A 115,343-nucleotide genomic window follows, 5' to 3' on the forward strand; every position below is an offset into this window, starting at 1 on the left:
GACGGTATCGGTTTCCAGCCCCAATAAGCCCAGCAGCGGTTTGACTGTTGAAGCCGGCGGATACTGACCCTGAGTGGCGCGGTTAATTAAGGGCCGGTCCGGCGAGTTAAGCAGTGCGGAATAATTTTTACTACTGATACCATGAACAAATAAATTGGGGTCATAACCGGGATTGGAATACATCGCCAGAATACCGCCGGTATGTGCCGATGAAATAATGATGGTGCCACGTTGATCCTTAAGCGCTTCCTGCGCAGCCTGCTGCAGACGAATATCAATGTTCAGCACAATGTCACGACCGGGGGTGGGAGGTTGTACATCCAGGGTGCGAATGATCCGGCCCTGACTGTTAACTTCCACCTGCTGATAACCCACTTTGCCGTGGAGAATGTCTTCGTGGTATTTTTCGATACCCAGCTTGCCTATGTCGTAAGTCGCCGCATAATTGGCTTCTTCACCGGCTTCCTGAATTTTTTGTAAATCTTTTTTGTTGATTTTAGAGACATAACCCAGAGTATGGGTGAGGGTTTCCTTAAACGGATAGTACCGGGCCAGCCGTGCTTCGATGGAAACGCCGGGGAAGCGATGGCTGCGACTGGCAAAGCGCGCGACTTCTTCTTCTGTCAGGCGGGTACGTAGCGCCACCGGTTTGAAGCGACGCTGACCTCGCAGGGATTTTTTAAAATCCTCTACTTCTTCATCTGTGATCCCCATCAGGGCCTGCAGAAAGATTAAAGTATGCTCAAGGTTATCGACTTTTTCCGGAATAATTTCCAGACTGTAAACCGGACGGTTTTCAGCCAGTAGCACGCCATTGCGATCGTATACCAGTCCACGATTAGGCGCGATAGGCAGTACTTTAATCCGATTACCATTGGAGCGCGTCTGGTAATCCTCAAAATGTTCTACCTGCAAATAATAGAGATTACTGACAACCATCACCAGCAGGGCAAAAACCACCAGCGCTGCGATAACCGCACGGCGGGCAAACAGATTTGCCTCAGCCGTATGGTCTCGAATTGTCTGACGCTTAATGGGCATGCATTACTCTCTGTGGTAAGGGTGGTTCTGGGTAACAGACCATGCCCGGTACAGAGATTCAGCCACAATAATACGTACCAGCGGATGCGGTAGCGTGAGAGGTGACAGTGACCAGCGTTGTTCGGCCAGTTCACAGCAGGCAGGAGCAAGTCCCTCCGGTCCGCCAATTAACAGGCTGACATCGCGACCGTCCATTTTCCAGCTGTCGAGCTGACGGGCCAGGGCAGGGGTATCCCAGGGGCGACCGGTGACTTCCAGGGTAACCACTTTATCTGATTTACCAATGGCCGCTATCATCGCTTCGCCCTCTTTTTGCAGAATGCGTTTAATATCGGCATTTTTACCCCGCTTGCCAGGCGGGATCTCAGTAAACGTCACCGGCATATCTGCCGGAAATCTGCGCAGAAATTCATTGGTGCCGGTGCTTACCCAGTCTGGCATTTTATTACCAACCGCAATTACCTGTATGCGCACAGCTTACTAACTCCGTGTCGACAAGGGGTTAACCCCAGAGTTTTTCCAATTGATAAAAGTCGCGGGCTTCATCCTGCATGATATGCACAATAATGTCACCTAAGTCGACCAGTACCCAGTCTCCGGTTTCTTTGCCTTCAACATTTAACGGGGCGTGACCAGCGTGTTTGGCTTCTACCTGGACATGTTCTGCAATAGAACTGACATGCCGTTTGGAGTTACCCGAACAGATGACCATGGTATCAGTGACGGTTGATTTTCCTTTTACATTTAATTCAACGATATCCCGTCCTTTCATATCGTCAATTTTGTCTAAGACAAACGCTTTGAGTTGCTCGTGTTGCAAAAGTTCTCCTCACTGACACCTTAAATGGTGCCGTATAACTTATGTTGTTTAATATAGTGTAAGACTGCCGGGCTAAGCCAGTCAGTCACCACACTGTCAGATATCTGGTTTGTGGTCAGGGCATTACGCAATTGTGTTGATGACACGGCATAATCCTGACTATCCGTAAAATACACCAGGCCGGATGGCTGATTATAAAAAGCGTTCAGCTGTGAACTGTGACGCTCTGCAAGCCATGCTTGTAATGCTTCGTCCGGCTCGCCGGTTGAGGCAGGGCGGCGCATTACAACAATATGACAATAGTCAGTCAGCGATTGCCACTCATACCAACTGGTCAGATTATACAGTGAATCTTCGCCTAACAGAAAAAACAATGGTTCATCGCCGCGCATGTTGCGTAAATACTGCAGGGTTTTTACCGTATACGAAGGTGCCGGTAAGGATAATTCCAGCGGCTCAACGTAAAGTGCCGGCTCCTCTTTGCAAGCCAGTTCAAGCATTTTTAAGCGATGGGAACTGGTCGTCTCGGGGGCCGATTTATGGGGCGGTAACTTGCACGGCAATAACCCCAGCCGCTTAACACCAATTTCGTTTATCGCTTCCAGACCGGCCTTAATGTGCCCCTGATGCGGCGGATTAAAGGTGCCCCCTAATAATGCCCGCATCAGACGCTGTCTGCACTTTCTGCAAAGGCCATATGTCCCAGCGGTACGCCAGTGAATAGCAGACATAAATGGCAAAGTTTGATGTAGGGTCTGACCACCGAGGTCTGTTTAAACAGCTGATCGGCTTCTGTAAGTTGCTCACCGATAAGGGTTAGTTCACCCTTGGATAAACGCTGCATGGCCTGTTGGTAGAAGCCCTGGCGGTTTTTCCAGATGCCGAGTTTTGGCCAGGTGATGGTTTGCCCGGTATTCTGTAAATGATTAAGCTTCCAGAGTGTCTGCCATTCCCGCACCAAAGCCCAGATGATGATATTCGGCTCAATACCTTCACTTTCCAGGCGCTGGAGAATTTTAACGCACCGCGTGCGATCGCCCTGCAGCATGATGTCGACCAGCTGAAAGACATTAAAGCGTGACTGGTCCACTAAGGCGCTGGCCAATCGCTCTTCATCCAGTTGTTTATCCGGGTAAGCGAGGCTGAGCTTTTCGATTTCCTGGGCGGCAGCCATCAGGTTGCCTTCACTAAAATCAGCGATTAATTTAACGCAGGCCGGACTAAACTGAAACGCCTCCGATTGCAGGCGTTGCTGGATCCATTTATGCAGCTGAGTCCCTTCCAGCGGGTAGCAAATGGTAAACACGCCAATGGCGTCGAGAGCCTTAAACCATTTGGTGCGCTGCACATCTTTACCGATCCTTGCCCCATGGATAATCAGCAGGGTATCGGCAGATAAATTGCCAGCGAGCTCGGTAAGCAGGCCCGCGCCTTCGGTGCCCGGTTTGCCTGTGGGTAATTCCAGTTCAATTAACTGCCGGGCCGCGAATAATGACATACTTTGGGTCGCATCGATTAAACGTGACCAGCTGAATTCCCCATCAGCGACCAGCACGGTTCGCTCATCGAACCCCTGTTGTTTTGCTGCAGTTCTCAGCGCCTGCAGGATTTCAAACTTTTGCTGTGGTTCATCGCCAAATATCAGGTAACAGCCTTTGAGCCCTTCTTTTAAGGTTTGTCTGAAGCGATCGGGATAAACCTGCACCTTGTTATAGCCCCGCGTACTGGCTGGATAACAGGCGGATAATTCGGTCTGCTGCTTCCAGGCGCATTTCACTCAGCACCAGATTGAGTTCGCGTGACTTTGCCAGTACCTGATCAGGGTCGTCCTGATATTCACGTAATACTTCGAAAGCGGTTTTTAACTCTTCACCGTTGGGAAATACCACCGTGTAGCGAACGCTGTAGATCAGCTCGTATTCCGCCACCTGACCGGTAGCAAAGACCGAGAGTAACCGACGGTCCAGTTTTTCTGGCTGTAGCCGAAGAGTAATAGTCGTTGCTTTTAACGCAGGATCAGCTTCGGCGCCGCCGTTAATCTGATACACATTCATGCGACTTTCCAGCGCTCTGATCAAAGGCGCGTTCTGGCTGCTGGCCTGAACGTACAAATAGTCAGTGTTACTGGGCAGCGTTTTTTCACTGCGCAAATGAAAACCACAGCTGGCAAGTGCCAGTGTGGTAATCAAAATAAGCAGCGTTTTGCTGATAGCTGTCAGGTTGTGCATTAGTTAGCCACGATATTGACCAGTTTACCCGGCACCACGATAACCTTACGAATGGTTTTTCCTTCGGTAAACGGCTGAACGTTTGGCTGTTCTTTGGCAAGTTGCTCCACTTCTTCTTTGCTGGCGCTGGCTGATACGGTAATTTTCGCCCGTAACTTGCCATTGACCTGAACAATGATGAGCTTCTCATCTTCCACCAGAGCCGCTTTGTCTGCAACCGGCCAGGGGGCGGTTTCAATGCTGTCAGTGTGGCCAAGTTTAGTCCATAAGTGATGACAAATATGTGGCGTAATAGGGTTTAACAACAGCACCATACTGGTGACCGCCTCGCGCATCAGAGCAATATCCTGGGCGCTTTCCTGCGGCGCTTTTTGCAGATGGTTCAGCAGTTCCATTATTGCCGCTACGGCTGTATTAAAGGTTTGGCGGCGGCCCAGATCATCACTGACTTTTTCAATGGTTTTATGTAGCTCGCGGCGCAGTGCCTGCTGGGATTTATCCAGCGCTTTAACATCCAGGGAGTCTGGTGTACCAGCGGCCAGATGCTCATTAACCAGTTTCCATACCCGGCGCAGGAAGCGGTTAGCCCCTTCAACCCCTGAATCAACCCACTCCAGAGTCTGCTCCGGAGGCGCAGCGAACATGGTAAATAAGCGAACCGTGTCGGCACCGTACTGGTCGATAACCTGTTGCGGATCGATACCATTGTTTTTGGACTTTGACATCTTGGTCATGCCACCGTGCTGTACCGGCGTGTTACCGGCGGTCAGCCAGGCTTTAGTAATACGCCCCTTGTCATCTTTCTCGGTTGATACTTCCGTGGGCGAGTACCAGGTTTTCTTGCCTTTATCGTCTTCACTGAAGTAAGAGTCAGCCAGCACCATCCCCTGACAAAGCAAACGCTTGTAAGGTTCGTCAGAATTGACCAGGCCTTCATCACGCAATAATTTGTGATAGAAACGGGAATACAACAGGTGCAGTATGGCGTGTTCGATACCGCCTACGTACTGGTCCACCGGCAACCAGTAATTGGCTTTCGCCGGATCCAGCATCGCATCATCGGTATTGGCACAACTATAACGGGCGTAATACCAGGAGGATTCCATAAAGGTATCAAAAGTATCGGTTTCGCGTAGCGCTGCCTGGCCATTAAAAGTGGTTTTGGCCCACTCCGGATCGGCTTTAATAGGGGAGGTAACACCGTCCATTTCAACATCTTCGGGCAGTATCACCGGCAATTCTTCGGCTGGGACGGGGACGGATTCACCGTTTTCCAGGTTCAGCATTGGGATTGGCGCGCCCCAGTAGCGCTGACGGCTCACGCCCCAATCGCGCAGACGGTAATTAACCTTCCGCTCACCGCAACCCAGTGTTACCAGTTTATCAGCTATGCCATTAAAAGCTTCGTCAAACGCCAGGCCGTCAAAGTCATTGGAATTGATCAGCAGGCCTTTTTCAGTATACGCTGCAGCGCTTAAATCACACTCGGCGTTACTGTCTTCAAGTGGTTTGATTACCTGTTTTATGGGTAAGTCATAGCGGGTAGCAAATTCCCAGTCGCGCTGATCGTGCCCTGGCACTGCCATCACCGCCCCGGAGCCGTAATCCATCAATACGAAGTTAGCTACCCACACAGGTAACTGTTCGCCGGTCAACGGATGAACGACATAAAAACCGGTGGAGCAGCCTTTCTTCTCCATCGTTGCCAGTTCCGCTTCAGCCACCTTGGTATTTTTACATTCATCTATAAACCTGGCGACGTCGGCGCTATTTTGAGCAGCAGCCTCGGCCAGAGGGTGCTGGGCAGCCACGGCCACATAGGTCACCCCCATAAAGGTATCCGGGCGGGTGGTATAAACGGTTAAATCGCTAACGTCATTAACTTTGCTGGCCATTTCAAAGGTAATTTCAACGCCTTCTGAGCGACCAATCCAGTTTGCCTGCATGGCTCTGACTTGTTCCGGCCAGTCTTCTAACTGTTCCAAATCCTGTAACAGTTCTTCAGCGTAATCGGTAATCTTGATAAACCATTGAGGAATTTCTTTTTGTTCAACTACCGCACCTGAACGCCAGCCGCGGCCATCAATAACCTGCTCATTGGCGAGTACCGTCTGGTCTACCGGGTCCCAGTTCACGGTTGAGTTCTTTTTGTATACCAGGCCTTTTTCATACAGGCGGGTAAAGAACCATTGTTCCCAACGATAGTAATCGGCTTTACAGGTGGCAACTTCACGATCCCAGTCATAACCAAAGCCCAGTGATTTGAGCTGGTTTTTCATGTAATCGATATTGGCGTAGGTCCACTTTGCCGGTGCCGTATTGTTATTAATTGCGGCGTTTTCCGCAGGCAGGCCAAACGCATCCCAACCCATTGGTTGCAGTACATTTTTGCCCTGCATACGTTGAAACCGGCTGATTACGTCACCGATGGTATAGTTGCGTACGTGCCCCATGTGGAGGCGACCACTAGGGTAAGGAAACATTGACAGGCAGTAGAATTTTTCTTTGCCCGGTTCTTCTGTCACCTTAAAGGCATTGGTGTCTTGCCAATGCTGTTGAACAGCATTTTCGATTTCTTGTGGGTTATACTGATTTTCGGCCATTTACCTGAGGCTTCCGCTTTATTTAAACTTTGACAACTGTGCTGGCAGCAGGCGTGAAAAGGCGTCTAAACACTACCGTCAGCATGTTACGGGTATAATAACCCCATAGAATAACTTAGCGGTGGCATCTCTCACAATAGGCTGAACCGAATGAAGCGGAATAATTGGCTTAATTGACCGTAATTTAATCGTTATTCAGGTAATTTACCAAACCTTGCAATTGTAAACCCTGCACCTGGGCAACGATGGGGGCCAGTTTGGCAAATCCATCCGGGGTAAATCCCTGCACGCGATAGGTGAGCGTAATCTGTGTGCTGGTCTCAGTGGTTGTAAAAGCCCAGTCCAGTGAACCGAATACGCCCATGCCCTGAAGCGGGCCGAGCCCGCCGGTCATTCTGAGCAATTTTTCCGGATCCACAAATACAATTTGCATGTGCTGTGCAGAGCGCTCTTGTGACACTTCGCAGAAACAGCCCCCAGCGTTGGCGTCAAGGGTAAGCTGGCCTTGCTCACCCCACCAGGTGTGGCTTTTTGGCCACCATTTATCGATGTCGTTTATCAGTGCCTGCCAGACAATATCCGCCGGCGCATCAATACTGACTTTGTTTGTCACGATAAAGCCGCTGTCACTCACGGCAACGACCTCTGATTTAGCGATGCAGGTGGCACTTAATAACAACGCGAGGAGAGCAAATAACTTCATGGCGTCAGTTCACAACGAAAGGTGATTAATCAATGAGCTAGGCTAGTATGGAAATTAACCAAACACAAGTTTAAGGTTTGACAGACAAGGGGAATCAGGATTCACTGTAAGAAGAGAAAATAAAGAAGAACATTGTTATGACCTGGGAGCGGTTACCTGCCACACAGCTCACCCCCAATATTAATCGTCGGGCCATTAATCAGGCGCTTAAGGACGATGCCGCATTAAATTCAACCTTTATTGGTCAGGAGCGCGCCCGCGAAGCGCTGACCTTTGGGTTGAATATTGATTCTACCGGTTACAACCTGTATGTCATGGGTGAACATGCCACAGGCCGCTTTACGCTGGTAAAAGAGTATATTGAACGGCATGTCAGCAAACTGGCTACACCGGATGACTGGTGTTTTATTAATAATTTCGAAGAAGAACGTGAACCGCTGGTTTTACGGATGCATCCGGGCGGTGCCCGGGAGTTTGCCAAGGACATGGCCAATCTGGTTGACGAGCTACTCGATACGTTTCCGGCAGCGTTTGATAACCCGGGTTATCAACGTAAAAAGGCGGCCATTGCCAGGCACTTTGAACAAAAATACGATGAAGCCATTAACAGCGTAGAACGTTTTGCTCAGGCTAATTCGGTTGCCATGCACGAAGAGCAGGGCACGGTAAGCTTTGCGCCCATAGTGAACAATAAACCCATTGATGACAGTGACTTTGCACTGCTTTCAGAACAGCAGCGGGAAGGGTTTTACAAGCTGATAGTGGAACTTGAAAACCGGCTCAGTGAGAGCCTGTTGTCACTCCCCGTGTGGAAGCGCGAAAACTCAGAACAGTTACGTAAATTAAACAGTGATACGGCCGAGCACGGCATCAGACCCTTACTTAAAGAGCTGGAGCATAAGTATGCCGGCGATCTGGGCGTGTTAAAACACCTCAGGCAGTTAAAGTCTCATTTAATTGAAGCGGTGGTGGCATTTTTAGTTGAGGATCCCAAAGCGGAAAAACTTGATGAACGGGATCGCCGGGAGATACTGGAAGAACATTTTCTGCCCAATGTCATTTGTGCCCATAGTCTGGATGGCGGTGCACCGGTTGTGTATGAGCCAAACCCCACGTATCAGAATTTGTTTGGCTTAATTGAATACACTCACCTTGGTGGGGCGATGTATACCAACTATAAAATGATCCGGCCAGGAGCACTTCACAAGGCTAACGGCGGCTATTTATTGCTCGACGCCGACCAGCTGTTACATCAGCCTTACGTTTGGGAAGCACTGAAGCTGGCCGTAAAGTTTGGCAAATTAAAGATGGATTTACCTCAACAGGATGTGGGGATGGCCAGCGCGATGACGCTGATGCCACAGGCGATTGATTTAAAAGTAAAGGTAATCCTGATGGGGTCCCGGGATCTTTACTACACGCTGCAGGATTACGACTCCGAGTTTAACGAACTATTCCGGGTGCTGGTCGATTTTGATCATGAGATCAGTGCCACCCGGCAAAACTTATTTGATTTTGTTGGCCGGGTGCGTAAAAAAATCAGTCAGCTGGGCCTGTCTGGTATTACCCAACCGGCTATGTATCGCCTGGTAGAGTATTCGCTGCGGATGGCCGAACATCAGGAAAAGCTCTCTGCGCATTTTGCTGATGTGATCGAATTACTTAACGAAGCCCATTATTTCTGTGCCAAAGTAGGTGATACGCAAATTGACCTGAGCCATTTAAATTCGGCATTGATGGCCAAAAAGCGCCGTACTGGCCGGGTCAGCACTTCATTACTGAACGATATCAAGGAAGGTCAGGTCCTCATTGCTACACACGGCAAAGCTATCGGTAAAGTGAATGGCCTGACGGTAATGGATATTGGTGACACGGCTTTTGGTACGCCGGCCCGCATTACCGCAACCGTTTATGCCGGCGCGAATGGCGTAGTGGATATTGAAAGGGAAGTGGAGCTGGGTCAGCCTATTCACTCTAAAGGGGTGATGCTGTTAACCGGCTATCTTGGTAATAAATATGCCCAGTCTTTCCCGCTTACCGTGTCGGCTAATATTGCGCTGGAGCAATCTTATGGGCATATCGATGGTGACAGTGCTTCATTAGGCGAACTGGTGGCACTGATTTCCGCTATTATCGATATTCCTGCCCGCCAGTCGCTGGCCATCACCGGTTCGATTAATCAGTATGGTGAAGTGCAGGCAGTAGGCGGTGTGAATGAAAAAATTGAAGGCTTTTTTGATGTTTGTCAGCACCGGGGACTAAACGGTGAACAAGGAGTGATTATTCCTAAATCCAATGTCCGCCATCTGGTGTTAGATAAAGCGGTCGTGGACGCAGTGAAAAAAGGCCAGTTTGCTATATACAGTGTGGAAACTGTTGACGACGCACTGGAATTGCTGATGGAAAAAGAAGCAGGGGCATTGTCAAGTCGTGGTCGTTATCCGAAAAATACCATTAACGACCTGGCAGTTAAGCGATTGTATCAAATTGCCTGTACGGTTAATGGCGGTGAGGAGTAACCCGGCTAAGGTGCAACGGGCTGATCAGCAGCCCGCACACCGGTATGCCAAAGGCCGTTATTTAGGCTGCATGCGCAACGCGCCATCCAGGCGGATGGTCTCGCCGTTTATATAACTGTTCTGACAAATATGTTGTGCCAGTTGGGCAAATTCACCGGGACTACCAAGGCGAGCCGGGAACGGGACGTTAGCGCCCAGTGCGTCCTGCACGGGTTGAGGCATAGCCGTCAGCAACGGGGTAGCCATGACACCGGGTGCAATACTGTTTACCCGAATTCCCAACGCCGCCAGATCTCTGGCCATAGGCAACGTTAACCCTATTATTGCCGCTTTACTTGCTGCGTAAGCTGTTTGGCCAATTTGCCCTTCATAACCGGCAATAGAAGCGGTATTAATGATCACCCCGCGTTCGCCGGTATCGGCATCCGGCGTATTTTCAGCCATTTTTGCCGCTGCCAGTCGGGCCACGTTATAGGTGCCGCTAAGATTAATGGCCATGGTCTGATTAAAGCGTTCAAGACTGGCTGGCTCACCGACCTTGTTAAGCAGCCGTTCGGCAGGCGCAATACCAGCACAGTTAATACAAAAGTGAACGGCACCAAAGGCGTTTACTGCACTGTCCAGTGCCGCTGAAATAGCCGCTTCACTGGTGACATCCGCGTTAACGAATAACGCTTTGTCTGGACCTATTGCAGTTTGTTGTGCAGCACCGGCCTCACTATTTATATCTATCAACACAACGTTGGCACCTGCGGATACCAGTTGTTTGGCCACAGCCAGGCCCAGCCCTGAACACCCACCGGTGATCACAGCTGTTTGATTGGCTATCTGCATTTCGACTCCGAATGTTGTTAGTAAAATGTTAACTGCATTTTACCTAACGTTTACGGAAAGGGAATGTATGAGAGGGTGAAGCGGTAACTTATTTTGGCAACTGAATTTTACACTCGTCGCTGGGACGATACAAAATCAGGGTGTGACCAATGACCTGAAGCTTTTCGCTGTTGGTTTCACGAATAATGGCATCCATGATCAGTGATTTTTCCTCACGATCGTCGGTCGGTACTTTTACCTTGATTAATTCGTGATGATTGAGGGCGTTGTCAATTTCAGCCAGAACGCCTTCGGTTAAGCCATTGCCGCCAAGCTGGACAACGGGTTTTAATGGGTGGGCTAACCCTTTAAGGAATTGCTTTTGTTTATTTGAAAGTTTCATTATTCAGTTTTTCTTACAATTTAAGTGCAAAGTCTGTCTTGAAAAAACGTATTCTAACGCCATCTCGACTACAATCCTAACGAGATTGTGCGGTAAAGACAAAAAAGACGCTTCCGGCAGTACCAATGGTTGAATAATTGAACATGTAGCCTGGTTATGTGTTTATCAAGCCTGAAGGTAAACCGGGGTGGATAAAAACTTTTCACGATCAAATTGACCACAATAAGTGGCTGAGCCGTAATAACAGGGTGAGCAAGTCAGCAAGATCTGACTGCAATGCTGACGAAGAGCGGACAGTTAGTTACCTGGCCAACTGAGCGATGAGGGTTTTTTACCAGGCATGGATTCAGCGCGACAATGGGTTGGAACCTGGCAGCAAATTTGCAGTCTTATGCGTTGTATGAGGAGAGAGTTAAAATGGTTTTTTCAGCGTTACCAGTACAAAGTTTAAACCGTTGCAATACGCGTAGTGGATCTCCCCGGAGCGCGTTGTAGAGAAGCGTATTAGGTAGCAAGCGTCTATAAAGTATAGTAGGCTTAGGTATCGCGTTTTTGAGACACTCACCGGTAGTTTTTAGTGGCGCAATTTGGCGTCACACTGGGACCGGATGATTTTTACAGAGGTTAGTAGCATTGAGCGACATGGCAAAAAACTTAATCTTGTGGTTGGTGATCGCAGTAGTTTTAATGGCGGTTTTCCAGAGTTTTTCTCCCAGCGAATCCGGCCGGGCACAAACTGACTACACCACATTCCTAAAAGAAGTAAAGCAGGGCACGATTCGTGAAGTGCGCATTAGTAACGAAACTAATGAAATTCGTGGTGTAAAGCGTTCCGGTGAGACCTTTAAAACGGTTGTGCCTTACTTTGACGATCAGTTAATTTCTGACCTGGTCAAACAAGACGTGCGTGTTTACGGTGAACCACCAGAGCAACCGTCAATTCTGACGTCCATATTCATTTCGTGGTTCCCAATGCTGCTGTTAATTGCGGTTTGGATATTCTTCATGCGACAAATGCAGGGTGGCGGTGGCCGCGGGGCTATGTCATTTGGCAAGAGTAAAGCGCGTTTGCTTAGCGAAGATCAAATCAAAACCACGTTTGCCGATGTGGCCGGTTGTGACGAAGCGAAAGAAGACGTGTCTGAGTTGGTGGATTTCCTGCGTGATCCTTCTAAATTCCAGAAACTCGGCGGCAAAATTCCTAAAGGCGTGCTAATGGTTGGTCCTCCCGGGACCGGTAAAACCCTGTTAGCGAAAGCCATTGCTGGTGAAGCAAAAGTACCGTTCTTCACCATATCCGGTTCCGACTTCGTTGAAATGTTTGTTGGGGTTGGTGCCTCACGGGTTCGTGACATGTTTGAACAAGCCCGCAAAGCAGCGCCTTGTATCATTTTTATTGATGAAATTGACGCCGTAGGTCGCCAGCGTGGTGCAGGTCTGGGTGGCGGTCACGACGAACGCGAACAGACACTCAACCAAATGCTGGTTGAAATGGATGGGTTTGAAGGTCACGAGGGCATTATTGTTATTGCCGCAACGAACCGCCCTGACGTACTGGATCCGGCTCTGCTGCGTCCTGGACGTTTTGACCGTCAGGTGGTCGTTGGTCTGCCGGATATTCGCGGCCGTGAACAAATTCTGAAAGTTCACGTACGCAAAGTACCTATTGCCGATGACGTTGAGCCTTCAGTGATTGCCCGTGGCACGCCAGGTTTCTCTGGTGCTGATCTGGCAAACCTGGTGAATGAGGCGGCATTATTCGCAGCCCGTGCCAACCGTCGACTGGTGTCAATGGAAGAGTTTGAAAAAGCCAAAGACAAAATCATGATGGGCTCTGAGCGTAAGTCAATCGTGATGTCTGAAGAAGAGAAAACCATGACGGCCTACCACGAAGCGGGTCACGCCATCGTTGGGCGCATGGTGCCAGAACACGATCCGGTTTACAAAGTATCGATTATTCCGCGCGGCCGTGCACTGGGTGTAACCATGTACCTGCCGGAGCAGGATCGGGTTAGCCACACCAAGCAACATCTTGAAAGTATGATTTCAAGCCTGTTTGGCGGACGTCTGGCCGAGCAAATCATTTATGGTTCGGAAAAAGTGACTACCGGTGCGTCTAATGATATCGAGCGGGCCACTGACATCGCCAGAAAGATGGTGACGCAGTGGGGACTGTCCGACAAGATGGGTCCAATGCTTTATGCCGAAGAAGAAGGCGAAGTGTTCCTGGGTAAATCTATGTCGAAAGCATCGAGTATGTCTGACGACACTGCCCGTGCAATTGATGCGGAAATTAAGTCCGTCATTGACCGCAACTATGACCGTGCTCAGAGCATCCTGGAAGAAAATATCGATATCCTGCATTCAATGAAAGATGCACTCATGAAGTATGAGACGATTGATGCCAAACAGATTGATGATCTGATGGCACGTCGTGATGTGCGGGCGCCAGCCGGTTGGGACGACCGTCCATCAAGTGGCGATAAGCCAAGTGGTGGTACCCCCAGCAAGGAAGGTGAAATTACCGACGACGGCGTAGACAAATCGTCAGTGGGTAAACCTGGTGACCTGCCGGGCTAAGCCCAGGCCAATTAAATAAAAGCGCCGGCAGTCCCGGCGCTTTTTTGTATTTACTCTGACATATTATCCGCTATGCAAATCAGATCGATAACATTATCTACCTCTCAACCCCAGGTGATGGGGATCCTCAATGTGACGCCGGACTCGTTTTCTGATGGTGGTCAACATAATAGTTTACAGGCCGCGCTCGAACAGGCCAGGGCGATGGAACAAGCCGGCGCAACCATTATTGATATCGGCGGCGAGTCAACCAGGCCCGGCGCCCCGGATGTTAGCCTGGAACAAGAGTTAGAGCGCGTTGTGCCGGTTGTTGAAGCACTGCGGGCACAATCTGATATTGTGATATCAATTGACACCAGTAAAGCGCTGGTTATGCGTGAAGCGCTGGCCGCAGGCGGTGACCTGATTAACGACGTGCGGGCATTACAGGAGCCAGGTTGTCGGGAAGTTGTGGCTAAATTCGGCGTGCCCGTCTGTCTGATGCACATGCAGGGGCAGCCGAGAACCATGCAGGCTTCCCCGCAGTACGATGATTTATTTGAAGACATCGACCGGTTTTTTACAGAGCAGATTGCGGCTTGCGAGAAAGTGGGTATCAGCCGGGATAAAATCCTGCTTGACCCCGGGTTTGGCTTCGGTAAAACTCTTGAGCATAACTATCAGTTATTGAACAAACTTGAGCGATTCCACCGGTTTAATATGCCGTTACTGGTGGGCATGTCGCGCAAATCCATGATAGGGAATTTAACCGGTCAGCCCGTGGATAAACGGTTGGCGGGTAGTTTAGCAGTGGCAACCCTTGCGGCACTGAAAGGTGCGCAAATAATAAGAGTACACGACGTCGCCGAGACGGCTGATGTGGTGAAAGTTGCCAGCTTTATTAATGCATTATAATTAGGAACAGTTTGATGGGCGCTAGAAAATATTTTGGTACTGACGGTATCCGCGGCAAAGTGGGCGAGAGCGCGATTAACCCGGAATTTGTGATTAAGTTAGGCTGGGCCGCCGGTAAAGTGCTGGCCGGTCATGGCACCAACAAAGTACTGATTGGTAAAGACACGCGCATTTCCGGTTACATGCTGGAATCGGCACTGGAAGCGGGCTTATCCGCAGCGGGTATCAACAGTGGTCTGCTGGGCCCCATGCCAACGCCAGCCATTGCTTATTTGACGAAAACCTTTCGCTCAGAAGCCGGGATTGTCATTAGTGCGTCGCACAATCCCTATTACGACAATGGCATCAAGTTTTTCTCATCTGATGGCTTTAAGCTCGATGACGATATCGAAATAGCCATTGAAGAAATGATGGATAAACCAATGACTTGCGTGGCGTCAAACAAGCTGGGTAAAGCTACCCGTATTAATGATGCGGCAGGCCGTTACATAGAATATTGTAAAGGTACGTTTCCTTCCGAATTGTCACTGCAGGGGTTGAAAGTCGTGGTGGACTGCGCCCATGGTGCAACCTATCACATTGCGCCGAATGTGCTTGCTGAACTAGGGGCGGAAGTGATTGAACTTGGCACCAAACCGAACGGACTGAATATTAACGAAGGTGTTGGCGCCACCAGTATGCGTTCTACGGTTGAGGCAGTGCTGGAGCACAACGCAGATTTGGGCTTCGCGCTGGATGGGGATGGCGATCGTATAATGATGGTAGACCACCTGGGTAATGTCATTGATGGCGACCAGGTACTCTTCATTATTGCCCGGGATGCATTGAAGAGCGGGCGGCTTAATGGCGGCGGCGTGGTAGGGACTCTGATGAGTAACCTCGGTCTTGAGCTGGCTCTGAATAAGCTTGGTGTTCCTTTTGAGCGCTCTAAAGTTGGCGACCGTTATGTAATGGAATTACTGCAGCAGAAAAACTGGACCATCGGTGGTGAAAATTCAGGTCACGTACTTAACCTTAACCTGGCCTCAACCGGTGATGGTATTATTGCCGGTTTACAGGTTATTTCAGCCATGTTGCGTGCCAATATGACACTACACGACCTTGCCGGTGGTTTTGATAAATTTCCGCAAACCCTGGTCAACGTACGTTTTGAAAATCCGGAAAGTGATCCGCTAAACAGTGATGAAGTGCTGACCGCCAAAGCAGAAGCGGAAACCGCGCTGGGTAAACAGGGGCGCGTATTACTGCGCAAGAGTGGTACTGAACCCTTAATTCGGGTTATGGTTGAGTCTGATGACGAACTGGCTTCTACGACCTGGGCGGAGAAAATCGCTGATGCTGTTCGTAATGTGTCCAGTTAGTCTGTTTTAGCTCAATATTTTACGGTTTTTTACTTGTATAATCGTAAGGGAATAGTTAATATCACGCCCGCTTTGACGCCGGGATGAAGTCAAACACAGTTGGAAGACGATACATGAGAAAGCCAATCGTAGCTGGAAACTGGAAGATGAACGGCAGCCGTTCATTGGTCAATGAATTTTCAACACTGATGGATGGTGTTGACAGTACGGCAGTGCAGGTCATCGTTTGTCCGCCAGCTTGCTATCTTGGTGAGTTTAGTGGCGTTGATTTCGCGCTGGGTGGTCAAACCCTGAGTGAGCTTGATAATGGCGCTCACACTGGTGACATCTCTGCGCAAATGTTGCTTGAAGTTGGTTGTCAGTATGTGATTGTTGGTCACTCTGAACGACGTGATGACCATGGCGAGTCAAGCGAACTGGTTGCTCAAAAAGCAGCAAAAGCCATTGCCAGTGGCCTGATACCTATTATTTGTATTGGTGAATCATTGGCAACCCGCGAGAGCGGTGAGCTGGAGAGCTTTTTAGCGGCTCAGATGGACGCCTTAACGGCGTTAATGACAGCTGAACAGTTGCAACAGGCGGTAATAGCCTATGAGCCAATTTGGGCAATAGGCACCGGTGTTACAGCAACACCAGAGCAGGCACAAGAAGTTCATGCGTTTATTCGCAGCCATCTGGCAAACTTCGACAAGCCGCTGGCTTCGATGATGCAAATCCTTTATGGTGGCAGCGTTAAAGCATCGAATGCGAAAGAATTATTTGCTCAGCCGGATATCGACGGTGGTTTGATTGGCGGAGCAAGCCTGAAAGTAGAAGAATTTAGACAAGTTTGCCAGGCGGCAGGCTAACGAGGATAGAAAATGATTTATCAAGTGCTTTTGGTTGCATACCTGGTTGTAGCACTGCTGTTAATCGGCTTTGTGTTGATTCAACAGGGTAAAGGTGCCGACATGGGCGCATCATTTGGTGCCGGTGGTTCAAACACCGTATTCGGTTCCGGCGGTTCAGGTAACTTTATGACCCGCACCACAGGTATTTTAGCGACGTTGTTCTTTGTTATCAGTCTGGTACTGGGAAGCATCACAGCCAAGCGTGAACAAGCACCTGATGAGTGGGAAAACCTGGAAGTTCCTGCAACCCAGCAGGCTGCGCCATCAGACACTGATGTGCCGGCTGTACCGGTAGAAGAACCTGCGGGTGATACGCCTAACTAAGGGCGAAAGAAACGATTTTGCGGAAGTGGTGGAATTGGTAGACACGCCATCTTGAGGGGGTGGTGGCTTCGGCCGTGCGGGTTCAAGTCCCGCTTTCCGCACCAAATAAAAAAACCACCCAACTGGGTGGTTTTTTTATGTCTGAAGCGTAATCAAACAACGGATGAAGCTAATGAATTCCACGGTGATGTTTGTGCTTGCCGTACTACTGCCGCCACTGGCGGTATACTTAACCTCTGGCCCTGGAAACCGATTCTGGCTGAACCTGGTGCTGACAATGCTCGGCTTTGTACCAGGTGTTCTGCATGCTTTGTATACGGTGATTATAAGTCGTCAGGTTTAAGCTGAATCGCTGTGTGCACGCCATACAAAGCGTGACAGTATAACCAACAGGCAAACCGAGATGAGCAGTAATACGAGTCCCGCCATCAGTATCCCGTAGCTGCTTTTTTGCAGCGGTGACAGCAGCAGATACAGCTGCGTAATCACCGGGATGGTTACCATTAAATACGTTGCCAGTTTCAGAATCTTCATCTTTACTATTCGCTTAAGCCAGTTCGCTCATTTCTTCACGGTAAGCTTCGCCGAGGTCTTTTTTCTGTTTTTCCTTAAGAATACGACCGGCAATCTGGAAGAATTCCTGCTCTTCGTCATCAAGGTGATGCTCAACCTGTTCTTTTAACTGTTTTAAAAAACGTAACCAGGCCGGTGAGCTAAACTCGGTGTCGTCAAGCTTTTCAACCAGCTCGTCGATTTCATGGTGCTCAGCAATGCCGTGACGGGATAATTCAACCGCGTTATCGTCTTCCATTAATGGCATATAAAAATGGCGTTCTTCTGCCGTGGCGTGACGTTCCAGTTGATCTTTAAGTTCATCAAAATACTCCCGACGTGCCGCGGTATCACCGTGGGTCTCCACCAGAATTTTGAGTAATAAACGTTGTTTTTCATGATCCTGACGCAAGGCTTCAAAAATTGTCATAAGACGCTCCTGTTTAAACTAATTTGAGTAAGTAAGGTTATTACAGGTTAGATTTGCAAAACTCGCGCCTTTATTTAAGCTTCTGATTTTATTGTCTATTAGTGGTTTTTATTCGCGGGGAGGGGAGTGTCAAGGGTAATATTTACCCTTGATGATGTAATCTGGAAACGTTATTCGCTGACGCTATAATTTTCATCAAAACGTTTAGCATCGGCCAATATGTTGAGGCTTCTGGCCTGACATTTAACCGTGATCTGGCGGGAGGTGTAGGTCTCTCCGTCAATGACATAGGTCTGTTCTTGTGGCAGGTCAATACTGACGTGACGGGCCCGTTTGTGATGGATGATTTGCGAAGACTGTTTGGACTGTTTATTGCCGAACACAAGTTCAGCTACGGTAAACAGCGGCATATCGTCTTCAGTAGGGGTCAGCCAGGTAATGTCCAGCTCACCGTCGGTCATATCAGGGAGGTCGCCGCCCTGGGCCAGTGCAGTACTTAACGGTGCCGCGTTGGCAATAACGAATGACGGCGTGTTTAACTCAAAGGTTTCATCGTCAATGGTGACGGTCAGTTTCTGCGGGCTGCTGGTATTCATTGCCTTCCAAAGTCCTTCCAGGTAGGCCATTTGACCGCCGTTATTTTTTTCTTCGCGGTCGGCATGTTCTATCATCTGAGATTCAAAGCCAATGGCAGAGACCAGTAACATCAGTTTACCGTTACATTCGGCCGTATCGACTGGCGTGTACTGTTGCTCACAAATTACTTCACAGGCGCGGGTAATTGGGGTGAGTTTACTGCGCAGACCATAAACAATCTGACTAAGAGCATTCGCCGTACCGAGTGGAATAATGCCAAGCACTTTTTCATGCTCACGGGTTACCGTTGCCACTTCGGTAACCGTGCCATCACCGCCGCAGGCAATCAGAATTTCGTTGCCAGCAGAAATGGCCTGGCGGGCCTGCCAGGTAGCGTCGAGTTCCGGTGTGGTCTCATAAATAGTGACTCTGAACTGACCGTTCAGGTGCGACAGAATTTCATTTTTATATTCAGCCCACTTACCACCGCCTGCTACAGGGTTTGCGATCAGTGCCAGCTGAGTATTAAGTTTTAAGCGTCCGCGCTGTTTCACGGCCGACAGGCTCTTTAGCTGTCGCTTGTTCAGCCGCGCGGTGGCGCGTACAGATTGAATTTTATTCATCACATCAACAATGGACAGCGTATCGTTTCTGGCCAGCAGGTAGGCGGCCATTACCAGCACAGAGCGTCCTCTTCCTAATGCGCAATGAACCAGCACTTTACGGCCATCCCGAATGTGCTGATCAATCCAGTTTAGTGTCAGGTGAAGTTGCTCAATGGTTGGGCTGGTATGGTCGAGTACCGGAATGTTGAGGTAGTCCACATCATAGCGGTAACTGGTCCAGTCAAGGCTGTCGAACTCAGCGGTAACGTCAAGGATGCAGTCAATACCCTGGCTTTTGAGTTTTTCAATGTCGCTACTAACCAGTCGGGTCCCGAGATACAGCTGGTCTTCTATTTTCTGGATATTAGGCACCTTGTCGGTTTTTCGCGCATAATAGTTATAGGCCTGTGCCCCCAGCAGAAAAGGAATAAACAACCAGCGAACATACCACGGAATTCGGCCATCAGCCCGTTTTCTGAATAGTTCTGGGTAGTGGCTGAGGTAGGCCACGCATACTGCAAATAAGGAAGCTGCTGTCCAAATCACCGGCACGTTTATCCACCAGTAGGGTACAAATGCCGCGACGACACAAAGTAAAATGCCAGCCAACAGGTAATACTTCACCATCTTCATTGGATATTCTCTCCCTTTAGTGAACCCACAAACGTCAGCGCCGTATCAGTTACAGCTATTTAATTAAAGCTGAATGAATACAAATATTGTGCCGGGCGCCAGGTAAAGAGAGGTTACTAATTGTTTAAGTTAATTAATTTCATTGGATTTCAGGCTTGTTGGTGGCTGCTTATTTTATTTGAGGATCAGTATTGGTGGGCGGTTGCCGGGCTGCTTGTTGCTCATGTCTTTTTCGTTCGGTCGTCTGCTGTGGAACTGGCAGTTGTGGCAGTGGTGGCGCTAGCAGGTGTAGTTATTGATAGCCTGCTAGCTTTGTCTGGTGTGTATATTTTTTCCGGCGCCGGGCAATTCTTACCGATCCCAATGTGGTTGATTGTGTTGTGGCTGGCTTTTGCTTCCACTATCAGGCACAGCCTGGCTTATCTCAGTGAACATTATGTACTGGCGGCTTTCCTCGGGGCCGTGGGCGGTACACTAAGTTATATCGGTGGTATGAAGCTTGGGGCGGTGGCTTTTGGCCACGGGTTTTATGCCACGGTGATCCTGCTTGGCGGTATTTGGGCATGCCTTATGCCTGTGATCTTTTTGCTGAGCCAACGCGTTGAAGCCGTAACCGAACGGCTTATTGGCAATGACACATTCCAAATCACAAAGGAGAAGTTATGACACCCTTGTCGATGGTAACAGGAGGCAACCGTGGGATCGGTTTTGCGATTGCCGCAGGATTACTCAAGCTGGGTCATAAGGTATTACTGGTCGCCCGGGACGAAGAAGATGCAGAGCAAGCCTGCGCTGAACTCAATGGCGATGTGCATCCCATCGTTATGGATATCACCGCGCAAGCCGGTATGGAAGATGCGCTGACCCGCGCTGTTGCAGTTTACGGTAACGTGGATATCTTAATTAACAATGCCGGCGTTATGCACAGCGATGAACTCGCTGATCTGGACCCGGGTGACTGGCAAATGGCCTTTGATGTGCATGTAAAAGGGCCAGCTGCGCTCACCAAAGCATTGTTGCCGGCAATGTTAGATAATAACTATGGCAGGATCATCAATGTTTCAAGCGGCTACGGAAGCTTTGCAGAAAAGCTCCAGGGTCCTCCCGCTTATGCTGTGTCTAAAGCAGCGCTTAATGCACTGACTGTGAAAACAGCGGCCTCAGTGCCCACGGGCAAAAACGTTAAGGTGAATGCTATGTGCCCTGGCTGGGTACATACGCGGATGGGCGGTTCGAGTGCGCCCCTGTCACCCGAGGAAGGCGCTGATACGGCTATCTGGCTGGCCAGTCTGGATGAAGACAGCCCCCATGGCATGTTCTTCAGAAAGCGTAAACCTATCTCCTGGTAAACCTGCTTTGCCAGTGTGAATATTTTTCACACTGGCAGGTATTTCTGCCTGTCTGCGGTAACGAAATTGTGGTCCTCAGCTCTTTTATTGTTTCTATATTTTTGAAAAATAAAGATTAATTGATATTTTTTGAATTGGCGTCAGGTTTGCATTATGGGTTGCAAGTACCAACCCATAATGCAAAGCCGAAGGTGGAAATGACCTGGCAGTTTTGAAAGGAGAAATATCAGTGAGTGAGACTTTAGCAATGTCTGTCAGTGCAGGCAGCCATGAAAGCCCAGTGGTTACTCAGGAGCATTATCAGCCATCGATCGTTTCCGTGGGTGTGGTGCTGTATGAATGGAATGAGGCGGTACGACAGCGAGTTCATCGTCTGGGCGCGCAACTTGGCAACAGTGGACTCAAAATTCAATTACTCACGCACTCCGATATTGTCAGAAAAGAGGATAAATCCAAAGGCCTTGACGGTTTGATTTTTCAACTGCCGCCTGACGCTGCCAGTCCACTGGCGAAACGATTTGAAATGATTTTCAGCCATTGCCAGCAGGAATTATTGACCGAATGTGATGTTGCGGCGGCTTTCAGCGTTACTGAAGAAGGCGCGTTTTCAAACATTGAACTGGCCATGCGGGTGAGCTTTGCCGCTCACGGGGCTGATTGCCAGTGGCTCGGTCTTGAATATTCAACTGCTGAGTCGGCTACTTTTCAGTCCTGGTGTGAAGGCATTGCCGTTTCAGTACGTCAGTCTGCGAGCAAACTGGCAACACTTGCTGCGTAGATGGTAAAGAACACTAATATTTAGACCCGTAACAAAAATGTCATGAATTGAGCAGAGATGTTGATTCAATTCGCTAGTCGATGTTTTTAATGCTTAGCCGGTATAAGTACCGTAAGTTAAATAAAAAGTTATTTAAATCAAGGGTTAAAAGTTTCACCTCGACAAATTGCCAGGCATTTCACTGTGACAGGGTTGCGGCCTTGATATGGAGTGCAGATAGCTGTTTTAATGGATTTTACACCCTGCCAACTCCGCCTTCGCCCTTGTAATAAATATTTATGTACGTATAATTAGACCTCTAATTAATATTGATAATCAGTAAACGACAAAAATACAAAGGCACTCTTTTTCTATGGCGTTTGAAAGTTACATCTCTTTAGCAATCTATTTTGCAGTCATGCTGGGTATTGGATTGTTTGCATACAAGCAGTCTACCAGTGACATTTCCGGGTACATTCTGGGCGGTCGTCAGGTTAGTCCGCATGTTACCGCATTGTCTGCCGGTGCATCCGATATGAGCGGATGGATGCTAATGGGCTTGCCCGGAGCGATGTTTCTAACCGGTTTCGACGCTATGTATATCGCAATTGGTTTGGTGGCCGGTGCGCTGGCGAACTATTTTTTCGTTGCGCCGAAGCTTCGAGTTTACACCGAGGTTGCCGATGACTCGTTAACCATTCCGGAATTTTTTGCCAAACGGTTCGGTCAGTCTAATGCCAGTGTTCGCATGGTGTCGGCTGGTATTATCGTGATGTTCTTTACGCTGTATACGTCAGCGGGCCTGGTGGCCGGCGGTAAATTATTTGAGAGTGCCTTTGGTATGGGCTATCAACTCGGATTGATTATTACGCTGGCGGTAGTCGTATCTTACACTCTGCTGGGCGGGTTTTTGGCGGTCAGCATGACGGACTTTGTGCAAGGCTGCATTATGTTTGTGGCCCTGGTGTTAGTACCGATAGTGGCATTTACGGAGTTTGACAGCCTGGCACAAATGAATAGTGCCGCGCTGGAATCGGTGCCATCGCTGAGTGAATCATGGCAGCAACTGACACTACTGGGGCTGGTTTCCAGTCTGGCATGGGGATTAGGTTATTTTGGTCAGCCACACATCATTGTGCGCTTCATGGCAATTCGTTCAGTTAAGGCCATTGCAACCGCACGTAATATTGGCATGTCATGGATGCTGGTAACAATAATTGGTGCGCTCGGTACGGGCTTCGTAGGCATTGCTTACGCGAACCAGTTTGGTTTGCAGGTAGACGACGCAGAGACTATTTTTATTATTTTCTCTGACATTTTGTTTCACCCGTTAATCAGCGGCTTCTTAATGGCGGCTATCCTGGCGGCGATCATGAGTACTATTTCGTCGCAGTTGCTGGTATCGGCCAGTTCGTTAACCGAAGACATTTACCGGGTTGTGAGTAAAAAAGAAGCGACCCAGCAACAAACGGTTGCTATCGGCCGCTATGGCGTAGCAGGTGTTGCTCTGGTGGCCCTGGTACTGGCATGGGATTCATCGAATAGTATTTTATCGTTGGTCAGTAACGCCTGGGCCGGTTTCGGCGCCGCGTTCGGACCATTAGTACTGTTTTGTTTATATAAGAAAAATTTAACTCATAAAGCTGCTCTGGCGGGAATATTAAGCGGTGCTATTACTGTTTTATTCTGGATATATGCGCCGGTGCTTGAAGGTGGTGCAACACTCAGCAGTGTGGTTTATGAGATTGTCCCCGGCTTTATCATTAGTTCACTGACTATCTGGGGCGTGATTATCTTCAGTGAAGAGCCGCACGAAGAAGTGCAGGCGAAATTTACCGAAACAAATAAAGTTTTAGCAGAATTATCTTAAGGTGATAGGAAATATGAATCGTTCAAATTGGAAACGCATTGTAGTTAAGGTTGGTAGTGCACTGATTGCACCTAACCGTCAGGGATGTAGTAGTCATTATCTTTTGAGTATTGCGCAATTTATCGTTCGCTGCCGGATGCAGGGCATTCAGGTTGTACTGGTATCTTCCGGGTCAGTGGCCGCGGGTGCGCATTTATTTCCGGAAGAAACGAAAAAGAATATAGCAATTAAAAAAGCGATGGCAGCCGCTGGTCAGACCGAAATGATGGCCACCTGGGATAAACTATTCGACTTTCCGTCGGCCCAGGTACTGCTGACACATGCTGACTTACGAGACCGTGAACGTTACGTGAGTATTCGTGAAACACTCGACAGCTTGTTGGATCATGGTGTGTTACCCATCGTTAACGAAAACGACACGGTAACGACCGACAAATTAAAAGTGGGCGACAATGATAACCTGTCAGCCATGGTAGCCACAGCCGCGGATGCTGATGCGCTGATTATTTGTTCAGACGTAGACGGGTTGTACGATAAAAATCCCCATAAACATGACGATGCGAAATTGTTGTCCTGGGTAGATAAAATTGATGAGAGTATCTATGCCATGGCGGGCGGAGCCGCCGAAGATGGTGTTGGTACCGGTGGCATGCGCACCAAGGTTGAAGCCGCCGAAAAAGCGGTTTCCCACGGTATTGATACCTTTATCATTAACGGCTTTACCGAGCTGTCATTTAATCTGATGCTCGAAGGACAAAACCCTGGCACGCACTTCCAGGCGCATGAGAAGCCGATGAAAGAAAATGTGCATTGGATGACCCACACCTCGAATGCGCAGGGTGAGGTTGTCATTAAAGAAGCGTTTAGCGACCCTCTTGACGAGGGCGTCGAGTCACTCACCAGTAGTGAGATCCTCGATGTAAAAGGCGAGTTTTCGGTAGGTGATACCATTTTGGTACGTCGTGAAGATGGCGTTAAGCTGGCCAAAGCTAAGTCAAATTACAGTAGCTGTCTGTTAAACTTCATCGCCAATGAAGGTAATCAGAAGTTTGCGTCGGAATTCGAAGAAAAAACCGGTCCGATTATTTCAGAACAGCACATTGCAGTATTGGAGAACAAATGAGTTTAATTACACAAATTGCCAACGACACAGCTAACGCTGCAAAAACGTTAGCGATTTTAGATGAAGCAACGAAAAACAAAGTACTGGCTGCTATGGCAGCTGCGCTCCGTGACAATCAGGACGAGATCGTTAAGGTCAACACCAAAGAAGTTGCAGAGGGTAAACAAGCGGGTCTTGACGATGCCATGCTGGACCGTCTGACCCTGACGCCTGCACGCATTGAAGACATGGCTGCTGGCATCGAAACGATTATTGAGCTGGCTGATCCGGTAGGGCAGGAGCGTCCAATCATGGAACGCCCGAATGGCCTGCAAATCAATAAAATGCGTGTGCCCCTTGGTGTGGTGTGTATGATTTACGAAGCCCGCCCCAATGTAACTGCAGATGCAGGCGCGCTGTGCTTCAAATCGGGTAACGGTGTGATCCTGCGCGGTGGTAAAGAAGCGCTGCAAACCAGTATGGCCATCGCTGGCTTATTACAACAGGTATTGCGCGAGCACGATTTACCCGAAGCACTAATTAGCGTTATTCCGGATCCGGACCGTGCGCTGATGCAGGAACTGATGGAGCAGGTTGATACTATTGATGTCATCATTCCACGTGGTGGTGAAGGGCTTATTCGTTACGTGACGGATAACAGTAAAGTGCCGGTAATCCAGCACTTTAAAGGCGTTTGTCACTTATATGTGGATAAAGAAGCCGATTTAGACATGGCATTATCCCTGCTGATTAACGGTAAAACCCAACGCACCGGTGTTTGTAACGCTCTGGAAGGGTTGGTTGTACATCAGGCCATTGCGGGTGACTTCCTGCCACAGGTAAACAAAATGTGTCAGGAGAAAGGCGTTATCGTCCACGCTAACGAAGCAGCCGCTAAGTATTTCGACAATGCGGATGTCATCGGTGACGATGAGTTTGGCGAAGAGTACCTTGGCCTTGAGATTGCCATTCGTGTGGTGAAAGATTATGACCAGGCACTGGCTCATATCCACCAGTTTGGTAGTCACCATACTGAGGTGATTTGCACCCAGAACGGCGATACGGCAAAACACTTCCAGCGTGCAGTAGATGCTTCTGCGGTTATGATTAACGCCTCTTCGCGTTTCAATGATGGTAGTCAGCTTGGACTGGGTGCTGAAATTGGTATCGCCACCACAAAGCTGCATGCCTACGGCCCTATGGGACTAGAGTCGCTGACCACTGAGAAATACGTAGTCACCGGCACCGGACAGATCCGCGAATAATCACGACGGATAACTGATGGTCGGCGTGGTAAGGTTGAGTTTTTTACTATAACCTGCCACGCTTTGCTACCAATGTATTAAGTCCACCTATAAGGTGGGCTTTTTTGTTAGAGGATCATGAGTTCATGGCGATGCCTGACGTAATCGACCAAGCCTGGCGCGTTTTTCTGGACTACACCCAGTCCTACAAATTACTGACATCACTATTACTGATAATGGTGTTTCTTGGCTGTAAGCGCATCATTATTAAATTGTTGAGACGCCAGGGTAAGAAAAGTGGCGATGACCGCCGCCATTCGATCAATATTATCGATCAGCTAGGCAATGCCATTCTGTTGGTTTTGTTACTCATGCTGTGGTCGACAGAAGTACAAAGTCTGGCGTTATCCATTGCCGCGTTCATGGTGGCAATTGTGTTTGCGACCCGCGAGATGATTCAGTGCTTTATGGGCTTCATCTATTATATGACAACGCGGCCGTTCAGGGTTGGTGACTGGGTACAACTGGGTGATAATGTGGGTGAAGTGGTCGAAATGGACTGGGCGAAAACTACCTTACTGGAAGTTGACGCGGAACATTACGGCTATACCGGTAAACATGTTTATGTACCCAACAATCAACTGATGATTCAGGTGGTGAAAAACCTGAACTTCCTGCGTCGCTACCGTTTGCATGAGTTTTCCTTAACACTGGAGCCCCTGGTCAATCCGTATCTGCTACTCGATGCTTTCAGAACCAAAGCCATTGAACATTGCAGTCATTTCAGAGATGTTGCCGATCGTTACAAAAGCTGGATTGAACGAAATCTGGACGCGGAATTCATCAGCATTGACCCGGTAATTGATATAGAAACCAATAACTTTGCCAAATTTGTGGTGAAAGTAGGGCTATTTTGCCCATCTGACGAATCCCTTTTGCTCGAAGAAAAAATACGCGCAGACTGGCTGGCCTTATGGTTTGACCGGATAAAGGAAGAACAAAACAAAGGGAGCCTGCCACCCGTGGGAACGAATCAGGTATAAATCAAAGCCAGGCGCGGCGCTGGCTGAAATGATGACTTAAAAAGTCCATCTGGTCGGCCAGAATCCGGCGGTTCATCAGGTAGAAACGCTCATACAGGTTAGGCGCAAATGGCACCGCTAACAATGGCATCTTCGCTTCTTCCGGTGTTCTGGCACCTTTCTGGTGATTACAGCGTGCGCAAGCAGTTGCGACGTTTTGCCAGGAATTTTTACCGCCACGAGAGCGCGGGATGATGTGGTCGCGGGTGAGTTGTCCGGAACGGAACTGGTCGCCGCAGTATAAACACAGATAATTGTCGCGACGGAATAAATAGCGGTTACACAGGGCTATTTTGCCATTAGGTACTACTTTGCCATCGCAGGCAATGATAGAACTGATACGCAGTCGGCTTTGTTCACCCTCACGATTCCAGCCGCCAAGTAAAGTTCGATGCTGATTTCCCAGTTCAAACAGAACTTTATTTTGGGCGTAGTAACGGGCGGCCTGATAAATGTCGAGCCAGTCTTGTGGGGCACCTGCTTTATTGAGTCGTAGAATAAGCATCTGTTGCTCTCAATCCGTTAAACGTCAAGCTCTCACAACCATTACTGTCTGGGATCAGTATGACAGATTGATGAAAAGACACCAGCAACTGGTGTAAAAATGTGCAATTTACACTTCAGCATCAATTTTTTTGTTTTCAGACGATTAGTTATTGGTAAACATCCGTTGACGCCGCTATACTAACGGCCGCGTTTAATAGCGAAGAATTTCAAAGAAAGATTTAAAGGACAAATAGTGACTCCTATTACAAAAACATTCCAGTATGGACAGCATACTGTAACTCTAGAAACGGGTGTGATTGCCCGTCAGGCAACCGCTGCAGTGCTAGCCAGCATGGACGATACCTCTGTACTGGTAACCGTAGTTGGTAAAAAAGAAGCCAAACCTGATCAGGATTTCTTCCCCCTGACCGTTAACTATCAGGAAAAAACTTATGCTGCGGGTAAAATCCCAGGCGGTTTTTTCAAGCGTGAAGGACGTCCTTCAGAAGGCGAAACCCTGACAGCGCGTCTGATTGACCGCCCGATTCGCCCATTATTCCCTGAAGGTTTCAAGAATGAAATTCAGGTTGTAGTAACGGTAGTCTCGGCAAACCCTGAGATCCCAACTGACGTTATCTCAATGATTGGTACCTCAGCGGCACTGGCCATTTCTGGTATTCCGTTTAACGGCCCGATTGGTGCGGCGCGTGTAGGTTATACCGATGGCGAATACATTTTAAATACCCGTAACAGCGAACAGGAAACCAGTCAGCTGGATCTGGTTGTTGCAGGGACTGAAGGCGCGGTACTGATGGTTGAATCAGAAGCCAGCGTACTGTCTGAAGAAGTCATGCTGGGTGCCGTAATGTTCGGTCATGAGCAGTTACAAACCGTCGTGTCTGCCGTCAACGAGTTTGCCGCCGAAGTGAACACGCCTAAGTGGGACTGGGTTGCGCCGACTGAAAACACCAGCCTGAAAGATAAAGTTAAGGCGCTGGCCCTGGAAGGGATGACAGCGGCTTATCAGATTTCTGACAAGCTTGAACGTAAAGATGCCGTAACCGCTGTATCTGAAAAAGCACTGGAAGAAATTCTGGCGGCTGACGAAGAGCAAGATAAAAAAGAAGTGTCTGATCTGCTTCACGAGCTGGAAAGCGACGTAGTACGTTCACGCATTCTGGCCGGTGAGCCACGTATTGATGGCCGCGATCCTACTATGGTGCGTGCACTTAACGTATCTACTGGTGTATTGCCACGTACGCACGGTTCTGCGGTATTTACCCGTGGTGAAACCCAGGCGTTAGTCGTTGCTACCTTAGGTACAGAGCGTGATGCGCAGATGATCGACGAGCTGGCCGGCAGACGTGACAGCAAGTTTATGCTGCACTACAACTTCCCTCCGTACTGCGTAGGTGAAACTGGTATGATTGGCTCGCCTAAGCGTCGTGAAATTGGTCACGGTCGTCTGGCGAAGCGTGGTATCCAGGCAGTAATGCCTTCGGACGAAGAATTCCCGTATGTAGTACGTGTGGTTTCTGAAATCACTGAATCAAATGGTTCATCGTCTATGGCGTCTGTATGTGGTACCTCACTGGCTCTGATGGACGCGGGTGTGCCTATTAAAGCTTCCGTTGCCGGTATTGCGATGGGTCTGGTGAAAAGCGACGAAAACTTTGTTGTACTGTCTGACATTCTGGGTGACGAAGATCACTTGGGCGACATGGACTTTAAAGTTGCCGGTACTACCGACGGTATTACCGCTCTGCAGATGGATATCAAAATTGAAGGTATCACTAAAGAAATCATGCAGATCGCCCTTAAACAGGCTAAAGAAGCCCGTTTACACATTCTGAGCGTAATGGACCAGGCACTGGGTGGCCACCGTGAAGAAATGAGCGAATTCGCGCCGCGTATCTATACTCTGAAAATTGATCAGGACAAGATCCGTGACGTTATCGGTAAAGGTGGGGCGATGATTCGTTCTATCACTGAAGAGTCTGATACCAACATCGAAATTGAAGATGATGGTACCGTTAAGATCTTCGCTACTGAGCGTGCTAAAGCGGAAATCGCCATTGCAAAAATCGAACAGGTGACTGCGGAAATCGAAGTAGGCAAAACCTACAACGGTAAAGTTACCCGTATCGTAGATTTTGGTGCCTTTGTTGAAGTGCTGCCGGGCAAAGAAGGTTTGGTTCACATTTCACAAATCGCTCATGAGCGTGTGAACAAAGTGAATGATTACCTGTCTGAAGGCCAGATGGTTGACGTTAAAGTGATGGAAATCGACCGTCAGAACCGCGTTCGCCTGAGCATCAAAGAGCTGTTAGAAAAACCAGCTAAGCCTGAGTCTTCTGACGACGCTTAATCGTAAAACGATGTTATTAAGTATAAAGGGGCTCTGAGCCCCTTTTTTCATTGTTATCACAAAGGAAAAATAACATGGATAAATCCGTAGAAACTGAAATCGAAGCGGCGGTGTTTCGTCGTCTTATCTCCCACCTGGATGAACATAAGGATGTGCAGAATATCGAACTGATGATTCTGGCTGATTTTTGTCGAAACTGCCTGGCTAAGTGGTATAGCAAAGCCGCCGAAGAAAACGGTGAAGAAGTCGACTATGATGAAGCCAGACGTGTGGTTTACAAAATGCCTTACAGCGAGTGGAAGGAAAAACACCAGTTGCCCGCCACAGAAGAGCAACTGGCAGCATTTACTGCCAGGCAGGCCGCTAAAAAGGCTTAGCCGCGGTTTTGCTCTTCCGGCAGGCTGTAAGAGTGGGGGAGCAGTTCACTAACTGTGGTTTCGGTGCATTCGCCACTAGCGGTAAGCATAAACACCGGTGTGTCTGCACTGGCAAACTCGGCGATTTTCTGGCGGCAGCCACCGCAGGGATAGCAGTAGTCATCATTGGGGCTGGCTACCAGAATTTGTTTAATCTTCGTGGCGCCGGCGGTGATCATAGTACCGATAGCCGAGGCTTCGGCGCACTGTCCTTGTGGGAACGCGGCGTTTTCAACGTTGCAGCCGTAATAAACATTGCCATCATCGGCAATAATAGCAGCACCGACTCTGAATTTAGAGTAGGGGGCGTAGGCGTTTTTCTGGGCGTTTAAAGCTGCATCTTTTAACTGTTGTAACAATTTACTGCTTCCTTAACTGTCGTTATTTTTGTCTACTATCCGGTGAGAACTGATATAGTCTCACTCATCAATACGTGTTAGCGTCTGACTTCTGTTATAGTTGTATCAAACGCGGCGAATAGGAAAGAATTATATTTACCATGCTTAGTCGATTGAGTCTTATCTTTTTTGTTTTAGTGGTTACCGGTTGCGCACAAACTGCACCAAAACAACAGCAAACCGAAATGGGGAACCTGTTAGTGCCCGAACCTGCTCCCCTGAGTATTCGTTCGCAGGTCGCTATCGCCCGATTCGGGCAAATATTATCCAATGCCGAATTAACCGACGAAGATAAAGCTCAGTTACATTTTCAGCGTGGTATGTTGTTCGACAGCGTTGGCCTGGGAGGGCTGGCTCAATTTGATTATAACCGGGCCATCAATTTTAAGCCTGACATGGCTGAAGCCTATAACTCTCTTGGCGTACACATGGTGCAGCAGGAAGAGTTCAGCCGCGCTTATGAAGCATTTGATTCCACTTTGGATATTGATCCCGATTATGATTTCGCGTTTTTAAATCGGGGGATCGCGCTGTATTACGGTGGTCGGCCGGACCTAGCGGTGGCTGATCTGGCGACCTTTGCCAACAAAGCGCCGGAAGATCCTTTCCGGGTACTGTGGGCGTATTTTGCAGAGTTGGAGCTGGCGCCGACAACCGCCCAACAGCAATTAACCCAGCGCCGGGGCAACCTTCCTGATACCCACTGGGCCACCGGTCTGGTCGATTTGTTTTTAGGTCAGCAAACTGAGAAGCAACTGCTCGATTCGCTGTTAACTGGTATTAGCAGTGAAAAGGAACTTACCGACAGATTGTGTGAGGCATACTTTTATCTGGGTAAGTACCATGAAGAAAACGATAAACCCGGCGTGGCATCTAATTATTTTAAGTTTGCACTGAGTACCAATGTGTATGAATACGTTGAACATCGCTATGCCCGCCTGGAATTGCAACGCCTAAGGCAAAGTACGGTTACCGACTAACCCTATGATGTTCTTCAGAGCGACTTGCCTGGCGGTGTTTACTTCACTGACCATCGCCGCAGACAGTGGCCATTTGCCAACGCAACTGCTGAAAAATGCTGAGCAGGCAGAAAAGCCTGCGCCATTATTGTGGGTGGCGGTGCAGCAAAACAATCTTCAGGCCAAGCAACGATTGCTGGAACACGCAGATACAAATCGCAATCAGTACTGGTTGGAAATGCTGATTAAATCCGGTTACTCACCCGCAGCTCTGGCGTTGTCCCGGCTGGAGGATAATCCGCGTATAACCCAGCGGCTGGTAAGGCTAGCCGCACGCGGTGGAGTAGCCGAAGCCCAGTACGAATACGCGCTTACCCGCGATGATTTCAGTCACCGGGAAACCTGGCTCAAGGCCGCCGCTGAGCAAGGGTACTTTGTGGCCCAAACGGCACTCGCTGACTGGTACTTACTTCACGAAAAACAAAGCGAAGCGGAACCCTGGCTCGAAATAACCGCTACCAGTGACAGCCAGAGTGCCTTTCAGCTTGCCTATATTCGCTGGCAACAAGGCAAAGAAGATGACGGGTTTGAATTGTTTAAGCGGGCTGCCGGGCAAAAACATGAACAGGCTGAAAATGTGCTGGCGGTGCTTCAACAATACCAGCCACAGTCAATTTCAGCGTTATCCTCGGCAACCCCTGCCAGGCAAACGCAAGCCTGTAAACAGCACATTCAGCCCTTCGCAACAGGCCTGGCTGAAATGGTTCAGGCCAAGCGGATTTACCAGCAATACCTGGCAGATAAGCGGTTAAAATCATTGCCTTTATGTGTGAATAAGCCAATCTGGTTAGAGCGCGATGCGATTAATTGTGATGCCAACTGGCAGGGGCAGGGGCGCTTAGGCTGCAACATTGAAGCTCTCGAACCCGTCGTCAGACAGCGTGGCTTTACTCATGCAGTGATACTGGCTAAGTCGGGTAAGGCGAATGTGAACAACGGCGTGATGTATCTGGATGTAGGGGATACTTACAGTGTTTTTGTGCACGAACTGGCGCATTTTGTTGGTTTTGTTGATGAATACCCATTAACCCGGAGCTTTGCTAAAGAATATTGCGCCAGACAATCGGCGCCCAATCTGGTGTTTCTTGGCGCACTCACTTATGCACCACTGAGCAATATAGAATTCTGGCAGTCCATTGAGTTTCCTGTCACGCTTTATCCTTCCCGCACTTGCAAGAATATTGGCGTGAAGAGTTTTAAACCCAGCGATCGGATCACCTTTATGGAAAATCACGACGCTAAATACATTCCGCCTATCTACCTGTCGATTTGGTCTTCACTGCTGAATAATCCAAAGATACAGAGGCCGATTGCCATGAATTTCTTTCAGTACTTTGAAAGATCTGGCAATACGCAGAAAGCGGCATACTGGCTGGAGGTATTCCGCCAGCAGCGTGCAGTGACTGTGCCCGACGCTGTGGCAGAAACTGTAGAAGAAAATATCAGCGCTGATTAAGTACTTCAGAGCGGTATTCGTTGACCCACATAGCCGTGGCCCCACAGATGGCTACCGGCATGACCAGAAAGTTAACGATGGGGATCATGGCCATCACGTTGACCGCTATCCCGAAAGAGTAACTAAGCCCCTTACGCTCGCCCAGCCTGTGGCGCATCTCGCCAAATGGCACTTTATGGTTATCAAATGGATAGTCGCAATACTGAATAGCCATCATCCAGGCACCAAATAAAAACCACAGTATCTGACCGATGACCGGTAAAAAGAAAAACAACAATAAAAAGCCAATGGCGCGAGGCAGATAATACACCAGCTTGGTGATTTCTCGGCCAAGGGTGCGGGGAATATCTTTGATAATGGCCATCACACCGTCATCGCCAAGCGACTGTCCGGTAAGGTGACGTTCGACCTTTTCGGCCAGCAGGCCATTAAACGGGGCCGCTATCCAGTTGGCCAGGGTGCCGAAAATTAAGGCAAAGCTAAGCAAAATACTGATCACCGCCAGCGGCCAGAGCAGAAACGTGATGGACGTTTTCAGCCAACCCAGCCAGTCGGGAATGAAGCTAATCAGATAATCCACACCGGCCTGAATTTCACCTAACAAAAAGTAAAAGGCCACTGAGAATAACACCAGATTTATCATCAACGGGATAAATACAAAGCGTTTCAACCCTTTAGTGGTAATTAAATCAAACCCTTGCCCAAAATAACCAATACCGCTGCGTTGTGTCATTAAAACTCCTGCTGCCTGGTGAATAAGCAATGCCATTATCAGAAGGCTGAATGATAAAAAATGGCATACTTTCAAACACCCACAGTATAAAACCCTGGGATCCCACTGTGAATTCATAATTGTTACAGTTCATGAACTTTGTTACATTCAACTTATAATAACAACCACAACAACGCGTGCGCATATTGAGAGTTCCCGGTTCAACTCTATCGACAGAATCAGCGGGTACCGCTAGTGATGACGCTCTTATAACAGAGTGGTGTTGTTGTGCGTCTTAAGAAAATTCGCCTTGCTGGTTTCAAATCCTTTGTCGATCCAACGACAATCCCTTTTCCGGGGGATATGACAGCGATTGTCGGGCCCAACGGCTGTGGTAAGTCTAACGTTATCGACGCCGTGCGCTGGGTGCTGGGTGAAAGCTCCGCGAAAAACCTGCGTGGTGATGCAATGACCGACGTGATATTTAACGGTTCCTCGGCCCGTAAGCCCGTAGGGCAGTGCAGTGTTGAGCTGGTGTTTGATAACTCCAGTGGCCGGATCGCCGGTGAATATGCCAAATACAATGAATTGTCGATTAAACGCGTTGTTACCCGTGACGCCATTTCCACTTATTTTTTAAATGGCAGTAAATGCCGGCGCCGCGATGTCACCGATCTGTTTTTAGGGACGGGACTAGGCCCGCGCAGTTACGCCATTATCGAGCAGGGCATGATCTCGCGGCTAATCGAGTCAAAGCCACAGGAATTACGGGTTTTTATTGAAGAGGCCGCGGGGATTTCCAAATATAAGGAGCGCCGGCGCGAAACTGAAAACCGTATCCGCCACACCCAGGACAATCTCGAACGGCTGGAAGACGTGCGGGGAGAACTGGGCAGGCAGCTTGAGAAATTACAGCGACAAGCTGCAGCGGCTAAGCGCTACAAGACGCTTAAAGCACAGGAGCGTACCTTAAAAAGTGAACTGGCGGCCATTCGTTGGTTAAAACACGATGATCACCTGCAGAAACTACAGCAGACTCAGCAACAACTGGATACCGATATTGAAGCGCTTCGTGCCCGTCAGCGTGGTGACGAAGCCGGTATTGAAAAATACCGGGATACCCAGCAAACCTGTAAACAAAAGCTCGATCATCTGCAACAAAACTTATTTACCGTGAGTGCCAGTATCTCGCGGCTGGAGCAATCCGCGCTGCACAATCAACAACGATTAAAACAAATTGAGGGTGAGTTCAGCGATATTCAAACCCAGCAAAATGCCTTAACCGAAGAGGCACAGCTACTTTCCGGCCAAGCAGAAGAACAGGCCGCACTGGCGCTTGAATTAGAGCCCGCTTATGAAATACAACAGGCGGCCTGTGAACAGTTAGAGGTTACGCGTGACCAGGCGGAAGCCGCGTTGCATCAGCATCAACGGGATTTTCAGCAAACCGACCAGCAGTATCATCAGCTAAAGCAGCAAGTGCACTCTCACCACAGTAAGGTGCAGTCGTTATTGCAAATGCAGATGCGTACGCAGCAGCGTATCGGCGAACTTGAACGCGAAATACAGGAATTTTCCCAGGCCGACCATCAGCAGGCGATTGATGATTTGCAGCTTGAGCTGGAAATGCTGGCTGAACAGATTATTGAACAACAGGATAAGGTTGAGCATGCCAGACTGGCGTTGGAGCAATCTCAGCGTCATCATGAGCAGGTACGGCAACAATCCCAGTCACTGCGTGCCCAGTGGCAACAGAACCAGTCTAAACGGGTAGCGTTGGAAACGCTGCAGCAAGCCGCCAGCCCCGCTAAGGCCCAGCCCGATGGCATTACACCGTTATGGCAGCAATTGACGCCAGAGCCGGGGGCCGCCGCGATTATTGAGCATGTATTAAGTGCCCTGGGTGATGCACAACTGGCGACTAACGAGGATCTGTCTGCACTGACAGGGGATCACGACAACCTGAGCGCAGGGGTGAAATATTTTAGCCAGCAAGCGTTTACCCGTGACAAACAACCCGGCAGTGTCGCGGCATTGCTGGAAAACCCCTACGTGCCACATTTGTTCAATCAGATTCGGGTGGCGAAAGATGCCGCCAGTGCGCTGGCTATGCGTGAAGAGTGTGGTGATGATCAACTCATTGTCACTCAGGATGGCCAGTGGTTTGGTCCGGACTGGTATCGTTATGGCGAGCAGGACACCGAGCAAGGGGTGTTGCAGCGTGCCGAACAGATAGAACAACTGAGTATGACCATTGCCAGTCAGGAAGCACAACTGGCTGAGCTGGAAGAGCAGGAAAGCAGTGCTCAGGAGAATATCGAAAAGGCCCGGGAACAAGTCAGTGCCTGCGAGGGCGCTCTGAACGAACGCAATAACCAGCGTCAGCAACTCACTCATCGGTTAAGCTGGCTTAGTGAGCAACAGCAACAGGAAGCGCAAAAGCGACAACGACTGGATGAAGAGCTTGGCCGACAACAGGCACAGCTCGAAGAAGAAGCCACGGAACTGGCGATGCTAAGTGAAAGCCTGGAATCGTCTGAACAGGCGCTGGCAGATCAGGCGGAACGCCAGGCGCGTTTGCAGGATCAACAGCAATCATTGCAGCAGCAACTCAGTAGTCAACGCAGTCAGTACGAGCAAAATACCCGGGAACTGCACCAGATGGCGTTGAAACTGCAGGAAAGTCGTAATCTGCAGCAATCACTGAACTCGCAACAGCAACGCCTTAGTCAACAACTTAGTAGTCTGGAGCAACGAGCCAAACAGCTTCAGGAGGAACAGCATTCGCTCAGCAAGCCGCAAACGGAGCAAGCATCCCAACTGCAGGATTTGTTAGAACAAAAAGCGGTACTGGAAGAACAACGGTATACATTGCAGCAAGAACTTGAGCATGCCGAGGAACTGCTTAATCAGGCGATGCAAGGGCAACAGGCCATCGTTGGCGATATTGCCAAACGCCAGGAACAGCTCGACAGTCTTAAAATTGAAGCGGAAGGCTACCGGGTTCGCGGCACTGCGATTCTGGAACAACTCAGTGAAATCGGTGTCACACTAAAAGCCGTGCTGGAAACGCTGCCGGCTGAAACCAGCGAGTCTGGCTGGCAACGGGATCTGGAACAAACTACTGCGGCCATTAGCCGGCTTGGCGCGGTAAACCTGGCCGCAGTGGAAGAATACGATGTGCAGGCTGAGCGTAAAGCGCACCTGGATGCCCAGTTTGACGATCTGAATGAGGCACTGGAGACATTGCAAAATGCCATTCGCAAGATTGATCGCGAAACCCGCTCCAGATTCAGTCAGACCTTTGAACAGGTTAATGAAGATCTGAAAATGTTATTTCCAAAAGTGTTTGGTGGCGGCTCGGCTTATCTGGCCTTAACCGATGATGATCTGCTTGAAACCGGGGTAACGATTATGGCGCGTCCGCCCGGCAAGAAAAATAGTACAATTCATCTGCTTAGCGGTGGAGAAAAAGCATTAACCGCATTATCATTGGTGTTTGCAATTTTCAGGCTTAATCCGGCGCCCTTTTGTCTGTTGGATGAAGTGGACGCGCCGCTGGATGATGCTAACGTCGGACGCTTCTGTAACCTGGTTTCTGAAATGTCGAAATCGGTACAGTTTATATATATCTCACATAATAAAATTGCGATGGAGATGGCGAGTCACCTGACAGGTGTCACCATGGCGGAACCCGGCGTATCGCGCATGGTTGCCGTGGATGTCGATGAAGCGGTCTCCCTGGTAGACGCATAAATTAAAAGGCGAAAGAAGTCGATGGAAGAAGAATTACGTTTGTCATTGTTGCTACTGGGTGGTTTTTTTATCCTTGGCGTGCTGGCACATGGCTTATGGAACATCCGCAAAAACAGCCAGGCGAAAAAGCCACAGCGCCGAATAGAGCCTGAAGGCTGGCAGGATGAAGCGCAAGACGATGAGCAAAGCAGTCAAAAGACGGCCAACGACTTCGATGAGTTTGGTATTGGTGAAGTCCGGGTGGTTAGCCACTCGGTAACAGAAAGTGACGACAACGAACCGGTATCATCGCCTTATGCTGCCGGGAATGAAAACATCAATGCTACCGATGATGACGCTGAAGAACGGCAGTCTGGCGTAGCTGAAGCAACGCCTGAAGCGGATGAAAATGAATCTGAGCAGGAAGACGCTGCCAATGAGACGCCAAAGGAAAAGCTTTACGCGTCGGTAATTACTAATCCCAAACCACAATTTAATCACGATAATGTGGTGGAATTACCCGATTCTGTGCCAGCCCCCCCCTCGTTTTTGTTAAAAGAAGAGGCCGAACCGGCTTCGGAGCCAGCCCCAACGGATGTCCATGACGAATTTTCGCTGGATACTCAGCCTGCTCCGCCTGAGCAAAAGTCAGCAACGGAGAATGACAAAGCGGATAAAGCGACGGAGGCTGCAGCGCCAACGCCCGTCAAAAAGCGCAGCCGGACAGCGTCCAGACGACGCCAGGAACCGCGCTTTGGTGACGATGAACAGATGCAAATAGATTTTGACGACTCGGTTAAAGCCGCTCAGGCAGAGGCGCCTCAGCCAGCCGGTCAGGTTGAACCTGAAGTGCTGATCCTGAACGTGCGTGCACCCGAAGATGCGCCTATTAGTGGCGCTGCCTTATTGCCAATGTTACTCACGCTGGGCTTTAAATTTGGTGATCAGGATATTTTTCATCGCCATGTCAATTCGAATGGTAAAGGACCCGTACTGTTCAGTTTAGCGAATATGTTTAAGCCGGGTAATTTTGACATCGACAACCTGGAAACCTTTACCACCCGCGGCGTTTCATTGTTTATGTTATTGCCCATTGAGGGCGATCCGCACCAGGTTTTTAATATGATGCACAATGCCGCCCGTAAGATTGCCGATGAGTTTAATGCTCAGGTGTTAGATGGCCGGCGCAGCGTGTTATCTAAACAGGGCTTACAGCAATACGTTGAAAAAATTCGCGACTTTGAACGCAAACGTATGATAGCCCGCCACTAAGTTAACTATCCTCAATTCGTCGTACTACTGTTAACAGGCGGTAGTGCAACAACAAATGAGCAATTCCCATGAGTGATCAAACCGTCATCGCGCAGCTCGAAGCCTTGCGCGAAAAAATCAACGACTATAATTATCAGTACTACGTGCTGGACGATCCCAGTGTGCCCGACAGTGAATACGATCGTCAGATGAAAGCCTTGCAGGCGCTGGAGGCCGAGCATCCGGCGCTGATTACCCCTGACTCACCCAGCCAGAAAGTGGGCGGTGAGCCCCTAGGTGCCTTTGAGCAGGTGACTCATGAAGTCCCTATGTTGTCGTTAGACAACGGTTTTGACGAGGACGATTTAAAAGCCTTTGAAAAACGCCTGCTCGACCGCCTTAGAGCAGATAACCAGCTTGCCTACAGCTGTGAGCCAAAACTGGACGGTCTTGCGGTATCCATTCTGTACGAAAATGGCACATTGGTTCGCGCAGCCACCCGGGGCGATGGCCAGGTGGGTGAAAACATCACCGCTAACGTCAGAACTATTGGTAACGTCCCACTAAAATTACGGGGCAAGGGGCTGCCAGAACGAATTGAAGTGCGTGGTGAGGTGTTTATGCCTCGCGATGGGTTTGAAAAGCTCAATGAAAACCAGCGCAGTGCCGGCCTGAAAATATTTGCTAATCCGCGTAATGCGGCGGCCGGTAGTTTACGCCAACTGGATTCCCGGATTACAGCGAAGCGCCCGTTAATGTTTTATGCCTACTCGCTGGGTGTTGTAGCGCCGGACGATTTTACCTTACCCGCCAGTCATCATGAGCGGCTTAAGCAGTTAGCAGAGTGGGGGATCCCCTTGTGCCCGGATATTGGCTTTACTAAAGGGGCCAGTGGTTGTGCAGGGTATTACGAGCAAATCCTGTCGCGCCGTGATGGCCTCGCTTACGACATCGATGGCGTGGTGTTTAAGGTAGATGATATTGCCCTGCAACAACAGTTGGGCTTTGTAGCCCGTGCACCGCGCTGGGCTATTGCACAAAAATTTCCTGCGCAGGAAGAGATGACCCGTTTGCTCGACGTGGAGTTTCAGGTTGGACGCACCGGTGCGATCACGCCCGTTGCCCGCCTAGAACCGGTATTTGTGGGCGGTGTGACGGTGTCTAACGCAACCTTACATAATCAGGATGAAGTAGAACGGCTGGGCGTTTGTATCGGCGACACTGTGATTATCCGCCGGGCGGGAGATGTGATCCCGCAGGTCGTGTCTGTGGTAGCTGATAAGCGCCCTGAAGATGCCCGGGAAATTCAGTTTCCGGCTCATTGCCCGGTGTGTGACTCCCAGGTAGAGAAACTGGCCGATGAAGCCGTGGCTCGCTGCACCGGCGGGTTAATTTGTCCCGCCCAACGTAAACAGGCGTTAAAGCACTTTGCATCACGCAAAGCGCTGGATATAGATGGGTTGGGTGACAAACTGATAGAGCAACTGGTGGATGCCGGGTTGTTAAAAACGCCAGTAGATATTTTCAATCTGTCTTTTGGGCAACTGACACAGCTGGAAAGAATGGGGGATAAGTCAGCTTCCAATCTATTAAAGGCCATTCACAGCGCGAAGCAGACCACATTACCAAAATTTTTGTATGCACTGGGGATCCGTGAGGTAGGGGAAACCACTGCCACTAACCTGGCACTGCACTTCCAAACCTTAGCAGCCATCCAAAGCGCGAGCCTCGATGATTTGCAGGCAGTACAGGATGTGGGGGTCGTGGTCGCTGAGCATGTATTTAATTTCTTTAGCGAGTCACACAACACTGAGGTGCTCGAAGGATTGTTAAATGCGGGATTAAACTGGCCGGAGATTGAAGCACCAGACGAAAAAGACCTGGTGCTCGATGGCAAAACCTGCGTAGTCACCGGCACGCTGAGTCAAATGTCACGTAATGATGTGAAGGCATTACTACAGCAGGCGGGTGCCAAGGTGGCCGGTAGCGTATCAGCAAAAACCGACTTCCTGGTGGCGGGTGAAAAAGCGGGATCTAAACTGGCCAAAGCCCAGGAACTCGATGTGGAAGTGTGGGATGAAGAACGTTTAATGGCGTTTCTGACGGATAACGGCTTAGCATAAATCACCAGCCGGACCCAGTCCGGCTGTTTTTTAGCGATACGGTTTGTACGAACAATAGGACTGTTACTGAGCATTAAAGTCTCCTTCAGGCTGTGTCAATTCATGCCGATTGTAGCATCGTGTTTTTGCTCTTTATGCGGGTGTTACAAACCACGGAAAGTTTGAATGTTATTAATCTTATTTGGTTTTGGTATGTTTACTTTGGGCGGCATCATGCTTTTTAAGCCCATGGTCTTTGCAAATGGCATTTCACAATTCAGCAATAAATCTTGGTTTCACAGTTTTGAAATAACGAGTCGTTTTATCGTTGGTCTATTATTCATTTGGCAGTCAAAGCATTCTAGCTATCCATTGTTATTTTTAGTACTAGGTATGGTGCTATGCTTCACGAGTATTTTTCTAGTTCTGATTGGCTCCAGCCAGCATAAACGTTTTGCAATATTAACAGCGAAAATTGGTAAGTGGTTTCGTCCTATAGGTATGTTCTCGCTTTTAGCTGGCAGTGTAATAATGTACCTTGGTTTTTGGGGATAAGCTTATAATTTAAAGCTGCAGGTGGTCCTGATTCCGGAACACGTAGGCTCATCAGTCCCTTCGCGCCAAATGATAGGCCACGTGCAATTGGCCCTATACTTTGTTCATCGGAGTTCACACATGTTTGGTTTTAGAAATTTATTTGGATCTTCTAAACCTAAAACCATACGTTTGGATGGGTTAGGGACTTTCAGCTATTTTGGAGATCAAGTAGATTCTTATTGGGAAACTGAAAGTCCGGTTGCTCTGTTACCAAAAAAATTCAGTTTCGGTGCTATTGAAGGTGATTGTAGTGGTCCTAGTTCAAACGCTTTGGCTGCATTCAAGAAGTTAGCAAACGCGCCCGAAATATTGGCATCATTAATTGGGCCTCAGTTTATAGAAAATGCCCGTAATCATATTACCCTCAAAGATGGTAAAGATGTTCATTCAAAATTCTTCCTTAAAACGCTAACTTGCAAATCAGAGGATGAATTTGAATTCGGTTATCATTCCTTTGAAGGTGATTTGTTCATTGAGTCTTTTTACAGGTCAGGTGTAATTACTCAAATACACATGGATACAGGTTGTTGTAGCTAACATCGCAAATGCGCACAACAAGGCGCTTAATAGCTTCCCCCGCGGTCACGGCGAAAGTAACGTAGGGGACTTCGTGATTAAAGTGCTGCAATACTGCCCATTAGCTTCGCGTTATGTACCACAATGGAAAATTAGGCTTCATCTGATGGACAAGAAATTAATAAATAAATATCGAGAATATGCAGCAACAACGGAAGCATGGGCTGTGCTTTTTGTAAAAAAACATCTTCGAAAGGCCCAGGGGCATTGGGTTGATATTACAGATAGTCGTCAGTACGAGATGTCAGAGAATGAATTACATTTTCGTTATGTTAATGGTGGGTTGTTCAAACGAAGATTAAAGCCAAAGTATCCACTAAAAGCCGAGTTTACCGTCAATGGAAAGTTTGATGAACGCACTTATATTATGATGGTTAGAGCAATAACTTGGGAAACATCACACCTAGATATAGAGCAGCAAAAGTTAAAAAAAGTATCTCCGTTAAATTTCAGAATTACTGGTGTTAGCTACGATAAAAATAAAGGATGTAAAGGCTTTTTTCGTGACGATGCTCCTGCTGCTATAAAAGCGCTGGAAAAAGACCTATCCGATCGCACTAACCCGCTTTGGGACAGGGCTATGAATTATGTTAATGAGCCCGAATATGTGTATAAGATTAAAAGCGTCAATCTTTTTCGCGGTGCTAAATAACGAAACAAATTAGGACACTCGCGTGGCCGCTGGTACAAACTCTAGGCTCCTCGTGCATCGCTTGGTATTTTAAATTACAACTAGTTGCCGGTAATGCAGGCGTTATACGAAAAGTGATAATTTATGATAGAAGCCGTTGTTTCTTTATTTATGATCGTTTTAGATGCATTAGCTGCTGCTATGACTTTCATAGTGGAATTTATTGCCGGGTTCTTTGTGGCTGCAGGCCAGACTCTGAGCGCTCTTGACTTATTCCTCATACTTTTCATATTTTTAGCTGAAATCGCTGTTTGGTTACTTCTGACTCTCTATTATTTAATAACAGCTATGGTTAAATTTCAAAAGCCAGTGTTAGTTAGGAAGCCCGTTTTTTGGCGTCCAAAGCCAAAGAGAAGCAAAAAGTAGTTATGGTTGTTTTATCTTATTATCAGCTGGTTTTTTAATGATTCAAATCAGTAGGTGAAAAGCGAGAACCTGATCAGCAAATCAAGTCGTCCTCGGCGCGAACTGGGCTACAAACGTGAGAGCTGAACTGTTTCGCGCGATTTTGCCTGCTTTTTACATTACTCCCACTTTGTCCACATACCGTCGTATTTGGGGCATACCGTAGGATGAAACGTTAAAGCTTTTTTTGTTACTGGCTTTGCTTTGCCTGGCGGCGTTTTTCTTTACGTAGTTGCCAGGCTTTGCGAACCGAGAAGCGCCATAACCAGTTCAGCGTATAGTATCCGGTTAAACCAAATACCACCGAACAGATCCCACAGCCCAGTAAAAATGCCGGTCCGATAGTGGATAATGAGTTCATCACCCATTCCCAGGTGGGTTCAAAGTGGAAGGCTTCAGACTTGGTCCCAAGGACAGTAGAGCCAATCAGATAAGCCCCATAGAATATGGGAGGCATGGTGAAGGGGTTGGTTATCCAAACGGTAGCAATGGAAAGTGGCAAATTTACCCGACAGGGAATAGCGGTTGCCGCAGACAGCCACATTTGAAAGGGCACCGGCCAAAACGCGAAAAACAGTCCTATACCAAATGCCCCGGAGGCAGATTTACGATTCAGGTGCCATAAATTAGGCTCATGCAGAATGCTGCCAAAGATTTTTAACGCCCGATTTTGTTTTATCGAATGCGGATCGGGTAAGTAACGTTTTATAAACTTCTTCGGCATATCTCTAACAATCTTTTCTCTAAACAGAGTCACTGGTGAACGGAAGCATTTTACCTACGGCTGCGACAGCATTTTGTGGCGCAGTGATTTCAGCCCGATGGTGGCCGGTACTGCCTAACATCGGCTGGCAGTTCTGGCTGGCTGTTTTTGCATTAATGACCACAGTGATCGTCAGCGTAGTGCATTGTAACGCAAAACGATTACAAAAACCGTTATGCTTTTTTGGCGCGGCGATCATTGGTACAAGTGCCGGTCTTTCTGTGGCGTCGAGTTTAGGGCAATCATACCTGATGTGGCAACAGCATGGCGGCGAAATTCAACAAGATGTCATAATTGAGGGACGAATTGTCGGTTATCAGCGTTATGCCGACTATGATCGGATGCTCCTGACTGCGGTAACGGTCGATCAGGAGGTCTGGGATCCTGTGTGGGCTGTGCAATTAAACTATTATCGACCGCGTGCTGTGTTTGGTACCGGCCAACGAATACAGGCCAGAGCAAAAATTAAACCGGCCAGGGCCAGTGCAAATCCGGCAGGATTTGATATGCAGCGTTGGTATGTAAGCCAGCGTATCGTAAAAACCGGCTACGTTCGGGATCAGGCCATAGCGTTGGTTGAGCCTGACACTTCTGTCCGTGGGATTCTAAAAGCCCGCATCATCGCTTTGCAGCTACCCGGAGAAAAATGGTTACGGGCGCTGCTGTTTGGTGAACGGGAGGGCTTTTCCGATAAGGACTGGCAACTGTTACAACAAACGGGCACCGCCCATCTGTTTGCTATCTCAGGCCTGCATTTAATGATTGTGGCAGGTGCAGTATTGATTGTTGCAAGAGGCTGTGTGGCTTTCGCGGCCTGGTTGTCGCTACCGTTACCGGCGAACTTAGTGTTAGCCCTGTCTCTTTTGTTGCTTGGCACCTGCGGCTTCTATGCCTATCTGGCCAACTGGCAAATAGCGGTAATGCGGGCTTATTGCTCGCTGTTGATAGTGGCGGTTGTGTATCTTTTTCAACGTCGATTATCACGGCTTACAGTGGTGTTGCTGACCCTAACGGTCAGTATAATCCTGGCCCCCATGTCGGTTTATGGCGCTGCCCTGTATCTCAGTATTAGCGCGGTTGCCATTATTGTCTGGTTTCATTGGTGGTGGAACAGGTCAGCTCGTCAGTTTAATGCCATTCTTGCGATAGTGTTGTTACAGGTAATGCTTAGTGTCTTAATGGGTCCTCTGGTCGGGGCATTACTTGGTCAGGCGAGCCTGATTTCACCGCTGATGAATTTACTGATTGTGCCTGTGATGTCGTTGCTGGTGATCCCGCTATGTCTGGTGGGGCTATTCCTGCTCATTCTTTTTCCTGTGGATATGTGGCTGACAACGGCGCTGCTGTCCAGCTGTGGAACAGTAATTGAGTGCCTGATGCAACAACTTCAGTTTATTGCCGGTTACATTGGAGACTATTCAGCAGTTACGGTGTCTACAGGGGGTCTGCTGGCTGGCGTAACGCTGGCCATAGTGCTGGTTCTGATACCGCCTTGTAAGGGGCGTCTTTGTCTGTTGGCAGTCCTTTTTATCAGCTGCTCAATGACGTATTTTCAGCCATCATCAACGTCGACTTCGTGGCAGGTGCATTTTTTCGATGTGGGGCAGGGTAACGCTACCCTTATCAGTCATCATGGTAAGGCCGTTTTAATTGATACCGGCGCTTCGTTTTCTTCCGGTTTTAATTACGTTGAGGCCGTAATTCAGCCCTTTTTAAACGCGGGCCGCCTTGAGCTGGTAAAAGTGGTTGTCAGTCACTTTGATAACGACCATGCCGGCGGGCTAAATTATATTCATGCTGAGTACCCTCAGCTCCCTATTCTTACTCCCCGGGATTACTGTGTAAAAGGCGCTACCTGGCAGTTTCAGACACTGCAACTGCAAGCTTTATGGCCCGCGCCCGAATTCAGTAATACTTTGTCTGATAACAATGGGTCCTGCGTGTTAAAAATTTCCGACGGCCATTACAGCGTGTTATTGCCTGGAGACATTGAGCAAATGGCAGAGCAGGCCTTACTTAATCTGCCTGAAGCGTCTTCTCAGCTCGCTTCGACGATTTTAGTGGCGCCCCATCATGGCAGTAAAACCTCATCATCTACTGCCTTTATCGAACAGGTAAAGCCGCAATTTGTGGTGTTTTCTCAGGGTTGGCTTAATCGTTGGGGATTCCCCCATGAGACAGTCACTCGGCGCTACGACAGCGCCGGTAGCCAGTCATTGTTGATCAGTCAGAGCGGTTATTTACGGTTTGAAATCAGCCCCGGCGGCGTAAACTATGCAGCCTATCGACTGAGCAAAGATAGCGCCTGGTACCATAAAACGTTTGTAAACGATTAAACTGCCCATAAATAAAAGCGAATTGAATAAATCGGTTTCGCCAACACAAGCCGATAATTTTGGTGTGTCATGGGTATAGCAGGTACAATGGCGCCGTTTTTGATAGTAAACAGTGAACTATGCAACAGAATGACGATCAAGCTCTGCCGGTAAAACGGTTTTTTAACTACCTGAAAGCCTACAAATTTGCCTTTATTATGGCCTTTATCGGTATGGTGGGTTACTCGGCTCTCGACACCTTTGTGATCTCACAGGTTCAGCCCGTGATTGACCGTTCCCTGAATAATCAGGATTACGGGTATTTGCGCATGGCTGCTTACCTGGTGGTGCCGGTCTTTATTCTGCGTGGCATTTTTAACTTTATGGGCAGTTACGCACTGAGCTGGATTGGCGCTCAGGTAGTGATGACTATGCGTCAGCAACTGTTTAGTAAATATATTCATTTGCCGGTGGGCTTCCACGATCAGCAAGCCAAAGGAAATCTGATTTCAAAGGTGATTTATGACACCGATCAGGTGGCCCGGGCGGCAGGTAAATCACTGGCAATCCTGGTGCGAGAAGGGGCGCTGGTTATTGGTATTTTGGCCTGGATGTTTTATCTGTCCTGGCAGCTATCGCTGGTGTTTTTGTTTGTTGGCCCGGTTGTGGCGGTGATTGTTACATTCGTTACCAAACGTTTCCGTACGGTCAGTCGCAATATCCAGAAATCCATGGGCAACCTTACCAGTGCGGTAGAGCAGGTAGTTAAAGGCCACAAAGTGGTACTGATGTTTGGTGGTCAGCAGAAAGAGCAGGATCGCTTTGCCAAAAAAAATAACACCAATCGACAGCAAACCATGAAACTGGCCGTTACGCAGACGCTCAGCGTTTCAAGTATTCAGGTAATCGCTTCTGTTGCCCTGGCTGTCGTGCTCTATATAGCCAGCACGCCAGGTATGCTGGCTGAATTAACCGCCGGGACTTTTGTCACTATTGTATTTTATATGGTGATGCTGCTTAAACCTTTAAAACAGCTGACCACGGTGAATAGTGAATTTCAAAAAGGCATGGCCGCCTGTCAGAGCATTTTTGCTGTATTGGATGAAGACATCGAGAAAGACTCCGGCGTGCTGAATGCAGATAAAATCAACGGCGACATCCGGTTTAATGATGTCACCTTTACCTATCCGGGGAAGCATACTCCCGCCATAAACAGCATGAGCCTTGTGGCGCCTGCCGGCACCAGTATTGCGCTGGTGGGCCGTTCTGGTAGCGGCAAGTCAACGATGTCGAACTTACTCACCCGGTTCTATTTGCCAGAGCACGGGCACATTACGCTGGATAACACTGATATCAACGAATTTAAGCTTACCGAGCTTAGAAAAAATATCGCCCTGGTATCCCAGCAGGTAACCTTGTTCAACGATACCATCGCCAACAATATTGCGTATGGCGTGGCCGAAAACGTTTCCCGGGAGGCCATTGAAAAGGCGGCCAAACTGGCTCATGTAATGGAATTTGCCGATCTCCTTGAAGACGGTCTGGATACCATGATTGGTGAGGATGGCTCTGCGCTGTCTGGCGGACAGCGTCAGCGCGTGGCCATCGCCAGAGCATTGCTGCTGGATGCGCCGGTGTTAATTCTCGATGAAGCAACCTCGGCGCTGGATACTGAATCGGAGCGTATGATTCAGGACGCCCTGGTGACGCTACAACAGGATCGCACCAGTATTATTATTGCCCACCGGTTATCCACTATTGAAAATGCCGATCAGATCCTGGTGATCGACCAGGGGAGAATTATCGAACAGGGCAAGCATCAGGACCTACTCAACAAGGGCGGTGCTTATGCACAGTTACACGCGCTGCAATTTGGAGAGTAGTGATGTCAGCGCTTAACCGCATGTGGTACGAAGGGCGCTGGTATCAATGGTTGTTGTTACCCCTTACGGCGCTGTTTTTTTTGTTATCAGCATTACGACGACAACTGTTCCGGCTGGGCCTTAAAAAGACCGTGGTACTGCCGGTGCCGGTTATCGTGGTGGGGAATCTATCCGTGGGCGGTAATGGCAAAACACCATTGGTTGTGGCGCTGTGCGAGAGGCTTCAGCGAGCCGGCTATAAAGTCGGTGTGGTAAGCCGGGGTTATGGCGCTCAGACCAGCGAATTTCCTCATCAGGTTAGCGTAAATGATTCAGCCCCCCTGGTTGGCGACGAACCTTTATTGATTGCCCGGCGCACTGGGGTACCAGTGGTTATTGATCCCAACCGCCCCCGGGCAGCACAGCAACTGGTAGAACAAGGCTGTACAGTGCTCATCAGTGACGATGGCTTACAGCATTATGCACTGGGCCGGGATGTGGAATGTGTGGTGGCTGACCGGCGCTTGTTTGGTAATCAGCAATTGTTGCCTATGGGACCGCTGCGCGAAGGGCTATGGCGTCTTAATACCATTGATTTCTTAATTTTAAATCAGCCTGGCGAGGCAGTTGAGTTACCTGAGATCAGCAACTTGCCAACACCGTTTCAAATGTCTTTGCAGCCCGGCAAACTGATTAATCTGCTGCAGCCCGGGTTACAGCGGGACCTTGTGGAGCTGGAACAGGAAACACAGATAACCGCCATGGCGGGGATTGGCGATCCCAGTCGCTTCTTTAATCAGTTAAAAGAGATGGGCGTGAGGCTTGATCATTGTCTTGCGCTGGCCGATCATCATGCTATCGGTCAACAGGATATTCCGTCTGGTTGTGTGATCATGACCGAAAAAGACGCAGTAAAGGCGGTGGCGCACGCCCATGATAACTGTTGGTATCAGCCGGTGGATGCGGTGCTGGCGGAAGATTTTTATACTCAACTCATTCAGCGTCTTGCACGTTGAAAAAATATAACAAAGGAAACACCATGGCATTTGATAAAAAGCTGCTGGAAATAATAGCCTGCCCTGTGTGCAAAGGAAAATTGATGTACACACAGAGCAATAATGAGCCCGGCCTGGTGTGTCGTTATGACCGCCTGGTTTACCCGATTAACGATGGCATTCCGGTATTGCTGGAAGAGAAGGCCACGGCGATTTCGCTGGAAGCCCTCGAAGCATTGAAAAAAGGATAATCTTGCTCATGGATTTTACGGTTGTCATTCCCGCCCGCTATCAGTCCAGCCGCTTCCCCGGCAAACCGCTGGCGAATATTCAGGGTAAGCCCATGGTGCAGCATGTGGTTGACAGAGCCAATGAAGCAGGGGCCAGCAAGGTTATTGTGGCCACCGATGATGAACGCATTGCCAGTGTTGCCGAGCAGTTTGCTACCGTGGTGATGACTGCAACCACGCATACATCCGGCACCGAACGTATTGCTGAAGTGATCCAGAGCCAGAAGATTGCCGATGACACCATTATTGTGAATGTGCAGGGCGACGAGCCTTTTGTACCGGCCGATAATATCCGTCAGGTGGCGGCTAATCTGGCTGCTAACCCTGCTATGCAAATGGCTACATTGTGTACCCGAATTAGCCACGAAGATGATGTATTTAATCCTAACATTGTCAAAGTGGTCTTTTCAGCAACCGGCAAAGCCCTCTATTTTTCCCGTTCGGTGCTTCCTTTTGCTCGGGATACGATGATGCAAGCCCCGGTGAGTGCCGATCCTGGCTTATATTATCGCCATATCGGTTTATATGCCTATCGGGCCAGTTACGTTAACCAGTACGTCAGCTATGAACCTTCAGCGTTGGAACAAATTGAGTCCCTCGAACAGCTCAGAGCCTTGTGGTATGACGATGCGATTCATATTGAAGAGGCGCTCAGTGAGCCTCCGGTGGGTATTGATACGCCGGATGATTTGACTACCTTACTGGCCAGTTTGTCTGCCAGGCCTGAAGGTCTCTAGTCTGCACAATGAATTAAGGAGTTAACATGAATGTAGTGATTACCGGCGCTAACCGAGGCATTGGTCTGGCTCTGGTTAAGCAGTATCTTGATGCTGGCCATACCGTTTATGCCCTGTGCCGCAACAGCTCTGATGCGCTGAACGCAACCGGCGCTGAAGTGATCAGCGGTGTGGACGTTGGCGTACCGGAGAGTCTTCCTATGGCATTAGCCACTCTGGACGACATCGCCATTGATATTCTGATCAATAATGCCGGGGTACTGGCCAATGAAGCCATAACCGACTGGCAGCCCAATACCATCGATTATCAGTTTCGGGTAAATGCTATGGGGCCTTTGTTGGTAACTCAGTGCCTGTTAAAACAGCTTTCAACAGGCAGTAAAGTGGCACTAATCACCAGCCGAATGGGCTCTATGGCAGATAACGGTTCTGGTGGTTATTACGGTTACCGTATGAGTAAAGCGGCATTGAATGCGGCCGGTGTTTCGCTGGCAAATGACTTAAAAGCAGACGGAATTGCAGTCGGCTTATTTCATCCCGGCTTTGTGCAAACCGAGATGGTAGGCGGCAACGGTGATGTGGATGCCGATACAGCGGCAGCCAGTCTGGTTGCCCGAATCGGTGAGCTAACCACCGCTAATGCCGGGCGATTTATTCATGCCAAAGGGGATGTTTTACCCTGGTGAGCGGGAAGCCGGGGCGGATTATTCCGCCGCCTCGTCATCCGATTCGTCCTGTTCCTCAGACAACACTGCCCACATATCATGCTCATCGGTATGAATCACCTCAGCCCAAACATGTTCACCGGGTTGCAAGTCATAAACGCCGTTCAAATGTACAACGCCATCCACTTCAGGCGCATCAGCATAGCATCGACCCACTGCACCTTCGGCATCGACAGAATCAATAACCACCTGGTATTCCTGACCAATGCGCTGTTTAAGACGCGCCGCACTGATTTCTCCCTGAACCGCCATAAAGCGGGCCAGACGTTCTTGTTTAACGTCTTCATCCACCGGCTCGGGCAGGTCGTTGGCCACCGCCCCTTCAACCGGCGAGTAAGCAAAACAACCCACCCGGTCGAGTTGTGCTTCCCGCATAAAGTCGAGTAATTCCTCAAATTCTTCTTCCGTTTCGCCGGGAAAGCCAACGATAAACGTAGAGCGAATAATCAGTTGCGGGCAGGCTTCACGCCACTGCTTAATACGTTCAAGAGTGCGTTCTGAACTGCCCGGACGCTTCATTAATTTCAGGATGCGCTTGTTGGCATGTTGAAAAGGAATATCCAGATACGGCAGGATCTTACCTTCGTTCATCAGCGGAATAAGATTGTCTACATGAGGGTAAGGGTAGACATAATGCAGCCTTACCCACATGCCCATTTCGCCGAGCTTTTCACATAATTGTTGCAGGTGAGTTTTCACCGGCATACCGTTCCAGAACCCTGTGCGATGCTTAACATCCACACCGTAGGCACTAGTATCCTGAGAGATCACCAGTAATTCGTTAACGCCGGCATTTTTTAACCGTTGCGCCTCATCGAGAATTTCGCCAATGGGTCGACTCACTAAATCGCCACGCATAGAAGGAATAATACAGAAGGTACAGCGATGGTTGCAGCCTTCGGATATTTTCAGGTAGGCAAAATGACGGGGCGTTAACTTAATACCGTGATCGGGAATAAGATGTTCAAATGGATTATGCTGCGGTTTGGGCAGGTGATCATGAACCTGATTAACCACTTCCTCGTAGGCATGAGGGCCGGTTATCGCCAACACATTAGGGTGTACTTCACGAATTTCATTCTCTTTGATACCCAGACACCCGGTAACAATCACTTTACCGTTTTCCGCCAGGGCCTCGCCAATGGTATCCAAAGACTCCTGTACCGCCGCGTCGATAAAACCACAGGTGTTAACAATCACCAAAGCGGCATCGTTATAAGTGGGTACCACTTCGTATCCCTCAGTGCGCAACTGAGTAAGAATTCGCTCTGAATCCACCAGGTTTTTGGGGCAGCCGAGGCTCACAAAACCGATTTTTGCCGGCGCTGTGTCAGAGCCGGTATTCATCTGTGATTGCTGCTTTAACACCGCTTTAGGTCCTTCCAGTGTGGTGGTTTGTTTCGGGTCAAATTTTTCAACGGTCATAGTGAACTCTGATGGTTAGCGACGGCGATTTCAAAAGGGCGCAGATTATACCCAAAAAGAATGTTGAATTCATCCAGCTGTGAGGATCTTTCTGAGGCTTTAACGGTTACACGCTAAACCAGCATAGCCATAGGGGGCCGGGTACTTTGGCTGCTAACAGAGGTAAAGGTATTGCCGATCGCTACTGACCGGTAATATTCATTCTGGGCCTGCTACTGGCTGTGATAAACTGCTGCAAATACCGGCCCCGATTTTTATTTAAGTCATCAGGCCACTATTTGCTTCATCAGCAGAGGACCGGTAGTTACCCAATAGTGGTTTTAATCAGCAGCAAAAAGATGTTTTATGATCCCTTTACCCTTAAAGCACTATGATGAAGCCGGTACAGTGTTACCGCCGAAATGGTTGTACTGGATGCTGGCGTTAGCATGTCGCGATCTGTTACTGGTTTCGGCGTTTACTGCCATCCCCGCAGAGTCTGACAGGCTTTATCGTATTTTCTTTCCGCACAGTGACGTATTGTGGTTGCAAATCGTGGTGACTTTGCCATTTCTGCTGGCGCTCATAGTGATGAGTTTCAGAGAGCATCTCTGGAAGCGGGGGTATACACGGTGGCGTTTAACCATTAAACCGCTGTGTAGCCTTGGTTGCGCGGGGCAGCTACTGTTGATTGGCAGTTTTTTGGGGCGTGCCGGATGGCAGTTTAATGGGTACCTTGGGGCGGTGGCGTTACTGTTGATAGCGTTTATCTATATGGTAAACCGCAGTAACCACCTGGCGATAATGCTGCATGACTGGCGTCAACCGCCAGACAAAGACGCAGAAACGGCGTAACCTACTGGGTGTTGTTGGCCAGCGCTTGATCGAAATAGGCTTTCACACTTACCTGACTGTCATTGACCAATCGCTCATAACAAATGCCGGCAAAGGCGTATGAGTATTCGCCGACATCCAGCACTACGTAGGGCGCTGATTTGTCGCTCTCGTCATAACGCCAGGTGCCACCTATGAGACTGCGCATGACCTCACCGATGTAAGCACCATAGATATTGCACAGTGTGAATACCGCATTGTCTTCTAAAGCCTGGTCTTTGAAGCGGTCGATAAAGGCCAGTATCAGGCTGTCAATCAGCTCAATACTGTCAGCGCTATAGTCTAACTCAATGTTAAACATGTCCCGACTGGTACCTACAGCGTCTTTCGCGCTGTCTGCCATCAGTTTTTCTAATTCGTGTTGTTGCATAATGGCTCTCCTTTTTTATCCCAATCCGCATAGGAGTTTACTCTCTCAGCCTGCCAGCCGTGTCCAAAGGGAGTGGCCAAAACGCCTTATATCTGTCTTGATTGCTCTGGACATAAATTTCCTATGTCTCAGATTTAAGTCGTTTTGTTCCGCTCTGAGAGGGCAATCTCCTATGCGAATTGGTATCATTGTGCGCGAGCCCGCGTGAAATGTCGAGCTGTGTTGAGGTTAAATACCGGCTAACTTATTGATTAGTCGCGCAGCAGCGAACATACCAAAGGACGCGGTAACCATCACTGACGCGCCAAAGCCTGAAGTACAATCCAGTCGCGTACTGCCATCGGTGAGTGATTTATTATGGCAAACCGAGCCGTCCGGCTGAGGGTAGCGAAGTTGTTCAGTGGAATAAATACACTCTATTCCAAACCGTCGTTTCGGGTTCTTACTAAACCCGTAATTCCGGCGCAATTCGTTGCGCAGTTTTGCCGCCAGCGGATCCTGAATAGTTCTGGCCAGATCGGCACAGGTTATCTGGGTCGGGTCTATCTGACCACCTGCGCCGCCAACGGTGACGACAGGGAGTTTATTGCGCTTACAATAGTACAGAATACTCGCCTTGGCTTTTATAGAATCGGTGGCCTCAATGACGCCATCGTAGTCTCCTGTAAGGTGTTCCATCACGGTATCCGGCGTGACAAAATCCTCGATAACATTCACTTTGCACGCCGGATTGATTTGACTGATACGCTCTGCCATTACTGCAACCTTGGCCTGGCCAACGGTATCATTGAGGGCATGGATCTGACGGTTGGTATTGGTAACGCAAATATCGTCCAGGTCTATCAGCGTAATTTGACCCACGCCGGTTCTTGCCAGCGCCTCAGCACTCCACGAGCCAACGCCGCCAATACCAATAACGGCAATGTGCAGCCCGGCAATGTGCGAGGTTTGCTGCTCGCCATACAATCGGGCTACACCGCCAAAACGTTGTGAATCAAACATTTCAGACCCTTTTTTTGGTTGATGTTAATAATGGGACGGGTACTATCGGGGTGAGTTTAGCATTTTTCAATAGAATCCCCATGTCTGAATGTGATTTTGCCATTGTTGGAGCCGGTATCATTGGTGCAGCCGTGGCGTATAAACTGAGCCAGCGCCAACCCGGCGCACGTATACTGGTGTTCGACAAAGAAGCCGACTGTGCCCGTCATCAGACCGGGCGTAATTCAGGCGTGATTCACGCCGGCGTCTATTATGAGCCTGGTAGTTACAAGGCACGCTTTTGTCGGCAGGGGCTGGAACACACTTTTGAGTTGTGCGAACAGTTTGATTTACCCCATGAACGGTGCGGAAAACTGATTGTAGCCACCGGTCAACATGAACTGTCGGCACTCGATGCGTTATTTGAGCGATGCCAACAAAATGCGCTTAACCCGCAACGTTTAACCGCAGCTGAAATACAACGCCGTGAACCTGCAATTAATGCGGTAGGCGGCTTCTTTGTGAAGCAAACAGGCATTACCGATTATAAAGCTATTACCCAGTGTTTATTGCAGCAGGCGCAACATCATGGACGCTGCCAGATCCACTATCAGCACTCGCTTAAGACTATAAATGAATTACCTGACGGTACCTTGTTGCGGTTCAGCCATCCTCAGGGTGAAAGCGAGGTAAAAGCCGCTAAGCTCATTAATTGTGCCGGGATTTACGCCGATGAACTGATCCGCCGGCAGGGCCTTAAGTGTGACTTCAGAATGTTGCCGTTTAAAGGGGAATATTACCGCTTAAACAGCCACTATAATGATATCACCCAACACTTAATTTATCCGGTGCCGGATCCCGCCATGCCGTTTTTAGGCGTGCATTTGACCCGGATGATCGGCGGATATACCACCGTTGGACCCAACGCGGTTCTGACCACCGGGCGCGAAGCCTACAACCGTTTATTGAGTACTGATGCTGAATGGTTGCACCTTTTTGCTCACGGTGATGTGTGGAAGTTACTATGGCGCTATAAAAAAGCGGCAGTTAAAGAACTCTATTCTTCATTATCGAAATCACACTACGCCAGGCTGGTGAGTCGTTATTGCCCCGGCATCACAGCGGCCGACTTTTTACCTTATCGCGCCGGTATTCGTGCCCAGGCCGTCGATAGAAACGGCTTGCTTGTGCATGATTTTAAGTTTGTTGAATCTGCCCATGCGTTACACGTTGGCAATGCGCCGTCGCCGGCGGCAACCAGCGCACTTCCCATTGCTGATGAGATAATTAACCGACTGTTCTAAAACATAGAACAATCAATCCAAATGTTCCGTTAAGCCGTTTAGACAGATGTGTGTTCCACTTAGCGCGTCAAATTTTATTTTAAACGGGAGAGCATCATGGGCTTGTTAATAGACGGCAAATGGCACGATAAATGGTATGACACTGATAAGAGCGGTGGGCGTTTTCAGCGTCAGGATTCATTGTTCCGAAATACCATCGATGAAGACGGTGAATTTAAGGCCGAGAGTGGTCGCTATCATTTATATGTATCGCTGGCTTGTCCGTGGGCGCACCGGGCGCTTATCATGCGAGAGCTTAAATCGCTGAATTCACATATTGGTGTCTCAGTCGTCAACCCTGAAATGCTCGATAAAGGCTGGAGCTTTTTACCCCATAAGGGCAGTACCGGTGACACACTGTATGGTCATCAGTATATGTATGAGATCTATTTGCGCCAGCAATCTGATATAACCACCCGCGTAACGGTGCCGGTTCTGTGGGATAAAAAAACCGAAAAAATTGTTAACAATGAGTCGGCTGAAATCATCCGTATTCTCAATCAGCGCTTTAATGCTATTACCGGCAACCACAGCGACTTTTATCCTGAAGCATTACAGCCAGAGATTGATGCGGTAAACGAATGGGTTTATAACGATATTAATAATGGTGTCTACAAAGCGGGCTTTGCCACCGAACAGAAGGTGTATGAAGAAGCGGTTAATGCGCTATTTGCTGCACTCGACCGGGTTGAAGCACGTCTTGAGAAACAGCCTTTTCTGATTGGCAGCACGCTCACAGAGGCCGACATTCGATTGTTTACCACTTTAGTGCGGTTTGACGCCGTGTACCACGGCCATTTTAAGTGTAATCGTAAACAAATCCGTGATTACCCGGCAATGTTTAATTACATGAAGCGTATTTATCGAATGCCAGGCGTTGCGGATACCACCAACATTGACCATATAAAGCGCCATTATTATTACAGTCATACAATGATTAACCCCACACAGGTGGTTCCCGCAGGACCCGATCTGTCTTTATGGAAGTAACCGGATAATGACAAACCGAACAATTAAACAACTCGTTAGTGGGATGCCGACTCAGGATGGTGCAGGTGTCAGTCTAACTCGAATAATCGGCCAGCGGGTGTTGCCTAATCTTGATCCGTTCCTGATGCTCGACTTCTTTGGTTCTGATAAGCCGGATGAATACATTGCCGGTTTTCCACCGCATCCTCACCGCGGCTTTCAAACCGTGACGTACATGCTCAAGGGCAGAATGCGGCATCGCGACTCGGTAGGTAATGAAGGTATTATCGAAGACGGTGGAATACAGTGGATGAACGCCGGTAAAGGCATTATTCATGAAGAAATGCCCCAACAAACGGATGGCTTGCTGAAAGGCTTTCAGCTGTGGGTGAATCTGCCTGCCAAAGATAAGTTGTCTGAACCGGGTTATCAGGATATTCAGCCTGACGAGGTAACAACCGTGACTGTAGGGCAGGGCATAACCGCTAAAGTACTGGCAGGTGAATTAAATGGTGTCAGCGGGCCGGTCAACACGGCCAGAGTAAAGCCTTTATTTGTTGATCTGCACTGGCAGGCAAACGGGATGGCCACTGTACCGGTACCGGCCGGCCACAGTGCGTTTATTTACTGCTATGAAGGGGCCTTACAAGTCAGCAACGAAACTGTTGCAGGTGGCAAGCTGGCGGTGCTGAATGACGGCGATGAAGTCGAATTAGCAACCGGTGAAAGCGGCAAAGCCATTCTGGTTGCCGCGGCGCCTATTGGCGAGCCGGTTGTTCAGTATGGGCCTTTTGTGATGAATACCCAGGCGGAAATTCATCAGGCCATTTCGGATTACCAGCAAGGTAAACTCACCGACTGAAATAAGACAAACCTGTTAAAAACTGACGGGAAAATGACCATTTCCCCGTCGACTTGTCGGTCCTGATGATTTATTTCGATAAATTACACTGTGAATGTTGATTGCCCTGCAGTCCTTGATTAACATGGATTAAGGAATAAATAAGGGAATAAACAAGTAAACACTGCTTGTTAGTCGCGCCCGTAATCAACAGGAACCAAAATGAAACCAGTCGTATTAGCCGGTGGCTCTGGCAGCCGTTTATGGCCAAAATCCCGAGCAGCCTTGCCTAAGCAGTTTCTCGCTTTAACTTCTGATCAAACCATGTTGCAGGAAACGCTGCAGCGCCTTGACGGCAGCAGTGCCGCACACCCCATTGTCATTTGTAACGACGCGCACCGCTTTTTAGTGGCAGAGCAGTTACGTCAAATGGGCGGCGAACATGGCGGTATCATTCTTGAGCCTGTTGGCCGTAACACAGCCCCCGCTATCGCACTGGCCGCGCTGCATGCGCTTCAAACCGATGACGATCCGGTATTGTTGGTGCTGGCCGCCGATCACCTGATTAAAGATTCTGCCGGCTTCCAGGCCGCTGTCGCTAAAGCTAATGAACTGGCGATGGAGGGTAACCTGGTGACTTTCGGTATTGTGCCGGATCAGGCGCTCACCGGATATGGTTACATTAAAGGCGGTGAAGCCATTGGTGTAGGCATGAAGGTAGATGAATTTGTTGAAAAGCCTGATCTGGCTACTGCGCAACAGTATGTAGACTCCGGAAACTATTTCTGGAATAGCGGCATGTTTATGTTTAAAGCCAGCGTGTATTTAGACGAACTGAAAAAGCATGCACCAGAAATGTACTCTATTTGTGAGCAGGCTATTGCATCAGAAAGCAAAGATTTAGATTTTATCCGCATCGATCCGGATATTTTTGCTACCTGTCCGGACGACTCCATTGATTACGCTGTAATGGAAAAAACCGCACTGGCTGCCATGGTACCGCTGGATGCCGGCTGGTCAGATGTGGGCAGTTGGTCTTCATTGTGGGAAACGGCAGATAATAAAGACGAAAATGGTAACGTGATTGTAGGCGATGCCATTCTGGAAGGCGTAAATAACAGTTATATCAATGCCGAGGAACGTTTAATAGCGGTTGTTGGTCTTGATGATGTGGTGGTGGTTGAAACCAAAGATGCCGTCATGGTGGCCAATAAAAACAAAGTGCAGGACATTAAAAATGTCGTGAACAAGTTAAAGGCTGAAAAACGTCCTGAATTTCAGTTCCATCGCGAAGTCTTCCGTCCCTGGGGCAGTTACGATTCCATCGATAATGGCAAACGTTTCCAGGTTAAGCGCATTACCGTTAAGCCAGGTGAAAAACTGTCGGTACAAATGCATCACCACCGCGCTGAACACTGGATTGTGGTATCGGGTACGGCCAATGTCACCATCGGCGAGAAAACCCAGCTGGTTACCGAAAATGAATCGGTGTACATACCGATTGGTGATGTTCATGCGCTGGAAAACCCGGGTAAAATCCCGCTGGAACTTATTGAGGTACAATCTGGTGCGTATCTGGGCGAAGATGATATTGTGCGTTTTTCCGATCGCTACGGCAGAACCGAATCTAAATAAGCTGAGTAATGACCACTATGACAACACCTATTACCTGTTTTAAAGCCTATGATATCCGGGGTGAGTTAAATTCTCAGCTTAACGAAGAAGTCGCTTACCGGATTGGTTACGCTTTTGCAGAAGAGTTATCAGCCAAATCTGTTGTGGTTGGCGGCGATGTGCGCCTGACCTCAACGCCATTAAAACTGGCCTTAAGTGCTGGTTTAATTGACGGTGGCGCAGACGTAACGGATATTGGCATGGCCGGTACCGAAGAAATCTACTTTGCTACCAAACACCTTGGCGTGGATGGGGGCATTGAAGTCACCGCCAGCCATAACCCGATTAATTACAACGGTATGAAGCTGGTAAAAGCTGGCTCGGTACCTATCAGTGGTGATACGGGTCTTAACGCAATTAAAGATCGCGCCGAAGCGCTAGACAGTGGCTACGTTACTGAACGTATCGATTTTTATGCTAAAGGTGCCAAAATTGATGCTGATGCCTTTTTCAATGGTAAAGCACATATCGCTACCGACATTTTAGCTGAAAGCGGTAAATACCATCGTCATTTGAATATGGATGCCTACGTGTCACATATTCTGTCTTATGTGGATATCAACAACTTTACCCCGCTTAAGATAGTGACTAACGCTGGTAACGGAGCAGCCGGTCTGGCGTTGGATGCCATTGAGAAAAAACTGCACGATAAAGACGTGCCGATTGAATTTGTGAAAGTACATCATAATGCTGATGGTACATTCCCCAATGGTATCCCTAATCCGTTACTGCCCGAGAATCGAGCCGATACGGCCAATGCCGTAATTGAAAGTGGCGCTGATTTTGGTATTGCCTGGGATGGTGATTTCGATCGCTGCTTCCTGTTTGATGCGGATGGGAATTTCATTGAAGGGTATTACATCGTAGGGTTATTGGCGCAGGCATTTTTAAATAAAGGGCCGAGCAAAATTATTTATGACCCGCGTGTTTACTGGAACAGTGAAGACATCATTAAATCATCCGGCGGTACGCCGATTAAATGTAAAACAGGCCATGCGTTCATTAAAGAGCGTATGCGTCTTGAAGATGCCGTATATGGCGGTGAAATGAGCGCGCACCATTATTTCAGGGATTTTGCCTACTGTGATTCAGGCATGATCCCCTGGTTGCTAGTCGCTGAGCTTATTTGTACACGTCAGCAGTCTCTGGCATCCATGGTAAAAGAGCGTATAGAAGCTTTTCCGTCGTCAGGTGAAATTAACAGTAAGTTAAAAGATGCCGATGCGGCATTAGCAAGAGTGCTGGATAAATATCAGCCGCTGGCAGAAGTCATTGACGAGACGGATGGTATCGGCCTGGAATTCGGTACATGGCGGTTTAATTTACGTAAATCTAATACCGAACCGGTGATCCGGCTGAATGTTGAATCTAAAGGTGATATTGCTTTGGTTGAAGAAAAAACCAAAGAACTGCTGGACTTAATCAGAGCCGAATAAGCAAGACAGTATTAACTATTCAATAAAAAACACCAGCTTCGGCTGGTGTTTTTATTTTCAGAGGCTTAACAAGTTGGCTCTTAGCGGCTGAAAATCATCAGAGCATGCGATAACACAACCACGGTGGTTAACTGCATACGCAGTTTGGTGTAAGCCACAACCATTTCTTTTGGTAGCGTGAGTACCTGTTTGTCGTAAAACATCATGAGCAGGTAGCTAATGCTCAACACGCCTAATACCCATGGTGCCCCGGTTTGAGTTAAACATATCCATCCCACAATGGTGGGTAACATGGCGACATACATTTGGTGCGCAGGTTTATTGCTGCTGATAGCATCGTACCAGTGCACACCACCAAAAAAAGAGAGCAGCACTGCTGAGTACTGAGTGAAGTAAAGGTATATCAGTGATTGCGGCAACACATCGGTAAACGTTAGTGCATTCAGACCGATAAAGGGCAGTAAGCCGGCGTAACCTAATTGTTTTATAAGGGGCTGCATGGTTTGGGTGATACCTTACTTATAATAAATATTTAAACATTATTACGAAAATTTATAACTGGTGGATTATTAAATCAGTAATCGATTGTTATTCCATTCTATTTAAATTCATTTTCTTAATAAGTGTAACTTAAATGTAATTTTAAAAGTTAATAAAAAGTTAAGTGCTTATTTAGTAATAAAAAAGGCCCGCAATGCGAGCCTTTATATTTTACAATTAAATTAACGTTATTTAATTGGCGTATATTTACGCTGAGTGTGACCAGTATATAACTGACGAGGACGACCAATCTTTTGGGCAGGATCAGACATCATTTCATGCCAGTGTGAAATCCAGCCAACGGTACGAGACAGGGCAAAGATACAGGTAAACATATTCGTTGGAATACCGATTGCTTTCAGTACGATACCAGAGTAGAAATCAACGTTCGGGAACAGTTTCTTCTCTGCAAAGTACGGGTCTTCCAGTGCAATACGCTCCAGTTCCATCGCTACGTCAAGCAGTGGATCCTGAACATCCAGCTCTTTAAGTACTTCGTGGCAGCTTTCACGCATTACGGTTGCACGTGGGTCGTGGTTTTTGTAAACACGGTGACCAAAGCCCATCAGACGGAACGAGTCGTTCTTGTCTTTAGCGCGGTCAATGAACTCAGGAATACGGTCTACTGAACCGATTTCTTCCAGCATTTGCAGACACGCTTCGTTAGCACCACCGTGAGCAGGGCCCCATAGTGACGCAACACCCGCTGCGATACACGCATAAGGGTTTGCCCCAGAAGAACCGGCCAAACGAACGGTAGAGGTTGATGCGTTTTGCTCGTGGTCAGCATGCAGAGTAAAAATGCGGTCCATTGCACGTTCTACAGCAGGGCTGATTTTATAGTCTTCAGCTGGCACAGAGAACATCATGTTCAGGAAGTTAGCCGCATAGCTCAGGTCGTTACGCGGATAAACAAATGGCTGACCAATGTTGTACTTGTAACACATGGCAACCAACGTCGGCATTTTGGCAATCAGACGGTGGGCGCAGCGAACACGCATGTCGAAATTAGAAACGTCCAGGTCACTGTGATAGAACGAAGACATTGCGCCAACTGTACCATTAAGCATGGCCATAGGGTGTGCATCGTTACGGAAGCCGTGGAAGAACATGTGAATTTGTTCGTGCACCATGGTGTGGCGTTTGATAGTGTTTTCGAATTCTTCGTATTCGTCTTTGTTGGGTGCATCACCGTGCAGCAACATGTGACAAACTTCCAGATAATTGGCATCACGTGCCAGTTCGTCGATTGGGAAGCCGCGGTGTAACAGTACACCTTTTGCGCCGTCGATAAATGTAATGGAAGACTCGCAAGATCCAGTCGCCAGGAAACCAGGGTCGTAGGTGAAATAGCCGTGTTTACCAAGGGCACGAATATCAATCACATCTTGGCCTGCAGTTCCAGACAAGATAGGAAGCTCGATTTCCTTGTCGCCCGCTTTCAGAATGGCTTTTTGATCTGCCATAAGTTGCTCTCCTCAGAATTTTCTTTATCGGGATGTTACTCAATTTTGAGCAATCCGGTGGGAAAAGTGGCGTATTTGTACTTTATTATGCAGTAACAAGTCAATTTTATTACTTATATTACACATAAATATTCTAGATTGTCTGAGATTATACTGGTTATGTAGTACCCGGGATCAAGCGTTTTTATCGTTTCTACGACCTAAGACTAATGTCCTAATACCACACAAAAAATTGTAATTATAATAGGTCGTGGATATACTCTGGCCTACTTAAATTGGCTGAATATTTATTCTGTTAATTAAGTAATAAAATATTCACAAAATGTTAACACCTCATTGGATGAGAAATTTAACTTAGTAACAATCAGAATCACTCTGTCAGGACTCAACACGAGAGTGATTTGTCCCTACGGATAAAACAGGCAAAAATTGTGAAAAAGCAAAGACCAGTAAATTTAGACCTTAACACCATTAAATTTCCTCCCTCTGCTATTTCGTCAATTCTCCATCGCGTAACCGGTGTCGCAATGTTTTTTGCGCTGCTGTTTGTGATCTGGGCATGGGCCGTTTCGGTATCATCTCCAGAAGGCTTCGCCAATGTGCAGGCTTTAATGGATGGATTGATTGGAAAGATCATTGCAATCGGTACAGCTTCTGCGCTGACCTACCACATCCTTGGCGGTATCCGTCACGGTATAATGGATATGGGTCACTGGGAAGAGCTTGAGTCTGGTAACTTAAGCGCGCAAGTTGTTATGGGTTTGTGGGTGGTACTGACAGTAGTTATAGGGGTTGCGTTATGGTAACTAATCAGGCAAGCATCAAGCGTAATGGTGTACAGGATTACGTCTCTTTACGTGCAACTGCGGTCATTATCGCAGTCTATACATTCTTCATGGCCGGATTTTTTATCACTACTGAAGAAATTACCTTTGACGTATGGCAGGGGCTATTCTCTGGCATAGCGATGAAAGTATTCACCCTCGCTGCATTGGTTTCCATCATGATCCATGTTCGCATTGGTCTGTGGCAGGTGCTAACCGATTATGTTAAGCCAACCGGTCTGCGCGCTACTATTCAGTATGTACTGAATATCATCGCGTTTGTTTACGTGGCCGCTGGTTTGTTTGTTTTGTGGGGAGTGTAAAATGAGTTTACCCGTTCATGAATTTGACGCCGTCGTTATTGGCGCCGGTGGTGCAGGTATGCGCGCAGCACTGCAAATCTCGCAGTCTGGCAAATCCTGTGCATTATTATCTAAAGTGTTTCCAACCCGTTCGCATACGGTTTCCGCCCAGGGTGGTATTACTGTAGCACTGGGTAATTCCCATGAAGATAACTGGGAATGGCACATGTACGATACCGTTAAAGGTTCTGATTATATCGGTGACCAGGACGCTATCGAATATATGTGTAAAACCGGACCTGAAGCCATTATTGAAATGGAAAACATGGGTCTGCCGTTCTCGCGTTTTGAAAACGGAAAAATTTACCAGCGTCCATTTGGTGGCCAGTCCAAGAACTTTGGTGGCGAGCAGGGCGCACGTACCGCCGCAGCGGCTGACCGAACCGGTCACGCGTTACTGCATTTGCTGTATCAACAAAACGTTAAAAACAAAACTAAAGTATTCAGCGAATGGTACGCACTGGACCTGGTAAAAAACCAGGATGGCGATGTGGTTGGCTGTACGGCTATCGACATTGAAACCGGTGAAGTGGTTTATTTCAAATCTAAAGCCGTTGTGCTGGCAACGGGTGGTGCGGGTCGTATTTACGCATCAACCACCAACGCACACATCAACACCGGTGACGGTGTGGGTATGGCACTGCGCGCTGGCGTTTGTGTACAAGATATGGAAATGTGGCAGTTCCACCCAACCGGTATTGCCGGCGCGGGTACTCTGGTAACAGAAGGGTGCCGTGGTGAAGGTGGTTATCTGCTTAACAAAGACGGCGAACGCTTCATGGAGCGTTATGCGCCAAACGCCAAAGACTTAGCCGGTCGTGACGTTGTTGCCCGTTCAATGATGACCGAAATTCGTGAAGGTCGTGGTTGCGATGGCCCGTGGGGCACTCACATCAAACTGAAACTCGATCACCTCGGTAAAGACGTCCTTGAATCACGTCTGCCGGGTATTCTTGAGTTGTCGCGTACCTTTGCCCACGTTGATCCGGTTAAAGAACCGATTCCGGTTATCCCAACCTGCCATTATATGATGGGTGGTATTCCAACGAATGTTGACGGTCAGTGTTTAACCCTTGACGAAAACGGCAATGAAAAACTGGTTAATGGTTTATTTGCCTGTGGTGAAATTGCCTGTGTATCCGTACACGGTGCTAACCGCTTAGGCGGAAATTCACTCCTTGACCTGGTGGTATTCGGTCGCGCAACGGGTCTGCACTTAGGTGACAAACTCGACGAAATGACCCCAAGCCGTGAGGCGTCTGAAACTGATCTTGATACGGCCATGGCCCGTTTCAATCGTTGGGAAGGTTCAGAGAAAGGCAAAGGCGAAGATCCGGTTCAAATCAAGAAAGATTTACAGGAATGTATGCAACTTAACTTCTCGGTATTCCGTGAAGGTGATGCGATGGCTGACGGCCTTAACCAGCTTAAAGAGATTCGTGAGCGTCTTAAGACTGCTCGTCTTGATGACAAGAGCGCCGACTTTAACACCCAACGTATTGAGTGTTTAGAACTCGACAATCTGATGGAGACAGCTTACAGCACTGCTGTGGCGGCTAACTTCCGTACTGAGAGTCGTGGTGCACACAGTCGCTTTGACTATCCGGATCGTGATGATGAAAACTGGTTATGTCACAGCGTATACAACCCGGCGACTGAAGCCATGGTTAAACGTGATGTCAATATGGCGCCTAAGCTTCGCGAAGCCTTCCCGCCGAAAGTACGTTCATACTAAGAGGGGTTAGATCATGCAATTAACTTTTTCGGTATACCGTTACAATCCTGAGGTGGATAATTCACCTCGTATGCAGGATTACACCCTGGAAGTGGAAGAAGGCCAGGATATGATGGTGCTGGATGCACTGATTCTTTTAAAAGAACAGGATCCTACGTTATCGTTCCGTCGTTCTTGTCGTGAAGGCGTTTGTGGCTCTGACGGCATGAACATGAACGGCAAAAACGGTCTGGCCTGTATCACGCCACTGTCGGCACTGGGTTCAGGTAAACTGGTTATTCGCCCGTTACCTGGTTTGCCTGTAGTGCGTGACCTGGTGGTTGATATGACCCAGTTCTATACGCAATATGAGAAAATTAAGCCATTCTTAATTAACGACAGTAAACAGCCACCGGCAAGAGAGCATCTGCAGTCTCCGGAAGAGCGTGCTAAACTGGATGGACTCTATGAGTGTATACTTTGCGCATGCTGTTCAACATCTTGCCCATCGTTCTGGTGGAATCCGGATAAGTTCATCGGACCAGCCGGCTTGTTGCACGCCTATCGATTCCTGATTGATAGCCGCGACACAGCAACAGACGAGCGACTGAACGATCTGGATGATGCATTCAGCGTGTTCAGATGTCACGGCATCATGAACTGTGTAAGTGTATGTCCTAAAGGACTAAACCCTACAAAAGCAATTGGGCAGATTAAGTCCATGCTTTTACAACGGGCTGTTTAGCAATTATCTTGATTACTGTTTCAGTAACAAGTAAGTAATGCATAAATGGCCATCCTTATGGGGTGGCTATTTTTTTGTAAATGTGGTCGGGTAAGACGTCCGACCTGACAGTTTTATTGACAACCTAGCAAGGCACAATAATGCAAGAAAGCGTGATGAAAGCGTGGTGGGACTCATCGCACATGGCTGGAGCCAATGCTGCCTATGTGGAAGCATTGTACGAAGCCTACCTTGACGACCCGCAAAGTGTCTCTGATTCCTGGCGTGATACCTTTGACGCTTTACCCAAAGTGGATGGGGTGGAATTAGAAAGTAACCATAGCCTTATCAAAGACCAGTTCCGCAAACTGGCGTCTCTGGGTCCGCTGGCCCGTTGTAGCAGTGGGTCTGCTAACACAACGAGCAGCAATCAGTCAGACCAGAAACAGGTTAAGGTATTGCAGTTAATCAATGCCTATCGATTCCGGGGGCATCAGCATGCCAACCTCGATCCGCTGGGATTGTGGAAACAGGAACGGGTCAGAGACCTGGAGTTGTCGCATCACAATCTATCCGAGACGGACTTTGATACGGTTTTTAACGTAGGTTCTTATGCCATCGGCAAAGAAACTATGGCATTAGGCGAGCTGTTTAAGTCATTAAACAGAACCTACTGTAGCTCTATCGGTGCAGAATACATGCACATTACCGATACTGAGCAAAAACGCTGGTTACAGCAACGTATTGAGTCGGTCGAATCACGTCCGCAAATGGAACGTGACACCAAAGTCAGCCTGCTTAAAGGGCTGGTTGCCGCCGATGGTATGGAAAAGTATCTGGGGGCAAAGTTCCCGGGTGCCAAACGCTTCTCACTGGAAGGTGGCGATGCGTTAATTCCTATGCTTAAAGGGCTGATCACTGAAGCCGGTACACAAGGCACCAAAGAAGTCGTGGTGGGTATGGCTCACCGTGGTCGTCTTAACGTGCTGGTTAACGTACTGGGTAAAAACCCCTCTGTATTGTTCGACGAGTTCGCTGGTAAGCACGATCAAAGTCTGGGTGCCGGTGACGTAAAATACCACGCCGGTTATTCGTCTGACTTTGCCACACCAGGTGGTAACGTTCACCTGGCGCTGGCGTTTAACCCGTCGCATCTGGAAATTGTTAACCCGGTGGTGATGGGCTCTGTACGTGCCCGTCTTGACCGTCGTGAGAACAGTGCACTTAAAGTGTTACCGGTGACTATTCACGGTGACTCGGCCATTGCCGGTCAGGGTGTGGTTCAGGAAACCTTCAATATGTCACAAACCCGCGGTTTTGCAGTGGGTGGTACGGTACGTATTGTTATTAACAACCAGGTTGGTTTTACCACCTCTAAAATTGAAGATACCCGTTCGACGCAATACTGTACGGATATTGCCAAGATGGTGCAGGCACCGATTCTCCACGTCAACTCTGACGACCCGGAAGCAGTGTTATTTGTCACCAAACTGGCGCTTGATTTCCGTAACAAATTTAAGCGTGATGTGGTTATCGATTTGGTGTGTTACCGTCGTCATGGTCACAACGAATCAGACGAGCCGAATGCCACGCAGCCGGTAATGTATCAAAAAATCAAAAAGCATCCTGTGCCGCGTGATTTGTACGCCGACCAGCTCATTGCCGAAGGCGTAATGACGAAACAGGACGTGGATAAGATGATCGAAGACTACCGGGCAGCCCTGGATCACGGCGCTTGCGTAGTTGAAGAATGGCGTCCGATGACCGAGCACTCGGTTGACTGGCATCCGTACCTTGGTCATGACTGGGATACACCCTATGACGGTTCAATGACGCTGGATGAACTAAAGTCACTGGGCGAACGTCTGGTGACATATCCTGACGAAGTGAAACTGCAGTCGCGGGTAAATAAAGTGTATACCGACCGTAAAGCCATGATGGCCGGCGAGCGCAGCCTCGACTGGGGTATGGCCGAACTGTTAGCGTATGCCTCCATCGTTAAAGGTGGCACCAGTATTCGTCTTACAGGTCAGGATTCAGGTCGTGGTACCTTCTTCCACCGTCATGCTGTACTGCACAATCAGGCCGATGCGTCGACCTACATGCCGTTGCAGCACATCAGCGAAGATCAGGAAGCGATTGAAATCTATGACTCCGTGCTGTCTGAAGAAGCCGTTATGGCGTTTGAGTATGGTTATGCTACTGCTGAACCTACCTGTCTGACCATCTGGGAAGCACAGTTTGGTGATTTCGCCAACGGTGCGCAGGTAGTATTTGACCAGTTCTTAAGTTCAGGTGAAGCTAAGTGGGGACGTCTGTGTGGACTAACTGTACTGTTACCCCATGGCTATGAAGGACAGGGTCCGGAGCACAGCTCTGCTCGCCTTGAACGCTTCCTGCAATTATGTGCTGACCACAACTGGCAGGTCTGTGTACCGTCTACGCCAGCTCAGGTATACAACATGATCCGCCGTCAGGTGGTGCGTCCAATGCGTAAGCCACTTATTGTGATGTCGCCTAAATCATTATTACGTCATCCGATGGCAGTTTCTTCACTGGAAGAACTGGCCGAAGGCGTTTTTTATAACGTGATTGGTGAAGTTGACGAACTGCCGGCTAAAGATGTTAAACGTGTTGTGATGTGTTCGGGCAAAGTGTATTACGACTTGCTGGACCAACGCCGTAAAAATGAACAAACCGACGTCGCCATTATTCGTCTGGAACAGTTGTATCCGTTCCCGCAGGAAGAATGTGCGAAAATCGTGGCTGAATACAGCCATGTAAAAGACTGGGTTTGGTGTCAGGAAGAGCCACAAAATCAGGGCGCCTGGTATTGTAGCCAACATCACTTCTGGCAGGTAATCCCAGATGGTGCCAAATTAACATATGCGGGACGTGCGGCTTCAGCTTCGCCTGCCGTAGGTTATTTATCCGTTCACAACCAGCAACAAAAATCCCTGGTTGAAGACGCTCTCACGATAAAATAAGGAACAGAGATGACAATTGAGATAAAAGTTCCGGTTCTACCCGAGTCAGTTGCCGACGCCACGATTGCAACCTGGCACGTAAAAGCCGGGGACAGTGTAAAACGTGACCAGAACCTGGTAGACATTGAGACAGACAAGGTAGTACTGGAAGTCGTTGCCCCTGCAGATGGTGTTATCGGTGAGATTATCGATGAAGAAGGTGCAACCGTACTTGGCGAACAAGTAATAGCTAAACTGGAAGAGGGCGGTGCTGCACCGGCCAAGTCAGAAAGCAAAGCGGAAGCCGCGCCAGCCAAAGCAGAAGCGCCGGCAGCAGAAGAAGCGAGCGGTGAAACGGTCGACATCAAAGTCCCTGTTCTGCCTGAGTCAGTCGCCGATGCTACGATTGCAACCTGGCATGTTGGTCCCGGTGAAAAAGTGAGCCGTGACCAGAACCTGGTTGATATCGAGACTGATAAAGTGGTCCTCGAAGTGGTAGCGCCGGCAGACGGTTCTATCTCTGAAATCCTGGCCGACGAAGGTGCCACGGTGACCGCAGAAGAAGTGATTGCTAAATTTACCGAAGGTGCAGGTGCGTCAGCGCCAGCTGCGGCTGCTGAAGAAAGCAGTGACGACGGTGACAGCGATGCATTAAGCCCTTCAGTACGTCGTTTATTAGCAGAAAAAGGTGTCGATCCGGCGAAAGTGAAAGGTTCAGGTAAAAATGGCCGCATTACGAAAGAAGATGTGGAACAGTATCTGAAGTCTGACAGCAAGCCAGCTGCAAGCAGTGCTGCGTCGACTGAAGCACCAGCCGCTCCGGCCGGTGAGCGCAGTGAGAAACGTGTACCAATGACTCGCCTGCGTAAGACCATAGCTAACCGTCTGTTGGAAGCGAAAAACTCGACTGCCATGTTAACCACGTTTAACGAAGTTAACATGAAGCCTATCATGGAGCTGCGTAAGCAGTATCAGGAAGGGTTTGAGAAGCGTCACGGTATTCGTTTAGGTTTCATGTCTTTCTATGTGAAGGCGGTCACCGAAGCGCTTAAGCGTTTCCCTGAGGTTAATGCCTCATTAGACGGTGATGACATTGTTTATCACAACTACTTTGATATCTCGATCGCGGTATCGACCCCGCGTGGACTGGTCACTCCGGTACTGAAAGATTCAGATACCCTGGGGATGGCCGGCATTGAAAAAGGCATCAAAGAACTGGCAATTAAAGGCCGTGACGGCAAGCTGTCTATGGCAGAGCTGCAAGGTGGTAACTTCACCATCACCAACGGTGGTGTGTTTGGTTCACTGATGTCGACGCCAATCATTAACCCGCCACAAAGCGCGATCCTGGGTATGCACAAAATTCAGGACCGTCCAATGGCGGTTAATGGCAAAGTTGAAATTTTACCAATGATGTATCTCGCGTTGTCTTACGACCACCGGATCATCGATGGCAAAGAATCGGTAGGCTTCCTGGTCACCGTTAAAGAAATGCTGGAAGATCCAACACGTCTGCTTCTGGATGTGTAAGACTTTCGTAGCATAACTATGTGTAAGGATGATACTCATGTATCATTCTTACATGCTGGTATTTGGGGACGGATACCAGTTGGGAATTAGTCGAGCCAGAAAATGGCTTTCGTTTAAATAAAAATCGGAAAGAAACACCATGAATTTGCATGAATACCAAGGTAAGCAGCTATTCAAAGAATACGGCTTACCTGTTTCTGAAGGATACGCATCAGATACCCCTCAAGGTGCAGTAGAAGCTGCAGACCGTATTGGCGGTAACGAATGGGTAGTTAAATGTCAGGTCCACGCTGGTGGCCGTGGTAAAGCTGGCGGTGTTAAGCTGGTAAAAACCAAAGACGAAATTCGCGCTTTTGCTGAAAAGTGGTTAGGCAAAAACCTGGTGACATTCCAGACTGACGAAAATGGTCAGCCTGTTAGCAAGATCTTAGTGGAATCTTGCACTGATATCGCAAACGAATTGTATTTAGGTGCTGTGGTTGACCGTGGTACTCGCCGCGTTGTCTTTATGGCATCTACTGAAGGCGGTGTTGAGATTGAAACCGTTGCAGAAGAAACGCCAGAGAAGATTTTAAAAGCTGAAATTGACCCGATTGTTGGTCCTCAGCCTTACCAGGCACGCGAAATGGCGTTTGCTCTGGGTCTTCAGGGAGTTCAAATTAAACAGTTCGTACAGATCTTTATGGGTCTGGCGAAAATGTTTGAAGACCTTGATCTGGCGCTGATTGAAATCAATCCGCTGGTTATCAAGGATGATGGTAACCTGCATTGCCTCGACGCTAAATTAGGCGTAGACAGCAACGCAATGTACCGTCAGCCAAAATTGAAAGACATGAAAGATCCTTCTCAGGAAGACGCCCGTGAAGCGCACGCAGCACAGTACGAACTGAACTACGTAGCACTGGACGGAAACGTTGGCTGTATGGTTAACGGTGCAGGTCTGGCCATGGGTACCATGGACATCGTAAACCTGCACGGCGGTAGGCCTGCTAACTTCCTGGATGTTGGTGGTGGCGCGACGAAAGAGCGTGTTGCTGAAGCATTCAAAATTATCCTGTCTGATGACAACGTGAAAGCCGTTCTGGTTAACATCTTCGGTGGTATCGTTCGTTGTGACATGATTGCAGAAGGTATCATCGGCGCCGTTAAAGAAGTTGGCGTTGAAGTACCAGTAGTTGTACGTCTTGAAGGTACTAATGCAGAACTGGGCCGTGAAGTACTGGCGAGTTCTGAATTGGATATCATCGCTGCAGAATCATTAACTGATGCAGCAGAAAAAGTTGTTGCAGCTGCGGAGGGCAAATAATGTCAGTTTTGATCGGTAAAGATACTAAAGTTATCTGTCAGGGTTTCACTGGCGGTCAGGGTACTTTCCACTCTGAACAAGCCATTGCCTACGGTACACAAATGGTTGGCGGTGTTACGCCTGGTAAAGGTGGTACTGAGCACTTAGGTCTGCCAGTATTCAACACGGTACGTGAAGCGGTTGAAGCAACTGGTGCAACAGCATCTGTGATTTATGTACCAGCCCCATTCTGTAAAGATTCTATTGTTGAAGCGGTTGATGCCGGTATCGAATTAGTGGTTTGTATCACTGAAGGTATCCCTACACTTGACATGCTTTACGTTAAAGAATACGTGAATGCCAAAGGCGCTCGCATGATTGGTCCAAACTGTCCGGGTGTTATCACTCCGGGTGAGTGTAAGATTGGTATCATGCCTGGCCATATCCATAAGCCTGGAAAAGTAGGTATTGTTTCACGCTCTGGTACCCTGACGTACGAAGCGGTTAAGCAAACTACTGATGAAGGCTTTGGTCAGTCAACTTGTGTTGGTATTGGTGGTGACCCAATCCCAGGTTCTAACTTCATCGATATTCTGAAGTTGTTCCAGGACGATCCGCAAACCGAAGCAATCGTAATGATTGGTGAAATCGGTGGTACTGCAGAAGAAGAAGCGGCTGCGTTTATCAAAGAAAACGTGACTAAGCCTGTGGTTTCTTATATCGCTGGTGTTACGGCGCCTCCGGGCAAACGTATGGGTCACGCTGGTGCGATTATCGCTGGCGGTAAAGGTACTGCAGATGAAAAATTTGCAGCCCTTGAAGCAGCAGGTGTTAAAACTGTTCGCTCTCTGGCCGAAATTGGTAAAGCACTGCGCGAGCAAACTGGTTGGTAATCACCGCTGGTTTAGCGCGTTTGCGTTAGCAAATTATAGTTTAATAAAAGCCCGCTTTTTGCGGGCTTTTTTATTATTTATCAAAAAGATACGCTAAAAAAGCTCACTCAATAAACTACCTCATTTACCACTATAATTCAGTTGTGAAAAATATGTAAAAAAAGTTAACTGAATACGTATGCATGACATTTTCAGTTGTTAACCCAGCACTTAGTATGAAATCCGGTAATCAAACCGGCGAAATGTTGCACAGCATTTCTCAACATAACTAATAATGGGGAAAACATGAAAACGTTCAAACCCAGTGCTATCACTCTGGCACTATTAACCAGTGGGTTGGTTTTCACTAGTTATCCGCTTTTGGCACAGGAAAGTGAGCAAACAGAGCAGGGCGAAGCTATCGAGCGTATTGAAGTACGTGGTTTTAGCAGCAGTCTTATTCAGTCACTTAACCAAAAGCGTTTTGGTGATACCGTTTCAGAACAACTCTCAGCTGATGATTTAGGTGGCTTGCCCGATGTCAGTATGGCTGACGCCTTAACCCGGTTGCCCGGTATTTCAGCAGTTCGTACCGGTGGTCAGGCGGCCGAAATCAATATCCGGGGCTTATCCGGCGATTTTGTCTTCTCAACACTCAACGGCAGGGAACAGGTATCCACCAGTGGTAGCCGTTCCATCGAATTTGATCAGTATCCCTCTGAGTTAATTAATTCAGCGGCGGTGTATAAATCACCCAAAGCCTCGTTAATCGAAGGCGGGGTGGCCGGAACCGTTGAATTACAAACTGCCAGCGCACTGGCCAAGGATGACAAACACACTTTCAATGCCAATGTTCGGGGCATGTTTAACGACCGGGCCATCGAAGTAGCAGATGCTGAGGAGTTTGGTCATCGGTTGAGTTTTTCCTATCAGGGTAAGTTTCTGGATGACACGCTGGGGGTATCCTTAGGTTACGCGAGATTATACCAACCCAGTGTTTCGACCCAGTTTATCGGTTTTGCCTATAACGCTGAAGTAGATGTGGACGGCGTTGCCGGCGATGAGGATAACTATAATCCTAACTCTGATGTGGCGAGGGAAGATCAGTGTGTTGAGTGCGAACTCATTTCCGAAGGCTTTGAGATGCAGCATAAAGGCGGTGAAGAAACCCGTAATGGTTATGTTGCAGCCATTGAATGGGCGCCGCTCGATAACTTCATTTTAAAGGCCGATGCCTTTGTCTCAAAATTTGATTCCCAGGCATTCGCCAGAGGCTTTCGGGTAAAACTGGGCGGCGTTAATACCGAAATCTACAATCCTACCATCGTTAATAACAGTGTGGTCGGTGGTACTTTTGTGCGTTCAGACAGCAGCGAAACGCGGATTGAACTGGTCAATGATGATAACCAGGATTTCGATAAAGTGGAAAGCTATGGTGTTAATGCTGACTGGCAGATAACCGATAACTTCGCCGCGCAGTTTGATATTGCTTTATCCAAAGCTAACAGTAACTTCCGTAATGGATTGCTGTGGTCTCTGGTGGGCGATGATGCCACCTCCGCTAGTCCCCGGTTTGATGAGAATATTCAAATTTCTTACCTGCTTAATGGGTTGAATTTACCTGATTTACAGTTTAATCAGGCCGATGCTTTCACCGATACCGACCGGGTGATGGTCAGTAAATACGGTATTTACCCTTATGTTAACAGCGACGAGCTGGATGCTTACCGGGCCGATTTTCAGTACTTTATTGATACCAATATAATCTCATCCATTGAATTTGGCGGACGCTATTCGGATCGTACTTACAGTAACGACCGCTCAGTGTTTGAATACGGCAATGATCAGGCTTTTTCTTCCAGCCAACCGCCGCTGCGTCTGACTGATGATTTGGCTGACGTCGTCAGCTGGCAGGGTGACTTTGCCTATTTCCCTAATTACCTGTCCATTAATCTTGGTAAAGCGCTGGATGCCTGGTTTCCTTCGGGCATTCCACAGCCGGCTCAAACCTGGGGAGCAGGCGACCCCGGGGTAATCAATGGTCCTGCCGATGCCACTGTCTCTACCGCGTGGTCGGTACTGGAAAGTGGCGAAGTCTTTGAAACGGTTTCTGCCGCCTATCTGATGGCGAATATCGATACCGAAATCGGTGGTTTACCGATTACAGGTAACATTGGCGTGCGCTATGTGAAATCCAAACAGAGCTCGACAACGCTGCAACGGGCGACCATGTTTGTGGAAGATCCGGTTACCGGTCAGGACGTAGAGGTCAGCGATCCCACCGCCGGAGCGCAGAATATCGTTGATGAACTTGGCTATATCAATAATTTTTATCGTCCGGCCATACTGACCTATGAATATACCGATGTGCTGCCATCGATTAACTTAAACTTCAAGCTCACGGACAACTCACAACTTCGTGTGGCGGCGGCTAAGGTAATGGGGCGCGCACCGATTAACCGCTTCGCGGCCAATGCCTCAACCAATGTGGAGCTTATCAGTGCCACACAAAACCGTGATTCTGGTGAAATTACTTTATCAAACCAACAAGCCCGCGTTTCCGGTTCGTCAAATAACAGCCCTTACCTGGATCCGTTTTACGCCACGCAATATGACATTTCCTACGAGCACTACTTTGACGACAGTGATGGGGCCATTGTGATTGCCGGTTTTTATAAAAACATCGAGTCGTTTATCGAGAATATCGCCATTGAACCTTATGACTTTGAGGGCAATGGTTTTGTGGTACCGGATTCAGTGACCGTACCGGTGTTTTATGAAGCCGATTACCCGGGGCAGGCGCCTGAGCCGGTTGTTGATGTCACCGGTGCGCCAGTTACTGTTACTGTCCCCACTACAGATGGCCGCTATGAAACCGCCATCAATAATGCCCGGGGCGGTTATATTAGAGGGATCGAGCTCGCGTATACTCAGATATACAGCGGCTTACCCGGTATGTTGTCGGGCCTGGGGGTGAATGCCAGTTATTCCTACACCGAAAGTGAAATACAGCGCACCGTCGGCAATGGCGTTTTTGCCAGTCAGTTGCCGGGTCTGTCTGAAAATGTCGCCACAGTAACTGTTTTCTGGGAATACGAAGGGTTTGAAACCCGGGTTTCCGGACGTTATCGCGATGCGTTCGTCTCTAAGCAGGTCGCGGTCAACGATCAGACCGTTAATTTTGATTCTGAATTAGTGGTGGACTATCAGGCTTCTTATGAAATCAATGACAACTTAAGCCTGTTGTTCCAGGTGAATAATCTGACCGATGAGCCCACCAAAAGCTACTTCACCTCGCCTGAACAAACCGGAACCATTCAGTTCTTCGGCACCCAATACTTCCTGGGGATGACTTACTCGCTATGAATATTTTTACTCAATCCACAGCATCCACCGCTATGCTGTATAAACTACTGGCTGGCTTAATGATAGTAATGGTGCTCACCCTTACCGGGTGTGGCAGTTCAGGCACCGATTCTGGCTCGAATGATTTACTGGTCTGTGATGCGCCTTTGGTGCCGGATGCAACCGGGATGATGTGCGTGGCCAAGCCTGCGATTGATTGCGATCCGCCCACGGTGCCCAATGAAGACAACAGCGCTTGTGTGGTAGGTGCTGATCCGACACTGGATGATCCGGTATATTTTCCTGCCGCTGACCAGGCTGTGTTGTATTACAACCGGGCAGGAGTAGGGGCGTCTAATGATCCGGGTGACAGTGCCTATGATGGCTGGAAGCTGCATACCTGGAATAATGATGCCTGTGATGCGTACGCCGATGGCGATACTGACTGGGCCAATGGTCGGGCAATCACAGGGATTGACCCTAACTATGGCGCTTACTGGGTACTGGATCTTAAACCGGGTATAGCCGGCACACCTGGCGCTTGTCATAATTTTATTATTCATCAGGGCACCGATGATGCGGGTAAAGAACTGGGCGGTGGCGACTTTGCAGCACCGTTGGATCAGGAGGATGAAACCTTTACCCGGATGAATTTTACGTTATCCGGTGTACCCCAGGTATTTGAGTTTCCACTCCTGTCTCTTGGCCCGCAACCTGTCAAAATAGAAGGCGCTGGTGCGCACTGGCTGGATACTCAGGTGGTGTTATGGGATACGCCGGATGGGGTGGAAACCGTAAAGTTACATTATTCAGCGGCGGCAGAACTGGCTACCTCGGTGGAAACCGGTCTCAACGGTACCGCTATCGAGCTCAGTCCTACCACACTGACTGAAGAACAGGTCGCTATAGCGCCACACCTGGCTTCGTTGCCAGCATTTGAAGGGGACTGGACCAGCGATGAGGCCAAAGCCGTGCTCAAAACCCAGGTGGTGGTTGGCGGCTATGCCAGTGATGGTACCTTATTGGCTGCCACGCGACTGCAGCATGCCAATGTACTCGACCAGTTGTATACCCGTGGTGAAAATGATGCCGATGAAGTCATGCTCGGCGGCGTGTATTCAGAACAAGGTATACGCGCATCTGTTTGGGCACCCACGGCAACGGAAGTGAACTTGTTGGTCTTTAATGACAATAAGACTCTGGCGAACCGTTATACAATGACACTTGATGACGCGTCGGGGGTATGGTCTTATGCCGGTGATGACAGTCTCGACCGTAAACTGTATCGCTATGAAGTTACCGTGTTTCATCCTTCTCTGGAAGAGATGGCGACGCTCGAAGTAACCGACCCGTATTCGCTTTCCCTGTCGACCAACGGACGCTTTTCACGCTTTGTGAATTTAAGTGATGAATCGCTGAAACCAGACGGTTGGGATACCCAGTGGATCCCGGAGATTGCGAATCCGGAAGATGCGGTGATTTACGAAGGGCATGTGCGCGACTTCAGTATTCGCGATAGGTCTACCAGTGAAACCAATCGTGGTAAATACCTGGCCTTTACTGAAACCGGCAGCGATCCGGTAAATCACTTACAGACTTTGGCTGATGCGGGATTAACTCACTTTCACATTCTGCCCAGCAATGACATTGCCACCATCGATGAAGACCCGGCCAATACTGTGGACATCTACGATACAGTGGGTCAGTTGTGCGTGAAAAAGCCGGATTCTCAGGTGTGTAATGAAGAAGATGCCAACAGCATTTTACTGGATGTCTACAACAGCTACGACCCGCTATCCCAGGCGGGCAGTGCCCAGGCGCTGACTCAGGACTTACGCAGTGTCGACAGCTTTAACTGGGGTTATGACCCGCATCATTTCAGTGCACCGGAGGGGAGTTATGCGTCCAGTGCAGAAGGGGTTGAGCGGATCATTGAAATGCGCGCTATGGTAAAGGCCCTGCACGAGATTGGCCTGCGGGTAGCCCTTGATGTGGTCTATAACCACACCAATGCGTCGGGCATTTTTACTAAATCGGTACTCGATAAAGTGGTGCCCGGTTACTACCATCGTTATGAAACGGATACCGGCGCTATTGTGCGGGAAACCTGTTGCGAGGATACCGAGCCGCGTAATGTGATGATGGAAAAGCTGATGCTGGACTCATTGTCGATGTGGGCCACTGAATACAAGTTTGATGCTTTCCGCTTTGACATAATGAGCCAGTCGACCAAAGACAGCATGGTGCGCTTAGGTGAAGCCATTCAGGCTATCGATCCGGATAACTACTTTTACGGTGAAGGCTGGAACAAGATAGATCGTGGTTACGAGCAGGCTAACCAGCTGAATATGGCCGGTACTGAAATTGGAACCTACAATGACCGCTTGCGTGATGCCATCCGCTATGGTCATATTTTTAACCCCGACAGTGATTCAGCGCTGTATGAACAGGATCGCGTTAAAATGGGCATGGCCGGCACGCTGGCTGATTTTGTATTAAACACCTCAGGCGGACGCGCTACCACCGCCTCGGCACTAGGTGGTTATGCCAAAGATCCTGCCGACATTATCAATTATGTGTCCAAGCACGATAATGAAACCCTGTGGGATCAGCTCAACTACGTGTTACCAGAGTCGCTGACCCTTCACGAACGAGTGCGGGCGCAAAATGCCGGTATGGGAATTACTTTGTTATCCCAGGGCATTCCATTCTTACAGATGGGCGGTGATATGTTGCGTTCTAAATCCATGGATCGCGACAGCTACGACTCCGGTGACTGGTTTAACTACGTTGATTTCACCATGCAAACCAACAACTGGAATGTGGGTTTACCGCTGGCTGAGAAAAACGAGGCCCGCTGGTCAGAAATGGGCCAGTTTGTGTCATCGCCTGAACGGGCTGCCAGCATGACGGAAATTGAACTGGCGGCAGAGGTGTTTAAGGAATTCCTTACCATTCGCCAGACCAGTCCGTTATTCCGACTCACCACTGCCGACGAGATCATGCAGCGGGTAGGTTTTCATAACTTGGGTACCCGCCAGCAGGTGGGCCTGATAGCCATGAGCATTGACGACGGCTATAACAGTGAGGCAGAAACCCTGCTTACCGACATCGATGTTAATTATGATGCCGTGATGGTAATGGTAAATACCGGTTATGAGGAAAAGACCCTGAGCGTCAATACCGCTAGTGGTTTTATGCTGCACCCGGTTCAGCAAAGCTCTTACGACAGCACCGTACGCGGCGCTTATTTCACCGAAGATCAAGCGGGCAATGGCAGCTTTACCGTGCCAGCGCTCACCATCGCGGTATTTGTTAAGCCGCAGGCAGGCGCCCAGGGATATGGTCTGGCGAGTTATGCCACGGCGGGTGCGCCGGATGTTGTGCCTTACGGTGATATGCCGGTTTATCTGCGCGGCAGCATGAATGGTTGGGGGACAGACGGTGAATTCAGTTATCAGGGTAACGGTATCTATACCGCAGCAGCCCAGTTAACTGCGGGTAACCAGTATGAGTTTAAGTTTGCCTCCGAAGATTGGGCAACGGTTAACTTTGGTGCAGCCAATGCGTCTGAAGCAAGCGTTACCGAGGGCGAACCCGTGGCGCTGGGCACCACTAACAATAATCTGTTCTTTACCCCCATAATCGATGCTACTTATCTGTTTACCGTAGATGCCAGCGATCCGCAGGCGCCGGTATTAACGGTAGAAAATGAGGAGCCTTATGCGGGAACCGAAGTCTATCTGCGAGGCGGCTTTAACGGCTGGGGCACCGATACACCGCTCATCTATCAGGGCAGTCGTCAGTATCAGGTGGCCATGTCGCTAACGGCTGGCAGCTACGAGTTTAAGGTGGCTTCCGAAGACTGGGCAACCGTGAACCTGGGGGCCATATCAGGCGCGGATGCTGATAAACAGGTTATGGTCGGTGCTACCACTTACCTGGCGGCCACCAATGACAACCTGGTGTTGACCATTGAAGAAGACGGTGACTATGTGTTTGTTCTTGATGCGACCGATAAGGCCGAACCTGTACTCAAAGTATTCAATGAGCAATTCTTTGGCAGTACTCCGGTTTATCTGCGCGGAGGCATGAATGGCTGGGGCACTGATGATGAGCTTATTTATCAGGGCGCTGGCGTGTATGCCGTTGATATTACCCTGGGCGGTGGTGCTACCGAGTTTAAGGTGGCCTCAGAAGACTGGGCGACGGTGAATCTGGGCAATCCGGACGATGCCCTTACCAATACCGTTGAAGAGGGGGTTGGTAAGGTTCTGGGCTCCAGTAATAACAATCTGATGATTGAACTGGCAGCCGGCACCTACGAGTTCAGGGTAACCGGACCGGATGCTTCCCAACCCATCCTGACGGTTGTTGCGAAATAACCCTGACTTGTTGTACCGTAAAAGCGCGCCTGGTTTCCGGCGCGCTTTTTTTTGGGGAAATGATAATGCGCAGGTTCGCATGTTTACTGTTAGTTAGCTGGTGTTTGATGGCATCTGTGCCGTCTTATGCTGATGAGCCCCAGATGGATCTGGCGCCTGCCTATACCTGGCTGGAGTTACTCGACAACGGCCGTTATTACCAAACCTGGCAATATGCCAGCCAGAAGTTTAAACAGCGCATTGATGCCTCGCAGTGGGATCAGGTGCTAAAAGGCACTCGTGCAAAACTGGGCGAATTAAAAAACCGCAACCTTATCGGTTACGGTAAGCGTAATAAGTTCAGTGGTTTACCCGATGGTGACTACTGGGTGCTGAAGTTTGCCAGTGAGTATGCCAAGGCCAGTGCACTGAGTGAAATACTGGTGTTAACCGAGGAGCAGGGTAAGCTGCAGGTTGTGGCGTACTTCATTCAGTAGAGGCATTGATAGCAAAATCTGCCTGCACCGCCAGATGGTCTGAATAATGGCGATAATCCTTATCGGTTAATCGTCCATTTGAGCCGACTTTGAGTTCAGGGCTGGTCCATATTCTGTCCAGTTTGAAGAGCGGCAGGTGACTGGGAAAGCTGCGGCCGGTATGGAGCTGCTGAAACTCATCATCGAGACGCTTGAACAACCGGGTATTAAGCCACCATTCATTCATGTCGCCGCCCAGGCAAGCGGGCATTCGGTTACGTTCGTTAATGGACTGCATTATTTCGTGCAATCGTCTGGCCTGATAGGCGCGTTCCTTCTTTTGCAGACCCAGATGGGCGTTAAGCAGGCTAAGCGGCTGCTTATTCAGTGTAACGACCACATGTTGCAAAGTACGCGGTTCGCGGTTGGGTACGCTGATATTAAATTGCTGGCGGTGTAATACCGGGTGGCGGGTGAGTATGGCGTTGCCATACCACCCGTGTTTGGTCGTTACCGTTGGGGCTGGTATCAGCATGTATTTACCTTCAGCACAAATGGCACTGATATCGTCACAGACTTCACGTTCGGCGGAGCGGGTATCCATTTCCTGCAATAATACGAAGTCTGCGTTCTGGTCGGCGAGGAAGCGACCGATACGGGCGTAGTCCTGAATGCCATCCCGGCCTACGCCACTGTGCAGGTTATACGTAATTACGCGATACATTCTTCAGATTCTTCCTTTGCCTGTTCTTTTTTCGCCTGATACATCTTAGCCATTTTTTGTGAGCCAACGATCATGGCCAGCCAGAACACCAGGCCACCTACCAGATAGGTAACGGTTTCAGCCGATGGGTTTTTAAATATTTGCATAATCGAGTCGCCCACCAGACCTTTTGCCACCATTTGTGGTGCCATGCCTAAGAAGGTGCCCAACAAAAATTGCAGCATACTAATAGAGGAAATACCGGCTACCAGATTAACTAAGCTGAATGGCGCTACCGGCAGCATACGAATTGCCGCAACCCCGATGATGCCGCTTTTCTTAAGCTTCTCGTCTACCGCTTCCACTTTGGGACCACCCAGTTTACGCAGTCCGGCGTTACCCAGCAATTTGCCAATCAGGAAGGTAGTACCGGCACTTAATAAAGCCCCGACTATGCCGTAAATAGGCCCCCATATAGGGCCAAAGATAGCGGCTACGGCCAGTGATAACACGGTAACCGGGAAGAATAGTAAGCCGCCTACCAGGTACACCAGTAATACGGTGGGTAAGGCAAAATAAGTGCCGCGACTTTCCTCCAGAAACGCCTGTATGCGGTCGCCGTCGAGCCAGGGAACCGTATTACTGATAAGGATCAGCGCGACGGCTATTAATGCCAGAATGATAACGCCAAGCGTAATCATGATGGTACGGCGACGGGGGTTGGTGATAGCACTGAATTTACCGTGAAAGTCAGGAATAGCCGGGCCAAGCGGCTCTTCCGGATCGGATATGCTGCGAAACACGTTGGTTTCAGAGGCAGTGGTAAACTCGCTGTCATCAATTTCTGTCAGCACGTAACCATGAGCCAGTTGACCGTCCATAATGGCTTGTACCGGTGCTTCACTGTCGACAAGTGCTTGCATCTGGTCGGTTTCACGGCCGCTGTGCTCAGCCAGCAGGTCGTTGCGAACAAATTCTATACAGCGCTGATTTTCTGGTGTGCTGCCATGGAATATTAAATCCACTTCGGTATCCAGTGTCATTGACCGGTTACTCAAATTAGACGAGCCGATCACCAGGTATTTGTTGTCGATGGTCATGACCTTTGAGTGCACTCGCTTGTAAGCCATGCGCCCCTGCTGATCGCGAATTGACGAGTAAGTCATCATTACGCGGTCGTCGTCGATATCCTGTTCAATAATATCTTTAAAGGTAATGCGACTGGCCCAGTAAGCCTCAGATTCAAACAGGCCTTTTGGATCGTAAGAACTGACGATAACCACATTCAGTTGCGGGCATTCTTTCAGACGTTTGTTGATCGCCTGAGCAATTTCTTCACGCGTTGCAAATTGATTTTCGATATAGATAAAGTGCTCGGCCTGACCAATCAGATCGAGCAGCATATGCCGGACTTCCTGGACCAGTTCTGTATCGTCCATTTCCGGAATTGTGCGGGCAATCGCGCATTCGGCGTCGGTAAAACACGGTGACACGCCATCAGGCCAGCAGCGTGGTAACTCGTCAGAATTACCTTCAGGAAACGCAATGGTCTCGATAGGCGTTTCGGCGATACGGTTCCAGCGCCAATGAGCCAGCTCAGCAAAGTGTTTAACCAGCGGACCGCTCGATACAATTTGTACATCGTGAAACGGACCGTATTCGCCGTCAGGGCCATTTCTACCGGGCTCATCAATTTTATGTTCCCGGGTATCCCAGCGGTGCAGCGCTACGTCCATACCTCCGGAAAAAACCACCTCGTTATCGATAATCACAATCTTCTGGTGCTGAGAGCCGCCCATGGGAATAGAATCATCGAGGATTGCCTGGACATTATCAGGGGTTTTATCCTGCCACACTTCCAGGGCCCACATTTCGCGCTGATCGAAAAATGCAAATGACGAATCCCAGCGTAATAGATAAATATTAAGATCTGGGTTTTGCTCAGCCTTCCAGCGGATAAGATCGCCGATGCGGGAAGGGGCTTCAGATTGCTCTTCTTCTTCACCGTGAAGCAGGCGGATACGGCTGTCGATATCCCAGCCCACAATGATAATTTGTTTTTCGGCCTTGCAAATGCTCGAGTGCAGGGCGCGATAGTAATTGGCACAGTCGATAAGCGGGCTGGAATAGCAGGCTTGCGTCTCCTGCCAACAGTTTTTGCCTGCGTTGAAAATAGTTTGTTCGGTCATAATAAGCCCCTGATTTCCCTTATCCTTGATAAACAATGTCGCTGATATTCTGTCAGTTAATGTCAGGACCTGAAGATTAATTACCTGATAGGATTGCAGGAATTATACCGCTTGAATTATTCATGCAGTTGTTTTTAAGTTATTGAAAATTTTACTTATAATTTCGACTGATTGGCGATTTACAGGGTAAGTCTGGATCCGGCAGGCAAAAATTTCTCGCTGGTTTGTAGGATTTGCCCGGCCGGCAATTATTGCCCACCGGTGACCGGGTGACGTATTCGCAGTTGTGATTTTGTCTAAGGTGTCTAAAATGCCAGTTCTTCAAACAGGAGATTTAACGTGTACCGTGCAGTGACCATTGGTTTACAAAACCCCAAATCTGCGACTAACGTTGCCAGCATACTGCGCGCAGCGGGATGTTTTGGTGTCAGCAGCGTATTTTACACCGGCCAGCGTTTTCGTCATGCCAAGGAATTTAATGCCGATACCAAGGCTTATCACCGGGTTATTCCTACCGTGGGAGTAGACCACCTGGAGACCGTCATTCCAGCAGGGGCATGTGTAGTGGGGGTTGAGCTGGTGGAAGGGGCCACACCGTTACCTGAATTTGCTCATCCGGATAACGCCTTTTATGTCTTTGGTCCCGAGGACGGCAGTATGGATCCTTCCCTGGTGGCGAAGTGCGATCACGTGGTGTACATCCCAACGTTTAACAGCCTTAATCTGGCTGCCACGGTTAATGTGCTGTTGTACGACAGACTGGCTAAAAGTGATTACGACAGCTCGGTTGAGCTGATTCGAAACAGTCGCGATACCAATAATCGTCTGCGCCTGGATTAATGCGTTACCGGCATCTTAAGGGTGCTGGCAAGCAACTCGTCAATCCGCTTGACTGACAGCGGCCGGTAAAAATGGTAACCCTGAAAATTATCGCAACCATGGGTTGCCAAAAACTCAAATTGAGCCTGGGTTTCCACCCCTTCTGCAATGGTATTAAGACCCAGCGTTGAAGCCAGTTCGATAATGGTCGAACAAATTTTGGCATCTTCTTTCTGACTGGCACATTCCAGCACAAAAGAACGGTCTATCTTAAGCACATCTACCGGCAGATTTTTGAGGTAATTCAGCGACGAATAGCCGGTACCGAAGTCATCAATGGAAATCGCGATTTCGAGCCCCTGTAAAACCTGTAACACCTGAATACAACGTTCAATATCGTTGAGAAACACGCTTTCGGTTACCTCAAACTCAATCCAGGCTCCCGGGATCGCAAATTCTTCCATACACTGGTTGAGGAAGGGTAAAAATGTATCTGAGAGTAAGTGTATGCCCGACAAGTTAATCGATACACGGGGGGTTAACGGGTAGTATCTGTGCCAGTTGGCCAGCTGGGCAAACACCAGGCGCAGGATTAATTCTTCCAGCGCGATAATTTGGCCGGACTCTTCGGCCACCGGAATAAACTCTGCCGGAGAAGTATACTTACCCGGGCTCAGTTCGAGTCGCACCAGCGCTTCAAGGCCGACCAGTTCGCGGTTTTTATTGACTTTCGGTTGATAGAACATCACAAATTGTTGCGCTAACTGAATGGCCTGACGCAGGGTCTGCTCAAAGTTAAACTGATCCGAGGCATCCCGGGCCATCGTTAGCTCGAAAATTTTAAAATTATCCCGGCCCGCTTGTTTAGCGTTATACATGGCAATATCAGCTTGTTGAATCAGCGTCATGGGCTGACAATTGCTATCGTTGGAAATACTGATCCCGATACTGGTGGGGATTTTGAGTTCACGCCCTCCCAGATTAACCGCTTCACGCATGGCCTGAAGAATTTTTGTTGCACTGGTGACCACCGATGTTTCATCGTGGCTGCCGGTCATCATGATTACGAACTCGTCACCGCCCCAGCGGCAAATGGTATCCCTTTCGCGAGTAACATTGATAAGCCGGGCGGCAACTTCGGTTAACAACTCGTCACCGGCTTTATGGCCCAGGGTGTCGTTAATCTTCTTAAAACGATCCAGGTCGAGAAAAAATACCGCCACTGAATCTGTTTCCTGATGAATGTTACGCAGGGCTATTTGTAAGGCATCCAGAAAATAGGTGCGGTTATATAACCCCGTCAGCGGGTCGCTGTAAGCCAGCTCGCGGAGTTTTTCCTGCAAGCGCCGCTGGCGCGTAACATCACGAATATGCAAGGTAAACTCATTACTGATACTGCTGCCAAAAGTGGTACCGGTAATGGTAATTTCAGCCGGGAAGGTATCGCTGGTTGAACGGCGCAGAATAAGGGTATTGCGGCGGTTGATCAGTAGCCCACTGGAGGTTACAAATTTACTTCTCAGACTTTCAGTAACTGAAGGGCGGTCTTTCTCAAGTATGAACAGGTCAATAAAATTGCGATTGATCACTTTAGCCTGCAAGCAACCAAAGGTGCGCTCTGCCGCCGGGTTAAACTCAATAATGTTGCCGTCGAGGTTGATGGTAACAATACTGTCCATGGACGAGTTGAGGATAGCACTTTTACGTTTTTCACTGCTTTTAAAGTCGCTTAACAGTGAATCCCGCTGGGTCATTTCATATTGTACGCGTTCGATAACACGATTGTACTGACGGGCAATCTGGCCGACTTCGGTAAAAGGCTCTTCGGGGACCCGCTGGTTAAAGTTGGCTTGCCGTTCCTGTTTATGCATTGAGTTGAGCAGATCGAGCAACTCGGTGGTAGCGTTGTGTTCAGACACATTCATGCCAAGGTATTCCTGTTCCGCACTGACCCGCAATGGAATAAACCGGTTGATAAAGTGCAGCGCCAGCCAGGCCAGCGTAAAACTGAATAAACCAACGACAGTAATTCCGATTAGCTGAATCGCTAACTGAGCCCAGAAAGACGCCGAGAAAACAGTAATAGACTGATGAAAAAACGCCACCGCCAGCGTGCCCCATACCCCGGCGAATAAGTGAGCCGGGACGACACCCAAAGCATCATCGAGACGCATTTTTAACATTAGCCGTTCGCCAGCGTACATCACCAGCCCGGCGATAATACCAATGAGTGCTGCCGCAGCGGGGACGACCACATCAGCACTGGCTGTAATAGCCACCAGACCGGCAATTACGCCGTTGAGCATAATACTGACATCCAGAAAGCGGTGACAGGTAACAAATAATGCGCTGGCGCTGAGACCGCCAAACGCCGCGGCTATGCAGGTATTGACCAGAATTACCGGTACCTGCTCGTTCAGTGTCAGGGTGCTCCCCCCATTAAAACCAAACCAGCCAAGCCAGATGAGTAGGGTACCGAGCACCGATAAGGGCAGGTTGCTGCCAGCAGGGAAGGTATGATTATCATCGAAACGTCCGGTCCGGGCGCCCAGTACGATAATCGCCGCCAGGCTCACCCAGCCCCCGACTGAATGCACCACGGTGGAGCCGGCGAAATCAACAAAGCCCAGGCTTTCAAGCCACCCCGGGTTTTGTGGCGAATACAATGAGCTCCAGGCCCAGTGACCCACGAAGGGATAAATGAGCGTACACAAAACGATGGTGATAATCAGATAACCGCGATAGGACATGCGTTCTGCAACCGCACCCGATACCAGAGTCGCCGCCGTACCGCAAAACATCAGTTGAAAAAGAAAGAAGCTGTATTGCCAGGGGCTGTGGTTTGCACCAAAAAGGAACTCCGATGTGCCGAAATAACCCAATGCTGACTCACCAAACATGATGGCAAACCCAAACATCCAGAAGATTATCGACGAGACGATAAAGTCAGACAGGTTTTTAGCCGCCACATTTATACTGTTTTTGCTGCGTACTTTGCCTGTTTCCAGGCATAAAAAGCCCGCTTGCATGCAAAATACTAAAATCGCAGCGAACAATAACCAGCCTGTATCCAAAATGTCACCTTTTTAACGCAGGTAGTGTGAGGTCACCCTCTATCACCGACTACAATACAAACTTATATTTAAGCAATAATCGTACCTCTCAAATATGGGGGGCGAGTTAGTCATTAATCTTGTGAATACGTATGCACAGAGTTGGCGTAACGGCTAACTCCCGTTAGTATTTAAATCATTGTTAACAGACTGTTGCGTGAAGCCTCTGACGGGACTTTGCCAATTGATGGCAGTCAGATTCTGCATCCTATTTCCAATGATGAGACTTTTTGTCATTGTTATCGCCGGTACTCAGTTGCTAGCTGGGGTACCGGCGATGTTTTTTATACTGCAGATTCGACGTCGGTAATACAGGATAATAGCCCTATGAAATTAACTCTGCCCGCAGCGTCAGTGCTGTTTACTTTATCTCTGGTTGGTTGCAGTACTACCGAAAAGGTGATGCAGGAAGAGATTTACGGTACCAAACAACCCTTTGCTGGCGAAGCGGTGTATTTTGTCCTGACGGATCGCTTTGTGGATGGTGATCCAGCCAACAACCAGGTGCACCAGGGAGGTGAGAATCCGACCTGGCAACTGCGCCTCGATGGTCCGGACGGTCAGTATGCTAATGTGGGGTACATGGGCGGTGACCTGCAAGGCGTATTGAACAATACCGATTACATCGGCGAGATGGGCTTCACTGCGGTGTGGTTATCACCGGTGCTTGATAATCCCGACGAAACCTTCACAGGTGATGAGCAGATAACCTTTGGCGGACAATTCAAAGACGGTGGGAAAAGTGGTTACCACGGCTACTGGGCAACGAATTTCTACAAGGCCGACGAACATCTGGTCAGTGACTCGTTAAGTTATGCCGATTTTACCCGCGCCATGCGCGGACAGGGCTTTAAAACAGTGTTTGATATTGTCGCTAACCATGGCACGCCAAGCTGGACCATGCCTGTTGATCAGCCGGGTTATGGCGAGCTGTATAACGCGGACGGCGAGCTGGTGGCCGATCACATGAATCTGGCCCCTCAGGATTTATCACCAGAAACCGAACCATTGCATGCCTTTTTCCATCCTTTCCCGGATCTGGTGAAACTGTCCAACCTGAATGAACACAATCCGGCCGTACAGGATTATCTGATCAACAGTTATTTATACTGGATTGAGCAGGGCGCGGACGCATTCAGAATCGATACCATCCGTCATGTTTCCCATAGTTTCTGGCGCACCATGGCGGAGCGGATCCGGGCTGAGCATCCGGGATTTTACATGTTTGGTGAAAGCTTTCAGTACGACGCCAATTTTATAGCACAGCACACACAACCTAAAAATGGCGGTATTGCAGTGTTGGACTTTCCACTGCAAAAAGCCATGGTCGGTGTGTTTGAGAACGCCGAGAGTAGCTTTGCCGACCTGTCTCAGCACCTTTATCTGACCCATGGTCCTTACCATAACCCCTACGAGCTCACGACCTTTTATGATAACCACGACATGGCACGAATGAATGCCAGTGACGAAGGGTTTATTGACGCCCATAACTGGCTGTTTACCGCCAGAGGGATCCCGGTTGTGTACCAGGGCTCTGAATTTGCATTTATGAAGGGCACCGCCGAGCACGCTGGGAATCGTAACTACATTGGCCAGGCGTTACTGGAAGAACAACAGGAACACCCCATTCGGCAGGCATTAACCGCTATTGCCAACGTGCGTAAAACAACACCGGCGCTGCAACGTGGGCTGCAGTACAATCTCAAGCTTGAGGGCGATCAGGCTATGTTTTACCGGGTGTTGGTGGAAAATGGCATGAGCCAGATTGCGTTGGTGATGCTTAATAAAGGCGATGAGCCCGTCACACTAACCGCCGATGAATTTGTTGAAGCGGGTGAATGGCAGGAGCAACTTACCGGGCAGTCGGTTGAAACTCAGCAGGGCACGCTTACCGGTACGGTACCGGCTCACTCGGTACGAGTATTTGTGCGCAATCAGCCTATCCGTGACCAGGCATTTATCCAGGCCTTACTTAATCAGATGGCCCGCCAGTAAACAACCCCGGCCAGTCTGACTATTTAGCGCGACAGCCGCAGGACTGGCGAACCACCAGGTTAGTGGCCAGTAAATGGTCATCTGTAGGGTGACCTTCTATTGCCAGCAACAGGTTTTCCACCAGTTTTTCGCCGGCCTGCGCCGTGTTTTGCTGCACGGTGGTCAGGCCGGGCGTAGTAAATGCGGCTAACTGGATATTATCGAACCCTACTACCGCGATGTCTTCGGGTACCCGAACACCGGCCTCTTTAAGCTGCTGAAGCACACCCACAGCAATAATGTCAGCGGCACATACAATGGCGTCGGGTAGTCCCGCCGGGGCTTCTAACAGATGGCTTGCTGCCAGATGACCGGCCTCTTCAGAAGAAATGGCATCGTATTGCTGGTGGCGGCACTTTGTGTTGCCAAGCGCGTTAAGAAAACCTTCATAGCGACTCTGAAATTCAGGGGCCTTGTCGCCGATATCGCCGATAAAAGCATAGGACTGGTAGCCGTGAGACAGTAAGTGTCGGGTGACAGACTGACCGCCGCTAAAATTATCACAACCAATTGAGATGCCGGGCCATTGTGCTACCGGTGCGCCCCAGCGCATTACGTGGGTATCATGCTGATGTAACTGACTGAGCTTACCGGCGTAGGCACGATAGTCGCCGTAACCGAGCAGTATTAAGCCGTCGGCTTTATGTGAATCCTCGTATTCCGCCTGCCAGTTATTGTCCAGATTCTGGAATGAGACCAGTAAATCGTAGCCCTTCGCGGCACAGGCTTTGGTAATACTGCCCAACATAGCAAGGAAAAAGGGGTTAACCAGGGAATCATCGGAAGTGGGATCCTCAAACAATAACAGCGCAATGGTACTGCTGCGCTGGCGGCGCAGGTTACTGGCGTTTTTGTCTACCTGGTAGTTTAACTCACGGGCGATTTCCTGCACTTTCTGCCGGGTCGCGATATTGACCAGCGGACTGTCATTCAATGCCCTGGAGACAGTGGATTGTGACACGCCGGCAAGGTGAGCGATGTCAAAAGAGGTCGGTTTATGCTTCATGCGCACTTATTATAGTTCATCTTATTTAACCGATAGGTTCGCATTGATTATTATCTGCGCGAATCCCGTTTTATTGCACTGAATTGTAAGTAGTGTTGGTTAGCACCCCTAAGACAGTGATATACTTTTGTTAATCACGAAGTAGTATTAGCATAGCGTTTTTCTTCTGCTTCATCACGTATTTAACTTAACATTATAATAAGAGGGCACCGCGAATGGCCGAGACTGAACACCGTCCGACCAACTTTATCCGTCAAATTATTGATAAAGACCTCGCTAACGGGGTACACACGAGCATCAAAACGCGTTTCCCTCCAGAGCCAAACGGCTTCCTGCACATTGGGCATGCTAAATCCATCTGTCTTAACTTTGGTATCGCTAAAGATTATCAGGGCAGTTGTAATCTGCGTTTTGACGATACTAACCCGGCCAAGGAAGACATCGCCTATGTTAATTCCATTCAGCAGGATGTGAAGTGGCTGGGGTTTGAGTGGGATGGTGAGGCGCGTTACTCTTCTGACTACTTCGAGCAATTACATGGCTTTGCCGTAGAACTTATTGGCAAAGGTCTCGCCTACGTGGATTTCAGCACTCAGGAAGCGATGCGCGAAATGCGCGGTACGCTGACTGAGCCTGGTAAAAACAGCCCGTATCGTGATACCAGTATCGAAACTAACCTGCAGGAATTTGCCAAAATGACGGCCGGGGAGTATCCGGAAGGGCATTGTTCGCTGCGCGCTAAAATCGATATGACGTCGCCGTTTATGTGTATGCGCGACCCGGTAATTTATCGGATTAAATTTGCCCATCACCATCAAACCGGTGAGAAATGGTGTGTTTATCCGATGTACGATTTTACCCATTGTATTTCGGATGCCATTGAAGGTATCACGCATTCGTTATGTACCCTGGAGTTTCAGGATAACCGCCGGTTATACGACTGGGTTATCGAGAATATCTCTATCGACTGTACGCCACATCAGTATGAGTTTTCACGTCTGAATCTGGAATACACGGTGTTAAGTAAGCGCCGTCTTATCCAACTGGTGGAAGAAAACCATGTGGCAGGCTGGGATGATCCCCGCATGCCAACCATTGCTGGTCTGCGTCGTCGTGGTTACACAGCAGGTTCTGTACGCGAGTTTTGCTTACGTATCGGCGTGACCAAAATGGACAACATGGTTGAAATGAGCATGTTGGAAGCCTGTATTCGTGACGACCTCAACGTTAACGCGCCGCGCGCCATGGCAGTGCTTGAACCCATCAAAGTGGTTATCGAGAACTACCCTGAAGGGCAGTCTGAAACGCTGATTGCACCGAATCATCCCAATGATGAATTCATGGGTACGCGTAACCTTAGTTTTGGGCGTGAAGTGTGGATTGAAGCGGAAGATTTCCGCGAATCGGCGAATAAGAAGTTTAAGCGCCTGGTACTGGATAAAGAAGTCCGCTTACGTAATGCCTATGTGATAAAAGCCAATCGCGTTGAAAAAGACGCCGAGGGTAATGTCACCACGGTGTACTGTACTTTCGACCCGGACACACTGGGTAAAGACCCGGCTGATGGCCGTAAAGTCAAAGGCGTTATCCATTGGGTTGATGTGGCGACAGGCGAAGCCGCTCAGTTCCGGTTATACGACCGGTTATTTAACGTGCCGAACCCGGCTGCAGAAGACAATTTTGTGGATGCCATTAATCCGGACAGCCTGGTTGTTAAGTCTGGATGGGCAGAGCCTGGTCTTGCAGGTCGGGTGCCAGAAATCGGCAGCTGGCAGTTTGAACGCACGGGCTATTTCTGTCTTGATAAAGAGTCTACGGAAACACAACTGGTGTTCAATCAGACGGTAGGCCTGCGTGACACCTGGGCTAAGATTGGCGATTAAGTCTGTCATGGTTCCAGCGTTCGTTTAACGCCTAAAAAAGCCCCGCTAGTCGGGGCTTTTTTGATGGTAGAGTGTGTAAACGGGTCGCCTTACAGGGCTTTATTTAGGCTGGCAATCCAGTGACTGACCGTTTACCTCATGGCTGTCTGAACCCATCAGGTACAAATACAGCGGCATAATCTCGGCCGGGGTTTTTAAAGTCTCGGCATCTTCGGCCGGGAATGCTTTAGCCCGCATAGCTGTGCGTGTTGCGCCGGGGTTAATGCAATTAAACCGCAGAGGTTTGTTTTTGTACTCATCGGCCAATACCTGCATCAGGCCTTCAGTGGCAAACTTCGATACCGAATAGGTGCCCCAGAATGCGCGGCCTTTGCGGCCTACTGAGGAACTGGTAAAGATGACCGAAGCGGCCTCGGCCTTGAGTAACAGCGGAAGCAGTGGTTGCAGCATATACATGGCGCTGTTGAGGTTTACCTGCATGACCTGTTGCCACTCATCCACCGGGATTTGAGCGAAGGGGCTTAAGTGACCCAGTTTGCCGGCATTAAATAGCACGCCATCCAGCGCACCAAACTGGTCGCTGATGGTATTTGCCATGTCCTGATAATGTTTCGGGGTCGCGCCATTTAAATCCAGCGGTATAATCGCTGGCTCGGGATAACCGGCCGCGACAATCTCGTCGTAAACGGCTTCCAGTTTGCTAACCGTTTTACCCAGCAGAATGCAGGTAGCGCCATGGGTAGCATAGCTGATTGCCGCTTGTCTGCCGATGCCGTCACCGGCGCCGGTAATGAGAATGGTTTTTCCACTGAGTAAGTGGTCCGGTGCGATGTAGTCGTTCATAAATCAAGTTTCCTGCTAAACTTTCTCATCATACCCAGCATTTGGGCGCAAAATTGCTGTGATGATACAAATATCCTGTTTTATGTAAACCGATTCTTTTACGTAGTTGAAATAAGTTACTACGATAGGTGTATAAATTGACGTTTTTACAGTTATTTACAAGAATGGGTTACAAAAAGTTAACAATATTTTGCAAAATCATCGTAAAGAAAATAATATGTGTTTAGTAACTGGTCGTACTTGTTCGATATTTGCCCAGCGATCAAGGTATTTAGCCTTCACAAAAGCTGTCGGACTTATCATGAGCCAGAATAACAAAAATCCGTTTTGTAGGGAGATATAATGAAAAAACTAATCCTTAGCACCAGTGTGGCCTTGGCACTGGGGTTAGCCGGTTGCGGTGGCGGTGAGTCCATTGACGACATTAATAACGAAACCCAAGTCGACACGCCATTTTCTCGTATAGTATTTGACCCGGCCAACGGCGAGCTGAATATTCCAAACGATTTATTAATGTTACCTGGTGATGATGGCTTCTTTGACTACACGCTGAACATTCCGGTAGCCGATCCAACTGATTTTGGCGACCCCCAGAATGCACTGAATATTCTGGATGGCTGGTCTATTCAGCATCCTTTTGTGATTGATGTGCAAACATCGTCAGGCGTAGCGCTTGATGCGTCTACCTTGTCTGCGGGTATCCATTTATTTGAAGCTACCCTGGGCCTTGATCAGAGCGACCCTGAATGTGCGGCGGCAGCCATCCCTTCTTCTGGCTGTAAGCTGGGCGATCAGCTCACCTACGGCGTTGATTACGTATTGTCACTGGTTGATGACGACACCGTAAGCGTTGTGCCGCTTAAGCCGCTTAAACCAGCTTCTGGTTATATGCTGGTTATGACCACCGATCTGAAAGATACTTCCGGGAAGGCAGTGCAGGGGTCTACTACCTGGGATCTGGTGCGTCAGGATATTAACACTGCACCACTGGCTACCGAAGATCAGTTAAGCTTACAGACAATTGTGAACTCCTATATCACGCCACTACTGGGTGCAGGATTTGAGCGTGAAGACATTACCTATGTGTCGGCGTTTACCACCCAGTCCACAGTCAGTGTGATGGGTACCGTTAAACAACTTATGGTGGCTGATTTAGTAACTATTCTGACCACCGGTCAGGGGAATCCGGCCACGGCCTTACCGATTGTTCAGGTGCAGGATGCTGCAGGTCCGGATAATGCCATGGAAGCGCTGGGCTTAATTAGCAATACCACGCTTGACGGCGCTCTGGCACTGGCGAAAGAAGGGCAGTCTGCCCAGGTGCAGGCGGCTATTGATGCAACTGACTTCAGTATACTGCAAACCTGTGATGGTATCTTTGGCACGTTATCCGGTCAGCTAAGTGCTTACTGGGGCGGCATGGAAACTGTTGCGGCGGGGCTTTCGCAGTCTTTTGCTGCTGAAGCGGGTCCATTCTGTGCGGCGCAGCGCTATACCGGTTCTGTTTCGCTACCTTATTATCTGCCTGTTCCGTCGATGACAAATCCTTTGGCGCCGGTGAATGACTTCTGGCATGCAGCATGTGACAGCGGTATTGTGCTGGCGGGAGCGCCGGATGCGGTGCTGGCTATGGCTGAGCCTGGTCCAAACTATGAAATGTGTACTCAGGTTGGTCTGTCTGATCTGCGGGTCAATGGTGAAATGATTGATGCAGCGCGTAACGTTACCCGTTACAGCCCCATCCCACAAACTACCATTGCTGCTAATCCACTGGAAGTGCAGGTAACTATTCCTGACCCGGCCATTGCAACGGCGCTGGGCTTCCCAATCAGTAAACCTGATGCGGGCTGGCCAGTAGCGATGCTGGTTCACGGTATTACCGGCACAAAAGAGCAAATGATGGCAATCAGCGGTACTCTGTCATTATACGGTATTGCCACCATAGCAATTGATTTGCCGCTGCACGGCAGCCGCGGATTTGATGTGGATGGTGATGGTACGGATGATATCAGTGCAACCACCGTATCACCGACTCACTTTATGAATCTCGCTTCACTGCCAACAGCTCGTGATAACGTGCGTCAGGGCATGTCCGATCTGTTGGGCTTGCGCCTTGGGTTAAACGCTGTGGCTGACATGACTGCAACGCAAGCTATTGATTTGGATGTTTCAAATGTGTCTGTGATGGGCGTGTCATTAGGTGCAATCACCGGTGCTAACTTTGCCGCTATGGCAAACAGTACACTGGGGAATGCGACCCTTGACAGCATGTTTGCTATCAACGCGGTTTCGCTCGAGTCACCGGCCAGTGGTATTGCGACCTTCCTCATGGAGTCACCGGATTTCGGTCCGCTGATCAAAGCCCTGTTATTGAGTGAGTCGTCCGAAGACTTTGTTGCTTACGTTGGTCAGGTGTATGGTGAAAACGCCACCGAAGCGCAGCTTCGTCAGGCTTACACCGATTTTATTGCTTTGCTTGACGCCAGCGCCCGAGCCGAAGTTGAGGCGCTATTCGCCCAGTTTAACTTTGCCTCACAAACTATTCTCGACTCGAGCGATCCGACAGCTTATGCCGGCATGCTCGGTGCCACTACGCCAGTGCACTTTATGTCGGTAGTAGGTGACGGCGGTGAGAATCTGCCGGATCAGGTTAACCCTGTGGTGACTTCTCTGCCGTTGGCTGGTCAGCATCCAATGGCTGCGATGATTGGTCTTGAGCAGGTGACCTCAACTATCTCCTCGGAAACGGGGACTGTAAGTGGTCAGGTGCGCTTTAACAGTGGTGCTCACGCGTCGAGCCTGAGCCCGGCGGCGGATCCTGCGGTCACTCGCGAGATGCAACTACAGGTAGGCGGCTTTATTCAGTCTAAAGCACAGGTGTTACCCATCACTAATACCGATGTCGTGGCAAACTAACACCTCTAAACCCGCGTGAATCCAATAAAGCCAGCTTAGCTGGCTTTATTTTTATCTGGCGGGTGGGCTAGTGGCGTCTGAGTAGGCTTTGTGTATCGTCAGCGAAGACGATCACTGGTATGATTCAGCTTGAAAAAATCAGACAAACAATAACACAAGAGGCATTTGTGGAATTCTTATACGAATACGGACTATTTTTAGCAAAGGCAGTCACTTTGGTTGCCGCCATTGTGATCGTTCTGGCTCTGGCTGCGGGTGCAGCGGCAAAACAAAAACAAGGTAAAGGGCAACTGGAAATTCATTCAGTGAGTGAGCAGTTAAAAGACATCACGCACTATGCCCAACAGGTTACGCTGGACAAAGCGAGCCTTAAAAAACTGGCGAAAGAACAAAAGAAAAAGCAGAAAGAAAATAAAGAGCCGGCAGAAGACAGCGGTAAACTTTTTGTTATCGACTTCAAGGGCTCAATGGACGCTCATGAAGTTGAAAAGCTACGCGAAGAAGTTACGGCGGTGCTGTGCATTGCCACACAAAAAGACGAAGTGCTGGTTAAAATTGAAAGCGGTGGCGGCGTGGTTCACGGCTACGGGCTGGCAGCGGCTCAGTTACAACGTATCCGGGATAAGGGGTTAAAGCTCACCGTATCGGTCGACAAAGTGGCTGCCAGCGGTGGTTACATGATGGCCTGTGTTGCCGATCATCTGATCGCCAGTCAGTTTGCCATTATTGGATCTATCGGGGTACTGGCTCAGTTACCTAACTTCCATAAACTGCTCAAGAAAAATGATATCGACTACGAGCAGCATACCGCCGGAGAGTACAAACGAACGTTAACGGTGTTCGGTGAAAATACCGATGAAGGCCGCGAAAAGTTCCGCGAAGAACTCGAAGCGGTGCATGTTATGTTCAAGGACTGGGTGAGTACCAATCGTAAGGAACTGGACATTGCGAAAGTCGCAACCGGTGAATACTGGTACGGTAGCCAGGCACTGGAACTGGGCCTGATAGACGGTATCAGCACATCAGATGATTACATCATGAATGTTTACCCTGAGCGGGATATTTTTGCGGTAAAATTTATGCAAAAGAAAAACGTCGCAGAAAAACTGGGTATGTCGTTTGCCCAGGGCGCAGAAAGAGCCGCAATGCGAATGGTCAGTCAACTTCCACAATGGTTTAAAAAGTCGTAAATGAGCAAGCAAACCAAAGCGCGAATTATTGAAGCAGCCGAATACCTGTTTGCATTGCAGGGCTACGGACAAACTTCGATGCGTGAAATTACTGCCCGGGCAGATGTGAACCTGGCCTCGGTTAACTACCATTTCGGCAGTAAGAAAAATCTGATCCAGGCGGTGCTCAAACGCTATTTTGATGTGATGATGCCGCAAATTGATGATGCCCTGGCCAGGCTCGTGCCCAGCGTTGGTCGTCGTGGTGTGGATCAGGTGCTACAAAATCTGAAAGGACCGCTGCTAAACCTTAATGCGGTGCAGCCCAATGGCACCGAAATGTTCGTTCAGCTGTTAGGAAAGGGATATACCGAATCCCAGGGCCACCTGCGTCGCTTTATCATGGGCAGTTACGGTGATACCGTACAAACCATACTGGCGATGCTTCGTACGGCGCTGCCTGCGATTCCGGCTGACGAATTGTTCTGGCGACTGCATTTCGCGATTGGCAGTTTTGTGTTTTCCATGGCATCCAGCCAGGCGCTCAAAGACATTGCCAAAGCCGACTATCAGCAGGACATCGATATCGCTGATGTGATTGAACATCTGTTTCCGTTTGTTGCCCAGGGCATCAGCGGCGACGGTTATCAAAATGAGTTTTAAATGATGCTTACCTCCCAACTTGTTGAGTATCTTAATCAGGAATTGCAGGTCTCATCCATCAAGGACTATTGTCCTAACGGTTTGCAGATAGAAGGCCGTGATACTATCGGGCATATCGTGACCGGCGTCACAGCATCGCAGCAACTGATTGACGCGGCGATTAACGTGCAGGCGGATGCCATACTGGTCCATCACGGTTATTTCTGGAAAGGCGAGAGTGAACCCTTAGTTGGCATGAAAAAGCGCCGGATCGCCAGTTTGCTACGCCATGACATTAACCTGCTAGCCTATCATTTACCCATTGATATGCATCATCAGTGGGGCAATAACGCTCAGCTTGGCGCGTTATTCGGGTTCACCAATATCGCACCGCTGGCCGCGGTTAATCCAACCGGAATAGTTTACCAGGGCGAAACGGACGGCACTCTCAGCGAGCTGGCCGGTGTAATTGAGCACAAGCTTGGCCGAGCTTTAGTCGTATGTGAAGGTGCACCGGATAAGCGCATTGAGCGGGTTGCCTGGTGTACCGGTGGCGGCCAGGGCTTTATAGAACAAGCGGCGGCGGCCGGGTGTGATGTGTTTATTAGCGGTGAAGTCTCTGAGCAGACCATTCATGTGGCCCGGGAAATGGGGATCGCCTTTATTGCCGCCGGTCATCATGCCACTGAGCGATATGGCGTAAAAGCCGTTGGCGAACATCTGGCGGCTGAATTTGGTTTGCAAGTGACTTTTATCGATATCGATAATCCTGCCTGAGACCGCGCCGTTGAAAGATCAATCCTTTAATGGCCTGGCGGAAAAATTTAACCGCAATATTTACGGTACTACCAAGGGCCGCTTACGCCACCAGTTGTTATGTGAAGCGTTAGATGAAGCACTGGCCGATCAGCGCGCGCAAAACATTATCGAGCTGGGGGGCGGAACCGGTGTAATGTCGGCCTATCTGGCGCAACGAGGCCATCAACTCACGCTGACTGATATTTCTGAAGAAATCCTCACGCTTGCGCGCCAGCAGCTGGACCCACAAATTACCATCAGGCAGGCCGATTTATTTACCCTCGACGATCTGGGTGAGTTCGATGTAGTACTGTGCCATGCCGTGCTGGAGTGGTTAGCGAAGCCGTTTGAGGCGCTTGACCTGCTGGCCAGGCGAATGCGAACCAGGGCACGACTTAGTCTGACCTTTTTTAATCGCGATGCGGCGTTGTTCAGTAATGCTGTCTATGGCAATTTTGACTACATCGCCCGTGGCATGAAAGTAAAGAATCAGGTGCGCTTAAATCCTCAGCAACCGCTGGTTCCCAAGGCGGTCATCGCTGAAGTGGAAAAACTCGGTTTTGAAGTGCAAAGCATGCGCGGTATTCGTTGTTTCCACGACTACTTACGAGACCGTCAGATGGCAGATTCCAAGTACGATGAATTACTGGCGCTGGAACGTGAATACGGCCAGCGTGAGCCTTATTTATGGCTGGGCAAATATTTTCACCTGTGGCTGGAAAAACGCCCGGCTTAATCCGGTAATACAATAAACCGGTCGCGGTCTGCAGTACCGTTAGTAAAGGCCAGAATATTCTGTAGCGTGACCTCGGCAATCTGGTTAAGCGCTTCCGCAGTAAAAAAGCCCTGATGGCCGGTAATCAATACATTATGAAAGGTTTGCAACCGTTCGAACACATCATCCTGGATTATTTCACTGGAGTGATCGCGGAAAAACAGTTCTGATTCCATTTCGTACACATCCAGGCCAAGATAACCAATTTTGTGTTTTTTCAGCGCTTCGATTACCGCGTGAGTGTCGATAAGCCCGCCACGGGAAGTATTGATAAGCATCACGCCGTCACGCATGGTGGCCAGCGACTCTGCATTAATAAGATGGTGACTCTGTTCATTTAGCGGGCAATGCAGGCTGATAATATGGCATTCCTTAAACAAGGTTTCGAGGCTGGTGTACTTCACTCCCTGCTGAATCAGGGCGTCATCAGGGTAGGGGTCGTAGCAATAAATCTCACACCCGAAACCGGTCAGCAAGCGGGCCAGCGCGGCGCCAATATGGCCGGTCCCTACAATACCCACTTTCTTGCCATGTAACGTAAAGCCCAGTAGTCCGTTAAGATTAAAATTGCCTTCCCGCACCCGGTTATAGGCTTTATGGGTTTTCCGGTTAAGGGTCATAATTAACGCCAGCGCATGTTCCGCAACCGCTTCAGGGGAATAGGCCGGTACCCGCGAGACCGCCAGGCCGAGTGATTTTGCTGCCTCGCTATCAACATTGTTATATCCCGCGCAACGCAAGGCAATATGCTTAACCCCCTGACTGCTTAACCGCGACAAAATATCCCGGTTAAGGTTATCGTTCACAAACGCACAGACCGCATCAAAATCCTGACACAGTGAAACGGTTTTAGGTCCCAGCGAAGTCTCAAAGCTGGTTAAGTCTATTTGTTCAAACAGCGGGTGTTGGCTGAACGAGTGAGTGTCGTACTGCTGGGCACTGAACATGGCAATGCGCGGTGGATTGGTCATTTGAAATCTCATTGTCTTTCCCTGTACCGCTAATACTATTAGGATGCGCCATACAGTCAAGTTAAGCTTTTTTTGTTGACTTGTCGGCGTGTTACACTTAGCTGTCACAGCAGCCGTATCATCATTTCTGCACAAAGGAAAAATAATGAAAGTGAGTTTTATTGGTTTGGGGGTCATGGGTTTTCCCATGGCCGGACATTTGCAGTCCAAGGGGTTTGACGTATGTGTTTACAATCGCACTGCCAGTAAGGCTGAGCGGTGGCAGAGCCAGTATGGCGGCAGAATGGCAACCACTGAGGCCGCGGCCGCAGCAGGCGCCGAACTGGTCTTTTTATGTGTGGGCAATGATGATGACGTGCGCCAGGTGATCTACGGAGAGTCTGGCATTCTGGCCGGTACGGCTGCCGGTGCGTTGGTGGTCGACCACACCACAGCATCAGCCGAACTCGCCCGTGAACTGGCGGCGGCCTGCAGCGCCCAGCAAGTGGGCTTTCTGGATGCCCCTGTGTCCGGTGGTCAGGCCGGCGCTGAAAATGGTCAGTTAACAATTATGGTGGGCGGCGAAGCGGCCGATTTTGCACGCGCGCAGCCGGTCATGGACGCCTATGCCCGTCATAGCCAGCTGATTGGCGGACACGGCAGCGGACAACTGGCTAAAATGATGAACCAGATATGCATTGCCGGGATTGTTCAGGGGCTCGCGGAAGCGTTGCATTTCGGCGAACAGGCCGGGCTTGATTGTAGTACCGTCATTGACGTTATCAGCAAAGGCGCCGCGCAGTCATGGCAGATGGAAAACCGCGCTTCAACCATGATTAAAGGTGAATATGAATTTGGCTTTGCCGTGGACTGGATGCGTAAAGATTTAGCTATCGCCCTTGATGAAGCCCGCAAGAACGGCTCGACGCTGGCACTGACGGCACTGGTTGATCAATATTATGCTGATGTGCAGAAACAAGGCGGTGGACGCTGGGATACCTCGAGTCTGCTAACCCGCTTACATCAGGGGTAATCCGGCGCAACGGGGTTGGCGGTATCTGGGTTGGCCGCCGCCCTCAAGACCTCGTTTATTTGCGGAAATTTCTTCTGTAACCTGGCAAAGCGCTGCTGATTGGTTTCCGTCAACTCACTTTGCTGAATTTGTTGGACCAAATGATTAAGGTAGACATTACGATAACTGTTTTGTTGCTCAACCAGCAGGGTTTGCAACATATTCAGGGCAATGGCAGGCATCGCAGGACGCAGTTGTAACGCATGATAAAAGGCCGCCAGTGCTTCCTGGTAAGCCTCTTTTACAAACAATTGCTGGCCCTGCTCATTAAAGACGTCGGCACGGCTGTGAGCGAGCCCCGATTCTTTTTCTGCGCTGATTAAGCGGCTTTGCAACGTTTGCTGCTCCGCCGGCATTTCACCCAGCTCGCTTTTTACTTTTGCCATATCAAGCAGATTCAACGCCTGGGTCTCGTTGCCCAGAGCGCTGAACACTCTTGCTGCTGTGATCAGGGTATTAGCAGAACTGCGGTTAAATACCTGCATATGTTCGCGCTGCGTAAGGTTTCGGGCCTTAGCCCCCTGATCCTCCAGCACATAACTGTAGGCCAGCAGATAATCATGGCGCTGTCTGACCAGTGAGTCCCCCTGACTTCGTGCCGCTACGCCGGCCAGTTTTCTGGCCTGAGTGAGACTCTCAGCGCGGTTATTCATGGGGTTATCTTGCGCAATACTGAGATAAAACTCGGCCAGTTCAAACGTAAATTCATCAAAGCGTTCTTTCGTTGAACGATTGTACTCACGTTTCTTCTGTAGCAGGTCGATGCTTTCTATTACGCGGTTCTGCCTTTGATAGGTCATGGTTTTTAAGCGTGTGGCCGGCAGGCTGAGATCGCTGTCCTGAATATGATCCAGGTAGTATTCGGTTTTCTCATAAGCCGCTTGCTCAAAAGACAGGCAGGCCAGCCATTCAAACGCCTTGTCGCGTGTGAGCAGGGTATCGAGCATGGCATCCAGCGATTCCTGACAGTCCGGCCAGTTACCCATTAAAAACTGGCACTTGAGTTTGCCCCATTGGGCCCAGAGCACTTTATCAGACTGCTGAAGCACCTGATGATAGATACTGAGTGCTTCAGCATAGCGGTGTTCCTGCAGTAAGAGCCTGGCGCGTAATTTCTCTAAATCTGAACGCAGTCTGGCCGACAGCGTACCTTTTAATTGTTCCTCTAACAGGCTAATGGCTTTATCGCAGTAACCATCGTCGAGGTACAACAGTGCTTTACTGGCTTGTTCGCGGTACTCCAGGTAGTGGTTGAGACCTCGTTGCAGCGAGTTAATGGTGTAGGGTTTGAGTAGCAGTAAATCGGGATGAATATCGATGATTTGGCCAATGGTTTGAGGCATTCGATCGGCAGTAAGAAAAATAATACCGGTACTGGGCCGGATAAAGTCTGCTTGCCTGAGCGCCTGAACCCATTCTACGCCGTTACGGCGCTGGCCCAAATGAAAATCGAAAATCAACAGTTCAAAGTGCTGCTTACGCAGAACATTTCGAAGTTCACTACCGGTACTGAAACTCGATACTTCCAGATTTCCCATAGTGATCAGGTGGCTGCGAATGGTGGCCCGGGCCGTCGCATTATCCTCAATGATAGCGACTCTGATTTTTTGCACCATTCATTTACCACTATTTGTCAGTGTTACCTCGCTTAAGCATATCAGCAGCGACTTAAATTAAAAGCGCAATTTCAATAATAGGTATGGGTCCGGGTAACAATGTCACAATTTATTTACATCGTTAACGTAGCTTTCACGTGTGCTTACGTTTACGTAAACGGAGTCATGCTATAGCGTTATAAGGAAACTAACGACAGAGAACAAAACGGTAATGCAAAACGTTAAACTTTTAATCGACGGCGAATTCAAAACCTCCGCCAGTCAACACATGATTGATGTGACAAATCCTGCCAGTGGCGAGATCATTGCCCGGGTGCCGGATGCATTAGCAGCAGAGACCGAACAGGCGGTTGAGGCGGCCAAACAAGCGTTTAGCACCTGGAAAAATGTACCGGTAACCGAGCGGGCGCGAGTGATGATGCGTTATCAGGCCATCCTCAAACGCGAGCAGGAGCGGATCGCTAAAGTGCTGGCCAGCGAAACAGGCAAGGTGTTTGACGACGCCATGGGCGATGTCTGGCGTGGTATCGAAGTGGTTGAACAGGCGATGAATGCACCGAGCATGATGATGGGGGAAACGGTAGAAAACGTTGCCCGCGGCATCGATACCTACAGTGTTATTCAACCCCTTGGCGTGTGCCTGGGGATTACACCGTTTAATTTCCCGGCGATGATCCCCTTGTGGATGTTTCCTCTTGCCGTTGTGTGTGGCAATACATTTGTACTGAAACCTTCTGAGCAGGATCCGCAAACGCCCACGTTACTGGCCGAATTATTCCTCGAGGCCGGTGCCCCGCCAGGGGTTCTCAATGTTGTCCATGGCGGCCGCGAGCGGGTTGATCAGTTACTCAACCACCCGGATATTGCCGCAGTATCCTTTGTCGGCTCCGTTCCGGTAGGCAAACATGTGTATCAGACCGCCACCGCTAATATGAAACGGGCGCAGTGTTTTGCCGGTGCGAAGAATCACACTGTGGTGATGCCAGACGCCAATAAACAGCATGTGATTAACAATCTGGTTGGTGCGTCAGTAGGCGCTGCCGGCCAGCGCTGTATGGCTATCTCGGTAGCTGTGTTTGTGGGTGAGGCGCAACAGTGGATTGATGAGCTAGCCAATGCCATTGCCGAAGTGAATCCAGGTTTGTGGGATGACAAGAACGCCGGATTTGGCCCGCTGATCAGCGCTGCTGCTAAAGAGCGGGTGATGGCCCTTATTCAGTCGGGTAAAGAGCAGGGCGCTACCTGTCTGGTTGACGGCAGCCAGACTTCAGTTGCCGGTTATGAACAGGGCCATTGGATTGGTCCCACGGTGTTTCGTGATGTAACAACCAGTATGCGTATTTATCAGGAAGAGATTTTTGGCCCGGTGTTATGTTGCTTATGTGTCGACTCGCTGGATGAAGCCCTGGCCATTGTAAATGACAACCCTTACGGCAATGGCACGTCTATCTTTACCGCCAGTGGCGCGGCGGCCCGTAAATATCAGTCTGAAGTCAGTGTCGGTCAGGTAGGGATTAACGTACCCATCCCGGTACCACTGCCATTTTTCTCCTTTACCGGCTGGAAAAACTCCTTCTTTGGCGATTTGCATGCTTACGGCAAGCAGGCGGTTCGCTTTTATACCGAAACCAAAACCATTACCTCGCGCTGGCCCGAAGACAGCATTCCGGCTGGTCCGAATCTAACGATTAATTTACGCTAGGGAGACAGTCAGTGGATTTTAATCTGAACGAAGATCAACAAGCGTTTGCTGATGTGGCGGCGCAGTTTGCCAGACAGGCTCTGGCGCCATACGCCGCGCAGTGGGATAAAGACCACACCTTTCCGGTAGACACCCTACGGCAAGCCGGGGAGTTGGGATTCTGTGGGCTTTATACCCCTGAAGCTGACGGCGGATTGGGGCTCAGCCGCCTTGATGCATCGATTATTTTTGAACAGCTGGCGATGGGCTGTACTGCCACCACGGCGATGCTGACAATTCACAATATGGCCACCTGGATGCTGGCGTCTTACGGCCAGGCGTCGGTGAAAGAGGCTTGGTTACCGGACCTTGTCAGCGGTAATAAGCTGGCTTCTTATTGTTTAACCGAACCAGGGGCCGGTTCCGATGCAGCCAGCTTAACCACTAAAGCAGAGCGCCAGGGTGACCATTACCAGATTAGCGGCAGTAAGGTGTTTATTTCCGGGGCGGGCAGCACCGATTTACTCATTGTAATGGCCCGCACAGCCAATAATGGCGCGAAAGGCATTTCCGCGTTCGCGGTACCTGCAGACGCGGCGGGTATCAGCTACGGTAAGCCAGAAGAAAAAATGGGCTGGAATGCCCAGCCTACGCGGATGATCACCTTTGATAGTGTCAGCATTCCAGCCAGTCATTTACTCGGAGAGGAAGGTCAGGGTTTTACTTTTGCGATGAAAGGGCTCGATGGCGGCCGGATCAATATTGCTACCTGTTCTATTGGTACGGCGCAACAGGCGTTAAATACAGCGCGCGATTACATGCAGGAACGTCAGCAGTTTGGCAAACCACTGGCTGCATTTCAGGCGCTGCAGTTTAAGCTGGCAGACATGGCAACCGAGCTGGTAGCAGCCAGACAGTTAGTCCGCCTTGCTGCGTTTAAGCTCGATGAGCAGGACCCTCAGGCTACGGCCTATTGTGCCATGGCGAAACGGTTTGCCACCGATGTGGGCTTTACGGTATGCAACGAAGCGCTGCAGATCCACGGTGGCTATGGTTACATTAAGGAGTATCCACTTGAGCGCCACGTGCGCGACGTGCGGGTCCATCAGATCCTTGAAGGGACCAACGAAATCATGCGTTTAATTATCAGTCGTAGCGTGCTGCAGGAAGGCAGTGAACTTGTCTAAGGAGTCACCCGTGACAGACAAACTACAAATTAGCTTTATTCCAACTCGTTGTGGGCGGCAGATAGGCAACCTGCAGTTAAACAAGCCACAGGCCCTTAATGCACTGGATCTGGATATGGCAGTGGCTATGCAACAACAACTCGATGCATGGCGACATGACGCGTCGGTGTTAATGGTAGTCATTAGCGGCAACGGTCCCAAGGCGTTCTGTGCCGGTGGCGATATTGTTTCTATGTATCAGTCTATGCAGTCAGCTGGTCATCAAATCCCGGATTTTATTGCCGAGTTTTTTGCCACTGAATACCGCCTGGATTACACCATTCATACCTATGAAAAACCGGTCATCGCCTGGGGAGAAGGTATTGTTATGGGCGGTGGTATCGGGCTGTTGGCGGGGGCCAGTCATCGCTTGCTGACCGCTTCCTCGAGACTGGCGATGCCGGAAATTTCCATTGGCCTGTATCCGGATGTTGGGGCGAGCTTTTTTCTGTCGCGTGCGCCAGGCCAGTCTGGTTTGTTTGCCGGTCTGACCGGCGCCTCATTAAACGCCAGCGATGGACTGTTTATTGGCCTTGGCGATTATATAATGGCCAATGAGTTTTTGCCGTCACTGCTACAAGCGCTGGGCGATATTCACTGGCAGGATGGTCAGATCACCACTCAGTTAGATGAACTGTGCCAAGGCTATCAGCTCAGTGCTGATGCACAGCCGGTTGCTAAGCTGGCTAAGCATCAGATGACTATCGATAATGCCCTGCACAACAGCCAAAACGCCAGTGGTGCGGTGAAGGCTCTGCTGGCTTTACCCACTGAAGGGGATGAATGGCTGAGTAAAGCACAGCACTCACTTAAAAAGGGCTCGCCGATTACCATGCATCTGGTTTGGCAACAAATCCGTCGTGGACAGACCCTGTCGCTGGCTGAATGTTTTGAAATGGAACTGGTGATGTCTTGCCGTTGCGCCGAATCGGGCGAGTTTGCCGAAGGTGTCAGGGCACTGCTTATCGATAAAGATAAACATCCTAAATGGCGTTTTGCCAACGTCGACAGCGTACCAGAAGACGTTGTTGAGCTGCATTTTACCAGCCCGTGGGAGCAATCCCCGCTAACTTTATCCGGAGAATAACCATGACAAACATTGCCTTTATCGGACTGGGTAATATGGGCGGGCCGATGGCCCGAAACCTGTTAAAACACAATCAGCATGTCACCGTGTTTGATTTGATGCCAGATGCCGTAGCGGCGCTGGTTGAGGCAGGCGCTCACAAGGCGGGTTCGCCGCAGGAAGCAGTTGCCTCGGCGGACGTGGTGATCACCATGTTGCCGGCGGCGGCGCATGTCAAATCGTTGTATCTGGGCGATGACGGTTTACTGACCCATGTGAGGAAAAGCACATTATTAATTGATTGCAGTACCATTGATGCACAAAGCGCGATAGCCGTGGGCAAACAGGCTCAACAAGCCGGGATTGCTTTTATTGATGCGCCGGTTTCCGGCGGTGTGGGCGGTGCTGCGGCCGGCACACTGACCTTTATCATGGGGGGCGAGGAAGCGCATGTTGAACGGGCAAAACCGGTGCTGTCGATGATGGGCGCCAACCTGTTCAGAGCGGGCGAACTGGGCGCTGGCCAGATCGCCAAAGTCTGCAATAACATGTTGTTAGCAGTGCTGATGGCGGGGACCTCCGAAGCGTTACAGCTGGCTATTGCTAACGGCCTCGACCCCAAAGTGATGTCGGATATTATGTTGCAGAGTTCAGGGTGCAACTGGACACTTCAAAAATATAATCCGTGTCCGGGGGTGATGGACAATGTACCGTCGAGCAATGATTATCAGGGCGGTTTTATGGTTAAGCTAATGAATAAGGATTTGACGCTGGCGATGGATACTGCGGCTCAGGTTGGTGCGGCCACACCAATGGCTTCTACCGCCCAGGCGATGTATCGTCTGCATCAGGGGCAAAACGACAGTGCGGACAAAGACTTTTCAAGTATTTTTAATTTGTTTGCCAGTCACTAAACCGCGCTAATGACAGATACAAAAATGGCAGCCCGATGGCTGCCATTTTTTTGTATCACTACTGTGAAAATCGGGTGAGGTGTTTAATTGCCCGGCTTAATAAATCCACGTTGAGGGCATCGTCACTGCGCATTTCATTGCTGATGTGAGTGATGTCGTAACTGCCGTTACTGAGGACCTCAATACGTTGGTCGTCGTAGTACACCAGGATTTTTTCACCGGAGGTACTGACCAGCCATTCACGCTTGGGGGCTAACAGGTTCTGACCGGTAGAGTAAAACGCCGACGGAGCGCTACAGCCCATTGCATTTAGCAGTGTTGGGACTAAATCTTCGTTACTGGCCAGCTCGCTGTCTACCGCCAGATTGGTGTATAACACGCCTTTGGATTGCTGATAACCGGTTGCCACTATTACCAGCGTGTCAGACAGATCGCTGCGTTGCAATAACTGGCTCAGCGCACCGCCGTCGGCAAATGCTACTACTATGTTAGCTGCACCCGTTAAGCGATCACTGAATGTGAGCTGAGTAAACTGTTCCTTAAGCTTTGAATCGGACCCGGCGTAAAGTTCAGTGGTTAACCCGTAGGCACTGCTTAAGCCAAATAACACCGGTTGGGTGGTTTTCAGACTTTGCTGATACAGTTCCGGAACACCATACAGTGTACTGGTAATTAAGCCGCCCATGCTGGTTGATGTTGTGAAGTAATTATCGATATGGCGTAAATCGGCGTCTTTCATCGCCTGACTGATATCCGTATCGTCAACCTGGACTAACAACAATGCGCGTTGTTCTGGTTCAAGGGCGCAGTAAACCGGGTCTGAGGGGTAATTTACCTGATGAATGTCCGGATCAAACTGCAATTGTTTGCGCTGTTCATAGCGTTCAATATCCAGCAGGCCATAGCGGGACATGGTGGTTTTTGCCGTGGCCGGATAAGACAACGGAAACATGTTGTCCTGCTTAATAATGGGTTGATAAAGCTGGGCATCAGCCCACACATGAATCGCGTGGCCAGACACAAAGCAGACCACAAAAAAGCTGACCACACGTCGACCAATGCGATAATGCATCAATCGGTCGATACGTTTCCACACGGCATTGGCCAGGATCAGCTGAAAACCAAACCACACCACAAATAGCAGTAATAAATACAGAAACTGTTGCCAGCCAATCTGAAACAACTGGGCCTCGGCTTCATTTTTAATCAGATAAGCGGAGTTATGACTTAAGTGAAAACCGGTGCGGTTATACAGCAGGGCATCAAAGGCCATTAACGCCAGCCCGAGCGCAGAAACGGCGGAGGCGATGGTTTTAATGATGCGCTGCGAGACGTCCAGATAACACAGCGGCAATATAAATATGACGAAGCTAAAGAAGGTCAGAAAGCTAATATGCCCGAACCAGTTGGCAAACAGGTAAAAAGTACCCAGTACCGTTCCTGGCGCGGGCGAAGATATAACAAACACCGAGGCAATAATAATCGCAATGACAATATTCGCCAGGGCAAACCAGTGACCCCAGTTAACCAGTTTTGTTACCCGTTGACGCCGTGGGGATTCTGCTAAAATCATGGGGGTCAGGCCGTTCCTTTCACACTTTTTACCAGCACGCTGGCAAATTGTTCAACCATGGCTTCTCGATTGGCTGGAGGTACCTGATGTTCAAAGATATGAGAAATCACATTTCCCAACACCATTAAAGAAAGATCACGACTTGCACCGTGTTTTTCGAGTACCATAATAACGTCGTTCATCAGACGTTCGAATTCAGCATCACTGTATCGGCTTTGTTGGGGCATTTTACGCCTCTTATCGTTAAATCGCTTGAAAAAGCAAAGTTTTTGGCAATAAAGCGATTATAATCGTTGTGCATCTGATAACAATCATTCATTCAAAAAACTGCATCATTCATCAACGAATTGGACACTGGTAATTCATGAGTATATTGATTCATCATTTTGTCGTGCATCAGCTTATCGTTAATAACGAAGGTAAAATGCAACTGATCCCCCGCGACGGCTGCCTGCCGGTCACACCGGCACTGGAACAACTGGGCCAGCAATTACATCACACTTTTGTGAGTAAGCCGGGTAAAGGGGTAGGTCACTTTATTGAAACAGAACAAGAAGATGCCAGCTTTGCCGAATCACTCAATGGTTATATTGCACACCATGAGGCGTCGCCGGCAGACAGTGATAGCGTGTTTGTGCCGTTTACCAAAACGGCCGGTGATCTACTGCTTAAATCGCTGGTCGATACCGGCCAGGTAGAAACTGGCTTTGTGCTGTTTGTACATTATGAATATCTGGCCACTCAGTACCTGTTGGTGACTTTACTGAATACCAAAGCCCATGTGGAAATTAACCAGCAACTGGAACTCAATAGCCGCGAACATCTGGATTTGGCCAAAATGCAGCTTGCAGTGCGTATTGATTTGACTCAGTACCGTATTCAGCCGGACCAGCAGCGCTATGTGAGCTTTATTAAAGGTCGCATGGGTCGCAAGGTATCTGACTTTTTCATGCAGTTTGTTGGCTGCGAAGAGAAAGTGGATGTAAAACAGCAAAATAAACAACTGATCAGTTCGGTTGAAACCTATCTGGCCAGTGAAGGGCTCGATGCTGAAGAAAAAACGGCCCATCGCACTGAAGTGTCTAACTATTTTAAGCAACAGATAGACAGCGGTGACAGTATCCGAATCAGCGAGTTAGCCGAAAAATTACCCCGCGACGAAGACAGTCAGCGGGACTTTACGCAGTTCACCCAGGGGCTGGATACGCCCATTGAACCAGAAGTACAACCGGATCCCGCGGCCATTCGCCAACTGGCCAAATTCAGTGGTCAGGGCGGCGGCGTGTCGCTGAGTTTTGACCGTAAATTACTCGGCGACCGTATCATTTACCATCCGGACTCCGACACGCTGACCATTAAAGGGATCCCGCCGAACTTGAAAGACCAGCTTAAACGAAACGGCTAAGTTGTTACTAGCGGTACAGTCCCCCGGATATCGCTGGTATACTAAGTGGATTATTGAGCGGTACACCGCCTGTGTGCCGCCAACCTGTTAAAAAATAAACGAGATACAATGCAATTATTTGTAAACGACCTGACCGTCATGGACTTCTCCTATCTTTGCCCAGAACGAGGCATGGTAGGAGAAAGCTGGATTGTAGATGTGTTACTGGATGGCACATTGAATGAAGAAAGTATGATCCAGGATTTTGGCGTGGTGAAAAAGAACCTCAAACGCCTGATTGACGGTTACATTGACCACAAACTGCTGGTGCCGGCAGAGAGTGATAAAGCCCACATTCGTCGCGATGAAGACTCAGAGCAAGTGGAAGTACGCTTTGAGCTGGCTGATGAGCAGGCTATTCAGATGTATTGTCCGGCCGAAGCCTATGCCTTTATTTATGCACCCACGATAACTATGGACTCGGTAAGTGAATATCTGCGCGAGGTAATTGCTACCCATTTGCCGGATAACGTGGACAACCTTACCATCAAGCTGCGTACGGAAGTCATCAATACACCGTTTTATCACTATACCCACGGACTGAAAAAGCACGATGGCAATTGTCAGCGCATTGCTCACGGCCATCGCTCGCGGGTAGATATCATCACCAATGGCAGTGCGGATCGTGATAGTGAAGCCTACTGGGCCAAACGTTGGGAAGACATTTATATTGCCTCCAGTGAAGATCAAATCAGTGCCGAAGCGTTACAGTGTCAGCATCGTTTAGCCAGTTATGCTGATCACGTGTGTTTTGCCTATGAGGCGGCACAGGGGTACTTTGAAATAGTATTACCCATGTCAATCTGTGAAATCATCGACACCGACTCCACGGTAGAATGCCTTGCGCAGTTTATTTATACCCAGCAAAAACAACGATTGCCCGGTGAAGCCTGCTGTGTAATGGCCTATGAAGGGGTTGGCAAAGGGGCCATGGTAGGTGATTAAGCTAAAAGGCCTACTGTTTGGTTTATGGTGCATAAGCTGCACGGTGCAAGCTCTCGAACTACGAGGTGAATTAACCCAGGGCAGTTTACTGCGCGGCGAACTTACGCCTGGCAGTGCTGTATGGCTGAACGATGAGGCGGTTAAAGTGCTGCCAGACGGTAAATTTGTGGTGGGTTTTGGCCGTGATGCGAAGTTAACCCAACATCTGCGCTGGCAAACCCCGAATGGCGAAACTCACACCCGGGAGCTAACGCTGACCGGCCGGGAGTACCCCACCCAATATATAGAGGGGGTGCCGCAGGCGATGGTGACGCCGCCAGACAGTGTGCTTGCGCGAATTAAAGACGATAACTGGCGGGTGGCTAAGGCGCGCAAAACCAGTAGCGAACGGGCGGATTTCGGGGCCCGGTTTATCTGGCCAGCAGAAGGGCCGATCACCGGGGTATATGGCAGTCAGCGGGTGTTTAACGGCGTGCCTAAACGGCCCCATTACGGTGTCGACGTTGGGGCACCAACCGGTACTCAAGTGATTGCGCCGGCCGGTGGCAAAGTGACCCTGGCACACCCGGATTTATATTATTCCGGTGGCACCATTATTATTGACCACGGTCTGGGCGTAAACTCAACGTTTCTGCACTTAAGCAAACTTACCGTTGAGCCCGGCGAAATGGTTAAACAGGGTCAGAAAATTGGCGAGATTGGCGCCACGGGCAGGGCAACCGGCCCTCATCTCGACTGGCGCATTAACTGGTTCAGTGAACGACTGGATCCAGCCCTACTGGTACCTGCCCGTTAGGGTTGCTTAGAGGGCTGTTATGACAGCCCTAACCACGCCGCGGCTTTATCCTCATCGGTAATTTTTAGCACACAGCTTTGTTCACGGGCGGCAAGCACTGGCATCGACAGGCTAATCAACCGGCCATCTCTTATCACACTCAGTGCTAACGGTTTTTCACGTGTAACAGTGAGTAGCCGCTGTAACAATTTTGCATTTAACACATATCCATCGGCGGCGATGAGTTTATCGTCTATCTGCAGTCCGGCCTGGCAAGCGGCGGAGCTTTCCTGTACCGCCTGAATGAGCAATCCGGTGTCTGCCTCTTTAATAACGGCACCAAAATCATATCGCGGTGACCCTTTACCTGCTGCTTCATCGCCCCCTTTATCCTGTAAGGACAGGGGGGACTGTAATACCTGACTGACACCAATAGTGTCGAGTAAACCAGTCAGCGCTACATCTTCTGTTCCGTATACCACGCTGTGGAGGTAATCCTTTACATCGACCTCAAGCTCAACCTTACACAGTTGCTCAATCACATCGGCTGGCGTGCCGCTTTCATCGCCGTATTGCGACCACAGCAGGCGCATCAAATCGTCCAGGTTGTAGCGGTTGTCGCTGCGCTGTCGTAACAGTATATCCAGACCCAGGGCCACAATGCCGCCTTTGTTGTAATAGCTAACAATGTGATTTACCGAGCCTGCATCCTGTTTGTAAAACTTATTCCAGGCGTAGAAACTGGATTCGGCAATACTCTGTTTAAAGCGCCCGGCATTTTTATACAGCCGGGTGAGATTTTGCGCGACTATTTTAAAGTAACGCTCAGGCGGGATGACGCCTACGCGGGCCAGGGTGACATCGTCATAAAAGCTGGTGAAGCCTTCGTAAATCCACAGCTGGTCGGTATAAGCTTCCTGACTAAGGTCCGGGTTCACCATGACATCCGGCTTAATGCGCTTCACATGCCAGGTGTGGAACAACTCGTGGCTACACAGACTGATAAAGTTAACGTAGCTGTCGCTGAGTTCTTCAGGCTCACCTGCCAGTGGTAGTTCAAAGCGGGGAAATAACAGCGCAGTAGAGCTGCGATGCTCCAGACCACCATAGCCCTGATCGGCAATTAATGTCATAAACAAATAATGCTTAACCGGGTAGGGCTGTCCGAACAGTGACAAATGGTGCTGGCAGACTTTTTCTAAATCGGCGCATAAGCGCGGCATTTCATACTCGGTGGTACCACTGAACATCAAGGTAAAGGTTACGCCATCCACTTCAAAGTCGGCACTGGTGCATTGACCAATGAAAATAGGATGGTCGATGAGTTCCTGATAATCGGCACTGATAAATTGATTGTCTTCCCGATGGGGTAAGGTGGTTTCTATCTGCCAGTCGGGCTGGCTGGCCGGACATTCGATAACCAGCTCGCAGGGAAAAGCCTCGCATCCGGCCACGCCAACAAACACACTGGTGCCGTTACAAAACGCATATTCGTCATTTATGTAGGCGCTGCGAACCGATAAATCAAAGGCA

96 protein-coding genes and 1 tRNA gene (2 of these 97 cut by a window edge) are annotated in these 115,343 nt (G+C 49.2%); 65 read left to right on the plus strand and 32 right to left on the minus strand.

All coding sequences use genetic code 11. The annotated features are described in order from the left end of the window. From mrdA to AC27IB_RS06885, 8 genes are all read right to left on the minus strand, one after another. On the minus strand, window positions 1-1,041 hold the 5' portion of the coding sequence (gene mrdA / locus AC27IB_RS06850) for a penicillin-binding protein 2 (RefSeq protein ID WP_487119821.1). It extends 867 nt beyond the left edge of the window; only the first 1,041 of its 1,908 coding nucleotides appear in the window; its start codon is at window positions 1,039-1,041; its stop codon lies beyond the left edge, outside the window. 3 nt (window positions 1,042-1,044) lie between these two features. Beyond that, complete coding sequence (rlmH, locus tag AC27IB_RS06855) at window positions 1,045-1,515, minus strand: 23S rRNA (pseudouridine(1915)-N(3))-methyltransferase RlmH (protein ID WP_487119823.1); 471 nt, start codon at window positions 1,513-1,515, stop codon at window positions 1,045-1,047. 28 nt (window positions 1,516-1,543) lie between these two features. Then, a complete protein-coding gene (rsfS, locus tag AC27IB_RS06860; RefSeq protein ID WP_105936807.1) occupies window positions 1,544-1,861 on the minus strand; it encodes a ribosome silencing factor in 318 nt (105 codons plus the stop codon). A gap of 20 nt (window positions 1,862-1,881) precedes the next feature. Further along, window positions 1,882-2,526 (minus strand): nicotinate-nucleotide adenylyltransferase, encoded by a 645-nt coding sequence (gene nadD / locus AC27IB_RS06865; protein ID WP_487119825.1) that lies wholly within the window; start codon window positions 2,524-2,526, stop codon window positions 1,882-1,884. Then, window positions 2,526-3,566, minus strand: a complete 1,041-nt coding sequence (gene holA, locus AC27IB_RS06870; protein WP_487119827.1) for a DNA polymerase III subunit delta — start codon at window positions 3,564-3,566, stop codon at window positions 2,526-2,528. Before holA ends, nadD begins: the two co-directional genes overlap by 1 nt. Window positions 3,567-3,570: 4 nt before the next feature. Further along, window positions 3,571-4,089, minus strand: coding sequence for an LPS-assembly lipoprotein LptE (locus tag AC27IB_RS06875; protein ID WP_487119829.1), 519 nt, complete (start codon window positions 4,087-4,089; stop codon window positions 3,571-3,573). Then, a complete protein-coding gene (gene leuS / locus AC27IB_RS06880; protein WP_487119831.1) occupies window positions 4,089-6,692 on the minus strand; it encodes a leucine--tRNA ligase in 2,604 nt (867 codons plus the stop codon). Before leuS ends, AC27IB_RS06875 begins: the two co-directional genes overlap by 1 nt. Window positions 6,693-6,876: 184 nt before the next feature. After that, window positions 6,877-7,395: an SRPBCC family protein gene (locus AC27IB_RS06885; RefSeq protein WP_487119833.1), complete on the minus strand. Its 519-nt coding sequence runs from the start codon at window positions 7,393-7,395 to the stop codon at window positions 6,877-6,879. Between the two features lie 137 nt (window positions 7,396-7,532). Between AC27IB_RS06885 and AC27IB_RS06890 the strand changes: the two genes are divergently transcribed. Then, window positions 7,533-9,914 carry a Lon protease family protein gene (locus tag AC27IB_RS06890; RefSeq protein WP_487119835.1) on the plus strand — a complete coding sequence of 794 codons (2,382 nt, stop codon included), beginning with the start codon at window positions 7,533-7,535 and terminating at the stop codon, window positions 9,912-9,914. 57 nt (window positions 9,915-9,971) lie between these two features. Here the strand turns inward: AC27IB_RS06890 and AC27IB_RS06895 are convergent, their stop codons facing one another. Both AC27IB_RS06895 and yhbY read right to left on the minus strand, forming a co-directional pair. Further along, a complete protein-coding gene (locus AC27IB_RS06895) occupies window positions 9,972-10,748 on the minus strand; it encodes an SDR family NAD(P)-dependent oxidoreductase (RefSeq protein WP_487119837.1) in 777 nt (258 codons plus the stop codon). A gap of 88 nt (window positions 10,749-10,836) precedes the next feature. Beyond that, the gene (gene yhbY, locus AC27IB_RS06900; RefSeq protein WP_296044426.1) at window positions 10,837-11,130 is read right to left on the minus strand and encodes a ribosome assembly RNA-binding protein YhbY; all 294 of its coding nucleotides are present in this window, start codon (window positions 11,128-11,130) and stop codon (window positions 10,837-10,839) included. 633 nt (window positions 11,131-11,763) lie between these two features. On the opposite strand from yhbY, the gene ftsH reads away from it, so the two are divergent. The 7 genes from ftsH (at window position 11,764) to AC27IB_RS06935 (ending at window position 17,522) form a co-directional block, all read left to right on the plus strand. After that, window positions 11,764-13,710, plus strand: a complete 1,947-nt coding sequence (gene ftsH, locus AC27IB_RS06905; RefSeq protein ID WP_487119839.1) for an ATP-dependent zinc metalloprotease FtsH — start codon at window positions 11,764-11,766, stop codon at window positions 13,708-13,710. A gap of 72 nt (window positions 13,711-13,782) precedes the next feature. Further along, window positions 13,783-14,604 (plus strand): dihydropteroate synthase, encoded by an 822-nt coding sequence (gene folP, locus AC27IB_RS06910; RefSeq protein ID WP_487119841.1) that lies wholly within the window; start codon window positions 13,783-13,785, stop codon window positions 14,602-14,604. Window positions 14,605-14,618: 14 nt separating this feature from the next. Then, window positions 14,619-15,965 (plus strand): phosphoglucosamine mutase, encoded by a 1,347-nt coding sequence (gene glmM, locus AC27IB_RS06915; RefSeq protein ID WP_296044433.1) that lies wholly within the window; start codon window positions 14,619-14,621, stop codon window positions 15,963-15,965. A 113-nt stretch (window positions 15,966-16,078) separates the two neighbouring features. Next, complete coding sequence (tpiA, locus tag AC27IB_RS06920; protein WP_296044434.1) at window positions 16,079-16,813, plus strand: triose-phosphate isomerase; 735 nt, start codon at window positions 16,079-16,081, stop codon at window positions 16,811-16,813. A gap of 12 nt (window positions 16,814-16,825) precedes the next feature. After that, window positions 16,826-17,179, plus strand: coding sequence for a preprotein translocase subunit SecG (gene secG / locus AC27IB_RS06925; protein ID WP_487119844.1), 354 nt, complete (start codon window positions 16,826-16,828; stop codon window positions 17,177-17,179). A gap of 19 nt (window positions 17,180-17,198) precedes the next feature. After that, a tRNA-Leu gene (locus tag AC27IB_RS06930) sits at window positions 17,199-17,283 on the plus strand. Between the two features lie 68 nt (window positions 17,284-17,351). Next, on the plus strand, window positions 17,352-17,522 hold the full coding sequence (locus AC27IB_RS06935; protein WP_487119846.1) for a YqaE/Pmp3 family membrane protein: 171 nt from the start codon (window positions 17,352-17,354) through the stop codon (window positions 17,520-17,522). On the opposite strand, the gene AC27IB_RS06940 is transcribed toward AC27IB_RS06935, so the two are convergent. The 3 genes from AC27IB_RS06940 to AC27IB_RS06950 form a co-directional block, all read right to left on the minus strand. After that, the gene (locus AC27IB_RS06940; protein ID WP_487119848.1) at window positions 17,519-17,713 is read right to left on the minus strand and encodes a hypothetical protein; all 195 of its coding nucleotides are present in this window, start codon (window positions 17,711-17,713) and stop codon (window positions 17,519-17,521) included. The two genes, AC27IB_RS06935 and AC27IB_RS06940, sit on opposite strands and share 4 nt — an antisense overlap. 13 nt (window positions 17,714-17,726) lie before the next feature. Next, a complete protein-coding gene (locus tag AC27IB_RS06945) occupies window positions 17,727-18,161 on the minus strand; it encodes a hemerythrin domain-containing protein (protein WP_487119850.1) in 435 nt (144 codons plus the stop codon). A gap of 170 nt (window positions 18,162-18,331) precedes the next feature. Then, the gene (locus AC27IB_RS06950) at window positions 18,332-19,975 is read right to left on the minus strand and encodes a diacylglycerol kinase family protein (RefSeq protein WP_487119852.1); all 1,644 of its coding nucleotides are present in this window, start codon (window positions 19,973-19,975) and stop codon (window positions 18,332-18,334) included. A 120-nt stretch (window positions 19,976-20,095) separates the two neighbouring features. Here AC27IB_RS06950 and AC27IB_RS06955 point away from each other — a divergent pair, with 120 nt between their 5' ends. The 7 genes from AC27IB_RS06955 to AC27IB_RS06985 all read left to right on the plus strand — a co-directional run bounded on the left by AC27IB_RS06955 (window position 20,096) and on the right by AC27IB_RS06985 (window position 27,340). Further along, on the plus strand, window positions 20,096-20,641 hold the full coding sequence (locus tag AC27IB_RS06955; RefSeq protein ID WP_487119854.1) for a DUF2878 domain-containing protein: 546 nt from the start codon (window positions 20,096-20,098) through the stop codon (window positions 20,639-20,641). Further along, entirely contained in the window at window positions 20,638-21,324 is a 687-nt protein-coding gene (locus tag AC27IB_RS06960; RefSeq protein ID WP_487119856.1) for an SDR family NAD(P)-dependent oxidoreductase, read from the plus strand. Before AC27IB_RS06955 ends, AC27IB_RS06960 begins: the two co-directional genes overlap by 4 nt. Window positions 21,325-21,553: 229 nt before the next feature. Beyond that, window positions 21,554-22,102, plus strand: coding sequence for a hypothetical protein (locus AC27IB_RS06965; protein WP_487119858.1), 549 nt, complete (start codon window positions 21,554-21,556; stop codon window positions 22,100-22,102). A 352-nt stretch (window positions 22,103-22,454) separates the two neighbouring features. After that, on the plus strand, window positions 22,455-23,951 hold the full coding sequence (gene putP, locus AC27IB_RS06970) for a sodium/proline symporter PutP (RefSeq protein WP_296050512.1): 1,497 nt from the start codon (window positions 22,455-22,457) through the stop codon (window positions 23,949-23,951). A 13-nt stretch (window positions 23,952-23,964) separates the two neighbouring features. After that, window positions 23,965-25,074 (plus strand): glutamate 5-kinase, encoded by a 1,110-nt coding sequence (gene proB, locus AC27IB_RS06975; RefSeq protein ID WP_487119860.1) that lies wholly within the window; start codon window positions 23,965-23,967, stop codon window positions 25,072-25,074. Beyond that, entirely contained in the window at window positions 25,071-26,318 is a 1,248-nt protein-coding gene (locus AC27IB_RS06980) for a glutamate-5-semialdehyde dehydrogenase (RefSeq protein ID WP_487119862.1), read from the plus strand. The genes proB and AC27IB_RS06980 overlap by 4 nt, the downstream gene beginning before the upstream one ends. A 125-nt stretch (window positions 26,319-26,443) precedes the next feature. Further along, window positions 26,444-27,340 carry a mechanosensitive ion channel family protein gene (locus AC27IB_RS06985; RefSeq protein WP_296050502.1) on the plus strand — a complete coding sequence of 299 codons (897 nt, stop codon included), beginning with the start codon at window positions 26,444-26,446 and terminating at the stop codon, window positions 27,338-27,340. A gap of 1 nt (window position 27,341) precedes the next feature. Here AC27IB_RS06985 and AC27IB_RS06990 read toward each other — a convergent pair whose 3' ends face one another. Beyond that, window positions 27,342-27,884, minus strand: a complete 543-nt coding sequence (locus AC27IB_RS06990) for an HNH endonuclease (protein ID WP_487119865.1) — start codon at window positions 27,882-27,884, stop codon at window positions 27,342-27,344. A 234-nt stretch (window positions 27,885-28,118) separates the two neighbouring features. Here AC27IB_RS06990 and pnp point away from each other — a divergent pair, with 234 nt between their 5' ends. Continuing rightward, complete coding sequence (gene pnp, locus AC27IB_RS06995) at window positions 28,119-30,233, plus strand: polyribonucleotide nucleotidyltransferase (RefSeq protein WP_296050496.1); 2,115 nt, start codon at window positions 28,119-28,121, stop codon at window positions 30,231-30,233. A 74-nt stretch (window positions 30,234-30,307) separates the two neighbouring features. Beyond that, window positions 30,308-30,610 carry a DUF1244 domain-containing protein gene (locus tag AC27IB_RS07000; RefSeq protein WP_487119867.1) on the plus strand — a complete coding sequence of 101 codons (303 nt, stop codon included), beginning with the start codon at window positions 30,308-30,310 and terminating at the stop codon, window positions 30,608-30,610. Here the strand turns inward: AC27IB_RS07000 and cdd are convergent. After that, window positions 30,607-31,008 carry a cytidine deaminase gene (gene cdd / locus AC27IB_RS07005; protein ID WP_487119869.1) on the minus strand — a complete coding sequence of 134 codons (402 nt, stop codon included), beginning with the start codon at window positions 31,006-31,008 and terminating at the stop codon, window positions 30,607-30,609. The two genes, AC27IB_RS07000 and cdd, sit on opposite strands and share 4 nt — an antisense overlap. Before the next feature lie 140 nt (window positions 31,009-31,148). Here cdd and nlpI point away from each other — a divergent pair, with 140 nt between their 5' ends. Both nlpI and AC27IB_RS07015 read left to right on the plus strand, forming a co-directional pair. Continuing rightward, window positions 31,149-32,027 carry a lipoprotein NlpI gene (gene nlpI, locus AC27IB_RS07010; protein WP_296050485.1) on the plus strand — a complete coding sequence of 293 codons (879 nt, stop codon included), beginning with the start codon at window positions 31,149-31,151 and terminating at the stop codon, window positions 32,025-32,027. 4 nt (window positions 32,028-32,031) lie between these two features. Next, window positions 32,032-33,522, plus strand: coding sequence for an SEL1-like repeat protein (locus tag AC27IB_RS07015; RefSeq protein ID WP_487119872.1), 1,491 nt, complete (start codon window positions 32,032-32,034; stop codon window positions 33,520-33,522). Here the strand turns inward: AC27IB_RS07015 and cysZ are convergent. After that, on the minus strand, window positions 33,509-34,255 hold the full coding sequence (gene cysZ / locus AC27IB_RS07020; RefSeq protein ID WP_296050481.1) for a sulfate transporter CysZ: 747 nt from the start codon (window positions 34,253-34,255) through the stop codon (window positions 33,509-33,511). The two genes, AC27IB_RS07015 and cysZ, sit on opposite strands and share 14 nt — an antisense overlap. A 267-nt stretch (window positions 34,256-34,522) precedes the next feature. Between cysZ and smc the strand changes: the two genes are divergently transcribed. From smc to AC27IB_RS07055, 7 genes are all read left to right on the plus strand, one after another. Further along, window positions 34,523-37,990: a chromosome segregation protein SMC gene (smc, locus tag AC27IB_RS07025; protein ID WP_487119874.1), complete on the plus strand. Its 3,468-nt coding sequence runs from the start codon at window positions 34,523-34,525 to the stop codon at window positions 37,988-37,990. Window positions 37,991-38,011: 21 nt separating this feature from the next. Next, entirely contained in the window at window positions 38,012-39,241 is a 1,230-nt protein-coding gene (zipA, locus tag AC27IB_RS07030) for a cell division protein ZipA (protein ID WP_296050476.1), read from the plus strand. Between the two features lie 68 nt (window positions 39,242-39,309). Then, window positions 39,310-41,343 (plus strand): NAD-dependent DNA ligase LigA, encoded by a 2,034-nt coding sequence (gene ligA / locus AC27IB_RS07035; RefSeq protein ID WP_487119877.1) that lies wholly within the window; start codon window positions 39,310-39,312, stop codon window positions 41,341-41,343. A gap of 165 nt (window positions 41,344-41,508) precedes the next feature. Further along, the gene (locus tag AC27IB_RS07040; protein WP_487119879.1) at window positions 41,509-41,877 is read left to right on the plus strand and encodes a hypothetical protein; all 369 of its coding nucleotides are present in this window, start codon (window positions 41,509-41,511) and stop codon (window positions 41,875-41,877) included. Window positions 41,878-41,997: 120 nt separating this feature from the next. After that, the gene (locus AC27IB_RS07045) at window positions 41,998-42,456 is read left to right on the plus strand and encodes a hypothetical protein (RefSeq protein ID WP_487119881.1); all 459 of its coding nucleotides are present in this window, start codon (window positions 41,998-42,000) and stop codon (window positions 42,454-42,456) included. Between the two features lie 73 nt (window positions 42,457-42,529). Then, window positions 42,530-43,147 carry a hypothetical protein gene (locus tag AC27IB_RS07050; protein ID WP_487119883.1) on the plus strand — a complete coding sequence of 206 codons (618 nt, stop codon included), beginning with the start codon at window positions 42,530-42,532 and terminating at the stop codon, window positions 43,145-43,147. 123 nt (window positions 43,148-43,270) lie between these two features. Continuing rightward, window positions 43,271-43,552 carry a hypothetical protein gene (locus AC27IB_RS07055; protein ID WP_487119885.1) on the plus strand — a complete coding sequence of 94 codons (282 nt, stop codon included), beginning with the start codon at window positions 43,271-43,273 and terminating at the stop codon, window positions 43,550-43,552. 229 nt (window positions 43,553-43,781) lie between these two features. Here the strand turns inward: AC27IB_RS07055 and AC27IB_RS07060 are convergent, their stop codons facing one another. Further along, window positions 43,782-44,315, minus strand: coding sequence for a DUF2062 domain-containing protein (locus tag AC27IB_RS07060; RefSeq protein WP_296048923.1), 534 nt, complete (start codon window positions 44,313-44,315; stop codon window positions 43,782-43,784). A 35-nt stretch (window positions 44,316-44,350) separates the two neighbouring features. Between AC27IB_RS07060 and AC27IB_RS07065 the strand changes: the two genes are divergently transcribed. The 6 genes from AC27IB_RS07065 (at window position 44,351) to AC27IB_RS07090 (ending at window position 51,239) form a co-directional block, all read left to right on the plus strand. Beyond that, window positions 44,351-46,690 carry a DNA internalization-related competence protein ComEC/Rec2 gene (locus AC27IB_RS07065; protein ID WP_487119887.1) on the plus strand — a complete coding sequence of 780 codons (2,340 nt, stop codon included), beginning with the start codon at window positions 44,351-44,353 and terminating at the stop codon, window positions 46,688-46,690. Between the two features lie 119 nt (window positions 46,691-46,809). After that, a complete protein-coding gene (gene msbA / locus AC27IB_RS07070; RefSeq protein ID WP_487119889.1) occupies window positions 46,810-48,552 on the plus strand; it encodes a lipid A export permease/ATP-binding protein MsbA in 1,743 nt (580 codons plus the stop codon). A gap of 2 nt (window positions 48,553-48,554) precedes the next feature. Further along, window positions 48,555-49,547: a tetraacyldisaccharide 4'-kinase gene (lpxK, locus tag AC27IB_RS07075; protein WP_487119891.1), complete on the plus strand. Its 993-nt coding sequence runs from the start codon at window positions 48,555-48,557 to the stop codon at window positions 49,545-49,547. A 23-nt stretch (window positions 49,548-49,570) separates the two neighbouring features. Beyond that, window positions 49,571-49,777 (plus strand): Trm112 family protein, encoded by a 207-nt coding sequence (locus tag AC27IB_RS07080; protein WP_487119893.1) that lies wholly within the window; start codon window positions 49,571-49,573, stop codon window positions 49,775-49,777. A gap of 8 nt (window positions 49,778-49,785) precedes the next feature. Continuing rightward, window positions 49,786-50,553 carry a 3-deoxy-manno-octulosonate cytidylyltransferase gene (kdsB, locus tag AC27IB_RS07085; RefSeq protein WP_296048933.1) on the plus strand — a complete coding sequence of 256 codons (768 nt, stop codon included), beginning with the start codon at window positions 49,786-49,788 and terminating at the stop codon, window positions 50,551-50,553. A 26-nt stretch (window positions 50,554-50,579) separates the two neighbouring features. Then, on the plus strand, window positions 50,580-51,239 hold the full coding sequence (locus tag AC27IB_RS07090; protein ID WP_487119896.1) for an SDR family oxidoreductase: 660 nt from the start codon (window positions 50,580-50,582) through the stop codon (window positions 51,237-51,239). An 18-nt stretch (window positions 51,240-51,257) separates the two neighbouring features. On the opposite strand, the gene rimO is transcribed toward AC27IB_RS07090, so the two are convergent. Next, window positions 51,258-52,703 carry a 30S ribosomal protein S12 methylthiotransferase RimO gene (gene rimO / locus AC27IB_RS07095; protein WP_487119898.1) on the minus strand — a complete coding sequence of 482 codons (1,446 nt, stop codon included), beginning with the start codon at window positions 52,701-52,703 and terminating at the stop codon, window positions 51,258-51,260. Between the two features lie 345 nt (window positions 52,704-53,048). Here rimO and AC27IB_RS07100 point away from each other — a divergent pair, with 345 nt between their 5' ends. Next, window positions 53,049-53,537, plus strand: coding sequence for a DUF2919 family protein (locus AC27IB_RS07100; protein ID WP_296048938.1), 489 nt, complete (start codon window positions 53,049-53,051; stop codon window positions 53,535-53,537). A gap of 1 nt (window position 53,538) precedes the next feature. Here the strand turns inward: AC27IB_RS07100 and AC27IB_RS07105 are convergent, their stop codons facing one another. Further along, window positions 53,539-53,946 (minus strand): hypothetical protein, encoded by a 408-nt coding sequence (locus tag AC27IB_RS07105; protein ID WP_296048940.1) that lies wholly within the window; start codon window positions 53,944-53,946, stop codon window positions 53,539-53,541. A 228-nt stretch (window positions 53,947-54,174) separates the two neighbouring features. Continuing rightward, window positions 54,175-54,948, minus strand: coding sequence for a tRNA cyclic N6-threonylcarbamoyladenosine(37) synthase TcdA (tcdA, locus tag AC27IB_RS07110; protein WP_296048942.1), 774 nt, complete (start codon window positions 54,946-54,948; stop codon window positions 54,175-54,177). Window positions 54,949-55,028: 80 nt separating this feature from the next. Between tcdA and lhgO the strand changes: the two genes are divergently transcribed. From lhgO to AC27IB_RS07135, 5 genes are all read left to right on the plus strand, one after another. Beyond that, the gene (gene lhgO, locus AC27IB_RS07115) at window positions 55,029-56,231 is read left to right on the plus strand and encodes an L-2-hydroxyglutarate oxidase (RefSeq protein ID WP_487119901.1); all 1,203 of its coding nucleotides are present in this window, start codon (window positions 55,029-55,031) and stop codon (window positions 56,229-56,231) included. Between the two features lie 96 nt (window positions 56,232-56,327). Then, window positions 56,328-57,260, plus strand: a complete 933-nt coding sequence (locus AC27IB_RS07120; protein ID WP_296048944.1) for a glutathione S-transferase family protein — start codon at window positions 56,328-56,330, stop codon at window positions 57,258-57,260. A 7-nt stretch (window positions 57,261-57,267) separates the two neighbouring features. After that, window positions 57,268-58,101, plus strand: a complete 834-nt coding sequence (locus tag AC27IB_RS07125; protein WP_487119903.1) for a pirin family protein — start codon at window positions 57,268-57,270, stop codon at window positions 58,099-58,101. Between the two features lie 201 nt (window positions 58,102-58,302). Next, window positions 58,303-59,715 carry a mannose-1-phosphate guanylyltransferase/mannose-6-phosphate isomerase gene (locus AC27IB_RS07130; RefSeq protein WP_487119905.1) on the plus strand — a complete coding sequence of 471 codons (1,413 nt, stop codon included), beginning with the start codon at window positions 58,303-58,305 and terminating at the stop codon, window positions 59,713-59,715. A gap of 17 nt (window positions 59,716-59,732) precedes the next feature. Further along, window positions 59,733-61,190, plus strand: a complete 1,458-nt coding sequence (locus tag AC27IB_RS07135; RefSeq protein ID WP_296048950.1) for a phosphohexomutase domain-containing protein — start codon at window positions 59,733-59,735, stop codon at window positions 61,188-61,190. An 80-nt stretch (window positions 61,191-61,270) separates the two neighbouring features. Here AC27IB_RS07135 and AC27IB_RS07140 read toward each other — a convergent pair whose 3' ends face one another. Then, complete coding sequence (locus tag AC27IB_RS07140) at window positions 61,271-61,690, minus strand: DUF3429 domain-containing protein (RefSeq protein WP_296048952.1); 420 nt, start codon at window positions 61,688-61,690, stop codon at window positions 61,271-61,273. A gap of 228 nt (window positions 61,691-61,918) precedes the next feature. Further along, window positions 61,919-63,196, minus strand: a complete 1,278-nt coding sequence (gltA, locus tag AC27IB_RS07145; protein ID WP_296048953.1) for a citrate synthase — start codon at window positions 63,194-63,196, stop codon at window positions 61,919-61,921. A 431-nt stretch (window positions 63,197-63,627) separates the two neighbouring features. On the opposite strand from gltA, the gene sdhC reads away from it, so the two are divergent. The 11 genes from sdhC to AC27IB_RS07200 all read left to right on the plus strand — a co-directional run bounded on the left by sdhC (window position 63,628) and on the right by AC27IB_RS07200 (window position 81,679). Beyond that, window positions 63,628-64,002 (plus strand): succinate dehydrogenase, cytochrome b556 subunit, encoded by a 375-nt coding sequence (gene sdhC / locus AC27IB_RS07150; RefSeq protein WP_296048955.1) that lies wholly within the window; start codon window positions 63,628-63,630, stop codon window positions 64,000-64,002. Continuing rightward, complete coding sequence (gene sdhD, locus AC27IB_RS07155) at window positions 63,996-64,343, plus strand: succinate dehydrogenase, hydrophobic membrane anchor protein (protein WP_296048957.1); 348 nt, start codon at window positions 63,996-63,998, stop codon at window positions 64,341-64,343. The genes sdhC and sdhD overlap by 7 nt, the downstream gene beginning before the upstream one ends. A 1-nt stretch (window position 64,344) precedes the next feature. After that, on the plus strand, window positions 64,345-66,117 hold the full coding sequence (gene sdhA, locus AC27IB_RS07160; RefSeq protein ID WP_296048959.1) for a succinate dehydrogenase flavoprotein subunit: 1,773 nt from the start codon (window positions 64,345-64,347) through the stop codon (window positions 66,115-66,117). A gap of 13 nt (window positions 66,118-66,130) precedes the next feature. Beyond that, window positions 66,131-66,841 (plus strand): succinate dehydrogenase iron-sulfur subunit, encoded by a 711-nt coding sequence (locus AC27IB_RS07165; RefSeq protein ID WP_296048960.1) that lies wholly within the window; start codon window positions 66,131-66,133, stop codon window positions 66,839-66,841. 140 nt (window positions 66,842-66,981) lie between these two features. Continuing rightward, window positions 66,982-69,807, plus strand: coding sequence for a 2-oxoglutarate dehydrogenase E1 component (sucA, locus tag AC27IB_RS07170; protein WP_487119909.1), 2,826 nt, complete (start codon window positions 66,982-66,984; stop codon window positions 69,805-69,807). Between the two features lie 9 nt (window positions 69,808-69,816). Next, complete coding sequence (odhB, locus tag AC27IB_RS07175) at window positions 69,817-71,316, plus strand: 2-oxoglutarate dehydrogenase complex dihydrolipoyllysine-residue succinyltransferase (protein WP_487119911.1); 1,500 nt, start codon at window positions 69,817-69,819, stop codon at window positions 71,314-71,316. A gap of 139 nt (window positions 71,317-71,455) precedes the next feature. Then, window positions 71,456-72,622 (plus strand): ADP-forming succinate--CoA ligase subunit beta, encoded by a 1,167-nt coding sequence (gene sucC / locus AC27IB_RS07180; protein ID WP_487119913.1) that lies wholly within the window; start codon window positions 71,456-71,458, stop codon window positions 72,620-72,622. Next, window positions 72,622-73,494, plus strand: a complete 873-nt coding sequence (gene sucD, locus AC27IB_RS07185; RefSeq protein WP_296051822.1) for a succinate--CoA ligase subunit alpha — start codon at window positions 72,622-72,624, stop codon at window positions 73,492-73,494. The genes sucC and sucD overlap by 1 nt, the downstream gene beginning before the upstream one ends. 285 nt (window positions 73,495-73,779) lie before the next feature. Then, window positions 73,780-76,839 carry a TonB-dependent receptor gene (locus AC27IB_RS07190; protein WP_487119915.1) on the plus strand — a complete coding sequence of 1,020 codons (3,060 nt, stop codon included), beginning with the start codon at window positions 73,780-73,782 and terminating at the stop codon, window positions 76,837-76,839. A gap of 32 nt (window positions 76,840-76,871) precedes the next feature. Then, complete coding sequence (locus AC27IB_RS07195; RefSeq protein WP_487119978.1) at window positions 76,872-81,203, plus strand: alpha-1,6-glucosidase domain-containing protein; 4,332 nt, start codon at window positions 76,872-76,874, stop codon at window positions 81,201-81,203. Window positions 81,204-81,268: 65 nt separating this feature from the next. Then, window positions 81,269-81,679 carry a DUF4019 domain-containing protein gene (locus AC27IB_RS07200; protein WP_487119917.1) on the plus strand — a complete coding sequence of 137 codons (411 nt, stop codon included), beginning with the start codon at window positions 81,269-81,271 and terminating at the stop codon, window positions 81,677-81,679. On the opposite strand, the gene AC27IB_RS07205 is transcribed toward AC27IB_RS07200, so the two are convergent. Together AC27IB_RS07205 and AC27IB_RS07210 are read right to left on the minus strand one after the other, a co-directional pair. Beyond that, window positions 81,669-82,382 carry an endonuclease/exonuclease/phosphatase family protein gene (locus AC27IB_RS07205; protein WP_487119919.1) on the minus strand — a complete coding sequence of 238 codons (714 nt, stop codon included), beginning with the start codon at window positions 82,380-82,382 and terminating at the stop codon, window positions 81,669-81,671. The two genes, AC27IB_RS07200 and AC27IB_RS07205, sit on opposite strands and share 11 nt — an antisense overlap. Next, complete coding sequence (locus AC27IB_RS07210; protein ID WP_487119979.1) at window positions 82,370-84,553, minus strand: VTT domain-containing protein; 2,184 nt, start codon at window positions 84,551-84,553, stop codon at window positions 82,370-82,372. Before AC27IB_RS07210 ends, AC27IB_RS07205 begins: the two co-directional genes overlap by 13 nt. A 336-nt stretch (window positions 84,554-84,889) precedes the next feature. On the opposite strand from AC27IB_RS07210, the gene AC27IB_RS07215 reads away from it, so the two are divergent. Next, the gene (locus AC27IB_RS07215; protein WP_487119921.1) at window positions 84,890-85,390 is read left to right on the plus strand and encodes an RNA methyltransferase; all 501 of its coding nucleotides are present in this window, start codon (window positions 84,890-84,892) and stop codon (window positions 85,388-85,390) included. Here the strand turns inward: AC27IB_RS07215 and amt are convergent. Then, on the minus strand, window positions 85,387-88,443 hold the full coding sequence (gene amt, locus AC27IB_RS07220; protein ID WP_487119923.1) for an ammonium transporter: 3,057 nt from the start codon (window positions 88,441-88,443) through the stop codon (window positions 85,387-85,389). The genes AC27IB_RS07215 and amt overlap by 4 nt on opposite strands. 366 nt (window positions 88,444-88,809) lie before the next feature. On the opposite strand from amt, the gene AC27IB_RS07225 reads away from it, so the two are divergent. Further along, entirely contained in the window at window positions 88,810-90,477 is a 1,668-nt protein-coding gene (locus AC27IB_RS07225; RefSeq protein WP_487119925.1) for an alpha-amylase family glycosyl hydrolase, read from the plus strand. Between the two features lie 19 nt (window positions 90,478-90,496). Here AC27IB_RS07225 and AC27IB_RS07230 read toward each other — a convergent pair whose 3' ends face one another. Next, window positions 90,497-91,522, minus strand: a complete 1,026-nt coding sequence (locus AC27IB_RS07230; RefSeq protein WP_487119927.1) for a LacI family DNA-binding transcriptional regulator — start codon at window positions 91,520-91,522, stop codon at window positions 90,497-90,499. A gap of 215 nt (window positions 91,523-91,737) precedes the next feature. Here AC27IB_RS07230 and glnS point away from each other — a divergent pair, with 215 nt between their 5' ends. Beyond that, a complete protein-coding gene (glnS, locus tag AC27IB_RS07235; RefSeq protein WP_487119929.1) occupies window positions 91,738-93,405 on the plus strand; it encodes a glutamine--tRNA ligase in 1,668 nt (555 codons plus the stop codon). Window positions 93,406-93,504: 99 nt separating this feature from the next. Here glnS and AC27IB_RS07240 read toward each other — a convergent pair whose 3' ends face one another. Next, window positions 93,505-94,248 carry a YciK family oxidoreductase gene (locus tag AC27IB_RS07240; protein WP_487119931.1) on the minus strand — a complete coding sequence of 248 codons (744 nt, stop codon included), beginning with the start codon at window positions 94,246-94,248 and terminating at the stop codon, window positions 93,505-93,507. Between the two features lie 342 nt (window positions 94,249-94,590). Here AC27IB_RS07240 and AC27IB_RS07245 point away from each other — a divergent pair, with 342 nt between their 5' ends. From AC27IB_RS07245 to AC27IB_RS07265, 5 genes are all read left to right on the plus strand, one after another. After that, complete coding sequence (locus AC27IB_RS07245) at window positions 94,591-97,164, plus strand: VolA/Pla-1 family phospholipase (RefSeq protein WP_487119933.1); 2,574 nt, start codon at window positions 94,591-94,593, stop codon at window positions 97,162-97,164. Between the two features lie 167 nt (window positions 97,165-97,331). Beyond that, on the plus strand, window positions 97,332-98,354 hold the full coding sequence (sohB, locus tag AC27IB_RS07250; RefSeq protein ID WP_296052881.1) for a protease SohB: 1,023 nt from the start codon (window positions 97,332-97,334) through the stop codon (window positions 98,352-98,354). Continuing rightward, window positions 98,355-98,996, plus strand: coding sequence for a TetR/AcrR family transcriptional regulator (locus AC27IB_RS07255; protein ID WP_296052883.1), 642 nt, complete (start codon window positions 98,355-98,357; stop codon window positions 98,994-98,996). It abuts the gene before it with no gap. A gap of 3 nt (window positions 98,997-98,999) precedes the next feature. Further along, window positions 99,000-99,752, plus strand: a complete 753-nt coding sequence (locus tag AC27IB_RS07260; protein WP_487119980.1) for a Nif3-like dinuclear metal center hexameric protein — start codon at window positions 99,000-99,002, stop codon at window positions 99,750-99,752. A gap of 10 nt (window positions 99,753-99,762) precedes the next feature. Continuing rightward, a complete protein-coding gene (locus tag AC27IB_RS07265) occupies window positions 99,763-100,509 on the plus strand; it encodes a methyltransferase domain-containing protein (RefSeq protein ID WP_487119935.1) in 747 nt (248 codons plus the stop codon). On the opposite strand, the gene AC27IB_RS07270 is transcribed toward AC27IB_RS07265, so the two are convergent. Beyond that, complete coding sequence (locus AC27IB_RS07270) at window positions 100,506-101,531, minus strand: 2-hydroxyacid dehydrogenase (protein ID WP_487119937.1); 1,026 nt, start codon at window positions 101,529-101,531, stop codon at window positions 100,506-100,508. The two genes, AC27IB_RS07265 and AC27IB_RS07270, sit on opposite strands and share 4 nt — an antisense overlap. Before the next feature lie 133 nt (window positions 101,532-101,664). Here AC27IB_RS07270 and AC27IB_RS07275 point away from each other — a divergent pair, with 133 nt between their 5' ends. Further along, window positions 101,665-102,531 (plus strand): NAD(P)-dependent oxidoreductase, encoded by an 867-nt coding sequence (locus tag AC27IB_RS07275; protein ID WP_487119939.1) that lies wholly within the window; start codon window positions 101,665-101,667, stop codon window positions 102,529-102,531. Here the strand turns inward: AC27IB_RS07275 and AC27IB_RS07280 are convergent. Next, window positions 102,522-104,186, minus strand: coding sequence for a response regulator (locus AC27IB_RS07280; RefSeq protein WP_487119941.1), 1,665 nt, complete (start codon window positions 104,184-104,186; stop codon window positions 102,522-102,524). The genes AC27IB_RS07275 and AC27IB_RS07280 overlap by 10 nt on opposite strands. Window positions 104,187-104,397: 211 nt before the next feature. On the opposite strand from AC27IB_RS07280, the gene AC27IB_RS07285 reads away from it, so the two are divergent. Genes AC27IB_RS07285 through mmsB form a run of 4 tightly spaced genes read left to right on the plus strand, consistent with a single transcriptional unit; the run spans window position 104,398 to window position 109,073 of the window. After that, on the plus strand, window positions 104,398-105,888 hold the full coding sequence (locus AC27IB_RS07285; protein WP_487119943.1) for a CoA-acylating methylmalonate-semialdehyde dehydrogenase: 1,491 nt from the start codon (window positions 104,398-104,400) through the stop codon (window positions 105,886-105,888). An 11-nt stretch (window positions 105,889-105,899) separates the two neighbouring features. Further along, entirely contained in the window at window positions 105,900-107,054 is a 1,155-nt protein-coding gene (locus AC27IB_RS07290) for an acyl-CoA dehydrogenase family protein (RefSeq protein ID WP_487119945.1), read from the plus strand. Window positions 107,055-107,064: 10 nt separating this feature from the next. Next, window positions 107,065-108,180 (plus strand): enoyl-CoA hydratase/isomerase family protein, encoded by a 1,116-nt coding sequence (locus tag AC27IB_RS07295; protein WP_487119947.1) that lies wholly within the window; start codon window positions 107,065-107,067, stop codon window positions 108,178-108,180. Window positions 108,181-108,182: 2 nt separating this feature from the next. Continuing rightward, window positions 108,183-109,073, plus strand: a complete 891-nt coding sequence (mmsB, locus tag AC27IB_RS07300) for a 3-hydroxyisobutyrate dehydrogenase (protein WP_487119949.1) — start codon at window positions 108,183-108,185, stop codon at window positions 109,071-109,073. Window positions 109,074-109,131: 58 nt separating this feature from the next. On the opposite strand, the gene AC27IB_RS07305 is transcribed toward mmsB, so the two are convergent. Together AC27IB_RS07305 and AC27IB_RS07310 are read right to left on the minus strand one after the other, a co-directional pair. Continuing rightward, window positions 109,132-110,646: a DUF3413 domain-containing protein gene (locus tag AC27IB_RS07305; RefSeq protein WP_487119951.1), complete on the minus strand. Its 1,515-nt coding sequence runs from the start codon at window positions 110,644-110,646 to the stop codon at window positions 109,132-109,134. 5 nt (window positions 110,647-110,651) lie between these two features. Further along, complete coding sequence (locus AC27IB_RS07310; RefSeq protein ID WP_105935111.1) at window positions 110,652-110,873, minus strand: YejL family protein; 222 nt, start codon at window positions 110,871-110,873, stop codon at window positions 110,652-110,654. A 137-nt stretch (window positions 110,874-111,010) separates the two neighbouring features. Between AC27IB_RS07310 and yejK the strand changes: the two genes are divergently transcribed. From yejK to AC27IB_RS07325, 3 genes are all read left to right on the plus strand, one after another. Then, entirely contained in the window at window positions 111,011-112,051 is a 1,041-nt protein-coding gene (yejK, locus tag AC27IB_RS07315; protein WP_487119953.1) for a nucleoid-associated protein YejK, read from the plus strand. Window positions 112,052-112,159: 108 nt separating this feature from the next. After that, window positions 112,160-113,035 carry a 6-carboxytetrahydropterin synthase gene (locus tag AC27IB_RS07320; protein ID WP_296050421.1) on the plus strand — a complete coding sequence of 292 codons (876 nt, stop codon included), beginning with the start codon at window positions 112,160-112,162 and terminating at the stop codon, window positions 113,033-113,035. After that, window positions 113,031-113,831 carry a M23 family metallopeptidase gene (locus AC27IB_RS07325; RefSeq protein ID WP_487119981.1) on the plus strand — a complete coding sequence of 267 codons (801 nt, stop codon included), beginning with the start codon at window positions 113,031-113,033 and terminating at the stop codon, window positions 113,829-113,831. Before AC27IB_RS07320 ends, AC27IB_RS07325 begins: the two co-directional genes overlap by 5 nt. Window positions 113,832-113,848: 17 nt before the next feature. On the opposite strand, the gene AC27IB_RS07330 is transcribed toward AC27IB_RS07325, so the two are convergent. Beyond that, window positions 113,849-115,343, minus strand: partial view of a M61 family metallopeptidase gene (locus tag AC27IB_RS07330; protein ID WP_487119955.1) — the 3' portion only. It continues 287 nt past the right edge of the window; only the last 1,495 of its 1,782 coding nucleotides appear in the window; its start codon lies off the right edge, out of view; the stop codon is at window positions 113,849-113,851.

Source organism: Alteromonas sp. 4NH20-0104 (assembly GCF_057547795.1).

Coding starts and splice junctions, on each gene's coding strand:
- nadD (WP_487119825.1), bottom strand. CDS start 2,526: ATGCGGGCATTATTAGGGGGCACCTTTAATCCGCCGCATCAGGGGCAC.
- AC27IB_RS06875 (WP_487119829.1), bottom strand. CDS start 4,089: ATGCACAACCTGACAGCTATCAGCAAAACGCTGCTTATTTTGATTACC.
- leuS (WP_487119831.1), bottom strand. CDS start 6,692: ATGGCCGAAAATCAGTATAACCCACAAGAAATCGAAAATGCTGTTCAA.
- AC27IB_RS06885 (WP_487119833.1), bottom strand. CDS start 7,395: ATGAAGTTATTTGCTCTCCTCGCGTTGTTATTAAGTGCCACCTGCATC.
- AC27IB_RS06890 (WP_487119835.1), top strand. CDS start 7,533: ATGACCTGGGAGCGGTTACCTGCCACACAGCTCACCCCCAATATTAAT.
- AC27IB_RS06895 (WP_487119837.1), bottom strand. CDS start 10,748: ATGCAGATAGCCAATCAAACAGCTGTGATCACCGGTGGGTGTTCAGGG.
- yhbY (WP_296044426.1), bottom strand. CDS start 11,130: ATGAAACTTTCAAATAAACAAAAGCAATTCCTTAAAGGGTTAGCCCAC.
- folP (WP_487119841.1), top strand. CDS start 13,783: ATGCAAATCAGATCGATAACATTATCTACCTCTCAACCCCAGGTGATG.
- glmM (WP_296044433.1), top strand. CDS start 14,619: ATGGGCGCTAGAAAATATTTTGGTACTGACGGTATCCGCGGCAAAGTG.
- tpiA (WP_296044434.1), top strand. CDS start 16,079: ATGAGAAAGCCAATCGTAGCTGGAAACTGGAAGATGAACGGCAGCCGT.
- secG (WP_487119844.1), top strand. CDS start 16,826: ATGATTTATCAAGTGCTTTTGGTTGCATACCTGGTTGTAGCACTGCTG.
- AC27IB_RS06935 (WP_487119846.1), top strand. CDS start 17,352: ATGAATTCCACGGTGATGTTTGTGCTTGCCGTACTACTGCCGCCACTG.
- AC27IB_RS06940 (WP_487119848.1), bottom strand. CDS start 17,713: ATGAAGATTCTGAAACTGGCAACGTATTTAATGGTAACCATCCCGGTG.
- AC27IB_RS06945 (WP_487119850.1), bottom strand. CDS start 18,161: ATGACAATTTTTGAAGCCTTGCGTCAGGATCATGAAAAACAACGTTTA.
- AC27IB_RS06950 (WP_487119852.1), bottom strand. CDS start 19,975: ATGAAGATGGTGAAGTATTACCTGTTGGCTGGCATTTTACTTTGTGTC.
- AC27IB_RS06960 (WP_487119856.1), top strand. CDS start 20,638: ATGACACCCTTGTCGATGGTAACAGGAGGCAACCGTGGGATCGGTTTT.
- putP (WP_296050512.1), top strand. CDS start 22,455: ATGGCGTTTGAAAGTTACATCTCTTTAGCAATCTATTTTGCAGTCATG.
- proB (WP_487119860.1), top strand. CDS start 23,965: ATGAATCGTTCAAATTGGAAACGCATTGTAGTTAAGGTTGGTAGTGCA.
- AC27IB_RS06980 (WP_487119862.1), top strand. CDS start 25,071: ATGAGTTTAATTACACAAATTGCCAACGACACAGCTAACGCTGCAAAA.
- AC27IB_RS06985 (WP_296050502.1), top strand. CDS start 26,444: ATGGCGATGCCTGACGTAATCGACCAAGCCTGGCGCGTTTTTCTGGAC.
- AC27IB_RS06990 (WP_487119865.1), bottom strand. CDS start 27,884: ATGCTTATTCTACGACTCAATAAAGCAGGTGCCCCACAAGACTGGCTC.
- AC27IB_RS07000 (WP_487119867.1), top strand. CDS start 30,308: ATGGATAAATCCGTAGAAACTGAAATCGAAGCGGCGGTGTTTCGTCGT.
- nlpI (WP_296050485.1), top strand. CDS start 31,149: ATGCTTAGTCGATTGAGTCTTATCTTTTTTGTTTTAGTGGTTACCGGT.
- AC27IB_RS07015 (WP_487119872.1), top strand. CDS start 32,032: ATGATGTTCTTCAGAGCGACTTGCCTGGCGGTGTTTACTTCACTGACC.
- cysZ (WP_296050481.1), bottom strand. CDS start 34,255: ATGACACAACGCAGCGGTATTGGTTATTTTGGGCAAGGGTTTGATTTA.
- zipA (WP_296050476.1), top strand. CDS start 38,012: ATGGAAGAAGAATTACGTTTGTCATTGTTGCTACTGGGTGGTTTTTTT.
- ligA (WP_487119877.1), top strand. CDS start 39,310: ATGAGTGATCAAACCGTCATCGCGCAGCTCGAAGCCTTGCGCGAAAAA.
- AC27IB_RS07040 (WP_487119879.1), top strand. CDS start 41,509: ATGTTATTAATCTTATTTGGTTTTGGTATGTTTACTTTGGGCGGCATC.
- AC27IB_RS07045 (WP_487119881.1), top strand. CDS start 41,998: ATGTTTGGTTTTAGAAATTTATTTGGATCTTCTAAACCTAAAACCATA.
- AC27IB_RS07055 (WP_487119885.1), top strand. CDS start 43,271: ATGATAGAAGCCGTTGTTTCTTTATTTATGATCGTTTTAGATGCATTA.
- AC27IB_RS07060 (WP_296048923.1), bottom strand. CDS start 44,315: ATGCCGAAGAAGTTTATAAAACGTTACTTACCCGATCCGCATTCGATA.
- msbA (WP_487119889.1), top strand. CDS start 46,810: ATGCAACAGAATGACGATCAAGCTCTGCCGGTAAAACGGTTTTTTAAC.
- lpxK (WP_487119891.1), top strand. CDS start 48,555: ATGTCAGCGCTTAACCGCATGTGGTACGAAGGGCGCTGGTATCAATGG.
- AC27IB_RS07080 (WP_487119893.1), top strand. CDS start 49,571: ATGGCATTTGATAAAAAGCTGCTGGAAATAATAGCCTGCCCTGTGTGC.
- kdsB (WP_296048933.1), top strand. CDS start 49,786: ATGGATTTTACGGTTGTCATTCCCGCCCGCTATCAGTCCAGCCGCTTC.
- AC27IB_RS07090 (WP_487119896.1), top strand. CDS start 50,580: ATGAATGTAGTGATTACCGGCGCTAACCGAGGCATTGGTCTGGCTCTG.
- rimO (WP_487119898.1), bottom strand. CDS start 52,703: ATGACCGTTGAAAAATTTGACCCGAAACAAACCACCACACTGGAAGGA.
- AC27IB_RS07100 (WP_296048938.1), top strand. CDS start 53,049: ATGATCCCTTTACCCTTAAAGCACTATGATGAAGCCGGTACAGTGTTA.
- AC27IB_RS07105 (WP_296048940.1), bottom strand. CDS start 53,946: ATGCAACAACACGAATTAGAAAAACTGATGGCAGACAGCGCGAAAGAC.
- tcdA (WP_296048942.1), bottom strand. CDS start 54,948: ATGTTTGATTCACAACGTTTTGGCGGTGTAGCCCGATTGTATGGCGAG.
- lhgO (WP_487119901.1), top strand. CDS start 55,029: ATGTCTGAATGTGATTTTGCCATTGTTGGAGCCGGTATCATTGGTGCA.
- AC27IB_RS07120 (WP_296048944.1), top strand. CDS start 56,328: ATGGGCTTGTTAATAGACGGCAAATGGCACGATAAATGGTATGACACT.
- AC27IB_RS07125 (WP_487119903.1), top strand. CDS start 57,268: ATGACAAACCGAACAATTAAACAACTCGTTAGTGGGATGCCGACTCAG.
- AC27IB_RS07130 (WP_487119905.1), top strand. CDS start 58,303: ATGAAACCAGTCGTATTAGCCGGTGGCTCTGGCAGCCGTTTATGGCCA.
- AC27IB_RS07135 (WP_296048950.1), top strand. CDS start 59,733: ATGACAACACCTATTACCTGTTTTAAAGCCTATGATATCCGGGGTGAG.
- AC27IB_RS07140 (WP_296048952.1), bottom strand. CDS start 61,690: ATGCAGCCCCTTATAAAACAATTAGGTTACGCCGGCTTACTGCCCTTT.
- gltA (WP_296048953.1), bottom strand. CDS start 63,196: ATGGCAGATCAAAAAGCCATTCTGAAAGCGGGCGACAAGGAAATCGAG.
- sdhD (WP_296048957.1), top strand. CDS start 63,996: ATGGTAACTAATCAGGCAAGCATCAAGCGTAATGGTGTACAGGATTAC.
- sdhA (WP_296048959.1), top strand. CDS start 64,345: ATGAGTTTACCCGTTCATGAATTTGACGCCGTCGTTATTGGCGCCGGT.
- AC27IB_RS07165 (WP_296048960.1), top strand. CDS start 66,131: ATGCAATTAACTTTTTCGGTATACCGTTACAATCCTGAGGTGGATAAT.
- sucA (WP_487119909.1), top strand. CDS start 66,982: ATGCAAGAAAGCGTGATGAAAGCGTGGTGGGACTCATCGCACATGGCT.
- odhB (WP_487119911.1), top strand. CDS start 69,817: ATGACAATTGAGATAAAAGTTCCGGTTCTACCCGAGTCAGTTGCCGAC.
- sucC (WP_487119913.1), top strand. CDS start 71,456: ATGAATTTGCATGAATACCAAGGTAAGCAGCTATTCAAAGAATACGGC.
- sucD (WP_296051822.1), top strand. CDS start 72,622: ATGTCAGTTTTGATCGGTAAAGATACTAAAGTTATCTGTCAGGGTTTC.
- AC27IB_RS07190 (WP_487119915.1), top strand. CDS start 73,780: ATGAAAACGTTCAAACCCAGTGCTATCACTCTGGCACTATTAACCAGT.
- AC27IB_RS07195 (WP_487119978.1), top strand. CDS start 76,872: ATGCTGTATAAACTACTGGCTGGCTTAATGATAGTAATGGTGCTCACC.
- AC27IB_RS07200 (WP_487119917.1), top strand. CDS start 81,269: ATGCGCAGGTTCGCATGTTTACTGTTAGTTAGCTGGTGTTTGATGGCA.
- AC27IB_RS07205 (WP_487119919.1), bottom strand. CDS start 82,382: ATGTATCGCGTAATTACGTATAACCTGCACAGTGGCGTAGGCCGGGAT.
- AC27IB_RS07225 (WP_487119925.1), top strand. CDS start 88,810: ATGAAATTAACTCTGCCCGCAGCGTCAGTGCTGTTTACTTTATCTCTG.
- AC27IB_RS07230 (WP_487119927.1), bottom strand. CDS start 91,522: ATGAAGCATAAACCGACCTCTTTTGACATCGCTCACCTTGCCGGCGTG.
- glnS (WP_487119929.1), top strand. CDS start 91,738: ATGGCCGAGACTGAACACCGTCCGACCAACTTTATCCGTCAAATTATT.
- AC27IB_RS07240 (WP_487119931.1), bottom strand. CDS start 94,248: ATGAACGACTACATCGCACCGGACCACTTACTCAGTGGAAAAACCATT.
- AC27IB_RS07245 (WP_487119933.1), top strand. CDS start 94,591: ATGAAAAAACTAATCCTTAGCACCAGTGTGGCCTTGGCACTGGGGTTA.
- AC27IB_RS07255 (WP_296052883.1), top strand. CDS start 98,355: ATGAGCAAGCAAACCAAAGCGCGAATTATTGAAGCAGCCGAATACCTG.
- AC27IB_RS07260 (WP_487119980.1), top strand. CDS start 99,000: ATGCTTACCTCCCAACTTGTTGAGTATCTTAATCAGGAATTGCAGGTC.
- AC27IB_RS07270 (WP_487119937.1), bottom strand. CDS start 101,531: ATGAGATTTCAAATGACCAATCCACCGCGCATTGCCATGTTCAGTGCC.
- AC27IB_RS07275 (WP_487119939.1), top strand. CDS start 101,665: ATGAAAGTGAGTTTTATTGGTTTGGGGGTCATGGGTTTTCCCATGGCC.
- AC27IB_RS07280 (WP_487119941.1), bottom strand. CDS start 104,186: ATGGTGCAAAAAATCAGAGTCGCTATCATTGAGGATAATGCGACGGCC.
- AC27IB_RS07285 (WP_487119943.1), top strand. CDS start 104,398: ATGCAAAACGTTAAACTTTTAATCGACGGCGAATTCAAAACCTCCGCC.
- mmsB (WP_487119949.1), top strand. CDS start 108,183: ATGACAAACATTGCCTTTATCGGACTGGGTAATATGGGCGGGCCGATG.
- AC27IB_RS07305 (WP_487119951.1), bottom strand. CDS start 110,646: ATGATTTTAGCAGAATCCCCACGGCGTCAACGGGTAACAAAACTGGTT.
- AC27IB_RS07310 (WP_105935111.1), bottom strand. CDS start 110,873: ATGCCCCAACAAAGCCGATACAGTGATGCTGAATTCGAACGTCTGATG.
- yejK (WP_487119953.1), top strand. CDS start 111,011: ATGAGTATATTGATTCATCATTTTGTCGTGCATCAGCTTATCGTTAAT.
- AC27IB_RS07320 (WP_296050421.1), top strand. CDS start 112,160: ATGCAATTATTTGTAAACGACCTGACCGTCATGGACTTCTCCTATCTT.